Origin of the sequence: Nocardia blacklockiae (genome assembly GCF_015477355.1) — a bacterium.
In the GTDB taxonomy this organism is placed as follows: Bacteria; Actinomycetota; Actinomycetes; order Mycobacteriales; family Mycobacteriaceae; genus Nocardia; species Nocardia blacklockiae.
Genome location: NZ_JADLRJ010000008.1, coordinates 1 through 112,218 on the forward strand (window position 1 = coordinate 1; position 112,218 = coordinate 112,218).

113 protein-coding genes and 1 pseudogene (1 of these 114 only partly in view) are annotated in these 112,218 nt (G+C 69.2%); 54 read left to right on the forward strand and 60 right to left on the reverse strand.

The features are described from left to right. Positions 1-187 (forward strand): annotated as a pseudogene (locus IU476_RS23255) (hypothetical protein); the annotation flags it as partial. Positions 188-304: 117 nt separating this feature from the next. Here IU476_RS23255 and IU476_RS23260 read toward each other — a convergent pair. Beyond that, positions 305-850 (reverse strand): hypothetical protein, encoded by a 546-nt coding sequence (locus tag IU476_RS23260; RefSeq protein ID WP_195103418.1) that lies wholly within the window; start codon positions 848-850, stop codon positions 305-307. 387 nt (positions 851-1,237) lie between these two features. Between IU476_RS23260 and IU476_RS23265 the strand changes: the two genes are divergently transcribed. From IU476_RS23265 to IU476_RS23275, 3 genes are all read left to right on the forward strand, one after another. Next, positions 1,238-1,417, forward strand: a complete 180-nt coding sequence (locus IU476_RS23265) for a hypothetical protein (RefSeq protein WP_195103420.1) — start codon at positions 1,238-1,240, stop codon at positions 1,415-1,417. 779 nt (positions 1,418-2,196) lie between these two features. Beyond that, the gene (locus IU476_RS23270; protein ID WP_195103421.1) at positions 2,197-3,138 is read left to right on the forward strand and encodes an AbiTii domain-containing protein; all 942 of its coding nucleotides are present in this window, start codon (positions 2,197-2,199) and stop codon (positions 3,136-3,138) included. A gap of 153 nt (positions 3,139-3,291) precedes the next feature. Then, complete coding sequence (locus tag IU476_RS23275) at positions 3,292-3,921, forward strand: hypothetical protein (RefSeq protein WP_195103422.1); 630 nt, start codon at positions 3,292-3,294, stop codon at positions 3,919-3,921. A 266-nt stretch (positions 3,922-4,187) separates the two neighbouring features. Here the strand turns inward: IU476_RS23275 and IU476_RS23280 are convergent, their stop codons facing one another. Then, entirely contained in the window at positions 4,188-4,520 is a 333-nt protein-coding gene (locus IU476_RS23280) for a hypothetical protein (RefSeq protein ID WP_195103423.1), read from the reverse strand. An 8-nt stretch (positions 4,521-4,528) separates the two neighbouring features. Next, positions 4,529-5,281: a DnaE2-dependent mutagenesis accessory factor ImuA' gene (gene imuA' / locus IU476_RS23285; RefSeq protein WP_195103424.1), complete on the reverse strand. Its 753-nt coding sequence runs from the start codon at positions 5,279-5,281 to the stop codon at positions 4,529-4,531. Positions 5,282-5,310: 29 nt separating this feature from the next. Between imuA' and IU476_RS23290 the strand changes: the two genes are divergently transcribed. The 3 genes from IU476_RS23290 to IU476_RS23300 all read left to right on the forward strand — a co-directional run bounded on the left by IU476_RS23290 (position 5,311) and on the right by IU476_RS23300 (position 7,276). Continuing rightward, complete coding sequence (locus IU476_RS23290) at positions 5,311-5,481, forward strand: hypothetical protein (protein WP_195103425.1); 171 nt, start codon at positions 5,311-5,313, stop codon at positions 5,479-5,481. Positions 5,482-5,654: 173 nt separating this feature from the next. Further along, a complete protein-coding gene (locus IU476_RS23295; RefSeq protein WP_195103428.1) occupies positions 5,655-6,488 on the forward strand; it encodes a hypothetical protein in 834 nt (277 codons plus the stop codon). Between the two features lie 233 nt (positions 6,489-6,721). Next, positions 6,722-7,276, forward strand: coding sequence for a Pycsar system effector family protein (locus tag IU476_RS23300; RefSeq protein WP_195103430.1), 555 nt, complete (start codon positions 6,722-6,724; stop codon positions 7,274-7,276). A 2,727-nt stretch (positions 7,277-10,003) separates the two neighbouring features. Here the strand turns inward: IU476_RS23300 and IU476_RS23305 are convergent. The 4 genes from IU476_RS23305 to glpX form a co-directional block, all read right to left on the reverse strand. Further along, positions 10,004-11,392, reverse strand: coding sequence for a hypothetical protein (locus IU476_RS23305; RefSeq protein WP_195103432.1), 1,389 nt, complete (start codon positions 11,390-11,392; stop codon positions 10,004-10,006). A 511-nt stretch (positions 11,393-11,903) separates the two neighbouring features. After that, a complete protein-coding gene (locus IU476_RS23310; protein ID WP_195103434.1) occupies positions 11,904-12,149 on the reverse strand; it encodes a TFIIB-type zinc ribbon-containing protein in 246 nt (81 codons plus the stop codon). A gap of 50 nt (positions 12,150-12,199) precedes the next feature. Continuing rightward, positions 12,200-13,207 carry a phosphotransferase enzyme family protein gene (locus IU476_RS23315; RefSeq protein WP_324194222.1) on the reverse strand — a complete coding sequence of 336 codons (1,008 nt, stop codon included), beginning with the start codon at positions 13,205-13,207 and terminating at the stop codon, positions 12,200-12,202. A gap of 6 nt (positions 13,208-13,213) precedes the next feature. Further along, complete coding sequence (gene glpX, locus IU476_RS23320) at positions 13,214-14,257, reverse strand: class II fructose-bisphosphatase (RefSeq protein ID WP_195103436.1); 1,044 nt, start codon at positions 14,255-14,257, stop codon at positions 13,214-13,216. Positions 14,258-14,462: 205 nt separating this feature from the next. On the opposite strand from glpX, the gene IU476_RS23325 reads away from it, so the two are divergent. Together IU476_RS23325 and IU476_RS23330 are read left to right on the forward strand one after the other, a co-directional pair. Further along, positions 14,463-15,029: a DUF4245 domain-containing protein gene (locus IU476_RS23325; protein ID WP_195103438.1), complete on the forward strand. Its 567-nt coding sequence runs from the start codon at positions 14,463-14,465 to the stop codon at positions 15,027-15,029. Between the two features lie 189 nt (positions 15,030-15,218). Then, positions 15,219-16,106 carry a phosphotransferase family protein gene (locus IU476_RS23330; protein WP_195103440.1) on the forward strand — a complete coding sequence of 296 codons (888 nt, stop codon included), beginning with the start codon at positions 15,219-15,221 and terminating at the stop codon, positions 16,104-16,106. Positions 16,107-16,112: 6 nt separating this feature from the next. Here the strand turns inward: IU476_RS23330 and IU476_RS23335 are convergent, their stop codons facing one another. Genes IU476_RS23335 through IU476_RS23350 form a run of 4 tightly spaced genes read right to left on the reverse strand, consistent with a single transcriptional unit; the run spans position 16,113 to position 18,778 of the window. After that, a complete protein-coding gene (locus IU476_RS23335; RefSeq protein WP_195103442.1) occupies positions 16,113-16,457 on the reverse strand; it encodes a VOC family protein in 345 nt (114 codons plus the stop codon). Next, positions 16,454-16,684 carry an exodeoxyribonuclease VII small subunit gene (locus IU476_RS23340; protein WP_195103444.1) on the reverse strand — a complete coding sequence of 77 codons (231 nt, stop codon included), beginning with the start codon at positions 16,682-16,684 and terminating at the stop codon, positions 16,454-16,456. The genes IU476_RS23335 and IU476_RS23340 overlap by 4 nt, the downstream gene beginning before the upstream one ends. Further along, positions 16,671-17,975, reverse strand: a complete 1,305-nt coding sequence (gene xseA / locus IU476_RS23345; RefSeq protein ID WP_195103446.1) for an exodeoxyribonuclease VII large subunit — start codon at positions 17,973-17,975, stop codon at positions 16,671-16,673. The genes IU476_RS23340 and xseA overlap by 14 nt, the downstream gene beginning before the upstream one ends. Then, entirely contained in the window at positions 17,972-18,778 is an 807-nt protein-coding gene (locus IU476_RS23350; protein WP_195103448.1) for a lipid droplet-associated protein, read from the reverse strand. Before IU476_RS23350 ends, xseA begins: the two co-directional genes overlap by 4 nt. Positions 18,779-18,986: 208 nt before the next feature. Here IU476_RS23350 and IU476_RS23355 point away from each other — a divergent pair, with 208 nt between their 5' ends. Further along, positions 18,987-19,991: a 4-hydroxy-3-methylbut-2-enyl diphosphate reductase gene (locus IU476_RS23355; protein WP_195103450.1), complete on the forward strand. Its 1,005-nt coding sequence runs from the start codon at positions 18,987-18,989 to the stop codon at positions 19,989-19,991. A 190-nt stretch (positions 19,992-20,181) separates the two neighbouring features. On the opposite strand, the gene IU476_RS23360 is transcribed toward IU476_RS23355, so the two are convergent. Continuing rightward, complete coding sequence (locus IU476_RS23360; protein WP_195103452.1) at positions 20,182-21,006, reverse strand: DUF6542 domain-containing protein; 825 nt, start codon at positions 21,004-21,006, stop codon at positions 20,182-20,184. Positions 21,007-21,064: 58 nt separating this feature from the next. Continuing rightward, positions 21,065-22,201: a DNA recombination protein RmuC gene (locus IU476_RS23365; RefSeq protein ID WP_195103454.1), complete on the reverse strand. Its 1,137-nt coding sequence runs from the start codon at positions 22,199-22,201 to the stop codon at positions 21,065-21,067. A gap of 144 nt (positions 22,202-22,345) precedes the next feature. Between IU476_RS23365 and IU476_RS23370 the strand changes: the two genes are divergently transcribed. The 4 genes from IU476_RS23370 (at position 22,346) to IU476_RS36315 (ending at position 28,388) form a co-directional block, all read left to right on the forward strand. Next, positions 22,346-23,521, forward strand: coding sequence for an exonuclease SbcCD subunit D (locus IU476_RS23370; protein ID WP_195103455.1), 1,176 nt, complete (start codon positions 22,346-22,348; stop codon positions 23,519-23,521). Next, positions 23,518-27,249: an AAA family ATPase gene (locus IU476_RS23375; protein ID WP_195103456.1), complete on the forward strand. Its 3,732-nt coding sequence runs from the start codon at positions 23,518-23,520 to the stop codon at positions 27,247-27,249. Before IU476_RS23370 ends, IU476_RS23375 begins: the two co-directional genes overlap by 4 nt. Positions 27,250-27,621: 372 nt before the next feature. Further along, complete coding sequence (locus tag IU476_RS23380) at positions 27,622-28,047, forward strand: EF-hand domain-containing protein (RefSeq protein ID WP_195103457.1); 426 nt, start codon at positions 27,622-27,624, stop codon at positions 28,045-28,047. A gap of 164 nt (positions 28,048-28,211) precedes the next feature. Continuing rightward, positions 28,212-28,388: a helix-turn-helix domain-containing protein gene (locus tag IU476_RS36315; protein ID WP_324194268.1), complete on the forward strand. Its 177-nt coding sequence runs from the start codon at positions 28,212-28,214 to the stop codon at positions 28,386-28,388. 94 nt (positions 28,389-28,482) lie between these two features. Here IU476_RS36315 and IU476_RS23390 read toward each other — a convergent pair whose 3' ends face one another. From IU476_RS23390 to IU476_RS23430, 9 genes are all read right to left on the reverse strand, one after another. After that, positions 28,483-28,983 (reverse strand): methylated-DNA--[protein]-cysteine S-methyltransferase, encoded by a 501-nt coding sequence (locus IU476_RS23390; protein WP_195103939.1) that lies wholly within the window; start codon positions 28,981-28,983, stop codon positions 28,483-28,485. A gap of 2 nt (positions 28,984-28,985) precedes the next feature. Next, positions 28,986-30,491 (reverse strand): DNA-3-methyladenine glycosylase 2 family protein, encoded by a 1,506-nt coding sequence (locus IU476_RS23395; protein ID WP_195103458.1) that lies wholly within the window; start codon positions 30,489-30,491, stop codon positions 28,986-28,988. A gap of 127 nt (positions 30,492-30,618) precedes the next feature. Next, positions 30,619-30,843 carry a YbdD/YjiX family protein gene (locus tag IU476_RS23400; protein ID WP_195103459.1) on the reverse strand — a complete coding sequence of 75 codons (225 nt, stop codon included), beginning with the start codon at positions 30,841-30,843 and terminating at the stop codon, positions 30,619-30,621. After that, positions 30,840-33,116: a carbon starvation CstA family protein gene (locus tag IU476_RS23405; protein ID WP_195103462.1), complete on the reverse strand. Its 2,277-nt coding sequence runs from the start codon at positions 33,114-33,116 to the stop codon at positions 30,840-30,842. The genes IU476_RS23400 and IU476_RS23405 overlap by 4 nt, the downstream gene beginning before the upstream one ends. Positions 33,117-33,644: 528 nt before the next feature. Continuing rightward, positions 33,645-35,198, reverse strand: coding sequence for a tetratricopeptide repeat protein (locus tag IU476_RS23410; RefSeq protein ID WP_195103464.1), 1,554 nt, complete (start codon positions 35,196-35,198; stop codon positions 33,645-33,647). A gap of 228 nt (positions 35,199-35,426) precedes the next feature. After that, a complete protein-coding gene (locus IU476_RS23415; RefSeq protein WP_195103466.1) occupies positions 35,427-35,798 on the reverse strand; it encodes a hypothetical protein in 372 nt (123 codons plus the stop codon). A gap of 11 nt (positions 35,799-35,809) precedes the next feature. Further along, a complete protein-coding gene (locus IU476_RS23420; protein ID WP_324194224.1) occupies positions 35,810-36,298 on the reverse strand; it encodes a roadblock/LC7 domain-containing protein in 489 nt (162 codons plus the stop codon). Then, a complete protein-coding gene (locus tag IU476_RS23425) occupies positions 36,295-37,095 on the reverse strand; it encodes a DUF4388 domain-containing protein (protein ID WP_195103468.1) in 801 nt (266 codons plus the stop codon). The genes IU476_RS23420 and IU476_RS23425 overlap by 4 nt, the downstream gene beginning before the upstream one ends. Further along, entirely contained in the window at positions 37,085-37,405 is a 321-nt protein-coding gene (locus IU476_RS23430) for a hypothetical protein (RefSeq protein ID WP_324194225.1), read from the reverse strand. Before IU476_RS23430 ends, IU476_RS23425 begins: the two co-directional genes overlap by 11 nt. A gap of 904 nt (positions 37,406-38,309) precedes the next feature. On the opposite strand from IU476_RS23430, the gene IU476_RS23435 reads away from it, so the two are divergent. Beyond that, a complete protein-coding gene (locus IU476_RS23435; protein WP_195103473.1) occupies positions 38,310-39,110 on the forward strand; it encodes a hypothetical protein in 801 nt (266 codons plus the stop codon). Positions 39,111-39,153: 43 nt separating this feature from the next. Beyond that, on the forward strand, positions 39,154-39,588 hold the full coding sequence (locus IU476_RS23440; RefSeq protein ID WP_195103474.1) for a hypothetical protein: 435 nt from the start codon (positions 39,154-39,156) through the stop codon (positions 39,586-39,588). Positions 39,589-39,601: 13 nt separating this feature from the next. Here IU476_RS23440 and IU476_RS23445 read toward each other — a convergent pair whose 3' ends face one another. After that, entirely contained in the window at positions 39,602-40,048 is a 447-nt protein-coding gene (locus tag IU476_RS23445; protein ID WP_195103475.1) for a PaaI family thioesterase, read from the reverse strand. Between the two features lie 219 nt (positions 40,049-40,267). Between IU476_RS23445 and IU476_RS23450 the strand changes: the two genes are divergently transcribed. Beyond that, positions 40,268-41,497, forward strand: coding sequence for an SGNH/GDSL hydrolase family protein (locus IU476_RS23450; protein ID WP_324194226.1), 1,230 nt, complete (start codon positions 40,268-40,270; stop codon positions 41,495-41,497). A 59-nt stretch (positions 41,498-41,556) separates the two neighbouring features. Beyond that, positions 41,557-42,651 (forward strand): redox-regulated ATPase YchF, encoded by a 1,095-nt coding sequence (gene ychF, locus IU476_RS23455; RefSeq protein ID WP_195103476.1) that lies wholly within the window; start codon positions 41,557-41,559, stop codon positions 42,649-42,651. Positions 42,652-42,717: 66 nt separating this feature from the next. Here ychF and IU476_RS23460 read toward each other — a convergent pair whose 3' ends face one another. After that, positions 42,718-44,679 (reverse strand): hypothetical protein, encoded by a 1,962-nt coding sequence (locus tag IU476_RS23460; protein ID WP_195103477.1) that lies wholly within the window; start codon positions 44,677-44,679, stop codon positions 42,718-42,720. Between the two features lie 550 nt (positions 44,680-45,229). On the opposite strand from IU476_RS23460, the gene IU476_RS23465 reads away from it, so the two are divergent. Beyond that, the gene (locus IU476_RS23465; RefSeq protein WP_195103478.1) at positions 45,230-46,030 is read left to right on the forward strand and encodes a hypothetical protein; all 801 of its coding nucleotides are present in this window, start codon (positions 45,230-45,232) and stop codon (positions 46,028-46,030) included. A gap of 99 nt (positions 46,031-46,129) precedes the next feature. On the opposite strand, the gene IU476_RS23470 is transcribed toward IU476_RS23465, so the two are convergent. Continuing rightward, positions 46,130-47,323, reverse strand: a complete 1,194-nt coding sequence (locus IU476_RS23470) for a restriction endonuclease (RefSeq protein ID WP_195103479.1) — start codon at positions 47,321-47,323, stop codon at positions 46,130-46,132. Between the two features lie 537 nt (positions 47,324-47,860). Here IU476_RS23470 and IU476_RS23475 point away from each other — a divergent pair. From IU476_RS23475 to IU476_RS23485, 3 genes are all read left to right on the forward strand, one after another. Beyond that, positions 47,861-48,460, forward strand: coding sequence for a hypothetical protein (locus tag IU476_RS23475; protein WP_195103480.1), 600 nt, complete (start codon positions 47,861-47,863; stop codon positions 48,458-48,460). Between the two features lie 61 nt (positions 48,461-48,521). Next, on the forward strand, positions 48,522-49,160 hold the full coding sequence (locus tag IU476_RS23480; protein WP_195103482.1) for a dihydrofolate reductase family protein: 639 nt from the start codon (positions 48,522-48,524) through the stop codon (positions 49,158-49,160). Positions 49,161-49,253: 93 nt separating this feature from the next. Continuing rightward, positions 49,254-49,709, forward strand: coding sequence for a hypothetical protein (locus IU476_RS23485; RefSeq protein ID WP_228824196.1), 456 nt, complete (start codon positions 49,254-49,256; stop codon positions 49,707-49,709). Here the strand turns inward: IU476_RS23485 and IU476_RS23490 are convergent. From IU476_RS23490 to IU476_RS23510, 5 genes are all read right to left on the reverse strand, one after another. Further along, complete coding sequence (locus IU476_RS23490) at positions 49,683-50,522, reverse strand: alpha/beta fold hydrolase (protein WP_324194228.1); 840 nt, start codon at positions 50,520-50,522, stop codon at positions 49,683-49,685. The genes IU476_RS23485 and IU476_RS23490 overlap by 27 nt on opposite strands. Continuing rightward, positions 50,522-51,286 carry a PIG-L deacetylase family protein gene (locus IU476_RS23495; protein ID WP_195103484.1) on the reverse strand — a complete coding sequence of 255 codons (765 nt, stop codon included), beginning with the start codon at positions 51,284-51,286 and terminating at the stop codon, positions 50,522-50,524. The genes IU476_RS23490 and IU476_RS23495 overlap by 1 nt, the downstream gene beginning before the upstream one ends. 101 nt (positions 51,287-51,387) lie before the next feature. Continuing rightward, positions 51,388-52,224: a nucleotidyl transferase AbiEii/AbiGii toxin family protein gene (locus tag IU476_RS23500; protein WP_195103486.1), complete on the reverse strand. Its 837-nt coding sequence runs from the start codon at positions 52,222-52,224 to the stop codon at positions 51,388-51,390. Beyond that, positions 52,217-53,200 (reverse strand): type IV toxin-antitoxin system AbiEi family antitoxin, encoded by a 984-nt coding sequence (locus IU476_RS23505; protein WP_195103488.1) that lies wholly within the window; start codon positions 53,198-53,200, stop codon positions 52,217-52,219. Before IU476_RS23505 ends, IU476_RS23500 begins: the two co-directional genes overlap by 8 nt. Positions 53,201-53,256: 56 nt before the next feature. After that, positions 53,257-54,150, reverse strand: a complete 894-nt coding sequence (locus IU476_RS23510) for an NADP-dependent oxidoreductase (protein WP_195103490.1) — start codon at positions 54,148-54,150, stop codon at positions 53,257-53,259. Positions 54,151-54,219: 69 nt separating this feature from the next. Here IU476_RS23510 and IU476_RS23515 point away from each other — a divergent pair, with 69 nt between their 5' ends. Next, positions 54,220-54,807 (forward strand): TetR/AcrR family transcriptional regulator, encoded by a 588-nt coding sequence (locus tag IU476_RS23515; RefSeq protein ID WP_195103493.1) that lies wholly within the window; start codon positions 54,220-54,222, stop codon positions 54,805-54,807. Here IU476_RS23515 and IU476_RS23520 read toward each other — a convergent pair. The 3 genes from IU476_RS23520 to IU476_RS23530 all read right to left on the reverse strand — a co-directional run bounded on the left by IU476_RS23520 (position 54,779) and on the right by IU476_RS23530 (position 57,819). Continuing rightward, positions 54,779-55,372: a hypothetical protein gene (locus IU476_RS23520; protein WP_195103495.1), complete on the reverse strand. Its 594-nt coding sequence runs from the start codon at positions 55,370-55,372 to the stop codon at positions 54,779-54,781. The two genes, IU476_RS23515 and IU476_RS23520, sit on opposite strands and share 29 nt — an antisense overlap. A gap of 227 nt (positions 55,373-55,599) precedes the next feature. Further along, positions 55,600-56,937: a PucR family transcriptional regulator gene (locus tag IU476_RS23525; RefSeq protein ID WP_228824197.1), complete on the reverse strand. Its 1,338-nt coding sequence runs from the start codon at positions 56,935-56,937 to the stop codon at positions 55,600-55,602. Positions 56,938-57,189: 252 nt separating this feature from the next. Next, the gene (locus IU476_RS23530) at positions 57,190-57,819 is read right to left on the reverse strand and encodes a TetR/AcrR family transcriptional regulator (RefSeq protein ID WP_195103497.1); all 630 of its coding nucleotides are present in this window, start codon (positions 57,817-57,819) and stop codon (positions 57,190-57,192) included. A gap of 165 nt (positions 57,820-57,984) precedes the next feature. Between IU476_RS23530 and IU476_RS23535 the strand changes: the two genes are divergently transcribed. After that, complete coding sequence (locus IU476_RS23535) at positions 57,985-59,355, forward strand: ABC1 kinase family protein (RefSeq protein WP_195103499.1); 1,371 nt, start codon at positions 57,985-57,987, stop codon at positions 59,353-59,355. A gap of 3 nt (positions 59,356-59,358) precedes the next feature. On the opposite strand, the gene IU476_RS23540 is transcribed toward IU476_RS23535, so the two are convergent. The 5 genes from IU476_RS23540 to IU476_RS23560 form a co-directional block, all read right to left on the reverse strand. Beyond that, a complete protein-coding gene (locus IU476_RS23540; RefSeq protein WP_195103501.1) occupies positions 59,359-60,045 on the reverse strand; it encodes a respiratory nitrate reductase subunit gamma in 687 nt (228 codons plus the stop codon). Between the two features lie 144 nt (positions 60,046-60,189). After that, complete coding sequence (locus tag IU476_RS23545) at positions 60,190-61,185, reverse strand: glycine betaine ABC transporter substrate-binding protein (protein ID WP_195103502.1); 996 nt, start codon at positions 61,183-61,185, stop codon at positions 60,190-60,192. Continuing rightward, positions 61,182-61,940, reverse strand: coding sequence for an ABC transporter permease (locus tag IU476_RS23550; protein WP_195103504.1), 759 nt, complete (start codon positions 61,938-61,940; stop codon positions 61,182-61,184). The genes IU476_RS23545 and IU476_RS23550 overlap by 4 nt, the downstream gene beginning before the upstream one ends. After that, the gene (locus IU476_RS23555; RefSeq protein ID WP_195103506.1) at positions 61,937-63,118 is read right to left on the reverse strand and encodes an ABC transporter ATP-binding protein; all 1,182 of its coding nucleotides are present in this window, start codon (positions 63,116-63,118) and stop codon (positions 61,937-61,939) included. The genes IU476_RS23550 and IU476_RS23555 overlap by 4 nt, the downstream gene beginning before the upstream one ends. Then, positions 63,111-63,761, reverse strand: a complete 651-nt coding sequence (locus IU476_RS23560) for an ABC transporter permease (RefSeq protein ID WP_195103949.1) — start codon at positions 63,759-63,761, stop codon at positions 63,111-63,113. The genes IU476_RS23555 and IU476_RS23560 overlap by 8 nt, the downstream gene beginning before the upstream one ends. A gap of 152 nt (positions 63,762-63,913) precedes the next feature. On the opposite strand from IU476_RS23560, the gene IU476_RS23565 reads away from it, so the two are divergent. The 3 genes from IU476_RS23565 to IU476_RS23575 all read left to right on the forward strand — a co-directional run bounded on the left by IU476_RS23565 (position 63,914) and on the right by IU476_RS23575 (position 66,817). After that, the gene (locus IU476_RS23565) at positions 63,914-64,516 is read left to right on the forward strand and encodes a CHAP domain-containing protein (RefSeq protein WP_195103509.1); all 603 of its coding nucleotides are present in this window, start codon (positions 63,914-63,916) and stop codon (positions 64,514-64,516) included. A 245-nt stretch (positions 64,517-64,761) separates the two neighbouring features. Next, positions 64,762-65,889, forward strand: a complete 1,128-nt coding sequence (locus IU476_RS23570) for a hypothetical protein (RefSeq protein WP_195103511.1) — start codon at positions 64,762-64,764, stop codon at positions 65,887-65,889. A gap of 205 nt (positions 65,890-66,094) precedes the next feature. After that, positions 66,095-66,817: a DUF1906 domain-containing protein gene (locus tag IU476_RS23575; protein ID WP_195103513.1), complete on the forward strand. Its 723-nt coding sequence runs from the start codon at positions 66,095-66,097 to the stop codon at positions 66,815-66,817. A 12-nt stretch (positions 66,818-66,829) separates the two neighbouring features. On the opposite strand, the gene IU476_RS23580 is transcribed toward IU476_RS23575, so the two are convergent. Continuing rightward, positions 66,830-67,144, reverse strand: a complete 315-nt coding sequence (locus IU476_RS23580) for a hypothetical protein (protein ID WP_195103516.1) — start codon at positions 67,142-67,144, stop codon at positions 66,830-66,832. Positions 67,145-67,337: 193 nt separating this feature from the next. Then, positions 67,338-68,144, reverse strand: coding sequence for an Rv1157c family protein (locus IU476_RS23585; protein WP_228824199.1), 807 nt, complete (start codon positions 68,142-68,144; stop codon positions 67,338-67,340). Positions 68,145-68,356: 212 nt separating this feature from the next. Here IU476_RS23585 and IU476_RS23590 point away from each other — a divergent pair, with 212 nt between their 5' ends. Beyond that, positions 68,357-69,721, forward strand: a complete 1,365-nt coding sequence (locus IU476_RS23590; protein ID WP_195103521.1) for a mannosyltransferase — start codon at positions 68,357-68,359, stop codon at positions 69,719-69,721. On the opposite strand, the gene IU476_RS23595 is transcribed toward IU476_RS23590, so the two are convergent. After that, positions 69,663-69,956, reverse strand: a complete 294-nt coding sequence (locus tag IU476_RS23595) for a 4a-hydroxytetrahydrobiopterin dehydratase (RefSeq protein WP_195103523.1) — start codon at positions 69,954-69,956, stop codon at positions 69,663-69,665. The two genes, IU476_RS23590 and IU476_RS23595, sit on opposite strands and share 59 nt — an antisense overlap. Positions 69,957-69,977: 21 nt before the next feature. Further along, the gene (locus tag IU476_RS23600) at positions 69,978-70,154 is read right to left on the reverse strand and encodes a hypothetical protein (protein ID WP_195103525.1); all 177 of its coding nucleotides are present in this window, start codon (positions 70,152-70,154) and stop codon (positions 69,978-69,980) included. A 179-nt stretch (positions 70,155-70,333) separates the two neighbouring features. On the opposite strand from IU476_RS23600, the gene typA reads away from it, so the two are divergent. Genes typA through IU476_RS23625 form a run of 5 tightly spaced genes read left to right on the forward strand, consistent with a single transcriptional unit; the run spans position 70,334 to position 75,617 of the window. Continuing rightward, positions 70,334-72,250 carry a translational GTPase TypA gene (typA, locus tag IU476_RS23605; RefSeq protein WP_195103526.1) on the forward strand — a complete coding sequence of 639 codons (1,917 nt, stop codon included), beginning with the start codon at positions 70,334-70,336 and terminating at the stop codon, positions 72,248-72,250. 39 nt (positions 72,251-72,289) lie between these two features. After that, a complete protein-coding gene (locus IU476_RS23610; RefSeq protein WP_195103527.1) occupies positions 72,290-74,074 on the forward strand; it encodes an ABC transporter family substrate-binding protein in 1,785 nt (594 codons plus the stop codon). Further along, positions 74,071-74,994, forward strand: a complete 924-nt coding sequence (mshB, locus tag IU476_RS23615) for an N-acetyl-1-D-myo-inositol-2-amino-2-deoxy-alpha-D-glucopyranoside deacetylase (protein ID WP_195103528.1) — start codon at positions 74,071-74,073, stop codon at positions 74,992-74,994. Before IU476_RS23610 ends, mshB begins: the two co-directional genes overlap by 4 nt. Positions 74,995-75,042: 48 nt before the next feature. Further along, on the forward strand, positions 75,043-75,201 hold the full coding sequence (locus IU476_RS23620) for a hypothetical protein (protein ID WP_187686978.1): 159 nt from the start codon (positions 75,043-75,045) through the stop codon (positions 75,199-75,201). After that, positions 75,198-75,617 (forward strand): hypothetical protein, encoded by a 420-nt coding sequence (locus IU476_RS23625; protein WP_324194233.1) that lies wholly within the window; start codon positions 75,198-75,200, stop codon positions 75,615-75,617. Before IU476_RS23620 ends, IU476_RS23625 begins: the two co-directional genes overlap by 4 nt. Before the next feature lie 6 nt (positions 75,618-75,623). Here IU476_RS23625 and IU476_RS23630 read toward each other — a convergent pair whose 3' ends face one another. Beyond that, the gene (locus tag IU476_RS23630; protein WP_195103952.1) at positions 75,624-77,249 is read right to left on the reverse strand and encodes a PH domain-containing protein; all 1,626 of its coding nucleotides are present in this window, start codon (positions 77,247-77,249) and stop codon (positions 75,624-75,626) included. A gap of 65 nt (positions 77,250-77,314) precedes the next feature. After that, positions 77,315-77,833 (reverse strand): PH domain-containing protein, encoded by a 519-nt coding sequence (locus IU476_RS23635; protein WP_195103529.1) that lies wholly within the window; start codon positions 77,831-77,833, stop codon positions 77,315-77,317. Between the two features lie 166 nt (positions 77,834-77,999). Here IU476_RS23635 and IU476_RS23640 point away from each other — a divergent pair, with 166 nt between their 5' ends. Beyond that, the gene (locus IU476_RS23640) at positions 78,000-80,600 is read left to right on the forward strand and encodes a bifunctional FO biosynthesis protein CofGH (RefSeq protein WP_195103530.1); all 2,601 of its coding nucleotides are present in this window, start codon (positions 78,000-78,002) and stop codon (positions 80,598-80,600) included. Between the two features lie 74 nt (positions 80,601-80,674). Here the strand turns inward: IU476_RS23640 and IU476_RS23645 are convergent, their stop codons facing one another. Continuing rightward, on the reverse strand, positions 80,675-81,829 hold the full coding sequence (locus tag IU476_RS23645) for an MFS transporter (protein ID WP_195103531.1): 1,155 nt from the start codon (positions 81,827-81,829) through the stop codon (positions 80,675-80,677). Positions 81,830-81,908: 79 nt separating this feature from the next. Between IU476_RS23645 and IU476_RS23650 the strand changes: the two genes are divergently transcribed. The 3 genes from IU476_RS23650 (at position 81,909) to dapC (ending at position 83,978) form a co-directional block, all read left to right on the forward strand. Next, a complete protein-coding gene (locus tag IU476_RS23650) occupies positions 81,909-82,379 on the forward strand; it encodes a MarR family winged helix-turn-helix transcriptional regulator (RefSeq protein ID WP_195103533.1) in 471 nt (156 codons plus the stop codon). Between the two features lie 162 nt (positions 82,380-82,541). Next, positions 82,542-82,865 carry a ferredoxin gene (fdxA, locus tag IU476_RS23655; RefSeq protein ID WP_195103534.1) on the forward strand — a complete coding sequence of 108 codons (324 nt, stop codon included), beginning with the start codon at positions 82,542-82,544 and terminating at the stop codon, positions 82,863-82,865. Between the two features lie 6 nt (positions 82,866-82,871). Further along, complete coding sequence (gene dapC, locus IU476_RS23660; RefSeq protein ID WP_195103535.1) at positions 82,872-83,978, forward strand: succinyldiaminopimelate transaminase; 1,107 nt, start codon at positions 82,872-82,874, stop codon at positions 83,976-83,978. 13 nt (positions 83,979-83,991) lie between these two features. Here dapC and IU476_RS23665 read toward each other — a convergent pair whose 3' ends face one another. Then, positions 83,992-84,453: an acetyltransferase gene (locus tag IU476_RS23665; RefSeq protein ID WP_324194235.1), complete on the reverse strand. Its 462-nt coding sequence runs from the start codon at positions 84,451-84,453 to the stop codon at positions 83,992-83,994. 41 nt (positions 84,454-84,494) lie between these two features. Next, positions 84,495-85,361: an oxygenase MpaB family protein gene (locus IU476_RS23670; RefSeq protein WP_195103958.1), complete on the reverse strand. Its 867-nt coding sequence runs from the start codon at positions 85,359-85,361 to the stop codon at positions 84,495-84,497. Positions 85,362-85,507: 146 nt separating this feature from the next. On the opposite strand from IU476_RS23670, the gene IU476_RS23675 reads away from it, so the two are divergent. Beyond that, positions 85,508-86,137 carry a TetR/AcrR family transcriptional regulator gene (locus tag IU476_RS23675; RefSeq protein ID WP_195103536.1) on the forward strand — a complete coding sequence of 210 codons (630 nt, stop codon included), beginning with the start codon at positions 85,508-85,510 and terminating at the stop codon, positions 86,135-86,137. Here IU476_RS23675 and IU476_RS23680 read toward each other — a convergent pair whose 3' ends face one another. Then, a complete protein-coding gene (locus tag IU476_RS23680; RefSeq protein ID WP_195103537.1) occupies positions 86,138-86,995 on the reverse strand; it encodes an oxygenase MpaB family protein in 858 nt (285 codons plus the stop codon). Between the two features lie 153 nt (positions 86,996-87,148). Here IU476_RS23680 and IU476_RS23685 point away from each other — a divergent pair, with 153 nt between their 5' ends. Continuing rightward, positions 87,149-88,558 carry an acyl-CoA synthetase gene (locus tag IU476_RS23685; protein ID WP_228824200.1) on the forward strand — a complete coding sequence of 470 codons (1,410 nt, stop codon included), beginning with the start codon at positions 87,149-87,151 and terminating at the stop codon, positions 88,556-88,558. 57 nt (positions 88,559-88,615) lie between these two features. Further along, complete coding sequence (locus IU476_RS23690; RefSeq protein ID WP_195103539.1) at positions 88,616-88,987, forward strand: PPOX class F420-dependent oxidoreductase; 372 nt, start codon at positions 88,616-88,618, stop codon at positions 88,985-88,987. 55 nt (positions 88,988-89,042) lie between these two features. Here IU476_RS23690 and dapD read toward each other — a convergent pair whose 3' ends face one another. After that, positions 89,043-89,996, reverse strand: a complete 954-nt coding sequence (dapD, locus tag IU476_RS23695; RefSeq protein WP_195103540.1) for a 2,3,4,5-tetrahydropyridine-2,6-dicarboxylate N-succinyltransferase — start codon at positions 89,994-89,996, stop codon at positions 89,043-89,045. A gap of 81 nt (positions 89,997-90,077) precedes the next feature. Between dapD and dapE the strand changes: the two genes are divergently transcribed. The 6 genes from dapE to IU476_RS23725 all read left to right on the forward strand — a co-directional run bounded on the left by dapE (position 90,078) and on the right by IU476_RS23725 (position 96,377). Further along, complete coding sequence (dapE, locus tag IU476_RS23700) at positions 90,078-91,184, forward strand: succinyl-diaminopimelate desuccinylase (RefSeq protein WP_195103542.1); 1,107 nt, start codon at positions 90,078-90,080, stop codon at positions 91,182-91,184. A gap of 35 nt (positions 91,185-91,219) precedes the next feature. After that, on the forward strand, positions 91,220-92,023 hold the full coding sequence (locus tag IU476_RS23705; RefSeq protein ID WP_195103544.1) for an LOG family protein: 804 nt from the start codon (positions 91,220-91,222) through the stop codon (positions 92,021-92,023). Then, positions 92,017-92,583, forward strand: a complete 567-nt coding sequence (locus IU476_RS23710; RefSeq protein WP_438944055.1) for an LOG family protein — start codon at positions 92,017-92,019, stop codon at positions 92,581-92,583. The genes IU476_RS23705 and IU476_RS23710 overlap by 7 nt, the downstream gene beginning before the upstream one ends. Continuing rightward, on the forward strand, positions 92,580-94,346 hold the full coding sequence (locus IU476_RS23715; RefSeq protein ID WP_195103549.1) for a long-chain-acyl-CoA synthetase: 1,767 nt from the start codon (positions 92,580-92,582) through the stop codon (positions 94,344-94,346). The genes IU476_RS23710 and IU476_RS23715 overlap by 4 nt, the downstream gene beginning before the upstream one ends. Before the next feature lie 196 nt (positions 94,347-94,542). Further along, positions 94,543-95,421, forward strand: a complete 879-nt coding sequence (folP, locus tag IU476_RS23720; RefSeq protein WP_195103551.1) for a dihydropteroate synthase — start codon at positions 94,543-94,545, stop codon at positions 95,419-95,421. After that, positions 95,418-96,377, forward strand: a complete 960-nt coding sequence (locus tag IU476_RS23725) for a glucosyl-3-phosphoglycerate synthase (RefSeq protein WP_195103554.1) — start codon at positions 95,418-95,420, stop codon at positions 96,375-96,377. Before folP ends, IU476_RS23725 begins: the two co-directional genes overlap by 4 nt. A gap of 40 nt (positions 96,378-96,417) precedes the next feature. Here the strand turns inward: IU476_RS23725 and IU476_RS23730 are convergent, their stop codons facing one another. The 5 genes from IU476_RS23730 to sigE all read right to left on the reverse strand — a co-directional run bounded on the left by IU476_RS23730 (position 96,418) and on the right by sigE (position 100,566). After that, entirely contained in the window at positions 96,418-97,254 is an 837-nt protein-coding gene (locus tag IU476_RS23730) for a hypothetical protein (protein WP_195103555.1), read from the reverse strand. A gap of 151 nt (positions 97,255-97,405) precedes the next feature. After that, positions 97,406-97,837: a Sec-independent protein translocase protein TatB gene (gene tatB / locus IU476_RS23735; RefSeq protein WP_195103558.1), complete on the reverse strand. Its 432-nt coding sequence runs from the start codon at positions 97,835-97,837 to the stop codon at positions 97,406-97,408. A gap of 12 nt (positions 97,838-97,849) precedes the next feature. Continuing rightward, positions 97,850-99,439 carry a S1C family serine protease gene (locus tag IU476_RS23740; protein ID WP_195103561.1) on the reverse strand — a complete coding sequence of 530 codons (1,590 nt, stop codon included), beginning with the start codon at positions 99,437-99,439 and terminating at the stop codon, positions 97,850-97,852. A 10-nt stretch (positions 99,440-99,449) separates the two neighbouring features. Then, positions 99,450-99,902: a hypothetical protein gene (locus IU476_RS23745; RefSeq protein WP_228824201.1), complete on the reverse strand. Its 453-nt coding sequence runs from the start codon at positions 99,900-99,902 to the stop codon at positions 99,450-99,452. A 22-nt stretch (positions 99,903-99,924) separates the two neighbouring features. Further along, positions 99,925-100,566, reverse strand: a complete 642-nt coding sequence (gene sigE / locus IU476_RS23750) for an RNA polymerase sigma factor SigE (protein ID WP_228824239.1) — start codon at positions 100,564-100,566, stop codon at positions 99,925-99,927. 403 nt (positions 100,567-100,969) lie between these two features. Between sigE and IU476_RS23755 the strand changes: the two genes are divergently transcribed. The 6 genes from IU476_RS23755 to IU476_RS23780 all read left to right on the forward strand — a co-directional run bounded on the left by IU476_RS23755 (position 100,970) and on the right by IU476_RS23780 (position 105,708). Next, positions 100,970-101,608 (forward strand): O-methyltransferase, encoded by a 639-nt coding sequence (locus IU476_RS23755; protein WP_324194271.1) that lies wholly within the window; start codon positions 100,970-100,972, stop codon positions 101,606-101,608. Positions 101,609-101,739: 131 nt separating this feature from the next. Then, entirely contained in the window at positions 101,740-102,393 is a 654-nt protein-coding gene (locus tag IU476_RS23760) for a TetR/AcrR family transcriptional regulator (protein WP_195103572.1), read from the forward strand. Positions 102,394-102,418: 25 nt separating this feature from the next. After that, positions 102,419-103,360, forward strand: coding sequence for an ABC transporter ATP-binding protein (locus IU476_RS23765; RefSeq protein WP_195103573.1), 942 nt, complete (start codon positions 102,419-102,421; stop codon positions 103,358-103,360). Then, positions 103,357-105,018 (forward strand): ABC transporter permease, encoded by a 1,662-nt coding sequence (locus IU476_RS23770; protein ID WP_195103574.1) that lies wholly within the window; start codon positions 103,357-103,359, stop codon positions 105,016-105,018. The genes IU476_RS23765 and IU476_RS23770 overlap by 4 nt, the downstream gene beginning before the upstream one ends. A gap of 153 nt (positions 105,019-105,171) precedes the next feature. Continuing rightward, entirely contained in the window at positions 105,172-105,390 is a 219-nt protein-coding gene (locus IU476_RS23775; protein WP_195103575.1) for a hypothetical protein, read from the forward strand. A 102-nt stretch (positions 105,391-105,492) separates the two neighbouring features. Next, positions 105,493-105,708: a hypothetical protein gene (locus tag IU476_RS23780; RefSeq protein WP_195103576.1), complete on the forward strand. Its 216-nt coding sequence runs from the start codon at positions 105,493-105,495 to the stop codon at positions 105,706-105,708. A gap of 7 nt (positions 105,709-105,715) precedes the next feature. Here IU476_RS23780 and glgC read toward each other — a convergent pair whose 3' ends face one another. After that, positions 105,716-106,930, reverse strand: a complete 1,215-nt coding sequence (gene glgC / locus IU476_RS23785; protein ID WP_195103577.1) for a glucose-1-phosphate adenylyltransferase — start codon at positions 106,928-106,930, stop codon at positions 105,716-105,718. A 136-nt stretch (positions 106,931-107,066) separates the two neighbouring features. On the opposite strand from glgC, the gene glgA reads away from it, so the two are divergent. Then, positions 107,067-108,224 (forward strand): glycogen synthase, encoded by a 1,158-nt coding sequence (glgA, locus tag IU476_RS23790; RefSeq protein WP_195103962.1) that lies wholly within the window; start codon positions 107,067-107,069, stop codon positions 108,222-108,224. A gap of 10 nt (positions 108,225-108,234) precedes the next feature. On the opposite strand, the gene IU476_RS23795 is transcribed toward glgA, so the two are convergent. From IU476_RS23795 to IU476_RS23815, 5 genes are all read right to left on the reverse strand, one after another. Next, positions 108,235-109,098 (reverse strand): putative RNA methyltransferase, encoded by an 864-nt coding sequence (locus tag IU476_RS23795; RefSeq protein WP_195103579.1) that lies wholly within the window; start codon positions 109,096-109,098, stop codon positions 108,235-108,237. 15 nt (positions 109,099-109,113) lie between these two features. After that, on the reverse strand, positions 109,114-109,281 hold the full coding sequence (locus IU476_RS23800) for a DUF3117 domain-containing protein (RefSeq protein ID WP_019929283.1): 168 nt from the start codon (positions 109,279-109,281) through the stop codon (positions 109,114-109,116). Positions 109,282-109,461: 180 nt separating this feature from the next. Next, on the reverse strand, positions 109,462-110,037 hold the full coding sequence (locus tag IU476_RS23805; RefSeq protein WP_195103581.1) for a DNA-3-methyladenine glycosylase I: 576 nt from the start codon (positions 110,035-110,037) through the stop codon (positions 109,462-109,464). Continuing rightward, positions 110,034-110,852, reverse strand: coding sequence for a DivIVA domain-containing protein (locus tag IU476_RS37385; RefSeq protein ID WP_438944056.1), 819 nt, complete (start codon positions 110,850-110,852; stop codon positions 110,034-110,036). The genes IU476_RS23805 and IU476_RS37385 overlap by 4 nt, the downstream gene beginning before the upstream one ends. Positions 110,853-110,972: 120 nt before the next feature. After that, positions 110,973-111,161, reverse strand: coding sequence for a hypothetical protein (locus tag IU476_RS23815; protein WP_195104028.1), 189 nt, complete (start codon positions 111,159-111,161; stop codon positions 110,973-110,975). Positions 111,162-111,381: 220 nt separating this feature from the next. On the opposite strand from IU476_RS23815, the gene IU476_RS23820 reads away from it, so the two are divergent. Next, positions 111,382-112,218, forward strand: the 5' portion of a protein-coding gene (locus IU476_RS23820; protein ID WP_195103583.1) for an NsdA family TPR-like regulatory protein. The gene runs 459 nt beyond the window's last position; only the first 837 of its 1,296 coding nucleotides appear in the window; its start codon is at positions 111,382-111,384; its stop codon lies beyond the right edge, outside the window.

Genomic DNA, 112,218 nt, shown 5'->3' on the forward strand with positions numbered 1-112,218 from the left:
CGGGCGACGCACCGACCACGGCACCGGGGACGAGGCGGCGGTCAGCATGCCGCCGGAAATGGCGATCGTGCTCATCGGCGGCCTGCGGGAACTGATCGCCGTCCAGGTCGAAAGCGGACGCCCGCTCGCCGATCTCACCGACGCCGCGGTGGCGATCACCACCGCGCTTCTCACCACCACCGCCTGAAGCCCCGACCCGAGATGTTGATCGACGACGGACTCATTCCCATCTGAGAATTCCCTCGCCCGCGCCGACCGGCCTTCGCACCGCAGCGTCGGCCGCGGCGAGCTCTCTAGGCCGTCCTCACATCCCAGCGCGCTGTGGCCAGGTATCCGGATGCCCGTTGAGTTCCCAGTTGCCGCGTGTGGACTTGGTCGGCGGCATCGCCATATTGACGATGTGGTCCTCGTCGAGGACGAGGAGTCCCTGGGCGTGCATGAAGTGCAGGTGCACGGCGGCATCGTCATCGGCGTATTCGGCGGGGACCAACATCTCGACGACCTCAGCGATCGGGGTCTCGGTGTACAGGCCCGGTCGACCATCGCGTGCCATGCGGATCACGCCTTCGCCGATCTGGTCGTGAAGTTCGAGCGCGGCGGCGGGAACCATCCCGTCATAGAACGGGCCCAGGCCGGTCAGGAGCTCGAACGCTTCGACGTCCTCCGGGTCATCGAGCGCCACCGTTGACCGCTGGGCCCCAGCGACGAGAGCCTTGGTAGGGAACCACTCGTCATAGCCCTGGAACGGCGGACGTGACCGGAACAGCAGGCATGTCGAACCGGCGCGCCGACGCGCACCGCGCTGACGGTTCTCGCGGCTTTTGCGGACGCGCTTCTTGGATCTCGGCAACGCAGTCTCCTCGGGTCACGGTCAGCCGGGCCTGTGTCTTCGGTCTTCGCCGCGATGCGCGGGCCTGCGCAGAGGCAGGTCGGTGATGTCGAAGGTACGGCACCTTGCGCCGAAATCGGATACGGCGCGACGAGGATGCCGCATCCCAGAATGTCGCCGGAGACACGGGAAGATCCGCACCTCCGGAGCCGCAGGTTGTTCGGCGGCCGCGCGCTGTACGGCGAACAACCGCCGCAGGAACGCGCGAGCGCCCGGCACGGTTCCGTCAAAGCCCGCAAGGGGCCGCGCTCGTAGGTGCGACGGTACGAAGGTGCCAGGAGACACGTTTCAACAAACCCCCAGTTCACAGGGTGTTTGCAGGCGATTTCGCGCCGTAGGTTGTTTCTCATGAGCAAGCAGCGTCAAGACCGACAGGCGCATCATCCCGTCACCGATCTCATGGCGCTGGTCGCGGTCCTCGCCACGACCACAGTCCTGGCTTACCTGGTCGGTCCAACAATCGGCCTGTTCAGTGCCGCAGCCGGGTTCGTCGTGGTGACGCTGGGGCTGTGGTTCCGTCACACGTAATCGCGGGTACTGCCCGGGCACGAGATCCGACTACATCTGGCTCAGCAGCAGGGCCTGGTCAATCCTGTGGTCGTAGATGCTCCTTCGCAACCGTGATGAAGATGCCGCGGCCCGAGGCAAAGTCTTCGAACTTCGACACCGGAATCGCGACTTCGGGGCCTCGGTCGAGAGCATGATGCTCATTGCCGCCCCAGCACACGACAGAGGCATAGCAACCAAATATGCCCCCCACCTGCACGTGGCCGAAATGCGGACCAGGGCCCGGCCACGGCAGCAGAGGGACGTTCCTAAGCGTCCTGTCGTTTGACAGCTGATTTCGACGCGACAGTCGAACAAGGTATTCACCTGCGTCACACGGAAGTCTGAGGACTTCCGCGAGGTTGTCGTCGCCGGGCCGAGATCGTGAGAGCCGCACACCACCCATGATCTCAGCCCACGGCCTCGGCGTCAGCGACGTCGCCAGGGCCCGCCCGACGGGCTTGGGTGCGGGGCGTGCCAGTCGACCTGGACCCGATGCCCGGCCGCGGTGCGTACTCCACCGAGGCGGAACCGCAATCTCGTTTCGTCCTCCATCCGCACCTAGGGCGCTCTGATCGGCTCGGTCGACGCCGCCTGAAGGTGCGACAACACCGCCATTCTCCGCTGCGAGTCACACCTGGCCCGGGCAGCGGCCGGCACCCGTGTTCGGCAAACGTTCGTTTTCCGAACAACGGGGGCGCGGAAACGCCTGTACCACACAGCCTTACAAGATAACGAGCTGAGTGTGGTGCGATTGGGGCGTGAATCGTCAGGAAGAAGCATTGCGGCTGGCCGCGGACCTGCTCGAGGACATCGAGCTGCAGCGTTTGAAGGTTTCGGAGATCGTGCTCAAAGCCAGCAGGGTTGCCCGCCTGGTCGACCACGACCAGCTACTGCTCTTCCTGCGGTACGAGCGTAAGGGATACCCGCTGGATGGATCGGCGAACGACTGGATCTCCCGTGCCGACCGGTGGACCGACAAAAATGATTACAAGTTGAACCCGTCTCCGATAACTCGCCTCGAGGCGACGCTCGAAGGAGGACGACAGGCACTCGATGCGCTCAAGAGCGGCGGGAACTACTCGGGGGAATACGCGTCTATCGCCGCCCGAGAGCACGACGCCAAGATCATCGGGGTCACGCAGCAGGTCAACCAGGTGGCGGCGATCTGTGGCGCTGTCGTATCGACGGTGTACAGCCTGGTGACCGAGATCTACCACGAGCTGCTGTTCAGCGAGCTTCAGGCGACTCTCTTCGCGTCCGTGCAGGGCAACGTCGATGGGGCGCTGGCGGTCGCGAGTGGATCAGCTCTGGACAAGATCGCCAAAGTTTCCGATCGTCTGCGAGAAGGTGACCCCGAGTCGGTCAGCCAGGCCATGACGACGTGCCGGCGCCTGATCGATTCGTGTGCCGATCACCTCTTCACCGCGCGCGACGAGCCCTACAGCATCGGGGACGGCGTCGAACTGAAGGTTGGCCAGCAGAACGTGCTCAATCGGTTGCAGGCCTACTGCCATCAGCAGAAGCTCTCCAAGAGCCGCCGCGACCGCCTCCGGAAGACGCTCAGCGTGCTCTACGACCGATGCTCGACCGGTACACACGCCGAGGTCGACGTGGCGGAGGCGCGCTTCGTGTTCCTTCAGACCTATGTCGTCCTGGGTGAAATTCTCACCCTCGCCAATTCGGCGCACGTCACTTCGTAGGGCTTGCAAGGTGATTCGGCATTTGGGAGGCGTGTGGTGACCGCGTTCGGCAGAGGGTCGTTTTCCGAACGGGCCCGGACGCGCGCGGATCAGCGAGGAGACCTGTCGGTGGCCCGCGCGACAATCAGGAAAAACCGAAGGGGGCGAATGCCAGTGGCGCGCAGAAGGCAGCGCACCGACGACACTGCCGACGGAGCCGTGGACCCGTTCGCCGAGCACCTGTGGCCGCGGCCGCCTCATCCGCTCCTGCGGAGGCTGGATCCCCGCCGCTTCCGGCAGCGGCGGCACACACGCCGCGCGGTCCGGTACGCGCACTACGGGCCGCCGATCAGCGAGGGCCCGGCCGCCGACTTCCGCTCCATCACCTTCTGGCACCGCGACCAGCACAGCGGCCCGGTCGGCAAACTCAACTACCTGATCTGCCACCAGTGCCGAATCGGCTTCATCGGCGACATCCACGTTCAGAAAAACCTCTGGGGCCACGGCATCGCCACCCGCGCCCTGGCCTACCTCCGCGATCAGCTCCCCGGCTACGCCTGGCAGACCAGCCGCCACAAACCCACCGCGAAATCGTTCTGGCTGCTCACCGCCGAACGCACCGGCGCGGCCTACGCCGACACCACCCCCGACCGCACCTGCGAACACCTCGCGCGGTTCTGGCGCGGCGGCGCAACCCGGCACAGATCCGCCAGTGACGAAACCCCAGCGTGGGTCGCTGACATCGCGGTGACGAATCCGCAGGCCGCCTCACCCACGCACCCCGGCGCGCCCACTGACAACTGACGCGGCCTACCACTGACAGCGCTGCGGTTTCCGCAGCTCAAGTCACTGACACTCTCGTGCGGCCTCGCACGCAGCACACACGCAATTCCGCAGGACGGCCACATGTTCGCAATATGAAATATTGATGTTTCGCATTGGATGCCATCTCCGCCCGGAGTGCCTCGGGTTTACGTCCGTTAATGCGGAACAACGAAGGTGTCTCGCGCGGCGGTGGTCGTCCGGTCGCGAATGAAACTCTATGCCTGCAGGTTGCCAGAGTCGGTGGGTTACCATTGAAGGCGTCGAGCTTCATCAGGCGTCGGCTTACGCACGGAATCAGCTGGAATCCATTGCCGCACAGTGACATCCTGCAGATTGTTCCGAGCATGCAGTGTCACTGCGACCTCCCCGTACCAGACCGCGCCTGTCGTGTACAGCAATACCCAAGCGAACAATGTGCCCGGAAGCCATTCGCCGTTGGCGGGTTGCGTCGCGAACGCGCGTGCGCGCAGTCCGATCGACTGTCCCTTCGGCGCTTTTCGCGGCAACATCCACAGCCGCGCGGGATCGACTACGACGCGGACCGGCCGATCGATACGCCGAACCGACGGCTTGTCCATGCCGTGACTCATCCCGCTCGCGTCCATCGCCTCGCCGCAGCCGATTCTGCAGGCCGCGTCCTGGACCACCTGACGCCTTCGGAACCGTCACTCGCGAGCATGATCTCGCCGCGCCGGATAGGCGGATTACGGCCGGCGACCTCCACGGCGACGCGAACCTCCTGCACGCGTCCACAGCCGGCGCCTAAGCCTCGATAGCCGACCGGCCGCGCACGCAACGTCACGTCTGGGCGGAGGCCCGACACCCGGTCGGTGATCACGAGGACACCGCGCTGGCCGCGAATCTTCGCGGTCAGGGCTTGGGCGCGTTTGGGTGGCACGGTCACGGAGGTGTCGCAGACGATCATCGGGATACCGTCGCTCAGCACCGCCGCTATCTCGAGCGGGTCACCGCCGCTGGCGTCGATGACCGCCAGCCGGTCGAGCCGGCCGCCCATCTCGGTAACCGCGAGCAGCCCGATCCGCTGACGCGGGCCCGCGACGATCGCGGCCCACAACTCGGCACCGGTGGCCGCGGCGAGCAGTCCGGCCAGGATGCCGGTACTGCCCCGGCGGCCGACCACGCTCCCGCGGGCCAGGCCGCCGCCGGGCAGCAGGTCACCGATCCCGCCCGGCACCGCGATCACATCCAGTGCTGCCACGTCGGCGGCAGTGACCGAGCCGGTTCCGCTCTGGATCTGCCGCATGCGGGTGCGGAGTTCGTTGATCTGCTGGTCACGCGGTAGTGCCGTGACCGAGCCACGCACACCTTCATCGAACATAGGTTCGATAATGACATATACTTCGCCGCATGTTTGCGGTTGGCGACGAAGTACGCATCCGACCGGCGGGCGTGTCGGTGTTCCGGGTTGTCGAGATCGAGGACGACGAGCACGTGATCGTCGAGCCGGTCGATCCCGCGCCCGGCGCGTACCCACACTCGCGGCGCGTGGCCGATCTCATCCTCGCCAGCGCAGTGTGATCACGGTGAGCGGCAGGATTTGTTCGAGCGTGTCGACGGGTTACCCGGCGAGGCCGAAGGTGGTGGCGGCTGCCGCGTTCGGTTTCATCGGCTGGAGGCCTGCTCACTCGCGGTAGCGTGTCATTTGCCAGCATACGTTCGCTTGTCCGGCCTCTGTGGAAGTGAGTCCGGTGATGACCGAGAAGAGCAAAGTGGCTCGACTGCGGACCCGGCCCGATGTCGCCGCGCGCCGGGCCGTTGAGCGGATACGAGCGGCGGCTCGGGACTACCAGCGGGCCTGCCGGCGCCTGGAGGGCCAGCTGGCCCGGATCGACGCCGCGGTCGCAGACGGCACGGACGAGATCGACCGCGACACCGCCGCGACGCTCGGCCAGCTGGCGGCCATGGTCTACGGCGGATTCGTGCGGCTGGTGACCAGTGTTGAAATCGGCCGCGAACTTGCCGACGAGCAACTGCTCGCCGAGTCGATCGCCGAGGCCGCCGCGCCACCGCCAGCCCCGGCACCCGAATCTTCTCGGTCCGAGATCGCCGACAAGGACGCGGCGCCGCGCGTGTCTGGCGTGGCCGAGCTGGCGGCGTTGGGCGCGGATTCGATCGTCGTTCAGGGCCCGACGGAGGTGTCGGATCGGGCGCGGCCGTTCCAGCGCGGCGATGACGGGAACTGGTACAGCTACGGGATCGGCAGCGGCGGTGTGTCGTCGGAACGGTTGTGGAGCGACGGGGATGATCTGGTCGTCGTCTCGCGCAGCGACCGGCCCGTCACCGCCGGTGCGACGCAGGTCGAGCGCGTGCGCGCCGAAGCCGTGTATCGGGGCTGGCGCAGCCGCGACACCGGCGAGGGACGCCTGGTTGTAGAACGCCGGGGTGTGGTCATTGGACTGCGGTACTCGACCGCGCGAGGAACCATCACCAAAGCCGCCCGGACATCGGCGGACGGCGTCGTGAGCAACGCTGCGGCGGTCGGCAAGTTCGGCACGGTGCTGCGCTGGCTCGCCGAACCCGAATGACCACCGGCGATACCGACGGCAGCTGATGTTGGTTCACTGCCTGGTAGTTCAAGATTTGTCCGGTTTGGCGGCATAGAGGAGATGGAGCTAGCTTCCATTCGGGAGGCTGCGGACCAAAAATCGGGGTCTATGTCGGCGACTATCTGCTGAAGTTTCGCTGCGGCTTCGGGGGGCTTCGGAGGCGTACACGGGTGCGGCTTTACCGGTGTGTGAAAACCGTCGACAATCGAATGATGACTTCTGGGGGACTTGGTGGCGGGACGAAGGGGCTGGGCCTGGATGCTGTTCGCTGGCACCTCCTTCGGCAGGACGCCAAGTTCGCTGCCGTGACGACGCGGGCCGCCGCCGTGCTGAGTACGAACGCACTCGTCGTCGCGGGGACGGCTCTTGCCTTCACGCTCAACGGATCCAGGCAGGTCAATCCATGGGTTCTCGGTCCAGCCCTCGGGACGCTGGTGCTCGTTGCCGCGTCGGTTACATACGCGACTCAGGCTCTGGTCTTGTTGCGGCGGCGAAGACTGTCGGTGTACTTCGCTACACGTAGTGAGGCTTCAGCGCTGTACAGCTACACATATATCTCCCGGAGGTGGCGTTCGTTCGACGACTTCCGGGAATCCGTTATGGACCAATCCCCAGAACAGCAGCTCCGAGGCGCGCTGGACGAGATGTGGCGAACCTCCCACCTTCATCTGTATCGCTACCTGAAATTCCGGAAGGCCACCTGGTTGCTGCTGGCATCGATCGGGTTGTTGCTGACCACCGTGGCATCGGCTGCGTTGTCCTATTGACCGGCTGGGACCGACCTCGATGTTGTGACCGGCCTGGACACGGCGGTACGACGTGGCACCCTGCTGAGAGACCGATCTGCTCGCCGACCTGTACTAGTGACGAAGGGACAGCGCAGGATACCGCGGAAGATCACGCGCGACCAACGCGCGGTAGTGTCGCCCGCCGCCGACGGTCAGCTCCGCGCCCACAGCCGTTGTAGAACTTCACATTTCAGATCAGCCCCACAGCTCACACGCGCGCTCGCGGGCGAGCGGGCGAGAACTACGGGTTGCGTGCTGACTCCAACTCTCAGAGGCCACTTATAACCCGACCGCCGCCCAAGGGGCGGCCCGGCAGGGCGGCGGCTGACCAACACCTCGTCCGCGTGACTGGAAAGTGGTCCTGCCAATGTGCGCCCTCTGCTATTCGGTGAGCCAGGCGAGCCGGCGAGCAGTCACGCGGGGTTGGTGGCTGGAGTGCCTCCGGAAGCAGCGGGGCTGGCCCGCGTGCCAGCGTGGGAACGAGAGCTGGAGGGCTTGTTGGCGTGGGTACGGCGCTCGGTACGTACGGTGGGTGCATTTGGCTGCGCGCGCTGCGCACTGGCAGTCCGGGTGTGCACGATGTGTGCACACGATTGGTTGTCGACAGCAGGTTCTATATGGAGGCTGAACCGGTTGTGGAGCCATTCGTGCCAGGCCATACGTTGGCGCTGGTGGCGGTTGATGCGGTCGCGACGGGCCTGCGGAATGCCGTGTGCACTAGCGACGCTGTCGAGGTGCACTGGCCCACCGGTGATTCGGTTGTGCTGGTGGATCAGCAGTCCGGCGGTAGTGAGAGTCGCCAACGCCGAGTATCCCGCGGTGCGGCTCATTCTGGCGGCCGCAAACGCGTCCGCCGGGGTGGCGACGTGGTGGTGGACGACGAGTTCGTAGATTCTGCGACAATGCAGACCCAGTACGCTCCATGCCTCATGTACCGGTTCGACCCGCACACGCTGAATATTGGTCGAATCCGGCCGCACCCGCCGCCCTCTGATACGGGGAGCGACGAGTGCGTACGCGTCGGCCAATACGCCGGCGGCTCGGCGGCTCCGCAAGATTGGTGCCCCTGGCATTTCGCGTAGCTCGCGCAGCACCTCCCATACCGTGGTCTCGGCGAGGCATGCCATGAGCGAGAGCGATCTCCCGCCCACTTCCACGAGCGGTGTACCTCGTACGACGGCTCCGGCGATGACTGAGGCGTGGGCCAGACCCTGCAGGACAGCGAGGATGGTGTGGCGTCGTGGTGAGCGCGGCCATTGCGCGTCCACCCAGACAGTTGCCGCAGCAAGCCAGTCGACTTGTTTTCGCGCGCGCGATGGTTCCCCCCTCCACCCCCCTGTGTGCCCTACTTGCTTGTGCACGGGCGGTAGGAATTCGGGGGCAGTACATGCGGCCCAATCGCAAGCCTTGGCCCAGTCGCGGTTAAGCGCGGAGCGGGCCCCGCGCCCGTACCGTTCGTATGCTTGCCAGAACCCGGCCCAGTCGCCCCCAGCGGGGGGCAGTTGTGCGTGGATATCGGCGAGGCAGAAGCCGCGCAATGCGGCGGCTGCGAGCACCGATTGCCGTGCTGCGGAGTGATCGAGGCGTCCGTTGGGCGTACGCCAGCGTCCATCTGGTGCACCGATACCGTGCACGGCGTAGCTATGTACTGTGTGCGGAATCGGCGAGCGGAGGCGGACCTGTGCACTCAACCGCGCACGCTCGCCCTGCCCTTCCCAGAACGGGAGATGTCTACGAGGTGATGTGCACTCGGTGTCCGCTGTGCACGGAGGTGTGCACGTCGTGCACTGGCCGACTGTGCTCGGGGTGGTGATGGTGCGTGGGCCGGCGCCGCCGAGGAGTTCGATCATCCGAGCGAGGATTCCAGGCGCCGACCGTACGGTGAGCGCATCGACGGCATCGTCGAGGGTCCCGAGCAGGGCGCGGAATCCGCCTTCGCGGCAGCGGGAACCGGGAGGGGTGATGCATCCAGTCTCGGGATTGAGCATGGGCGTGAGATCCAGGGAGCCCAGACGGGCCGCGAGCAGTCGCACGATCGGCTCGATCTGGTTGCGGCTCAGCGCTGTGCCGATCGGGAGGGGCACCAAGATGTGGCACCCGCCGCTGGCGCTGTAATCGACGATTGCGCGACCGCCGCACTGGTAGATCCAGCCCAGGCACCGCCGTACATCCGCCAGGACATTCTCCACGGTGGTGTGGCGTGCATCGAAGTCCAGTGCCAGCAAGCGCGTTTTTCCTCGCGAATACAACGGCACCGCTGCGGGCAAGTCTGGCAGACGTTTCGAAGAGAGCCGTTGCGCCCGTTCGCGGTACGCTCCGCGGCTCTGCGCGGTTCCTAGAGCAGGATCCCATAAGCGCATCGATCGTCGCGCTGCGAGGAGACCTGCGAGTGGCCAGACCCGCCGAGCGCACGTCGCGTCGTACCGGTGATCTATTGCAACGGAGAGTAATTCATCGAAATGGGGGAGCCCTGGGAGCGGTGGGTACGAACCGGCACCACTGACGCCGTCCGTTATTGCGGCCGGTGCTAGGCGTGGGCTATCCTCGGAGGTGCTAACCAATTTGCAACCTTCGGGTTGTGACCTGCCCCCAGCGCCAACTGGGGGCTTTCTCTTATTGACTTGTGCTACTCGCTGATGAGTAAGCGCTCTCGCCGGGCCGCAATGGCTCATCGCTGCGCCTGTGCGGCCAGGCGGACGTTGGAGATTATGCGGTCTGGGAACTAGCCTCCTTCCCGGCATCGTGAGTGCGAAAACCGAGTTCATATGCGCTGCCGATCAGACGCTTGATCGTGTGCCGTGAGAAGGCTTCATCCATGGCGGCGGACATGTCGGCGGCAATGCTGGCGGCGTTTGCGCCGCCCTGAGCCAGTCGAAGCGCCATGACTACATGCTCTTCGCTGAGTCGTCTGGTCGCCCCGCTCGCCACCAGCTGAGAGGCAATACTCTCGCAGTGGTCTGGCGGAGCTGCCGACGTATCGCTTGTAGTCTCGGCGATTCGGAGCGGCACGGTCGGCGGATCGAATAGGTCTCGGTCCGGGTATGTTTCGGTCGATACCGTCGGCGCCAGGTCTGTGAAGGCGTCCCGAAACTTGAATGTGTCTTGTGAGGGTGGGCCGATTGCTTCGGGGTCGTTCCTGCTGTGCGGACCTGTCAGATCACCGGCACACGGGGAGATTTCGTGACCTCGGCCGGCTTCCAACCGAGCCATGACTATATCGATCAGTTCGGCGTACCGATTCGACGACCAAGCGTGCAGCCACAAACACACGACGACCATGATCGGCGGCACGCTTGACTGCGTCGCGCGACCGAGGTCGCCGACTGCGAGATGAGAGCCTGAATTGAGCGCGACCGTGACCAGCAGCAGGCAAGCTTCGATGAGCAGGATTCGGGAACGATCCACCCTCTGACCAAGGCGCGAGGCAGTGGTTGCGACCGACATGATCTCGAGGACGACGATGAAGACCGCGAACTCGATGCCGAAACTCAGCACCCACAACGCCCACCAAGTCAGTCCACTAGGCCCGTTGTGATCGGGGACGAAATTTCGTCCGACGTTGACCCCGGACCAGAGTAAGAGGCCCACGATTACCGCGCCGATGCGTAGCGACATCACCATGGACCGGCGATGGATTGAAGCGACCTGGGCATTCGGGTCGGTCGCACGACGGCGCGCCGCCAACGCGTCATCATGCCACCGCCTCTCCAGCGCTTGCCGGCGTTCGACGCGGTCGTTTACCTTGGCGCGACGGAATTGTGCGGCGACCTGCTTGGCGTGGACCCGTCTCCGAAGTCGGCGCTCGTCAGCGCGGATCTGCCGTTGGAGGCCGCGCTCCTCCTCGATCTCGGCATCGGTCATCGCCCTGTAGAGCGCAGGATGGTCCTGAAGTGCCACCCGGGCGTCGGCCATTGCGATCCGCTCGGAAAGTCCACTGTTGCTGCTTTCCCTCAGAACCTGCTCCGAGTCGCGACGCCGCTGAATCCGATGACGGGGTCGAGCATCAGCGGCAGGAGCGGCGGGTGCGTCAATCGGACGTGCAGCCTTGTCGGCTTCGACTGTGACCTGCTCGATGGATGAGTGGCCGAACGTCATCGGGTACCCCCCGCGAGTACCCATGTCGCGAAGGGCCGACTCTGACGGTATAGACCGTCGGGAGCGAGGTGCCGTTCGACGGCAGGCTGGGAACCCACGCAGGTGTGCCACCGCCGCGGATCCGGACGGTTGCCGCCAGAACGCTCAGGGACAAGACACGCCGATGCAATCTTGGCGCGACACGCCGCGCGAGCCGATCTGATGGCCTCTACTTGTGAGCAACTCGTAGGGGAACTGGCGGGAACCGTAGTGCAACTTTCAGTCCAACCTTGAAGCGTGGAATCCCCGGAACACCAGGGAACCCCCAGGGCATCGCGGGAACTCCCGGGACCATGAAATTCCCAGGCTCCCAATGGATCTCGGACGGTCCAGCAGGTCAGCTTGGACCGTGACGACCCATGGTGTCGTGTTCGATGCGGTACTGCGTCTGGTCGTCGGTCATACCTTCGACCCTAAGCCCGCGTGCGGGGCGGGTGGGCTGCCACGCCTGAGGGCTATCGCACACCGGCGGTCAGGAAGAAAACAGCATCTTGCCGAAACCGCGCTTGTGGTGATGGTGGCCGTGGCCGTAGTGCTGGGCGCCCCAGGCGGGACCGGGGCCCGGGGGAGGGGGCGCGCCGAAGCCGGCGCCGAGGCTGGTCAGATGCTCGAGTTCGCCGTAGTCCAGGAAGATGCCGCGGCAGTTGGTGCACTGTTCGATCTGCACGCCGTTGCGGTTGTAGGTCTGCATGAAACCGTGACATTTCGGGCACTGCATGCCATTCGCTCCCTAGCTTCGCGGCACGGCGCCACGCCGCGCCATATGCGTCACCCACCATACGTGAGCGTCGTCATGCGCACGCAGGCATCGATCAGCGCGGTGTCCAGATCATCCGGGCGGGCACCGGATTTCGCCACCGCCAGCGCCGCGGACTGGACCACGAGCGCCCGCGCGGGGACATCCAGCACGGCCCACTCGTCACCCTGCGACGGTACGGCCGGGCCGCCACAGCGCCGGTAGGCGTTCAGGAAGCGTTGCCAGGCAAGGGGTTCGAGGATTCCCGCGGCGAAGTAGGCGGCGGGTCGCGCCAGATCCCACACCGGATCGCCGACGCCTAGGTCGTCGATATCAATGAGCCGCCAACGAGTTTCGCCCGCCGCGCCCGGGGCCTGCCGACCGCCGGGCGCGAGTGCGCGGTCCGGCAGACGGACCACCTGGCCGAGGTGGAAATCGCCGTGTACCAGTGTCTTCGGGTCGGCGTCGAGAGCGGGCAGGTCGGCGTAGGCCCGCAATACCGCTGCGGCCGCCGGAGATTCGCTGTGGTCGGTCGCCCGCAGCCGAGCGATCGCCCGCCGTACCCGAGCCGGGCCGCCTGCCGGTGGTATTTGCGGGACACGTTGTGCCTCAGTGTTTTTCAGGTGGCGGCCCGTACCCGGGCGATGCTGGGCAGGGTTGGTTGCTTCTTCGAGCGGGGTTCGGTGCAGGCGGGCGAGCAGGGTTGCGCAGTGCTCCCACGGGGCGGCGTCGGGGTCGGCCGGATCGACGGGGACGCCGTAGGGCCATGCGGTGACGGTGCGGCCGTGGACGATTCGCAGCAGGTCGCCGTCGATCGGGAGTGGTGGGGCCAAGATGTCGTGTAGCCGCGGGGCGGTCGCGAGGCGCAACCGGCTACGCAGGGCCGTCGGGTCGGTGTCGGCGGCGTGCGCCTTGACGACCAGGTCGCCCACGCGCAGGACGGGGCCGTCGGCCCGGTCGGACAGCACCTCGGGGGTTCCCTCGGCGCCGGCCGCCCGGGCCGCTGCGGCGAGTTCGGCGAACAGGTCGCCCGGCGACACGGCGGATCAGGGCAGCGGCGGGGCGGCGTGCTCGTCGCCGGTGAAATCGACCGAGGAGTATTCGCGCAGCTTGGTGAGCCGGTGGTAGGCGTCGATCATGCGCACCGTGCCGGACTTCGAGCGCATCACGATGGACTGCGTGGACGCGCCGCCGCTGAAGTACCGGACGCCGCGTAGCAGGTCGCCGTCGGTGACGCCGGTGGCGCAGAAGAAGACGTTCTCGCCCGACACCAGGTCGTCGGTGGACAGGATGCGGTCCAGGTCGTGGCCGGCGTCGAGGGCCTTCTGCCGCTCCTCGTCGTCCTTCGGGGCCAGCTTGGCCTGCAGCGCGCCGCCCATGCAGCGCATCGCGGCCGCGGCGATGATGCCCTCGGGGGTGCCGCCGACGCCGATCAGGACGTCGGTGCCGGAGTCGGGGCGCGCGGTCGCGATGGCGCCGGCCACGTCGCCGTCGGAGATCAGGCGGATGCGGGCGCCTGCGTCGCGCACCTCCTGGATGTGGCGCTGGTGGCGGGGGCGGTCCAGCACGCACACGGTCAGGTCCGAGACCGAGGAGTTCTTGGCCTTGGCCACCCGGCGCAGGTTCTCCGCGATCGAGGCCGAGAGGTCGATCACGTCGGCGGCGTCCGGGCCGACCGCGATCTTCTCCATGTAGAACACCGCCGACGGGTCGAACATCGCGCCCCGCTCGGCGACCGCCAGCACGGAGATCGCCCCGGGCGAGCCCTTGGACATCAGCGTGGTGCCGTCGATCGGGTCGACCGCGAAGTCGACCTCCGGGCCGGTGCCGTCGCCGACCGCCTCGCCGTTGTACAGCATGGGCGCCTCGTCCTTCTCGCCCTCGCCGATCACGACGGTGCCGCGCATCGACACCGAGGCCACGAGCTGCCGCATCGCGTCCACCGCGGCACCGTCGCCGCCCTCCTTGTCGCCGCGGCCGACCCAGCGTCCCGCGGCCATCGCGCCGGCCTCGGTCACCCGGACCAATTCCAGCGCGAGGTTGCGGTCCGGGGCCTCGCGGCGGCTGCGTCCGGGCGTAGGTGCCGTCATGTGGATTGCCTCCTCGAGTTGTCTACTGCGCGTAAATTGTCGCAGATCCCTCCCCGCCCCAATCATGTACTGGCGTTCCACTTCCGTAAGGACCCCCAGCCCAATCCCCAATCCCGCCCACCCAACGACCGAAACCCCGGCCTCCCCACCCTCACCGCCCCCGCCGGAGCGAAGCGGAGGCCAAAGATTCTGCATACTTGACCCCGTGTCGTACCAAAAGCCGCGGACCATGCACGACTACCGGGACCTGTTCTGGTCCCTGATCCCCCTCGTGCTGATCTGCGTCGTGATCGCCGCGATCGCCAGCCAGTGCAGTTTCTCCGCGGACGGCCCGACACCTGGCAAGATCCCGAATTTCGACGTGCACGCGGCGTTGCGCGATGACGCGCGCACCCTCTCGTTCCCGGTGCGCGAGCCGGCGCTGCCGGAGAACTGGCAGCCGAATTCCGGCAGTCGCGACACCGTGTCCGGCAGCGGCGGCGGCACGGTGAGCACCGTGGGATACATCACTCCGCAGGGCACCTACATGCAGCTGTCGCAGTCCGACGCGACCGCCGACGCGCTGGCCAATCGCGTGCTGGGCACCCGGAGCCGCAGTGGGAGCCAGCAGATCGGCGACCGGGCGTGGACGGTCTATCACGTCGAGGGCAGCGAGCCGGCCTGGATCACCGACTTCGGCGCGGTCCGCGTGCTGGTCAAGGGCGCGGGAAATCAGGAGGCCTACCGGACGCTGGCGGCCGCGGTCGGCCAGGCGCCGGCGGTTTCCCGGTAACGGATTTCGCGCCGGATGCGGGTAGCCGGTGGGGCGCGCAGGGAAGCCCGCCGAGCAACTGTTCCGTTGTCGACCAACCACTTTCGCGACTCGCCGACCGTGTCGGTCCGGGTGCGCCCGGGTCCGGTGCTTTGTCGCACGCCACTGATTCGTAGCGTCGAGAGGGGTACGCCCGCTAACGTCAGGCAAGTGGAACGTGCGGACGTCGGCTGGCTCGAGCGGACAGTGGGTCAGCCTGTCAGCGAAGCGATGCCGGCCCAGTGGGGGCAGCAGGACCGCACCGACATGGTGACGCTGGCCGACGACACCCGCGTCGTCCTGCAGCGTTACCGGCGCCGGGCGGACGCCGAGCGGCGGGTGCGCATCATGGACGCGCTGCGAGAACCGGCGGCGGACAAGGGAATCCCGATCCCGGCGGTCCGCCAGTCCGATCTCGACGCCGACCCGCCGTGGGCGGTGTTCGAGGCGCTACCCGGCGTGCCGGTGCCCGACAGTCCCGAGACCGGTCCGAACAGTCCGCGCTTCCCGCTGGTGGCCTGGTCGATGGGCGCCCTGCTCGCCGATTTCTCCGAATTGCCCGGCGACGACCTGGATCTCGACGATTCCTGGGCGCGCCCGCGCTACCTCTCCGCGCGCGCCGACGCCTGGGCCGAATGCCTGGCCTCGGCGCTGTCGGCGGAACAGAGCGACACCCTGGAAGGGGTGCTGGCCGACCTGCCCGCGCTGTTCGACGGCCGGCCGACCGTACTGGCGCACGGCGATTTCGCGCCGGTGAACGTGCTCGTGGAGGGCACCTCGATCACCGGCCTGCTCGACTTCGAATCGGTGCGGCTGGCCGACCCGCTGTACGACGTGGCGTGGTGGGCATGGTCCGTGAGCTTCTCCGGCCCCGCGGTGTTCACCGCCGCCTGGCCCGCGTTCCTGGACGGCCTGGGCATCAACCCGCGCGAACCCGGCCTGGTGCCGCGCGTGCGGGCGCTGCAGATGGTGCGCATGCTGGAAATGCTCGCCGAGCACGACCTGCCGCCGGAGCTGTGGCGCACCGTGCACGCGCGCCTGGTGCGGATGCTGAGCTGAGCGCGCTCAGCGATGGCCGACGACGTTGACCACGGTGCCGTCGGGATCGCGGACGAAAAACCTGCGCACGCCCCAGGGTTCGTCGCGCAGCGCGTAGACGACGTCGGCCCCGGCGGCCACCATCTCGTCGTGCGCGGCGTCGACGTCGGCGACCTCGACGCTGATATCCGGTTGCGGGTCCTCGGCGTTCGCGTCGAAAAGGATGATCTGCGCCGTCGGGTTCGACGGTGAGGCGAGGGTGACGACCCAGCCGAGGTCCATCACCTCCTCGAAGCCGAGCCGCTCGTAGAAGGCCCTGGTGCGCGCCATGTCGGTGACGCGCAGATCCGGGACGGCCCGGCGGATGCTCACGACCGGCCTTCGGCGTCGCGGCGGGACAGGGCGTCCTCGACCCGCTTGCGCGCGCCCGCGAGATGCTCCTCGCAGCGGCTCGCCAGCGCCTCGCCGCGCTCCCACAGCGTCAGCGAGTCGTCCAGGTCCATGCCGCCCTGCTCCAGCATCTTCACGACGTTGACCAGCTCGTCGCGGGCGCGTTCGTAGCCGAACGTCGCGATCTCGTCGAGGTCACTGTCGGTCATCGTTGCCCTCCTTCGTAGCGGTCCCACCCAATGCCTGACTGCCGAGCGTGGCCGCGCTGATCGCGCCGTCGGCGACCCGCACGCGCAGCTGGGTGCCGGGCGGCGCGTCGGCGATGGCCCGGATCACGTGCCGCTCCCGGCCCGTAACCCGTTGCACCACAGCGTATCCGCGCGCCATGGTGGCGGCCGGGCCGACCGCGGTGAGCTTGTCGCGCAGGTGCCGGACGGTGGTGGACTGGCCGTCGAGGCAGTGTTCGACGGCACGGCGGGCCGCGGCGCGCAACCGCTCGACCTCGTCGTGCCGCTGTTCCAGCAGCCGCAGCGGTTCGGCCAGCACCGGCCGCGACCGCACCTGGTCCAGTGCCCGCGCCTCGCGTTCGACCCAGCCGCGCAGCGCCGCCGCGGACCGCTCCCGCAGCTCGCGGACCAGCGCCAGCTCGGCGGCCGCGTCGGGCACCACGCGCTTGGCGGCGTCGGTGGGGGTGGCCGCGCGCAGGTCGGCGACGTGGTCGGAGATCGGGTTGTCGGGCTCGTGCCCGATGGCGCTCACGATCGGCGTGGTCGCGGCCACGATGGCGCGGCACAGCGTCTCGTCGGAGAACGGCAGCAGATCCTCCACGCTGCCGCCGCCGCGAGCCAGCACGATGACCTCCACGTCGGGGTCGCGGTCGAGTTCGGCCAGCGCGTCGAGGATCTGGGGCACCGCGGTCGGGCCCTGCACGGCGGTGTTGCGGACCTCGAACCGCACCGCGGGCCAGCGTTGCCGCGCCACCGTCAGCACGTCGTGCTCGGCGGCGCCGCCGCGACCGGTGATGAGCCCGATCGCCTTGGGCAGGAACGGGATCGGGCGCTTCAGGCGCGGATCGAACAGGCCCTCGGCGGCCAGGAGCGCCTTCAGCCGCTCGATCCGGGCGAGCAGCTCGCCGATGCCGACCGGGCGAATCTCGGTGATACGCAACGAGATCGTGCCGCGGCCGGTGAAATACGACAGCTTCCCGTACACCACGACCCGGCTGCCCTCCTGCAGCGGCACGGGGGAACCGCGCAGCAGCTGCGGATCGCAGCTGACCGACAGCGACATGTCGGCGGCCGGGTCGCGTAGCACCAGGAACGCGGTGCGGGTGCCGGGACGCAGCGAGATCTGGGTGATCTGTCCCTCGACCCAGACGCTGCCGAGCCGATCGATCCACTGCGCGACCTTGACCGCGATGCTGCGGACCGGCCACGGGTGCTCGGCCGAGGCTCCGGGGCGCTCCGGCGCGGAGCCCGCGCCCGCCGGGGCATCGGTCACTTCGCCCGCACGGTGGCGATCCGGTTCGTCAGCATGGTCACGAACGGCGCCCGGTCGCGGGTCCGCTGCTCGAAGTCGAGCAGGGCGGTGAGATCTTCGACACTCAGCATGCGCAGCCGGGCGCGCAGTTGGGCGAGGGTCATGTTGGTGTAGTCGTAGCGGGCGGCGACCTCGGGCTCCACCACCTCGACCGCGCCGTTGCCGGAAACCCTTGCGGCGAGCTCGGATTCGGGCTCGGCGGCCGGCTCGGGCGTCGCGATGACGGTCGGTTCGGCGGGGTCGGCGGGCTTGGGCGTCGGCTCCGAGGTGTCCACCGGGCCGGAGGTCGACAGGTCCGCGGTGGACTCAGGCGTGGTGGCGGGCTCCGGGGCGTCGGTCGGCTCGGGCGTCGCGGTCGGCTCCGCGTCGGACTCGGACGTCGCGGTCGCGTCGGCGTCGCCTGCGGGCTCGGGTGTCGCGGCGGGCTCGGGCGCGGCGGGCGGTTCGGGCTCGAAGTACCGGTCGAACGCGCTCTCCCGGGCGGCCTCGGCGAGGTTGCGGAAGGTCTGCTCGAAGTCGTGGTCCTCGTCGAAGGTGGCCCACTCGGGCTGCTCCACCGGGCGATTGGCCAGGCGTTCGAAGACGGCGTCGCCCTTGAGGGCGAGGCTGGTCACGAACTGCTGGGCGTGCATGGTGGTCTGCAGCAGCTGACTGATGGCGGTGATGGGGAAATTCACTGCCGCCGTGGGCAGCCGGCGAGTTTCCTCGATCGCATACACTGCGGCCCCGGCGGCGACACGGGCGATGAACGGCGGACGGAACATGGTCATAGCCTGCCCGAAACGCGGTGTGATGCAAAGGGAGGGGCCGCGTGAGTTACCCATTCCCCCACTTAATCAGTCGCGGCGCCCGACAGCGCTGCCGGGGTGCGGGTGACCGGCGTGCCGATGCCCTAGTCGGCGGGCGTGTCGCACACGCGCGGCAGCACCGCCGCCTGGGCGCGTCGTCGGGCTCGCACGTAAGCTGTGGGGCATGTCCTCGGCTATCCCGTTGAATGTCGGAATCGCCCGCTCGGCCGGCTCCGGCGCGTCCGGTGCGGCCAAGCGCGTGCTGCTCGCCGAGCCGCGCGGATACTGCGCCGGTGTGGACCGCGCGGTGGAGACCGTGGAGCGCACGCTGGACAAGCACGGCGCGCCGGTCTACGTCCGCAAGGAGATCGTGCACAACCGGCACGTGGTGGAGACCCTGCGCGAGCGCGGCGTGATCTTCGTCGACGAGACCGACGAGGTGCCCGAGGGCGCCGTCGTGGTGTTCTCCGCCCACGGTGTGTCGCCGGCCGTGCACGAGGCCGCCGCGGCCCGCGGCCTGCACACCATCGATGCCACCTGCCCGCTGGTCACCAAGGTGCACCAGGAGGCGAAGCGCTTCGCCCGCGACGATTTCGACATCCTGCTCATCGGCCACGAGGGCCACGAGGAGGTGGAGGGCACCGCCGGCGAGGCGCCCGACCACGTGCAACTGGTGGACGGCCCCGAGTCCGTGGACGCGGTCACCGTGCGCGACGAGAACAAGGTCATCTGGCTGTCGCAGACCACCCTGTCGGTGGACGAGACGATGGAGACGGTGCAGCGGCTGCGGGAGCGTTTCCCGAACCTGCAGGACCCGCCGAGCGACGACATCTGCTATGCCACCTCCAACCGCCAGACCGCGGTGAAGGCCATGGCGCCGGAGTGCGATCTGGTGATCGTGGTCGGCTCCCGCAATTCCTCGAACTCCAAGCGCCTGGTCGAGGTCGCGCTGAACGCCGGCGCCCGCGCTTCCTATCTGGTCGATTTCGCCAACGAGGTGGACCCGGCCTGGTTCGAGGGCGTGCGCACGGTCGGCGTCACCTCCGGCGCCTCGGTCCCGGAGATCCTCGTCCGCGGCGTCCTAGACCTGCTCGCCGAGCACGGTTACGGCGAGGTCCAGCCGGTCACCACCGCCAACGAGACACTGGTCTTCGCGCTGCCCCGCGAACTTCGCCCGGCGCGGCGCTGATTCGCGTTCCGGGCCCGCGTCCGTCGTGCTGAACCGTCCGACGAGCTGACCCGCGTTCCGGGCTTCGCTTGCGCCAATCCGGTCGCTTGCGCCAATTCGTTTGGCGCGTAACGGTATTCGGCTGCCGCGCGATAGGCGGGCGTGGGGATGCGGCGGGTGGCTGTGGTGGCGGGGCGTGGTGTGCCCGTTGTCAGCGCTCGATGCGGCCGGAGTCGCGGTCGCGGTAGCGGACATTCGGCCGCGGGTGCGGCGGGACGTCGCCGTTGCGCTGGGTGCGGCTGCGGCGCGGGGCCGGGTCGGCGGTCGCGGCACGCTCCGAGGTCCGGGGGTAGGAATTCTTCGCGGGGGAGACGCGCGGCGGGCGTTCGGCGACTCGCCCGGAGGAACGTCGGCTGGAGCGCGTGGGAGCGGGTTCCGGGTCGGCTTCGGCCGCCGCGGCCGACGAGCGGGCCCGGCGGCGGAGCGTATCCGAGGAACCCGTGGCGCGGCCGCGGCGAGCCCGATCACCCGAGCGCCCGGAGCGCGCGGTGCGGGCGGTGCTCTTGCGCGGGCGGTCGCCGCCACCGGTGCGCGCCGCCTCCTGGCGGTGCATCAGCACCCGCCCGCCGCCGATCAACAGCACCAGCACGGTGGCCACGGCCATCGTCGGAAAGCGATTCACCAGCGGGATCGCCAGATTCAGCAGCACATCCTTCAACGAGGTGGAACTGCGGCCGAGCAGTTGCTGATACGCCAGCGGCACCGACACGAACAACAGCAGCGGCGGCGTCACCATGGTGGTGAACAGACCGCGGTAGCGCACCACCAGCGCCGCCAGCACACAGCCCAGGACGTAGCAGGTCGCGAAGGTCAGCGTCAGCTCCTTGCCGCTGCTGCCCGCATCGATGAAGAACCCGATGAATGTGCACGCCACCGCGATCAGAACCGCCGCGCCGGCGGGGACGCCGGGCACCGACGGGATGATCGAGCGGTGCGATGCCGGGACCTCGGATCGCTCGCGTTGGGTAGCTGCCACGTAAAGCACACTATCTGCCCCGGCCGAAACGTGTCTCGAGGCCGGGCGGATGCGCCGCCTACTCGGTGCCCTCCGCCAGCCCCACGGCGCGCGGCCAGGACTCCACCCGGCCGATCGCCGGGACCTCCCGTTCGCCGATGTCCAACTCGTGCAGACGGCGGGCCGTGACCATCACCCGCGACTCGATCGTCGCGACGGTGTGGTTGTACGCGTCGACGGCCTTTCCCAGTTGAGCGCCCAGACGGTCCAGGTGGCGGCCGGTGGTGCCCAGCCGCGTGTACAACTCGCGGCCCAATTGCTGCACCGTAGCCATTTCCTGGGACAGTGTCTCCTGCCGCCAGCCGAAAGCCACCGTGCGCAACAGGGCGATCAGCGTCGTCGGTGTAGCGAGAATCACATTCCGGCCGAAGGCGTACTCGAGCAGGCTCGCGTCCGCGTTCAGCGCCGCGTCCAGGAACGGGTCGCCCGGAACGAACAGCACCACGAATTCCGGGGACGGATCGAACGCGGCCCAGTACGCCTTGTCGGAGAGCTGGTCGATATGGCCGCGTAGATGTTTGGCGTGCCGGGCCAGGTGTTCGCCGCGCGATCGCGGGTCGGTGTCGGCCGTGGCGTCCAGATAGGCCGTCAGCGGCACCTTGGCGTCGACGACGAGCTGCCGGCCGCCCGCCATCCGCACCACCAGGTCCGGCCGCACGCCGCCGTCCCGACCGGACGCGCTGACCTGGGTGTCGAAATCGCAGTGCCGCGACATTCCGGCCAGCTCCACCACCCGCTCCAGCTGGATCTCGCCCCAGCGCCCGCGCACCTGCGGCGCCCGCAGCGCCGAGACCAGTTGGCCGGTCTGCGTGGACAACTGGTGCGAGACCCGCTGCATGCCCGCCACCTGTTCGCGCAGGCCGGAGTAGGCGTCGATGCGGTGGTGCTCGACCTGCCGGAGCTGCTGGTTCAGCGCGCCCACCGCCTCCCGCAGCGGATCCACCAGGGCGCCCAGGGCGTGCGAATTGCGCCGCGCCGCATCCTCGTTCGCCGCGCTCAGCGACTGGCGCAGCAGTCTCTCGTTGTCGCGCAGCGCGGCCAGCTGCGCCTCGGCCGTGGCCGCGCGCCGCCCCGCCCGCGCGGCATACCCCAGCCACCCGAGCCCGAACCCGGCGGCGAACACCAACAGCAACGCGCACAGCATCGATGCGGTCATGAGTGCAGATGGTGCCCCATCGCACCGACAAGAACGCGCAGCGCGGCAATCCGCTGGCGCGCCCGAATTTCCGGCGGCGCTTTTGCGACACGTTCGGCCTGGCGGTTTCGTGTCTGTCGGTGGGAGCGTCTACGGTTGCGCGGCATGCGGATGCTGCATACGTCGGACTGGCACATAGGGCGCACGTTCCACGGTGTGGATCTGCTTGCCGACCAGGCACGTTCGCTGGAGTCGATCGCGGAGATCGTGGCCGCCGAGCAGGTCGAGGCGGTCCTGCTGCCCGGCGACGTGTACGACCGGTCCATTCCCAGCGCCGACGCGATCGCGGTGTGCAACCGCGGATTCGAGGCGATCCGGGCGGCGGGCGCCGTCATCGTGGCAACCTCGGGCAATCACGACTCGCCGACCCGCCTGGGCGCGCTCGGCAGTTTCGCGGCGGCCGGCGGCCTGCACCTGCGCACCACCGTGGCCGACGTGCGGCGGCCGGTGCTGTTGTCCGACGAGTTCGGCGAGATCGCCTGCTACGGCATCCCGTACCTGGAGCCGGAGATCACCCGCGCCGAACTGGAAGTGCCGCAGGCTCGCTCGCACGCCGACATCCTGGCCGCGGCGATGGGCCTGATCCGGGCCGATCTGGACCGCCGCGGCAATCCCCGCTCGGTGGTGCTGGCGCACGCCTTCGTGGTCGGCGGCGAGGCGACGGGGTCCGAGCGCACCATCTCCGTCGGCGGGGTGGAAACGGTGCCGCTGGGTGCCTTCGACGGCATCGACTATGTGGCGCTGGGGCACCTGCATTCGCCGCAGACGCTGTCGGAGTCGGTGCGCTACTGCGGTTCGCCGCTGCCGTATTCGTTCGCCGAGCGCTCGCATCGCAAGGCGGTCTGGATCGTCGACCTGGACGACGCGGGTCTGCGCACGGTCACCCGCCGCGACCTGCCCGAGGTGCGCGGGCTCAGCCAGCTCACCGGAACCCTCGAGGACCTGCTCGCCGACCCGGCGCACGCCGCGGCCGAGGACGACTACGTCTCCGCGACCCTGACCGACCACGCCCGCCCGGTGGACGCGCTGCGCCGGTTGCGCACCCGTTTCCGACACGCCGTGCACGTGGAATGGGTTCGGCCGGAAGGCAATCCGGAATTGCGCTACCGTGAGCGGGTGCAGGGCCGACGCGACACCGACGTAGCGCGCAGCTTCCTCGCCGACGTCCGCGGCGAGCCGTCGCCCGGCGAGCTGAACTGGATGGAGCGCGCCCTCGTCGCGGCCGTCGCCGAGCGGGAGGCCGAGCCGGCGCCACCGGTGGCCGACGAGCTCTCGGCATGAGGCTGCACCGGCTGGAGATGACGGCCTTCGGGCCCTTCGCCGAGACGGCGAGCGTCGATTTCGACGAGCTGGGTGCCGACGGTCTGTTCCTGCTGCACGGTCAGACCGGAGCCGGGAAGACCACCGTGCTGGACGCGATCGCCTTCGCGCTCTACGGCCGGGTGCCCGGGGCGCGCGGGGAGAGCAAGCGGCTGCACTCCGATCACGCCGATCCGCAGGTGCCGCCGCGGGTGCTGCTGGAGGCCACGCTCGGCGGCCGCCGGTTGCGGCTCGTCCGGTCGCCGGAGTTCCAGCGGCCGAAGAAGCGCGGGACGGGCTGGGCCACCGAACAAGCCTCGGCGACACTGGAATGGCTCGACGGGCGCGGCCACGCCAACCTCTCGCGCATACCGGACATCGGCGACGAGGTGCTGCGCCTGCTGGGCATGAGCGCCGACCAGTTCTTCCAGGTGGTGCTGCTGCCGCAGGGCGATTTCGCGCGATTCCTGCGGGCCGACAACGAGGATCGCGAGAAGCTGCTCGAAAAGCTCTTCGACACCGAACGTTTCGGCACCGCCGAGCAGTGGCTCGCGCAGCGCCGCCGCGAGAGCGCCGCCGAGCTGGAGGCGCAGCGGCAGAGCATCGACCGGCTGATCGCGCAGGTGGGAGTGGCGTCCGGAGCCGGTGCCACCGAGACCGTGGGCCCGCTGGAGGCGGTCGACTGGTCGCAGCGCCTGCTGGCCACTGCGCGCAAGGATCTGACCACAGCCGCCGCGAACCTGCAACGCTGCCAGCGGGATTCGGCCGCCGCCCAGGCGAGCGCCGAGGAGCAGCGCCGCCTGCGCGAACTCCGCAGGCGCTGGTCGGCGGCCCGCGCACAACTCGACGAGTACGCCGCGGGCGCGGACCGCCGCGCCCGGCAGACCACCGAACTCGACCGCGCCCGCCGCGCCGAACCGGTAGCCGCGGCACTCGCCGAAGCCCGCTCCGCAGCCGTGGCCCTACGCCGCCGCACCGAAGAGGCCCGCACCACCGCAGAGCGCCTGGCAACCCGCCTCCTCGACCCACCCAGCACCGAACTCCCCGGAACCCCCTGGGCCGCAGCAGACCTCGCCGCAACCGAACTCACAGACACCAACCTCGCGCCCGACCTCACCGCCCTCGCAACGACTACCCTCACCGAGGAGCCCGCGGCATCGAAGTCGTCCGCAGCCGCGTCCGGCGGATCTGCGGCTTTTGCGTCGTCCGGGGTCGCGTCGGCTGGCTCTGCGGCATCGGAGTCGTCCGCAGCCGAGTCCGCCGAATCCGTGTCCGCTGCGCCTGAACTCGGCGAGTCCGTGTCGTCGGAGAACGAGTCGGCTCAGCTCGACCGTGCCAAGGCGAAGCCTGCGGGGCTCGTGTCGGCCGAGCCGGTCGACTCAGGGGAGCTTGAGTCCGACGAGTTGGAGTTGTTCTCGATCGACAGCTTTCTGCCCCGGCAGGCGGAGAGGCGAGACGAAAAGCGTTCGAGCCGTTCTCCTTCGAAGCGGTCCGCAGCCACGGGGCCGGAGCGTTCTCCGTTGTCGGCGGCCGATCCTTCCGTGGTTGCGGTTGGTCTGCGGCCCGAGTCGTCGGACGGCGATTCGTCGGGGCGCGCGCGTGCCCAATTGTCGGTCGGGGACGATGCGGCCTGCGCGGTCGAGGGCCGTTCCGAGCTGTCGGTCGCGGAGCGGGCGGGTTCTCGGGTAGGGGAGGGGAGGGATGATTCGAGTGCCGAATCGGCCGGGTCCTCGGGGGAGGGGAGGCCGGGCGAGGTTGGGCTGGAGGCGGCTGTTCGGCGGTGGTCGGCGCAGATCGGCGGGCTGGACGAGGTGCGGGCGGATGCGGAGTCGGCGAAGGCGCTGACTGCCGAATTGGCTGGATTGCGTACGGAATACGCGAATTTGAGTGCGGGGGTCGAGAAGCTCTCGGTGCGGCGGGCCGAGTTGCCCGAGTCGATCCGGACGGCCGAGGTGCGGCTGCGGGCGGCCGCCGATGCGATGGCCGGGCTGGCGGGGCTGGCCGCCGAGTGCGATCGGTTGCGGGCGGCCGCCACCGCCGCGGTGGAACTGGTGCGGCGGCGCGCCGAGTCGGCCCAGGCCCGCGAGGAGTACGAGGCGGCGCGCAGCGCTCATGCGGACGCCCGCGAGCACACCCTCAAGGTCCGCGAGCGCAGGCTGGCGGGCATGGCCGCGGAACTGGCGGGCGCGCTGGCCGACGGCCGGCCGTGCGCGGTGTGCGGTGCCACCGAGCATCCCGCACCGGCCCGCCCCGCCGAGGCGGCCGCCACCCGTCGCGACGAGGAGCGCGCGGTGGCGGCCGAACGTGCCGCCGAGACCGCCCGAGACCGCGCCCTGGCCCGCTGCACCGAACTGGACCGCCAGATCGAAGTACTGATCGAGCGCGGCGGCGACGGCGACAAGGCGGAACTGGCCACCGCCCTGAACGCCGCCACCGAACGCTACGAGGCCGCGGGCAGCGCGGCCGCCCGGCACGACGACCTCACCGTGGAGCTCGCCCGCCTGCGCACCGCCGAGACGCGGCTGCAGGACGAACTGCGCGACCTCGAATCCCGATGCAGCGCAGCGCAAGAACGCATCCTGGCGGCCGACCGCCGGCTGGCCGAACTCACCGAGCGACTGCGCGAGGCCGCGGGCGCCGACGGCACGGTGGAGCGCCGCCGCGCCCGGCTGGAGGCCCTGGTCCGCGACGCCACCGAGCTGCGCGACGCCCGCACCGAGGCGGCCGCCGCGCGCGACCGGGTCGCCGCCCTGTCCGCCCGCGTGGAGCAGTTGGCGCGAACGGCGGATCTCGTGCCGGAAACCGTTGTGCCCCAAGACGCTTCCGCTCCCGAATTCGCCGTGCTGGCGGCCTACGCCAAGGTGGTCGACGCCGCCACCCGCACCGCCGCGCAGCAGACGGAGCTGGAGGCCGCGCTGGTCACCGCCGACCGCGCCCGCGCCCACGCGGAGGCGGTCCTGGCCGAGCCGGAGGTGCGGGCGGCGGCCGATGCCGAACCCGCCGACGCCGAAGCGCTGGAAACCCGTGTCGCACAAGCCCGGAACTGTCTGGACGCGGCGGTCGGCACGCACGCCGAGGCCACCCGCCGGGTAGCGCAGCTGGAAGAACTCGGCGGCCAGCTGTGGGCGGCGGTGGACCGGATCGCCCCCATGCAGCGCGCCCACGACGAACTGGCCGGGCTGGCCGAGGTGGTGGCCGGACGCGGCGAGAACAACCGCCGCATGTCACTGCGCTCCTACGTCCTGGCGGCCCGTCTCGAGGAGGTGGCCCTGGCCGGCTCGGTGCGCCTGCGCCGAATGTCCGGCGGCCGTTACGAATTCGTCCACACCGACGCCGCCGGTCCGCGCGGCCGCCGCGGCGGCCTGGGCCTGGACGTCCGCGACGACTACACCGGCGCGGTCCGCCCGGCCAAAACCCTGTCGGGCGGCGAGACCTTCATGGCCTCCCTGGCCCTCGCGCTCGGCCTGGCCGATGTGGTGGCCGCGGAATCCGGCGGCCTGGTCCTCGACACCCTCTTCATCGACGAGGGCTTCGGCAGCCTCGACGCCGACACCCTCGACTCGGTCATGGGCGTCCTCGACGAGCTCCGCTCCGGCGGCCGCGTCGTGGGCGTCGTCAGCCACGTCGACGAGATGCGCCAACGCATCCCCAGCCGCCTGCACGTGATCCGCGAACCCACCGGCTCCCACCTCCGAACCACCGTCGCCTGACCACCCGGCCCACGTCGCCCACGCCGCAATGAAGCCGCCGAGGTCGCGACGGACCCGCCCAGGCTGCAATGACTCCGCCGGGGCCGCAACGTACCCGCCCGGCCGCAATGAAACCGCCAGTGTTCCCATCGGGTATGTCGCCGGCCGATTGTCGTGCTGCTCACCAGCTTGTTTGCTGCTGAGGGGTGCTCTGGTGTCCCAGGGAAGTGGCGATTTCTTGGGCTGGGCCGCAGGGTGCCGGACCGGGTGGCGGGGCGCGTGTTGCGAACGGGCAACGGATGTCGGCTGGACCCCGCCGGCGGGTTGCCGGAAGTTAGCATGGTTGCTGGTCGGCCCTTTCAGCGAGCGGATAGCGACAACGAAGGGAATCAAATGACCAGTACTGCCAGCGCTTTCGACGCCTTCTCGATATTCGATACCGACGGTGACGGGCTGGTGTCCGCCGGTGACATCGCACGAACGGTCCGGGCGGCCGGGTTGTCGATTAGCGATGCCGACGCGGCCGCGTTCGTGGGTGCCGCCGACACCGATAACGACGCCCTGATCTCCGAGGCCGAGTTCGACGCGGTCCGGGCGCGCGGCGTGTCCGTGGCGTCCACCCCGGTCGAGGAGACCTTCCGCGCGTTCGACCGTGACGGCAGCGGCTTCGTGTCCCGCGACGAGATGCGGAACTTGGCGATCCATTTCGGGTATCCCGCCGACGACGCCGCCGAGCTGATGGCGGCAGCCGACGCCGACGGCGACGGGAAGCTCTCACCCGCGGAGTTCGCCGAGCTGATGAAGGCCTTGGGCCGCTGACCCTCTTCTCGTTTCCCTGTACGCGCTTCAGCGAATACGACAGGAGCGAAACCGTGCAAACTGTGTCCGATACCGCCGTGCGCAACGTCAACGCGGTCGTCACCACCGCCACCGCACTCACCGCACCCACCACCGAGCGCCCCGCGAGACCGCCGAACGAAGTCGTGTTCCTCACCGTCGCCGAGGCCGCGACCGTCATGCGGGTCACCAACATGACGGTCTACCGCCTGGTGCACTCCGGCCACCTCCCGGCGATCAGGGTCGGCCGCTCCTTCCGCATCCCGGAACAAGCCGTCCACGACTACCTGCGGGAGTCATTTATCGGCGTCGAGTCGACCTGACATCGTCGCCCCGGGCCCGGCACCGGCCGGGCCCGGGTGCGCAGGTCCTCCTCGCGGCGAGTTCGAGATCGGCTGGCGCGCAGCGGATCACGGGTTAGCTGTGGGCCGCTTCGTGGTCGAGTAGCCAGCGCTTGGCGGGGAGGCCCCAGCGGAAGCCGCCGAGGGATCCGTCGGTGCGCAGGATGCGGTGGCAGGGGACGAAGAGGGCGGCGGCGTTGCGGGCGCAGGCGTTGGCGGCCGCGCGGATCGCTTCGGGGCGGCCGGAGCGGTCGGCGAAGGCGGTGTAGGTCACCGGGTTTCCGGCGGGGATCTTGCGCAGCACCTCCCAGGCGTGGACGAGGAACGGGCCGGAGAGTTGCCGGACGGTGATGTCGTCGATCGCGAGAACCGCGCCCGCGTGGTACTTCTCGACGGCATCGGTGACCGAGCCGAGGGAGTGCCGCGCCCGCAGCTCGCCGGGGCGTAGTCGCGGATGGATCAGCGCGCGTAGCTCCTCGGCGTCGGCGGTCCAGCCGGAGGCGAGTACGGCCCCGTCGGTATCGACCAGCGCCGTGAACGGCCCGATCGGCGTCGAGGACGTCGCGTAGTCGGCGATTCTCACTGCCGCACACTCACTTTCGCGGAGCCGTTGGCGGCGAGCGCCGGCATGGTGCGCTCGGCCAGCGCGCGCTTCCACAGATGCATGGACAGGTACGACCGCCACGGCGCCCACCGCGCCGTCTCGGCCAGATCGATGCCGAACAGCGCCGCCCCCTGCCGCACCACCAGGTCGGTATGCAGCAGGATGTCGGGATCGGCGAGCAGCCGCATGGTGACGTAGTCGGCGGTCCACGGGCCGACGCCGTCCAGCGCCAGCAGATCCCGGCGCACGTCCCCGGCGGTGCGACCGGCGTGCAGCGACAACTCGCCCGACGCCAGCGCCCGCGCCGCCGACAGAATCGACGCCGTGCGCCGCGCCGGCCCGGTGAGCACCTCGGCGCCGCGCTCGGCGATGGTCTCCGCGGTCGGGAACAGCCGCGGCACCGGCCCGTTGGCGTTGTCGCCCAACGCTTCCACCAGCCGCGCGGTGTGGGTGGCCGCCGCCGACACCGAGATCTGCTGCCCGATCATGGTGCGCAGCAACAGTTCCGGGCCGTCCAGACACCCCGGCACCCGGATGCCGGGCGTGACCGTCGTGGTGCCGCCGCGGAAACCGGCCGTCAGCGACTCGTCGATGCCGATCGGGTCGGCGTCGAGATCGAGCAGGTGCCGCAGCCGCGCCACCGTCGGCGCCAGATCCCGCATGTCGTGCAGCGCCAGCCCCGCGCGCACGTGCCCGGGCTGCACGCTCAGCCGCACCGTCGCGTGACCGTGCGGGGTGCGCAGGCTCCGGGTGTAGGTGCCGTCCTCCCACAGTTCGAGGCCCGGCACCGCGTGCGAGGACAGGAACCACTCCAGCCAGGACCGGTCCAGCGGTTCGCGGTACGGCAACCGCAGCGTGAGCATGCCGTTGGTGGCGGGCAGGGTGTCGCCGCGCAGCCGCCGCGCCTCCTCGCGCAGCGTCGTCGGGCTCACCGCGAACACCTCGCGCACGGTGTCGTTGAACTGCCGGATGCTGGCGAACCCGGCCGCGAAGGCGATGTCGGACATCGGCATTCGGGTGGTCTGGATCAGCAGCCGGGCGGTGTGCGCGCGGTGGGCGCGGGCCAGCGCGAGCGGCCCGGCCCCGAGTTCGGCGGTGAGCACCCGGGTCAGCTGCCGCTGCGAATACCCGAGCGCCCCCGCGAGCGCCGGGACCCCGCCGCGCTCGATCGTCCCGTCGGCGATCAGCCGCATCGCCCGCGCGGCCAGGTCGGCGCGGGTGTTCCAGAGCGGCGACCCGGGGGCGGCGTCGGGCAGGCAGCGGCGGCAGGCCCGGAACCCCGACTGCTGCGCGGCCGCGGCCGTGGGTAGGAACGTGACATTGGTGCGCTTCGGAGTGATAGCGGGACACGATGGCCGGCAATAGATTCCGGTCGTCCGCACCGCGGTGACGAACTGGCCGTCGAACCGGGCGTCACGGGTCGCCACGGCACGATAACAGCGCTCGAAATCCAGACCGTTCGCACTCACGCAGTCCACCATGTCAGTCCGAGCCGATCCGCGCTAGCGGAAATCTGCCACCTTCCCCCACGGCTCGAATGTTGCATCGTGATGCCTTGCTGCTATGACCGCGTTTGTGGTCCGTGCGCTGGGCGAATCGCTCGGACCCTCAGCAGCATCGGGTGCCCGGATTGCGGGCCGCCGCGTCGTGCCGTTCGCGCCAGTACTCCCGCTCGCTCGGCACCGGCCGGTCGGGATGCTTGCGCCGCAGGTGCTCCACGTACCGCGCGTAGTCCTCGCCGCCGAGCACCGAGTTCATATATCGCGCGACGGCGCGCACGCCCCGCAGGACGGCCCGCACCGGGCCGTCCTGCGAGGCGTCGGCCGCGGTCATTGCGTCGCCGGCACGGGAACCTTGCCGTTCTTCGCGTGCTCCGCCCATTCCCGCTGGATCTCCTTCTCGGCCTTGCTGGTGAGAAAGCCGCTGGGCCCGAAAATGTTCGACGGCGTCTCCGGCGACTCGGTGGTCGGCCCGCCGCCCTTGCGCAGCGCCCGGACGCACACGAGCAGGCCGACGACCGCCACGATCAGCACCAGCACCGCGAAGATGATCGACAGCGTGCCCTGGATGAAGGTGTTGCGCACCACCTTGTCCATGTCCGCCATGCTCTTGGCCGGCGCCACGATCTTGCCCGCCTCCCGGGCGTCGCTGTAGATGCTGTGCTGCTTCCAGTAGCCGATGTTCTTGTCGGCGGAGAAGATCTTCTGCCAGGACGCGGTCATGGTGACGATGAGGTCCCAGATCAGCGGCAGCGCCGGAATCCAGGCCCACTTGACCAGGCCCTTCTTCATCACGATGACGAGCACGACGGTCAGCGCGACCGCGGCCAGCAGCTGGTTGGCGATGCCGAACAGCGGATACAGCGTGTAGATGCCCCCGAGCGGGTCGGTCACGCCCATCAGCAGCACCGAACCCCACGCGGCGACCACCACGAACGAGCACAGGAACACACCGGGCCACCAGGACGGATTCTTGAACTTCGCGGCGGGACCGCCGAAGTTGCCGAGGGTGTCCGACAGCATGAACCGCGCGACACGGGTGCCGGCGTCGATCGTGGTGAGGATGAACAGCGCCTCGAACATGATCGCGAAGTGGTACCAGAACGACTTGAGCCCGGTGCCGCCGATGAACTTGTGCATCACCTCGGCCATCCCGACGGCCAGCGTCGGCGCGCCGCCGGTGCGGGACACGATGCTCTCCTCGCCCACGTCCTTCGCCGCCTGGCTCAGCTCGCCCGCGGTGATCGGATCGCCGCCGAGGCCGAGGCCGTTGGTGTAGGTCGCCGCCTTCTCGGCGGTGCCGCCGGTGACGCCCGCGCCCGCGTTCATGGCGAAGTACAGGTGCTGGTCGAGAATGCTGGCGGCGATGATCGCCATCACCGCGACGAACGACTCCATCAGCATGCCGCCGTAGCCGATCATCCGCGCCTGCGACTGCTTCTCCAGCAGCTTCGGCGTGGTGCCCGAGGACACCAGCGAGTGGAATCCGGACAGCGCGCCGCACGCGATGGTGATGAACAGGAACGGGAACAGGCTGCCCGCGAACGACGGTCCGCTGCTGTTGCCCGCGAACTGCGACACCGCCGGGGCCTTCAGCACCGGCATGGTGATCACGACGCCGACCGCGAGCAGCACGATGGTGCCGACCTTCATGAACGTCGACAGGTAGTCGCGCGGGGCGAGCAGCAGCCACACCGGCAGCACCGAGGCGATGAAGCCGTAGACGATCAGCAGCCACGCGATGGTCGTACCGGACAACGTGAACAGGTCACGCCCCCAGCCGGATTCGGAGACCCAGCGCCCCGAGATGATGGCGAGCAGCAGCAACGCGAAGCCGACGATCGAGATCTCGCCGACCTTGCCGGGCCGCACGTAGCGCAGGTACAGACCCATCAGCACGGCGATCGGAATGGTCATCGAAATGGAGAACACACCCCACGGGCTGCCGCCGTGCAGCTGCCCGTCCGCGCCCTTGGTCGCGGCCAGTGCGTTCACCACGACGATGCCCAGCACCGCGAGCAGGATCACCATGATGACCAGCACCGCGATCAGCGCCGCCGCGCCGCCGACCACGCCGAGTTCGTCGCGCGCCATCTGCCCGAGGCTGCGCCCGCGCCGCTTGGTCGAGGCCCACAGCACCAGGTAGTCCTGCACCGCGCCGGCCAGCACCACGCCGACCACGATCCACAGCGTGCCCGGCAGATAACCCATCTGCGCGGCGAGCACCGGGCCGACCAGCGGTCCGGCGCCGGCGATGGCGGCGAAGTGGTGGCCGAACAGGACCCGCCGGTCCATCGGCATGTAGTCCTTGCCGTTCTCCATCTCCTCGGCGGGAGTGGCGACCCGGTCGTCGGGCTTGGTGATCTTCCATTCGATCAGCCGTGCGTAGAACTGGTAGGCGATGATGTAGGTACACACCGCCGCGATCACGATCCAGACGGCGTTGACGTTCTCGCCGCGCGCGATGCCGAGGACAGCCCAGGCGGCGGCACCCAGGACGGCGATCGCGAGGAAAATACCCTTCTTCGCGGGCGTGATCGGGGAACGGTCCACGACTCCCACGGGAGGTAGGTCGGGGTCTGTTCGGAGGGCTTCGATGGTCGCCATGCGAGCTACTCTCCCGTGCTTTTTCACTGGTCTTGCGGAAACGGACACAACGTAGCCGAACCGAGGCGCGTCCGAGCTCGACTTAAGAAACTCCGAACATTGGACTCGGTACGTTCGTGTATCCGACAGTATGCTCCCACGCCGATCTCACATACTGCACGGTCGATTCTCGCCTACTGAGATGCGGCGAATGCGTGGCGATCGGGCCGCGGACCGGTCGGCGGCGTCCCGCGAGAGTGGCCGTGAGCAGTGGCGAATCGACCGCGAACCCCTGCGGGCGCGCGTGTGTCCGCAGTCCGGGCGCGGCGTGGATTCGTGTGCCGGCAGGGCTGGTCGGCGGTTTATCGCCACAGTGTCGGCCCCCGCTGACGCGCCGCCGACCTCACCCCGCCGGTGACATCAGGCAGGGCGCCCGGTGACCACCACCCTGGGAACATCGTGACCGCCATGCCGGGCAACCTGGTGACCACTCTGCCGGGCACCCGGTCACCACCACGCCGGGCTCTTGGTGACCACCATGCCGGGCGTTCAGCCCCGGCTCGGCGGCGTCCCGGCGGCCTCGGCCTGCAACGTCGCCCGGTGGGCGAGGGCGAGATGTTCGCGGGTCTTCACCGTGTCGGGGTGGTCGGGGCCCAGGACGCGCTCGCGGTCGGCGAGGGTGCGGGTGAACTCGTCCACCGCGTCGGCGTACCGGTCCGCCTCGAAGTAGGAGCACGCCAGGTTGCTGCGCGCGAGGATGGTCAGCGGATGGGCGTCGCCGAGCAGGCGCTGCCGGTCCTCGAGGACGCGGCGGTAGAGCTCGATCGCCTCCGACCGCCGACCGAGCCGCTCGTAGGCCAGCGCCAGGTTGCCCCGCGCCCGCAGCGTCGCCGGATGTTCTTCGCCCAGTGCGTTTTCCGCCGTGGCGACCGCTTGCTCGGCGAGTTCGGCGGCCTCGGTGAACCGGCCCGCCTCCAGATGGTCGTCGGCCACCGCCGCCAGCGAATCGATCGTCTCCGGATGCTCGGCGCCCAGCGTGCGCTCGCGCACGCTGAGGCTGTGCCGATTCAGCTCGGCGGCCTCCTCGATGCGACCGGCTTCCCGCAGCGCGAGCGCCAGGCTGTCGTAGGTGGCCAGGGTGTCCGGATCCTCCGCGCCGAGAACGCGTTCGGAGTCCGCGAGGGTGCGCTTGTACAGCGCGATCGCCTCGGGCAACCGGTCCGCGCGGCGATAGGCCATGGCCAGATTGTGCCGCGCGGCAAGGGTATTGCGGTGATCGAACCCGAACACCCGCTCGCTGTCGGTGAGGGTGCGCTCGTACAGGTCGATCGCCTCGTGCAGGCGGCCCACCCGGCGGTAGCCGCGCGCCAGCTTGGTGCGGAAGTTGAGGGTGTCGACATCGTCGGGGCCCAGCATGCTCTCGCCGTCGGCGAGCACCCGCTCGTAGAGATCGTTGGAGTCGGCCACCCGCCCGGCGTCGTAGTACGCGCGGGCGAGATCGCCTGCGGCGACCAGGGTGTCGCGATGCGACGGCCCGTGCGCGCGCTCCCGGTCGGCGACGATGCGCTCGTGCAGGGCGATGATCTCGGCGTGCCGGCCGCTGAGGGCGTCCGCATGCGTCGTGTCGACCGCTCCCTGATGCTCGATGGTTGCCGTCGATTCGCCCGAAGTCTCTTGGGCGCCAGCGGTTTCGGTGGACGCGGCAGGTTCGGCCTGCGGCATGGGCCGGGTGGGCGCGTCGTCGACCAGCGCCGCCACCTCGGCGTCCGGTCCGCCGGCCGCTTCGCGGTGCCGCACCGGTGCCGCCGCACCCGCGGGAGCGAGGGTGAGTTTCACTGTGTGCGTGGTGATCCCGCCCGGCAGCGGGGTGTGCGCGCCGACCACCCAGAAACGGGGTTCGCGGTCCTCGCTGTCGGTGTCGATCAGCAGTTGACACGTCAGGTCGATTGCCGTGGGCTCGAATTCGACGGTCTCGCGCCGGCCGGACTCCGCGGGCCGCGGCGTCCGGTCGAGCAGTCGCACCGAACCCAACTGCGCCGACAGGGCGGCCACGACATCGGTGAGCGGCAGAACGCCGTGCAGTCCTTTCCCGCTGTCCAGCATGGTGATTCCCCTCGAGAGCGCGAACCTACCACCGCCGCGAGGTGGCTTCCTCCGTCGATCGTACGGGTTCGTGCCGGATGTCCCCCGGGGCGGTGGCGGGCCTGGCATCGGAGGGGCAGCGTTCGGGCAGCAAGCCGTGAAACGCGCTGCCCCGCAACGGGCGTGCGGGTGCCCGGCCTCGAAACACACTGTCGGGAACCGGAAGCCGGGCAGCGGCCGACGGGCGGCTCAGACCTCCAGGTGCTCTTCGATGGTCTTGAGGCGGTGCCGCGCCATCGCGAGATTCGCTCTGCCCCGGTCCAGCGCCAGATAGAGGAACAGGCCCTTGGACTTGCGCCCGGTCATCGGCCGGATGATGTGGTACTGGCTGGACAGCGAGATGAGGATGTCCTCGATCTCCTCGTTGAGTTCGAGTTGCTCGATGGTGCGCATCTTGGCGCGCACCACCTCGGTGTTGCCGGCCGCGGCGATCTGCAGGTCCAGGTTCTTGGAGCTGCCGAGCATGCCGAGCGGCATGCCGCTGTTGTAGTCGACGACCGCGGCGCCGACTGCGCCGTCGATCGCCATCATGTCCTTCAGCGCGAGATCCAGATTGGACATGTTCGTTCCTTTCAATCGGTGTTGAGCGCCTCGTGTTTTCCGAGGTCTTTCGTTGCCGCCGCCAGATGGTCGGCGATCGCACGGGCCACCGGCCGCGACTCCAGATGGAGCCGGCCGACGTTCACCTCGGGGCCGGCCAGCACCGTCAGCGCGGTCCAGCTCGCCGCGTAGATCACCACGTAGCCGCTGGTGCCGTGCACCACCACCTCGCGGAACCCGCCGCCGTGCGCGGTGGTGACCATCCGGTAGGACAGGGCCAGCTGCGAGGCCGCCAGCGCGGCCATCCCGCTGGGCTCGATATCCGCGGGCAGCGCGTGCGCGATGAGCATCCCGTCGCCCGAGGCCACCAGCGCGCCCGTGAGTCGAGGCACGCGCTCGCACAGCCCTTTCAACTCGGCCAGCACCAGCGTGTTCGGTTCGGGGCCGGACATCCCCTTGGTCATCCCCACCTTGGTAAACCTTCCCATCACATTGCCGAGCAGCTTTTTCCGCACGGTCACGCAAGCTCCTCCAAAGCCGCCCGCAGCCGGATCAGGACGTCCCGGTCGACCGGCTCCCAGCGGTCCCGGGCGGGCACCGTCGTGCGCGACGGCACCCGGCGTCGCAGGGGCGGCGCGGGTCTGGGCGGCGCGGGTACTTCCCGCGGCGGCGGTTCGGGCACCGGCTCGCGCACCATCACGGGTGGTTCCACCAGCCCGGCCGCGGTCAGGTCGCGCACCGCCGCCAGGCAGCCGTAGGCGGTGCGGCCCAGGTCGCGCGCGATACCGGTGACGTTGCGCCGGGCGTCCGCGGCGGAGAGCACCTCCACCTGCCCGGCGGTCAGCACCACCCGCCGCCGGCGCACGTGGCGCACGGGCACGACGGGGTAGCGGTCGACCCAGCCCGCGGGCCACGGCCCGGCCGCGGGATCGCCGCGCCGCTCCACCTCGTCCACCAGCGCACCCGGGGTGATGTGGCAGACCGGCGCGAGCCAGTGCGGCGGCGCCGGCCGGAACTTGGCCCCGGCGGGCGCGGCGAGCAGGAAGTAGGCGGCGTCGAACACCGACAGCAGGGCCAGCACCTCCAGCCGCGGCAGTGCCAGCAGCCGTGCGGGATTGCCCGCTTCGGCAGCCTGCCAGTCGGCCGGGCTCGCCACCCCCGCTTCCACCAGTAACCGGTCCAGCCCGGTGGTGCGGTGGCAGGCGGCGTACGCCACCGTCCCCTCCACGAGATGGAAGGTGCCGTCGCCGACCCGCAGGATGCCGGTCCGCTTCTCCTTCTCCAATTGCCGCAGTACGACCGGGAGTTCAACGCTCATGACCGTTTCCCGTGAGTTCGGCGAGGATGCCGCGGAGCCGGAAGCGTGCCATCGCCAGGTTCCCGGTGTCGTCGTCGAACAGGACGTGGACGAACAGCCGGCCCTCGAAGTCGCCGCCCACCAGGTTCAGCAGGTGGTATCCGCGTGGCCCGCAGACGACGATCTCGGTGATGTCGTCGTCGCCGTTCGCCAGGGCCGGACACTCCAGGACCGCGCGGACCACCTCGGTGGTGGCCGCGGCGTTCTCGTGCTCGTCCAGCCGGTCGTGCCGGCCCGCCGCGGCGATCGCCAGACCGCTCGCGCCGTCCACCAGCGTCACCCCCTTCGCGCCAGGAATATCGATAATCTTTTCCAGGCACCCCTCAATACCGATCACCGTGCCACCGCTTGTCAGATTTGGATTCGAGATTCCCGACGCTACACACCGCCGTCGAGTGTTGTACAGATGAATTCCAGATAATTGTCAGCAATCCAGGAATAACGGACAATGCCGTGGTCCTCGGATTTATACTCAGCGGTATCAATTTCCGTCTGGTCTCCGCGTGTGGAGCATCGCGGCAGGTATGCGGTCGAGTCGAATCGGGCATCGGTGTTTCAAACGTTCGTAGTGGTCGGAATTTTCATTCGGAGGGCAGTTTGCTGGGGAGTTGTCCGGCGAGTTCGACCGATGTGTGCCGTGGTGGTTGCGCGGACAGGGGTGCGGAGCGATCCGGATGGCTGGTTCACAATGGCGCAAGCGAGCCAGGTAAACCCTCCTTGACCCGCGCAGGCGCTGGTATGAGCGCTGTATCGGCTCCGGCAGGCCCGCTATCAGGGCGAATTTGCTGGGCGGCCGAACGGCTCGGCGGGAATGCTGCGGGAATTTTGCGGATGTGGTTGCTCCAAAAGTTGCGCCCTGCCAGGATGGCGTATGCGAAGGCCGGACTCGCCGGCTCTCGCGGATGAGGGCGGGCGTGCTCGCCGATCGACTATTCCAGGGAACATCTCTTGCGATCATTGTGTGCACTCGAACGACTATTACTCTGCTCTGGTTGCCTCCCGGCAAATTGCTGAAACGGTAACCGGAGTAAGTTCTTCCAGCGGCGGTCGGCCGGGCTGTGGCCCGGCAGGCCGGTATTCCGTTGACATTGAATTCCCGCTATCCGGGACCATTCTGTACACCGTCAGTGAGTATCGGATGTTCCGACTGTCTCTCCATCCGTGGAGTTCGAATCATGACGACCGGTTCTTCCGCCGGGCCGGCACGGGTGCCGGCGCTCGGCCGACAGGCCGCGCAGGAGGTCGCGCGGGAGCTGACGGCGGCGACCGCGGCCGCGCGCACCGGGGACCTGCACGTCTCCGGCGACCCGGGCGGCCGACTGCGCATCGTCGGCGGCCGGGTGGTCGCGGTCTGCACCACGGGCGCCCCGAGTGTGACCGAGCTGCTGGCGCGGCCGGGGCGCAAGCTGCCCGGCGAGGCGGAGCGGCGGGCACTGGAGGTGATCGCGGTGCTCGACGCCGCGTTCGCCATCGCGTCGGGCTGGATCGACGGCTGCTACTGGACCTCCGACATCGACCCTCCGCTCGACGCCGACACGGCGGGGCGCCTCGCGGGCGTCGAAGCCGACCGGCTGACCACCGAAACCGAGCGGAGGCTGCGCGCGCTGGCCAACAGCCGGGTGTCTCCGCACCGAAACCGGCTGGCGCGCACCGAAAGTGGGGACACGCTGCTGCGCGACTGCCCGGCCGGACAGCGCCGGGAGATCCTGCTGCAGGTCGACGGGAAGCACCGCTGCCGCGACATCGCGTTCGCGCTGGGGCGCGGGCTGTATCCCGTCACCGTCGAGGTCTCGCGGCTGCTCGCCGAGCACGCGCTGGTGGTGCCGTCCGGCGCGAACGGCCGCCCGCTCGTGTCGCCCGTCCCGGGTGCGCTGCCCCGCGTGCCGCTGCCGCGCCGGCGCCGCAACGCCAGCGGCATCAACGAACTGTATCCGCCTCGCGCCCAGGAACTTCCGGCTCCGACCGGCAGTGAATAACAACCAGAAGACCGCCGGATCGGCGGACGGCAGAAAGGCTGCGATGAACGCACCGAGCAAGAACCCGGGCAACATGACCGACCGAATCAGCTTGCTGGTCAAGATGTTGCGGGCCGAAGTACCCGAATGCATCGCCGCCGGGGCCATCGATATGTCCACCGGCATGCTGCTGGCGGTGCAGACCGTGGACAACCATCCCGCCGAGGTGCTCGACCTGCTGGCGGCCGCGACGCTGGAGTTGTTCCAGGGCCGCAACGTCGTGATGATCGAGGAGATCTGGAAGGAGCGCCGGGGCGTCCGCAGCGACGCGCACTACTTCCAGGAGATCCTGGTCAACAGCGACAATCTCGCCCACCTGTTCGTGCGCGTCGAGGGCCGCGACGATGTCGTGGTGGTCGTCGTCTGCCGCAAGTCGGTGAACGTCGGAATGCTGATGGCCCAGGCCAGACGAGTGGTGCGGGACATCGGGCGGCTCTGAGGCGGCCCGTGACTCAACTGCCGCCGGGCGCGGCGACGACCGACTTGGTGATCTGACCGGTGGCGATCACCGTCGCCGGCGAATCCTCCAGCGTGGCGGTCACCGTCACGAAGGCCAGGGTGCGGCCGCGCTTGGTCAGCTCGCCGTACACGCGCACCCAGACGTCGCGGGGCGCGGCCCGGACGAACTGGGCGGCGATCGCGTGGGTCACGGCATGCTCGCCCGCCGCGAGCGTCGGCGCGACCGCGAGGTAGCCGGCGAGTTCGAGGATCGTGTTGAGCGCGCCGGCGTGCAGGGTCCCCGCCGGCGTCACCGCGAGGTCGCGCACCGGAAACCGCACGCCCCCGGACGGATCGGCGGCGTCGATCAGTTCCGCGCCCAGGGCTCGCTGCAGGGGGACCTGCAGCGCGGCATCGGCACGGGCACGAATCGCGTTGTCGGCGACGGCTTCTGAGGACACGCGCGCAGCCTAGCGCGGGCGTGCGGTCGGCGCTGTGAACAGTGGGCGACCGGTGCGCGAGTGGCTGGGGAACAGGTCGCGGGGTTCGCTGGGCGGATACGTCCGAAGGCCTGCGTGGAACCGTGGTGGGGAGGGCGGGAATGTCGCGGGGCGGCACGGGGTTGGTGTGGTGCGTATCCGGCCGGTTCGGACGGTCCGGTCGAGGAAGGGAACGCGCCCGTGCGTGCAGTGACTGTGGTCGCCGTGATCATCGCGGCCGTGCTGGGATTGTCCGGAGGCGCGGCGGCAGCGCCCGCGCCGGGGTGGGAAGCGGTGTGGGCGACGGCCCCGATGCGCGCGGCAGAAGGTTTCGTGCCCAACTGGTCCGAGGCCGGGTTCGCGAATCAGACCGTGCGCCAGGTGATTCGGGTGAGCAGCGGCGGGCCCGCGGTGCGGGTGCGGCTGACCAATGCCTACGGTACACAGCCGCTCGAGGTGGCCGGAGCGACCGTCGCGCGGACCGCGGCGGGCGCGGCCGTGCGCCCGGAAACGGTGCGGCCCTTGACCGTCGGCCTCGCTCGTACGTTCACCGTCGCGCCGGGTGCGGAGATCGCCACGGACCCGGTGCCTTTCGTGGCCGCGCCGCTGGAATCCCTGTCCGTCACACTGTATTTCGCGCGGCCGACGGGTCCGGCCACCTATCACGCACAGGCGCTGACGACCACGTACCGGGCGAACGGCGATCATCTCGGCGACGGCGCGGCTGACGCGTTCGGCGAGACTTCGTCGTCCTACTACTTCCTGTCCGGACTGGACACCGCCGCCCTGCCGCGCCGTGCGGGTGTGGCGCTGTTCGGCGACTCGATCACCGACGGCTACGGCGCGACCCCCGACGCGAGGAACACCTACCCGGACGAACTCGCCGAACGCCTTGCCGCCCAGGGCAATCCGCGCCCACTGCTGAATCTCGGCATCGGGGGCAACCGCGTCACCGTCGACTCGCCCCGGCTCGGCGACAGCGCGATCTCCCGGTTCCGGCGGGACGCGCTGGAGCAGTCCGGCGTCGGCACCGTCGTGATCCTGGAGGGCATCAACGACATCGGCCTCAGCGGCGGCGGCGATCCGGTCGGCGCGCCGTTCACGGTGGTGTCCGCCGAGCAGCTCATCGAGGGTCACCGGGAGCTGATCCGGCAGGCGCGGGCCGCGGGGGTGCGGGTGGTCGGCAACACGCTGCTGCCGTTCGCGGGCTCGGACTACTACACCGGCGAGCATGAGGCCGTCCGGCAGGCCGTCAACGCGTGGATTCGGACGTCGGGGGAGTACGACGTGGTGGTCGACCTCGACGCCGCGCTCGCCGATCCCGCGGATCCGAGTCGGCTCGCGGCGCGGTTCGATGTCGGTGACCACCTGCACCCGAACGATGCGGGGTATGCGGCGATGGCCGACGCGATCGGTCCCCGGCTCGGTTAAGGTCGGCTCCCGGTGCGCCCTCCGGCGACCGAGGGACCTCCGCGTAGACTCTGTCTCTCGTGAGTCTCACCCTCGGTATCGTCGGCCTGCCCAACGTCGGAAAGTCGACGCTCTTCAACGCGCTGACCAAGAACGACGTGCTGGCGGCGAACTATCCGTTCGCCACCATCGAGCCGAACGTCGGGGTGGTGCCGCTGCCCGATCCGCGGCTGGACAAGCTCGCCGAGATCTTCGGCTCCGCGCGGATCCTGCCCGCCACCGTGTCGTTCGTCGACATCGCCGGCATCGTGAAGGGCGCCTCGGAAGGTGCGGGCCTGGGCAACAAGTTCCTCGCCAACATCCGCGAGGCCGACGCCATCTGCCAGGTGGTCCGCGTCTTCGCCGACGACGACGTGGTGCACGTCGACGGCCGCGTCGACCCGCTCGCCGACATCGAGGTCATCGAGACCGAGTTGATCCTCGCCGACCTGCAGACGCTGGAGAAGTCCGTCCCGCGCCTGGAGAAGGAAGCCAAGATCAAGAAGGACCGCAAGCCCGCCTACGAGGCGGCCAAGGCGGCCCAGGACGTCCTCAACGAGGGCAAAACCCTCTTCTCCGTCCGCGACAAGCTCGACACCGACCTCCTGCGCGAACTCTCCCTCCTCACCATCAAGCCGTTCCTCTACGTCTTCAACGCCGACGAATCCGTCCTCACCGACGAAGCCCGCGTAGCCGAACTCAAAGCCGCCGTAGCCCCCGCCGACGCCGTCTTCCTCGACGCCAAGGTAGAAGCCGAACTCCTCGAACTCGACGACGAATCCGCCGCCGAACTCCTCGAATCCATCGGCCAATCCGAACCCGGCCTCCACGCCCTCGCCCGAGCCGGCTTCCACACCCTCGGCCTCCAGACCTACCTCACCGCCGGCCCCAAGGAAGCCCGAGCCTGGACCATCCACCAAGGCGACACCGCCCCCAAGGCCGCAGGCGTCATCCACACCGACTTCGAACGCGGCTTCATCAAGGCGGAGATCGTGGCCTACGACGACCTTGTCGCCGCAGGCTCGATGGCTGCGGCCAAGGCGGCGGGGAAGGTGCGGATGGAGGGGAAGGATTACGTCATGGCAGATGGGGACGTGGTCGAGTTCCGTAGCGGATTAGCGTCTGGGAAGAAGTAGACCAGGTCTTGGCAAAAGCATGGCCCGCTCCGGTCGGCAGCCAAGAGCGGGCCATGCCTGCGCGCGTCAGGGCCTCGAAGCACCCTGCTGCATGCCGATGGCCCACCATGCATCGACCTGGTCGCGATGCTTGCCCAGAGAATCGCGCCACTCCAGTGCCCGCTCCGGCAGGACCCCCATCAGATCGACGGTCGGCCGGTCCTCACCGTCGTCTTTCACACCGGTCAGTTCTGCGTGAGCGTCGTCCAACGCCCGCACAGCGGCACCGAAACGAAGCTGCGCGGCTTCGAAAGGATCCGTCTTCTCGAGGTTGTCGGCTGCAGCTGCGGGATCATGCTTGGGGAACAACTGATAGCGGAGTGCGTAGTTGGTCAGCGGCACCGGCTGTCCCTCCACCGACAACTCGACGTTCCCGGCAACGGACCGCAGGAGAGGCTTGCCGACAGCTTTCCCGTCCTCGGGACTGCGGCCGTCTTCGATGATCCACTTCAGTCGCTCGACGCCCTGCGGTAGATGTAACATAGCCGTGAGAACCTCACCCACGGTCCGCCGATCAGACTCATCTCCTTGCTTATCATTACGAGGCATGCCGATGCAGTCCCCGAGTGCAAGGTAGTAGAGCGCGCGCATCGCCAGCTCTCGCCCAGCAGGACCGAGCGTGCCGGCTTCGGCTTCCCCGACGGCGTCCTCGGCAAGATCGTCGAGCGAGTCGTGGATGCTCAGCGCGAGTCCGTCGCCCGAGGTCATGATCTGGGCGCCACTGACCAGCACCTTCACGATACGTTCGATGACAGGATCCCCGTACGCAGTCTGCCCCCGCAGCTCACGCACTAGAAGCTCGACAGCCAGCGGGATCTTCGTGGTGCGCCGCACGACCAGATTCTTGCTCGACTCCTTCTCCTTGCGCAGAGCGAAGGCGATCGGACGCCGAATCGCGTCCCGCACCTTCGGCTCGGTGGTCGAGAACAAGTAGACCAGCCTGGCGAACCGGTCGTCGGGGTGACGCTGCACACCGTGCTCGATCGCTTCCTTCCGGATGAGCCGACCGGCCAGCCACTGGAATTCGTAGTTGTCTTTCAGCACACCGGCGTCATCGACCGCACGCAGGCAGTCGTCGGCCATTGCGGAGTCCTTGGCTGCCGGGGTCCAATCCCGCTTCGCGTTGAGGTGTTCCTGTGCGACCTTGACTTTGATCGCCTCGCCCAGATCGACCTCGCCCTCGGTGTCAGCACGGAAGCCAACGATCAGCATGAAAGGTGAGACCGCGCACCGGATTTTGGCCATGTGTTCGTCCGTCAGCGACTTTGCCGGACCGGCCACAAGCGCGTTGAGATCGGAGATCATCCGCTTGATCGCCGTCGAACTGGCCACGAACTTCTGCAGCGTGTCCTTCGGCTCGACGCCAAGACACACATGGGCGTGGCTCACTCGCGACGAGCCTTCCCGGACACAGGGAACGGCGATAGACGAGCCGTCCTCGAACTTGATTACTTCCATGACTCCGAACGGCGCGTCCATGATCCCTTGCTCATTGATCGGAGGATGCAGCTCGTTGGCCTTGGCCGTCTTTCTCATGGCGTTCTCCATGACCCTGGCCAGCCCCTTGAAGGACTTGGTCTTCCGGATCATTTCGGCCGTGCCGCTGCGGACGTCGTCGGCGACCTGGAGGTCCTCGATGTAGGCCGTCGTCCCCGCGGCCGGGTAGATATAGGTGGCGCCGTTACGGGGGTTGGTCGGATCCGGCATGAGGCGCACGGTCCACACGTCGCTCTCGATGCACAACAGCACCCCTCCAGGGATCCGCATCTTGCGGGGGTACTGGATCTGACGCAGAACGTCCTCCGGATCCACCCAGATCGAGGCCATAGCGCCGGCGGCTTCCGAGGACATCTTGAGATGCTTCTCAGCGGCTGCCCGCACAGCGCGGATTTTTGCGGGATCAGGGTGAGGTGGAAGCTGGCGAATCGGGCGCGGTAGCAGTACTGGATCGTCATCGACGTCCGATCCAGAAAGCTTTGTGCTGGTCATCAGGGGCTCCTTGCTCCCATCTCATGGGAGCATTTCTCCCGTGAGCACTACACGGGAGCCGGACGCCGACCAGCTCTCGCCGGGCTTCCAGCAGATCTAGTCCACCTTGTACCCGAGCGTCACGGCATGCATCCTCACAGCGTTCGGCTGGCCTCAGGACTCCAGGAGTCCGTACCGGGCTCTGCGTGTTCTCGAACGGATCGGCGTCTGTTGTTTGAACTCGCTGCGTCGTGCACGTCGTGTCGACATGAGCCACCTTACGCGCGGATTGGCCGTTGTGCCGCTGAATTTCCGGGGAGCAGACGCAACCGAAGCCCCGACTGACTTGGCCGGGATTTGCGCTGCAACATCGATGGCATTGCCGGAAGATGTTGTATGGCAGTAGATTTCGCTTCGTGGTGCTACGCCGCTTCGTGGAATCGCCGACCGAGTTCCTGTGATTGCGAACGGCGTTTCCTCCCAGGGCGATCATGAACTTGTCGGTCGCTTGATCTATGGTTGCCGCGAAGTCAGCAGAAGACAGGGCACACGCCCTGGGGTGGTGTATCACATGAGCACAAGCATCGACGGCTACGAAGTAGCGCGACACTTCGGATCGCGCGGGCAAGCCCAGCGTGAACTGCAGCTGTGGAAGACAAGAAAGGGCCGCGAGTACATCGCCGAAAGGGTCCTCGCCCACGTCAGCACCACCGTCCACGACCTCCGGCCTCACGAGATCCGCACCCTCCAGTCCTCGCATCCCCTCGGTAACCTGCATCCGCCCGAGGGGTACAAAGTCAAGGCCATCAAGAACTGGCACCCTGGCTTCGCTTTCGCTCACCTGTTCCACTTCTGCCTCGAAGACCACGGCACCATCTACAGTTTCGACCAGTTCTTCGAATGGGCCCAGCTCGACGAGCACAGCCCGTGGCTGTGGACACCCATGCGGAAAATCATCGACACTCGCCGGACCGACCAACAGCGCGCCGACGCCGACGCCTCGCTCCGCTGGCGAATCGGCTTGGCCTACTACGGGTTTATCCGGGAGATCTACACCGTCGCTTGCCTGCGGGATCGGGGGCTGCCGATGCTCAGTCACCCGCTCGCGGACGCCCTGTTCCGTGCGGATACCTGGTGTCTGAACGTTGTCGTCGAAATCTTCGTCCGCAATAGCCAGTTCAAGAGCGGCACAGAGGGACGCAAACATCCCGCCGAGTACTATCTCGCCGACCAGCCGCAGTTCAGATTCGAGCGACTTGAGATGGAACACGGACACGAGTTCGGCCGCGTCCACCTACCCACCGACGCCGAAGTAGACGCCTGCGCCGACAGAATCCGCCGACTGATCCAGCTCCAGCATACGAAGGCCTGAATATCCCGTGTGCCATCGAATCTGGAGAAACAAATTCCGTAACGGACCGGATGTACGCGGGCGCGCCCGCGGTCCGGACCCGTGCTGAGACGGTGAGAGTCAAAGAGCTGGTGGGAAATTAGTGTGTAGCCAACTCTTCACGGCGGCCAGTTGCCCGTGTCCGTTGGTCTTGAGCGTGTTGACGATGTCGCGGCCGCAGATCAGGGCGATCGGGTGGCCATCGCTGCGAACCTCGTCGTAGACCTGGGAATTGTAGTAGGACAGGGTGACAAAGACGCCGAAATGCCGGTGGCGCAGCCGCGAGATCAGTCTGCTCATCTCGCGTACTCCCACCGAGTTCGACGGGGCGTAGCACTTCGCTTCCAGAGCGAAGTCAATCTTGATCGGGTCGGCGGCCGGGCCGAGTTGGTATTGGCCGATGGCATCGCGGCCTCCGTCACGACTGGGGCGGGTGACGTCGCAGATCCCGGTGGCCGGCGCAATCATCCGCCAGATGTCGACCGCACACTTCTCGAAGTCGTGCGGGCGCGCGTCGAAGTGAGCGTGGATGGCCCCGAGGATCGCTTGGTCGGCCTTGCTGGCTGGGAGTTGATCGGCTTTGCTCCGGATGATCGTGGTCGGGGCAGCTGTGAGGCTGTCGTAGCTGCGGCTTTTCACCCATGCGCGCCAGCTTTCCGGGCAATGGGCGCTTTTCACCGGAGAGATGCCGGCGGCGAGGTCATCTATCCACGCACGTTCGATTTTCCCTGTGTTGAGCACGGTGAATTTCGCCCGGTAGTTCTGAAACCGCTGCCCGCTCTTGCTCCGCCAGATCGCGACGAGGTCGTCATCGGCGGTCAATACTTCGGCGCCGGGGGCGAGCAGGCCCCGGAAGCGTGCGGAGCGTCCCGGTGCTGCCTTCTCGAACAGCAGGAACGGCGGTACCTGTGCGCGCTCGGCCTCGGTGCCGTGGGCGGCAGCGAAGGTATCGCGCAGCAGGAGATTCCCCTTGCGCTGGGTGCGATGGAGGTCCGGGCGTCCGGGCTCACGGTTGTCGCCGTAGTAGGTGAAGATCCCGGTCTGGAGATCGAGTTCGTCAGGCCAGTCGCTCTCGGTGCCGCTGGTGAACAGTGCCACGATACGGACCGTCCCCTGGGACGGTGAGCCTTTGTACCGGAACCCACCCTGGTTGCCAAGGGGCGCCAGTTTCGCTAGTGCATCAGCTCCCGTATTACCTTGCGGGCCACTCAGATACACTGTTTCGAGAGTGAGGTCGGACGTTGCCAGGTCCTCGAAGGCCACCGTGTGGGACATGGTGTTAACCGTAGCGACCCCGTCCGACAAGGCACGGCTCGTGAGTGGCGCAGGCGCGCGATGACCTCGGGCGCGGCGGCTGCGGAAAGCCTCTTGCCGCAGCTTCGCTCGAAGGTCAAACTGCCTGGTGTGGCACGACGATGCGTGTTCTGCGGTGGCAGCGGTTTGACCCGGGAGTATGAGATCCCCCGGTGGTTGAGCGCCGTGTTGCCCGAGCAGGCGCGATATCGTGGCCAAGACCAAGCGGCAGTCCACCTTCACCCCGAACGAACGTGAGATGACCTGGCCTCCCCGCCGCCTGCATGCCGTCGAAGCATGGGGTGTATGCGAGTACATGCCGTTACTGTTGAGCTGACCAAGCGGCCCATCCAGGGCTCGAAGTCGTCAGGGGTAGGTCGGTGACACGCATAGAGGTTATTCGGCTTCGGAACGCGACTTCAGTAGCGTGCAGGGTGTTTGACGTGCAGATATTAGATATCAAGAGGGTGGAGTTCAGGTTCAACGTGTAGCGGACCGGCATCTGCCGAAGTTGTGCTGGTGTCGAAGTCGCGGATCGAAGACATTGTCGACGGCAAGCTCGCCTGGACCGAGGTGGATTTGCTCGATATCGGCGACAGCTCGGCACGAGTGTTGCGAAGTGCGCTGGAAGAATTAGGGATTCGTGTCAACTACCTGCCCATCGGCCAGCCGCGTCATGTGATCGCTGCGTTGGGTGGTGATCATCCGATCGCCCCGTATGTGATCGTGAGCTGCCACGGCGACAGCGGTTCGATCATTCTGCCCGAGCTCGGAGGCACGGTCGCCGACGCTCAGCCCTTTGTCGATCGCATGGGTCCCGAGCAGGTCGAAAGATATCTGCGGATACCCGGGAGCGTCGTGATCTCGACGGGGTGTGAAACCGGTGAACCCGCACTGGCGCAGGCGTTTCTGCGGGCAGGGGCCGGTAGCTACTTCGCGCCGACCGACGCACCAGACGGTTATGCGGCATTCGTAGCCGTGCTGCTGATGTTCTACGAGCTGACGGAGGGCCGCGAACTCCTCGACGCCGCCGAACGAGTCCGGACCTACAACGACAACCTCTCCATGTGGAGGCTCTGGCATCGGTCGCCGGACGTTCGCCAAAGTGGTTGCAATTAAAGATCACTCCGCGCTACGATGCGAGTGGTCTTACTTTGCAACCACCTGTGTTGGAGTCACTATGTCGCGTACGCGAGTTCACAACCTCTTCGTCTCCTCGGACGGGTATGCCGCCGGTGAGTACGTGACGTTCGATGAGCCGATCGGGGGAGCGCGGGCGCTCTTCGGCAAGTTCGATGGGCGCGTCATCCACGGTATTCACGGAATCGACGAACCGGTGACCGTGGATCGCGCCATGTTCAGCATGTGGGGTCAGGGTGTCGGGGCGGAGATCATGGGGCGTCGGAAGTTCGGGCCGCAGGCGGGGGAATGGCCCGATGACGGCTGGCAGGGATGGTGGGGAGATGCGCCGCCCTTCCGCACTCCGGTCTTCATCCTGACCCACTACCCGCGCGCAGCGATCGAGTTCGACAACGGCACCAGTTTCCATTTCGTGGATGCCTCGCCACAGGAGGCACTGCGTCTGGCGCAGGAGGCAGCGGGCGGATTGGACGTCCGGATCGGCGGCGGGCCGTCGACCGTGAGCCAGTTCCTTCAGGCCGATCTCATTGATTTCCTGCACTTGTCGATCATTCCGATCGTGCTCGGTGCCGGGGTCCGGATCTGGGATCACCTCGCCGGCCTGGAGGAGCGATTCAGTGTCGAGTCCATCAGCACGTCCAGCGGTTTGACGCATCAGCTGTGGAACAGGAGCCGCTAGCGAAGGTGTTCGAGTTGCAGTGCGAATGCATCGCGCCTTTACCGTGAGATCGGTTGATGCGAGGTCCTGCCGCGCTCGCTTACGCTGGCGGCCATGTTCGATCCTGCGGCCGTGTCGCCCAATCTGACCGAGAGAGGCCGCGTTCCGTCGTTCCTGCGGTTCAGTGTCGAACTCATAGCATGGATCGCGACCCCTTGGGCGCTCGCCGACTTTTCTGTAGTGCTCGCCATCCTCAGCGTGGTTGTGCTCGTGGGCTTGCCGACGTTGTTCTCCACGCCGGGCGACAAGAAACAGACCCTCATCGCGGTCCCGGGCACAGTCACCATCGCGCTGGTCGTGCTCCATTTCGCGGCGGCCGTGATCAGCGCGTGGCTCGCCTGGCACGCTTGGCTCGCCATTCTGGTCACCGCGCTGGTGCTCGTCACCGCGCTAGCCGAACTGCCGCGCTGGCGGTGGTTGCTTCATGCACGCGGAGGTGACGACCGCGGCCGACTTCGCCGGGAATCGCAACCTGTCGCCGGCTCAGAAGAGACTCGTCGGCGGCGGTAGGGCATCGTCGAGGAATGCGGTCACCATCGGTACCAGTACCGCTGATTCGCCGAAGATGCTGATGTGGGTTGTCGCCGGGAGGATTACCAAGCGGGTGGGTGGAGCTGTTTGCAGGGCTGTGGAGGCGGCTGCTTCCTCGTCGCCGCCGCCGCGCAATGCGAACATCGCCAGTGCGTGTTCGGGTTTCACGGCGTCGGCATCACCGGCGATGACCATCGTTTTCGCGGAGATCGAGCGCAGCTGTTCGTCGGTGATGTTCTGGTCGTTGATTGCCAGGACTTTCATCTTCTCGATGTAGGTGTCGAATGCGGCGGGGTCGGGTGTGTGTGCCTTGAAGTCCGTCTCGACGGATGTACCGGCGAAGTCTGCGGCGGTGAGGTTTTCGATGCCCGCCATGACCGAGGGGTACCAGCCGTCGGCGCGGTAGGTTGCCGACAACGAGATCAGTTTGTCGACGAGGCTCGGGTGACGGAGCGCGAGTTGCAGTGCGACTCCGCCGCCTTGCGAATAGCCCAACACGGCCGTGCGGTCGACATGCAATGCGTGCAGTAGGGCTGCGGCATCGTCGGCGAACTGCTCGTAGGACATTTCGCGCGCGGTGTCCGGGGTGCGGCCGTGCCCTTGTTGATCGAAGACGATTACGGGGCGGGTGCGGGCGAAGGCGGACACCCACGTCCGCATCGAGTCGGTGGCCATGAAGCCGCCGGGAATCAGCAGTAGCGGAAGCGTTTTCGACTTGCCGAGTTCGCCGTAGACCTCGTAGTAGAGGTTCAGGCCGTTGAGCGGAAGGTGACCGTTGGTGTCCGGCTTCACTATTCGGCCGAATCCGCGGTGTCGTCGGGGGCGAATGATGGTGGGGCTTGGAGGTCGTGGGCGCGGAAGAGGACGGCGTGTTCGACGCCCATGGCCTTGCCGCTCATTGCTGCGAATTGCGGGATGAAGTCGGCGGGGGCGGGGTGGTCCGGGAGTGCGGCCAGGTATGCGGCGTGGGCTTCGAGTGAGGCGATGCCGCGGCGCAGCGGTTCGCCGGTGACGTCGACGCCGTGGGTCGCGGTGCCGAGTCCGGGGACGATGTACCAACGCGCGGAATGTGGTTCGAGGTGCTCGTCCTCGATCTGTTCCGGGAAGACCCACCGATTGCCCGCGTCGCGTATCGCGTCGAGCGTCGCGAGACCGGCCGCGCGGTGGTCGGCTTGGTCGAAACCCCACGGAGTCTCGATATCGAAGCCGCTGCCGAGTACGACATCGGGCTTGAAACGGCGGATCTCCCGGCAGATATCGCGGCGAAGGTCGAGTCCGTAGACGAGCACACCGTCGGGATGTTCGAGCACGGTCAGATGTTCTACGCCGACCGCCGCACACGCGGCCCGCTGTTCGGCAACGCGCAGCCGAGCCGTCTCCTCGGGCGGATTCGGCATCCCGGCCTCACCACGAGTGAGCAGCAGATAACCGACCTCGATCCCGCGCGCAGTCCAGCGCGCGACAGCCGCGGATGCGCCGTACTCCATGTCGTCGGGGTGCGCGACGACGCAGAGCACGCGCTGGAAGGTTTCGTCGGGAAGAGCAGGCAAGGTCATGCGGGCCATCCTTACTTGTTCCCCAGCTCGCCGTCCGTGATTTCGTTCCTGTCGGCACATCGCGGTCTGCTGTGGCTCTGCCTCCGGACATGTCCGGAGGCCTACCGGTCTGATCCCAGGAAACTGGTCAGGGCTGATATCGCGTCGAGCGCCGCCCTGTGGTCGGGATTTGCTCTCGATCGTTCTCGGGCGAAATACGTGGCCAGTATTTCACGATTCGTGCGATTCCATGCCGCAGCCAGCTCCCGAACACGCAAATGGCCGAGAGTGTCGGATATATGCTCGCCGAAAAGGTGGAGGGCGCCCAGCTCGACATTCATTTCGGCGCGAAGCAGTAAGTCGACATGTCCTCCGTCCAGCTCGTAGAGACTGGATCGGATATCCTCGTCCTGCTGGTACCAGCCACATGCTGTGGAAATGTCGACCGCGTCCTTGTATTCGCCGTTCGCTGAACGATCGCACCATGCTTTCAGCTTGAGTGCGGCGTAGCCGGCTGGAGATGCCAACCGAACTTGATGACCGCTCGGCAATGGCAGTTCGATCGATGCATCGAAAGCTTCACGGAAGCCGAATACATCGACCGGTTCCGTCCGGCCCGACAAGTACGTGGTACCCGCAGGATCCTCGATATCTCCGAACGGCACGACATCGACGGCTATTCCTGCGATCGAGTAACGAAGATGGTTTGTGCCGGCTCGGCGGAGCGTCGAAGTGATTTGTTTGTACTCCTCGTGGCCGTGAACCGCGAGGGCGATATCCACATCGACCGTCGCGCGCAATAGTTCGGTCCGACCGAATGCCGTGTGCAGTAGGTCACGGCAATGCGCCCCGATGACCATGAGCGACGTAGCGTTCGCCTCGCCTTTCGAGACGAGCTCGGCTACCACCCTGTCGATCAGGTCCAACGGTTGCGAACCGATACGCGCGGGGTCAAACAAGTTGTTCTCTCCTCAAATCTTTCGCTACCTCCGACTGTCGCGGTTCTTTCGACGCGACGAGGTCCGCGTAAACCAGAATCGATGGTGCCGCCGACTTCACGAAAATCGGGCGCCGACCGAATATGGACAACCCACGAGGCTCGTTCCAGAATTTTTTGCGAATATCAATGTTCGGATCATCGGACTTGCGCCATCCATTTTTCACCGCCTCCATCGGGTCGAAGTTTTTCACGTACACCGTCAGCGTTTGTGGGTTTCGGATGTTTTCGACAGCAGATTCGCCGCTGACGAAGTACCCTGGCGGGGGTGACCAGTGTGTCAGCTTGCCTTCGAATGAGACATCTCTGAGTTTCGGGAGCAAGGAGCCCCGGAACGCGGCAACCCACAGATCGAGGAGTTCCTCGCGCCGATGTAGCGATCGACCCGAGAGGAAGTCCGCGTCCTTCAATATTTCGAGTGTCGACTGCGTGATGCCTACCGAGGTTCCGGCCGCATCGGCAATCGCGCGTACCGGCATGCCGGCGATATCCGGCCATGTGAGCAAGGTGAATATGACCTGCATCCGCTTGGCACTGAAGAGGTTGGCATCAGCGGGTCGGCGGCTCGACCGGATCTCATGATGGCGGCGGCCCCGGATGTCGATCAGTACGGGACCGAATTCCAGGTGTGCATTGCCCGCCTGATCGACGTAGTCGATACGAGCGTCACGCAGGGCATCGGCCGTGCGACTACTGATGCGAGGGCCGCTGACCAACAGTCGGTGGGTTCGGTCGCGGCTGTCGAGACGGGACAATTCCGACAAGGTCGGCTCGGGTAGCCACGCCATCCGATAGGTCGTGCCGGAGCCTCGGCGACTGCATGTGACCAGTGCCGTCTCGTCCGGCATCCAGCGTTCTACGTGGAAGTCGACAGCGAACTCCGATAACGCCCGGGTCATCGAGCGTTCGATCTCGAGGTGCTGTGTTCGATCGCTCATGCTGTTCATTATAATTGAACAGGCCAAGATATTGAACGCGAGACCGAGCCGCAGGTTCAGATGACGATCACCCGACGCCCCCGCGTATGCCCCGCCTGGCTGTCGGCGTGGGCCTGCGCGGCCTCCGACAGTGTGTAGGTCTTTTCGATGGGGATGTGGAGTTTGCCCTGGGTGATGAGGGTGGTGGCTTCGGTGAGGGCGGTGGGCATGCTGCCTGCTCCGCCGGAGAAGTGGACGCCGTGGGTGGGGGCGGTGAGGTCGGCGATGGTGAGGACCTTCGAGGGGGTGCCGGTGAGGGCGATGAGGTCGGGGATTACGCCGGAGCCGGCTAGGTCGAGGGCGGCGTGGATGGGGCCGAGGGCTCGGACTCGGGCGGGCCAGCCGGGGGCGTATGTGGTTGGGAGAGCGCCTAGTTCGCGGAGGTAGTCCTGGTTGGCGGGGCTCGAGGTGCCGATCACTCTGATGCCGCGGGCTCGGGCGATTTGGAGTACTGCCGAGCCGACGCCGCCGGAAGCGCCGCTGACCAGCAAGGTTTGGCCGGGCTGGATGCCGACCTCGGCGAGGATGCGCAGGGCGGTTTCGACCACCGAGGGGTAGCCCGCGGCTTCTTCGTAGGTGAGGCCGTCAGGCATGAGGGCCCAGGCCGACAGGACGGCGAATTCGGCGTAGGTGTTCGTTCCTTCGCCGAACACGTTGTCGCCCAGAGCGATTCCCTCGACGCCCGAACCGACCTCGTCCACCACCCCGGCGGCGTCCTGGCCCACTCCGGCGGGCAGGTCCATCGGGTGGGCGGCGGCGAACTGGCCCTCGCGGATCCGCCAGTCGACCGGGTTCACGCCCGCTGCCCGCACGGCGATGCGTACCTGGCCGGGGCCCGCGTGGGGCTCCTCGACCTCGGTCAGTCGCAGCACGTCCGGGCCGCCGAACTCGGCGAAGCTCACTCTCTTCATGCGCCGACCATAACACTAACGGTTAGTATTTTGAAACAGTTACGCTTTTGTATCTGATAGTGTCCCCCTATGACCGTGCCCGGACGTCGCGAGCGGAAGAAGGCCGCGACCCGACAGAAGATCGCCGACACCGCCCTGCGGCTCTTTCTCGAGCGCGGGTACGACGCGGTGGGCATTCGCGACGTGGCCGCGGCCGCCGATGTCGCTGTGACGACGCTGTTCTCGCACTTCGCGGCCAAAGAGGCGCTGGTGTTCGAGCAGGACGAGAACTTCGAACAGCGTCTCGCGCAAGCGGTTTCGAGCCGGGAGCCGGGGGAGCCGCTGATGCCCGCGCTGCGGCGCGAGATCCACGCCATGGTGCGGCACTGCACGGCCGGCGGCGCGACCATCTGGCGCATGGTCGACGAATCGCCCGCGCTGCGGCAGTACGAGGAGTCGATGCGGCTGCGGCACGCCGAGACACTGGCCGCGGCCATCGCCGCCGACCTGGAGCTGCGCGAGACGACCACGCCCTGCCGCACGATCGCGCGATTCGTGATCGACGCCCACTCGCTGGCCCGCACCGCCCCCGACCCCGAAGCCGCGGTGGACGAGATCTTCGAAATGATCGAGGCCGCTTGGGAAGTCGCTAAGCCGAGATCAGCTTCAGGTCGCTGACCAGCCAGCGGCCGTCGGGCTGCTCCTCGGCGGTGGTCACCGAGGCCGTCAGCGAGACATCCGGGTTGGGGGTGAGGTCGCTGGTGACAGATTGTTTGACGTACCCGATGCCGAGCGCGACCGTCCCGGTGATCGCGCGCAGCCCGCAATTGAATTCGAGCAACTGGCTGCGCCGATTCGTGGCGAGATAGAAATTGCGCGTCGCGTCGTGGGTGTCGAGCAGGTGCTGACGATACGCGCCCGTCGCGAAATTTATCGCCCCGGCGAAATAGCCGTCCAGGTTCTCCGGCCCATAGTTCGCCATATGGTCCAGGAAAAGGTGAATGGAGTGCAGCGCGGCAATGTGCCGACTTCCGATCCGGGAGATCTCGGGAGCGAGGCCCGGCGCGGGTGCGGCCTGGGTCGGGATGGTGCCGTAGCCGCCCGTGGAGCCCTCCGGATGCGCAGCGCCCTGAACTGCGGCGGACTGCACCTCACCGTTCTCCCGCAGGTAGTACGCGGCGCCGACGGCGACGGTACCCAGCGGCACCGCCCCCGCCAGCACCGCGAGCTTCCGCCGCGACATGCCCGACTTCGCCGGCTGGGTATCGGGAAAAGAAGGAGGCTCGACCGGCGGGAAGGACATTTCGGGCTGAGTCAAGGGCTTCCTCTCTCGTAGCGGCGATGCGAGACGATATCCGCTCACCCGAGATTCGGCACCGGAACGACGCAACCCGCTCCCGAAACCCCGCCCGGTGTCGGAATTGCGCCGATATTCGGCGCAATTCCGAGACGGGCGTGCAATGTCGCGCCCTACCGCGTGTCGGCGCGGTCGCGCACCGGAATCCTGGCGACCGTCAATTCGGCGGTGAAGGGCTGGCTGGTCTGGCGGTAGCTGCGGGCCACCAGCGCCGAGCGCAGATACCACAGGCCGCTGGCCTGGGTGGGGTCGCAGCCGGTGAGGGTGGCGATGCGCTTGAGGCGGTAATCGACGGTGTTGGTGTGGATGTGTAGCGCGTGCGCGGTGCGCTGGCGGTTGAGGTTGTTGCTGATGTGCCGCTGCAGCGTGTCGAGCAGTTCCGGGTGCGGGTCGAGCGGGTCGAGCAGCGTGCCCAGGTGCTCGCGGCCGGGACCGGGCCGGGTGAGCTGGTATTCGAGCGCCAGATCGTCGAAGCGGTACAGGCCGCGCACCAACCGGAGCCGGTGCACCATGTCGAGCAGTTGGTGCGCGCGGTCGGCGGCCGAGGGGATGTCGTGGGTGTCGGCGGTGACCACCGTCGCGGTGATCGGCACCTGCGCCGCCTGCGACAGCGTGTCGACCAGCCGGTCGAGCTCCGCGCCGTCGTCGGTGGCGGGGATGAGCAGGGTGCCGCCGTCGACACTGAGCAGCGACAGCGCGGTGTCCCCGGGCAGGCCCGTCGCGAGGGCGGCCTGCACCCGCCGCAGCTTGCGACGCGCGACGACCGCGCCGTCCAGCATCGGGTTGCTCTCCTCCGGGTGCGGCGGCACGGCCAAGGCGAGCACGTGGTACCGCTCGGCGATCTCGATGCCGGATTCGCGCGCCATGGTGGAGGTGGGCCGCCCGCCGAGCAGCGCGGAGGTCAGCGTGTGCACGGCGGTGTGGTGCTCGCTCACCACCGAACGCAGCTCGCGCACATAGGCTTTCGAGACCGCGGTGGTCATGGTGTCGAGCATGTCGACCACCATCTTGGCCGCGCCGACGAGATTGTCGTAGTCCTCCCGGCGCAGCGCCAGCATCTGTTCGTCGCCGTCGACGGTGCGCCGGTAGCTGTTGGTGGCGCTGGTGACGACGAGATCCAGGCCCAGCCGGAAACCCTCGTGGATGGCGTGGTGAATGGTGTCGATCGGCACGCCCTCCCGCGCCCACTGCGCGGCGGTGTCCTCGAGCTTGCGGGTCTTCTCCGGCACATCCGCGCCGTCGAGCATGCTGACCGCCAGTTCCAGGCACAGCCGGGTGATGGAGGTGACGTCGCCGTGGATGGCGTCGCCGGGCAGCGTGCGGCACGGCGCGACGGTCTCCACGAAGTGCCCCACCATCTGACGAGACAGCGCCCGCACGTCCTTCAACGGCGTGGAGAACGGGGTACCGGAGTAGGTCAGGCCCAAGTTGTTGGACATGTCGGCTTTCATCGGCGACCTTCCTTCCACCTGCAGCGAGACGAGGTGGTCAGTACTCGCTGTTTGCTCTGCCACAAACGTTAAGCCGAGTTTCCGCTCACCTTCTACTCTTCTTTGAACTTTCTCGGCCGCACCCGAAAACCATCGTTCATCAGGTAAAACGCGCCGAAGAAGCCAGGCGGAAGGAGTGCTCGTCGTGCGGATAGTTGGCTACGGGCTCACTTTTCGGTGGCTCGATTCGTGCGGCACGGTAGGCGTCGGTGCTCAGGCCGCCCGGCTCTTGATCTCCGCCTCGGCCATCGCGGTGATCATCCGCGCGGTCATGGCGATGGCCTCCTTGCGCTGCTGGGCGTCGACATCGAGGGCCGAGACCCGCAGCACCGCGGCGAAACCGGTGTTGATCAGCACGAACGTCATGACGTCGTACTCGTGGTCGTCGCCCGGGCCGAGCATCTGGATCACCAGCACCTTGACCAGCAGGCGCAGCCGCGGCTCGAATTCGGGGATGCCGCTGCTGTAGAACTGCACGCCCGCGACCAAGGCGCGAACCAGCTGCGCGTTGGCCACCAGCTCGTCGCTGATCACCTCGAGAATGCCGGTCACCATGTCCAGGATCGGCTTGTCCGACATGCCGAAGATGCGCTGGGTGAAGCGGCGCTCCACGTTCTCGAGCAGGCGGCCGAGCAGTTCCTCGACGATGACCGAACGGTCCGAGAAGTAGCGGTAGACCGTGCCGATGCTGACCCCGGCCTCGGCCGCGATGCGGTTGGTCGAGGTGTTGGCGATGCCGCGTTCCCCGAAGAGGTCGGCGGCGGTGTCCAGGATGTGTTCCCGGGTGGCCTTGGCGCGGTCCTGGGTCGGGCGGCGACGCTGACCCACGGCTTTCGGCGGCATCGTGCTCCCCTGCCTGCGGTCGTTGGAAGATGAGCGTCGCTCAGTTTAAGCGCACCGCCGCGCCGGGGACAGCGAATTGGGGCAGCGAATTCGGGCTCCGGCGTCGCCGCGATGGGGTGGAATGTGGTGGATGGAACAGGCAGCGTCGCCAATGGAGGTGCGGTAGTGGTCGGTCGAGTGCCGAAGGGGCGGATCACGCGCGGAAGCCGGTTGGGCCGCCTGGCGGCGGGACAGGCGATTCGCGGCGTCGGCACCCGGATATCGATGATCGGCCGGCCCGAACACGCCCGCGCGGTCCTGGCCGAGCGCTCCACACTGCAGGCGGCGCAGCAATTCGTCACCGTGCTCGGCGGCATGAAGGGCGCGGCGATGAAGCTGGGCCAGATGCTGTCGGTGCTCGATGTCGACCTGCTGCCGGAATCGCATCGGGAGATGTTCCGGCTCAAGCTCGCCGAGTTGCGCGATCAGGCGCCGACGGTGCCGTTCGAGCAGATGCGCGAGGTGATCGAGGACGATCTCGGCCCGCTCGCCCGCGTTTTCGCGGATTTCGACGAGACACCCATTGCCGCCGCCTCGATCGGCCAGGTCTATCGGGCCACGCTGCACGACGGGCGGACCGTCGCGGTGAAAGCCAAGTATCCGGGTGTGGACCAGGCCGTCGAGGCGGACATGCGCAATCTGGCGATGATCAGCAGACTGTGGAAATCAATTCTGCCCAGCGCGGCCGACGACGACGTGCTGGACGAGATCGCGCGCAATATCGGCAGCGAACTCGATTACGTGCGCGAGGCCCGCACCCAGCATCGCGTGGCCACCCGCTACCGGAATCATCCGTTCATCACCGTGCCGGACAGCATCGAGGAATTCTGCGGGCACCACGTCCTGGTGACGGAATTCCTGGAGGGCAAGAGTTTTCAGCAGCTGCGGGAGCTACCGGACGCCGACCGTGACCGCATCGGCGAGCTGATCTACCGCTTCTACGTCAGCCCGATCTTCTCGGACTACGAATTCTGCGGCGATCCGCATCCCGGCAATGTGCTGCTGGCCGCCGACGGCCGGCTCGGATTCGTCGACTTCGGGCTCTACAACAGCATGGATCCGGCGCACGTCGAACTCGAGCGGACCGGCATGCGGGCGGCCTGCGAGCACCGGGCGCAGGATTTGTACGACATGTGGGTCGGGCGCGGGATCATCGATCCGGACGCGGGCGTCACGCCGCAGGAATGCCTGGAATACGTCTGGGCCGCCGCGGGCTGGCACCTGCTCGACGAAGAATTGACCATCACCCCCGAATTGGCCACCGGCGCGGTCGTTCTCGCCATCGATCCGCGCGCGGCGCAATTCCGTGGCATGCGGCAGCAGCGACTGCCCGCGGAACACGTGTTCTCCCGTCGCGCCGACCTGTTCACCTTCGCCGCGCTCGGCCAGCTGGTCTCCACCAACAATTGGCATCGGCTGGCTCGGGAATGGCTCTACGACGAGCCGCCCGCCACGGACATCGGCCGCGAAGCGGCGCTGTGGAAAGCGAGCCGCTAGAGGTCAGAAGCCGATACCGGAATTGCCGGGCAGCGGCACGAAACGGGCGAGTTCACTGCGGCGTCGGGCGACGAAACACACCACCGGGCCCGCGAAGATGCCCGCGAGGCGGGTGTAGGGCCAGATGGCCACGAGCAGCATCACGATCAGGGCGCGGGATTGATACAGGGCCGAGGCGTGCGCGATGACCTCGGTGTTCGGGCTCAGGGTGAAAAGTGAACGGGTCCAGACGAAAATGGTTTCCGCGGCCCGGTAGTTTCCGTCGGTCGAACTCGGGTCGAAACGGACCAGAATGCCGGACAGCACGACCGCCGTCAGGACCGGAAACGTCATTCGATCCAGGGGTGTGACGGGCGGCCGGTTGGTGGCCGAGATCATCGACGGCAGGAACAGCAGCACCGCACCCGCCGCGGCGGTCGGCCCGGCGGTCATCTCGACCGCGACGAGCACGGCGAAGACCGCGTCGGGCGGGTGGTCGTGCGGCCCGGAGGCGATCACGTCGGTGATCCGGGCCGCCAGCACGAGTAGCACGCCCACGCGAAAAGCGGTGGCGCCGTAGCGTTCCAGCCGGTCGGTGTCGGGTCCGGTCAGCGCGGGACGGAAGCGGTCGTGGCGGAATCGCCACACATTGCCCAGGACGAAGGACAGAAATGCGCAGTAGGGCAGAGCGATCCACACCAGCACCGTCACGGTCCGTCATCGCCTTCCGTAGGGGATTGTGTTGGTGCGACCACGCTCGCAGAGGCGCAAATTCCGAGCTAGGGGCCAAAGACACCTACCAGTGCGTATTCCCGGGGTACCGCGGCCCCCATTGCCGCGGGAACGCGCGCCGGCTCAGCGCGCGGTGACGAAGCCCTGCTCGACCAGCCAGTCCCGGGCGACGTCGGCGGGCTCGCGGCCCTCCACATCGACCTTGCGATTGAGTTCGGTGATGCTCTCGTTGGTGAGTAGCCGCGTGATCGGCGCCATGACCTCCGCGACCTGCGGGTGGGCGTCGGCGAACGCCTCGCGCATCACCAAGGCGGCGTTGTACTTCGGGAAGAATCCGAGGTCGTCGTCGAGGATCTGCAGACGCAGCGCCGGGATGCGGCCGTCGGTGGTGGCCACCGAACCGAACTGGCAGGTGCCGTTCGCCGTCGCCGGATACACCAGCGCGTCCTGCATCACCTGCTTCTTCACCTTGCCGGTGTCGACGTTGTACTTGCGCACCAGGCCCGGGAACCCGTCCTGGCGGACGCTGAATTCGGTACCGACACAGGTGGATCCGGTCGCGGGATCGGTGTTCACCAGGCGGGCGTAGTCCGACAGCGTGGCCGCGCCGGTCCGCTGCCGGCTGTCCACCCCGGTGACCAGCGCGTAGGTGTTGTTCATCGGCGCCAGGTCGGACCAGACGATGCCGTTCTTCGCGAGATCCTGGTCGCGCACCGCCTCGAACTGCGCGACCGAGTCGGGAATCGGCGTCTCGTTGCCGAGGTAGTTGATCCAGCCGGTGCCGGTGTAGTCGAAGGCGATGTCGACCTGGCCGTGCAGCTGGGCGTCGCGCAGGCTGTTGGAGCCGGTGATCGCGGTCAGGTCCCGGACCTCCGCACCGGCCGCGCTGAGGGCGAATTCGAGCAGGTAGCCGAGGATGATCTGCTCGGTGAAGTCCTTGGAGCCCACGATGATCCGCACGCCGTCCAGCTCGGGGACCGGGCGGATGCTGCCGGGACCGACGCGCAGCGGCACCGCGCCGCCGGCCTCCAGTCCGCAGCCCGTCAGCAGCAGCCCGAGCGCCGCCAGTGCCGCGCCGAGCCTCGTCCACGCCGTCCGGCGTCGCGTCGTGCCGCTCATCGCAGCCCCCTCGGGCCGAGGAACCGTTCCGCGAGCGCGCCCAGCCAGTCCACCAGCAGCGCCAGCGCGACCGCGAGCAGCGCGCCCACCCACAGCGTGACGTTGTCGCGCAGCTTGTAGCCGGTGTCGATGAGGATGCCGAGGCCGCCCGCGCTGACCAGGAACGACAGCGTCGCGGTGCCGACCGCCAGCACCAGCGACGTGCGCAGCCCGGCCAGGATGTAGGGCACCGCGAGCGGAAACTCGATGCGGCGCAACACCGTCAGCGCCGACATGCCCTGGCCGCGACCGGCGTCGACGAGCATCGGATCCACCTGCTGGTAGCCGAGGATGGTGTTGCGCAGCACCGGAAGCAGCGAGTACAGCGCGATGGGCCCGACACCGACCCAGAACCCCGTCTTCTCCGTCCACAGGTAGGTCAGCACGATCAGGCCGATCGTCGGCGCGGCTGAGCCGATGTTGGCGACCCCCACGAACAGCGGGGCCAGCCGCCGGTATCGCCCCCGGGTCAGCAGCGTGCCCAGCGGCACGGCCAGCACCACGACGATGGCGATGACGGTCGCCGTGATCACCACGTGCTGGCGGGTGGCCGTGGCGATGTTGTCGGCGTTCATGCTGGCCTGCTGGGTGGCGGTGAGCGTGCGGTGGAAACCCCACCACAGCACACCGCCGGCCAGCGCGAGCGCCAGCACCGGCTGGGCGTACAGGCGGATGAGTTCGGCCCGCCGCTCGGTGTGGCGCGTGCCGCCGCTCATGTCGGGTCGCCCGGATCCGTGGTGGCGGAAGCGTGTTCGGCGCGCATGTCGGACAGGTGCGCGACCAGGGTGTCGATGGTGATCAGCCCGGCGTATTCGCCGCGGCGGCCGGTGACCACGGCGTGCGCCGTGCTCTCGGCCAGCAGCGCCTCCAGCGCCTCCTGCAGCGACGAGCGCAGCGCCACCGTGCCGGTGACGGGCAGCCCCACCGCCCGCAGCGAATCCGCCTGCGCCAGCAGCGCATCCGACACCCAGCGCAGCGGCCGGCGCTGGTCGTCGAGGACCAGGCCCCACTTCCACTCCCGCGCGGCGAGCGCGTCGCGCAGCGGGTCCACCGGGTCGGACTCGACGGCCGTGGGGCACTGCCCGAGGTCGACGTCCTGCACCCGGACCAGGGTGAGCTGCTTGAGCGCGGCGTCGGCGCCGACGAAACCGGCCACCGTCTCGTCGGCCGGCTCCGCCAGGATCGCGGCGGGCGTGTCGTACTGCAGGATGCGGGACTGGTTGCCCAGCACCGCGATTCGGTCGCCGAGCTTGACCGCCTCGTTGAAGTCGTGGGTGACGAACACGATCGTCTTGTGCAACTCGGCCTGCAACCGCAGCAGCTCGTCCTGCAGCAGGCCGCGGGTGATCGGGTCGACCGCGCCGAACGGCTCGTCCATCAGCAGCACGGGCGGGTCGGCGGCCAGCGCGCGGGCCACGCCGACGCGCTGCTGCTGCCCGCCCGACAGCTGCCGCGGATACCGGTCGCGGAAGGTGCCGGGGTCCAGGCCGACCAGCTCGAGCATCTCGTCGACGCGCGCGGCGATCCGGGCGCGGTCCCAGCCGAGCAGTCCGGGCGCGGTCGCGACATTGCGCGCCACCGTCAGATGCGGGAACAGGCCCGCCTGCTGGATCGAATAGCCGACCTGACGGCGCAGCTGATCGGCGTTCACGGTGGTCACGTCGCGTCCGCCGATCGTGATGGTGCCCGACGTCGGCTCGATGAGGCGGTTGATCATCCGCATCGTGGTGGTCTTGCCGCAGCCCGACGGACCCACGAACACCACGATCTCGCCGGCGGGAACCGTGAGCGAGATGTTGTCGACGGCCGGTTCCCGTTGTCCCGGATAGCGTTTGGTGACCGAGTCGAGCACGATCTCGGCGCGGGGATGCTCCGCGGCGGTGGATTCAGTCACGAATTCCCCTCGGGGTGGTGAGACGGCCGACGAGGACGAGTACGGCGTCGAGCGCCAGCGCCAGCAGGATGATCAGCACCGTGCCGGTCAGCGCCATCGGCACCGCGGTCGGACTGCCCAGCCGCGCCAGGCCGGAGAAGATCAGGTTGCCCAGGCCCGGGCCCTTGGCGTAGGCCGCCATGGCGAGGATGCCCATGCTGAGCTGGGTGCTGACCCGGATGCCCGCCAGGATCGACGGCCAGGCCAGCGGCAGCTCGATCCGGGCGAGCACGCGCAGCCGGTTCATGCCCACGCCGCGGGCGGCATCGGCGACGGCCGGGTCCACGCCCGCGAGCCCGATGATGGTGTTGCGCAGGATCGGCAGCAGCGCGTACAGCACCAGGGCCGTAATGGTCGGCGCCACACCGAGACCCAGCGCGGGAATGAGCAGGCCCAGCAGCGCGAACGACGGCACCGTCAGGATGATGCTGGCGGCGGCGGTGGACAGCGCCGAACCCCACGGGCTGCGGTGGACCGCGATGCCGACCAGCACGGCCACCACGGTGGCGAGCAACACCGCCTGCACGACCGCCGAGACGTGCAGGTACGAGTCGGTCAGCAGTTGGATTCGATGATCGACGACGAAAGTCCACAGCGTGTCCAGGATTCGCCCTCCCGCCTCTCCGACGTCCGGGGCCGAGTGTATCGACACAGAAGGCACGCGAGGGCATTTCGGGTGTTTGTCGCGGGAACCGCGGGGCCCGCCCGATCGTCCTAGTCTGTGGAGGCCGAGGACGGTCGGGGAGGGGCAGGCGGATGATCGAAACCACGCGGGCGCGCAACCGATTCCGATGGCTCGTGGTAGGCGCGGTGGTCGTCCTGGCGATCGCGCTGTTCGCCGGGGTGCGGTGGTGGCAGCACGAGGCGGGCCGGGAGGCGCTCGCCGGTGCGCGGCTGACGGCCTTTCCCGAGATCGATCCGGGCGGGTTGGATCCCGAGCAGGCCCGGGTCGTGGCGGTGCTGCGGGCCGAGTTCGCCCGGCCCGGCGCGGGCCCGAAATACGCGGAGGGCGTCGAGGAACCGTGGTGCGCCGACTTCGTCAGCTGGGTGCTGCGCGCGGCGGGGCAGCCGCTGGACAACCCGAATTCGGGCTCGTGGCGCATTCCCGGGGTCGCCACGCTGCGGGAATACTTCGAGGCGCGGGGGTCGTTCGAGGCCGCCGACAGCGGGTATCTGCCGCGCGTCGGAGACGTGGTGCTCTACGACGCGAGCAGTCCGTTCGGTCAGCACACGAACATCGTGCTCGCCGCCGACGCCGCCACCCTCACCACGATCGGCGGAAACGAGCAGGGAGATATCAGAATTCACCATTACGTCCGGGCCTCGGTACCGGGTATGGTCGGGTTCGGTCGCCGGTGAAACGTATCCGCCTCCGGGGGATATCTACGACTGGTAGGTGAGGTGCCCGGCGCGCATCTCGGCCTACGATGAACCCGGCGGTGCCCGGCAGCGCCGCCGTCGCGGTCCCTGTCCTGCTGCCCCCTCATCGGCAGGACGGGGATCTGCATCGCACGACGTGGGTGAGCTCACGTCCGGCGCCGCGCTCGGGGGTGTCAGAGTGAATGGGCGCGCAAACCATCCGCACGGCGAGGTTTCGGGAGCTCATGCGACAGTCCACTCCGCACGATTCGTTCACCTGGATCGAGTACGCCGATTTCGGCGAGCGTTTCGTCAAGCACGCGGTGACGCGGGCCCGGATCGAGGCCGCGGTCTCCGGCATGGCCGGGCGGGGCATGGCGATCGGCCCGTTCTCGGTCGGGCCCGCCGGGCTGGCCGGATTCGTCGCCGAGGGCGCGGTGGGCAAGCCGGTGATCGCGCGCAGCGGGCCGCACGTCACCTTCGAGGTGCTGGTGCCGGTCTCGCTGCACGTCACCATCACGCTAGGCGGTCAGAAGCTGCGGCTGGAGGCGATCGTCGAGATCGATCTGACGCTGCACGCGCGCACCACCGATCCGCTGCTGATCGTGATCGATATTCCGCCGGTCTCGGCGCGCGACGTCAGCTTCGTGGTGCGTGCCCAGGCCATCGGCGCGGCCTTCGAGTTGCTGCTCGATCCCATCGCGGTGCTGGTGCAGCGGGAGGTCGCCAACCGGCTCAACGGCATGCTCGCCGATCCCGCCGCGCGGCGCGGGCGGGTGTTCGACGTCGAGGCCATCCTGAACGGCACCCGCTCGAAGCACCTGACCCGGGAGAACTTCGAGTGGATCGGCTACGACGAATTCGGTCGGCGCTTCTTCCCGCTCATCGTCACCCCCGAGCGGGTGCGTGCCGTGGTGGACGGCCTCGCCGGGCGGTCCATCGAGATCGGCCCGCTGCGCACCGGGCCGCGCGAGGCGGCGACGGTGGAGGTGACGGGGAGCGTGCGGGTGCCGCGGCTGGCGGAGCGGCCGGGCGCGGACCCGGTGTCGTTCGACCTGACCATCCCGGTGGCGCTGGACATCACGGTCGACGTGCTCAAGTCCAACCGCTATCGCGCCGAGGTGGAGATCCCGCTGGTGCTGATCGTCCGCGCCGCCGACCCGCTGCTGATCGTCATCGACGCCGCCGCACCGGACCCGCACACCATCTCGGTCGACCTGCACGCCGAGGGCTGGCGCGCCAAGGCGCTGGGCCGCGTCGGCAACATTCGCCAGCAGATCGCCACCCAGGTCGCTTCGGCCATCCGCGCAGAACTGGCCGACCCCTCCTTCCGCACCATCGACGTACGCGCCCGCATAGACGGGGCCGCCTGAGCGGAAGCGAAGGTCGCATGGGGCACATGTGATTGATGTGTTCTATGAGCCTGGCGGTTCCTGTGTGCATGTGGTGAAATGAGTCGACGTTCGAGGCTCCCGGCGCGCGAACGGCTTGGGGAAGGTGCGCCGGGCACGCTGGTGTTTGCTCCGGCCGTGTACGCCGGCCGGTTTCGGGTCAGCTACCGCGCGAAGGAGCACGTCGATGCGTTCCATTCCGATTTCCCGGCGCAGCCTGTTCGGCATGGCCGCCGGTGCGGCCGCGGCCGCCGGACTGTCCGCCCTGGCACCGGCCGCCACCGCCACGGGCGCTCAGCTGGGCACCCTGCTGGACTACGCCGGAGCGGTGCCCGCCGCCGACGCGATCCGCCAAGCCGGGCATGTCGGCGTGATCCGCTACGTGTCCGATCGGCGTCCGGGCGCGGAGTGGATGGCCGGAAAACCGTTGCTGGCCCGCGAGGTCGACGCGCTGCGCGCCGCCGGTCTCTCGATCGTGTCCTGCTACCAGTACGGCAAGGGCGAGACGGCCGACTGGCGCGGCGGCCTGGAAGCGGGCAAGAAGCACGCCGAGCGCGGCCTGCAGTTACACCGCGAGGCGGGCGGTCCCGACGGAGCGCCCATCTACGCCTCCATCGACGACAACCCCTCCGCGGCCGATTTCGCCACCATGATCGCGCCCTACCTGACGGGCTGGCAGTCGGTCCTCGGCACCGAGAACGTCGGTGTCTACGCCAACGCGCCCACCATCGAACTCGCCCGGGCCGCGGGCCTGGGTTCCTGGTTCTGGCAACACGATTGGGGCACCCCCGAAGGCTTCGTGCACCCCGCCGCCAACCTGCACCAGTTCGAGATCGACGAACGCTCGGTCGGCGGCGTCGGCGTCGACGTGAACGCCATCCTCACCCCCGAGTACGGCCAGTGGTGGTGACCGCCCGCCGGGCTAGGTCTGGCAGTGGCAGGTCGGGTCGGCGCAGAGGTCGGGCTCGTCGGCGACGACCGACAGGGTCGGGCGTTCCTCCGGTGCCTCACGCACGCCCATCCAGGCGAACAGCGACCACCGGGACAAGCCCGAGAACGCCGAGCCGAGGCTGAAGAACGAGCCGATCGAGCCGATCGAGAGCACCGAGCCCACGCTGCCGACGGACAGGATCGAATAGGCCGAGCCGATGGACAGGATCGAGCCCTCGGAGCGGATCGACAGGATCGATCGGTTCGACCGCGTCGACAACACCGATTTGTGGGATCGCCGGGACATGACCGATCTGCCGGCACGGCCCCGGAGCGGGCGCACCGGCTGTGTGGAATCTGCGGATCGTTGGAGCTGATCGACAGTCGCCATGACTAGCGGTCTACCACAGCCGAAGGCGCGCGGGACGGCTATTGCGCGCGAAAAACCCGGAGTGTCGCGTTGGCGACGGCTCCGGGCCCGGTTCGCGTAGGGGGTCGGCTCAGTGCTGGCTCTGGGCCTGTGCGGGCGCCTGCGCCTGCGCCGCCGGGGCGGTCTGCGGGACCACGAAGAAGCCCACCGTCGGCAGGAACGAGCACGAGATCGGCGCCTCGTCGGCGGCCGGCTGCGTGGTCAGCGAACCCGCGACCACCGCGATCACGCGGCCGGGGCCGGTGTCGGCGATGGCGGTCAGGGTGGCCGGACCGTCCGGGTTGATGTGTGCCTCGTCGGTCAGCGGCTGGATGGCCGTGCGGCGGGTGTCCAGGTTGAGCCACTGCACCGTCATCGGCGGATTCTGCTGCGGCGTCAGGCCTTTGGTGCCCAGCGCGGTGAAGACGAAGCCGGTCTGCCCGGCCGCGGGACCCGGCGGCGGTAGCTCGGCGGGACCGGGGACGGCCAGTGCGGTGCCGACCGAGTCGGCGCCCGGGCCGATGCAGCCGCGGCCGATGGTCGGGTACAGGAACTGCGCGATGGCCGGGCCGTTCTCCGGGATCTCGGGGCCGCCGCCGCCACTGCCGTCGAGGAACTTGATGATGGCCTGCAGCGCCGCCTTGACCTGCGGCGGGAGATTGGCCGAGTTCAGGATCTGCTGCGCCTGATCCAGGATGCCCTGCTGGGCGGGCGAGGCGATATTCGACGCCTGCGCCGCCGCGCCGACGATGGCCGGCGCCAGGTTGGCGATCGCGTCGATCGGCACGCCCTCGGGGATCAGCGGGACGGCCGCGGGTGCCTGCGGCTTCGGCGCCGGAGCAGCGACCGCGGTCGACGCGGCGACAGTGGCGCCGGCAGCGAGAGCCAGCGCGGACATTGCGAACCGCGATCCTCTGGTGCGAAGCACTGGTGTAGCCGTCCTTACCTCGGGTACTTCCGGCGATGCGGCCGCATCGCTTGCGTCACTTTAGGGATAGAGCTGCCGTGTTGTACAGCCGTGGTGCGATCTCACAAGCCGAGCGTGTTCGGTCCTTGCTGTGCTGAGACGATAACTCCAGTTCGTTGTTACTGGAGTGAACGGTGATGCGAATGTTACAAGATAGGCGCTGCGGGGGGCCGACACGCGCGCCGGTAATCTGTTCCACGCCTGCCACCCGAACCGAAAGTCTGCGCGCCGTGAACCGACACCCCCGCCGGATCGCCCTCGCCGCGCTGAGCCTATCGGTGCTGGCCCGGATGTTGTGGATGCTGTTGGCGCCCAACGGCATGAACCTCGTCGACCTGCACGTCTACGTGGACGGCGCGGCGAGTCTGGGCAGCGGCCACCTCTTCGACTACACCTACGCGGAGAAGACGCCCGACTTCCCGCTGCCCTTCACCTATCCGCCGTTCGCGGCCGTGGTGTTCTATCCGCTGCATTTCCTGCCGTTCACGCTGGTCGCGGTGGCGTGGCTGCTGCTGATCGCGGCGGCGCTGTACGCGGTGGTGCGGATCAGCTTCGCGCTGCTGCTCGGGGCGGCGGCGCGGGAAAGCCGTTGGCGCACGGCCGCGATCGCGTGGACCGCGGTCGGGCTGTGGCTCGAACCGACCCGGACCACCATGGACTACGGACAGGTCAACGTGTTCCTGGTGCTGGCGGGCATGGCCGCGGCCTATTACACGGCGTGGTGGCTGTCGGGCCTGCTGGTCGGGGTCGCGGGGGGAGTGAAACTGACGCCCGCGGTCACCGGGCTGTACTTCCTGACGCAGCGCCGGTGGGCGAGCGCGGTGTGGGCGGCGGTGGTCTTCGCGGCGACCATCGGCGTGAGCTACGCGATCTCGCCGGGGGAGACGCGCACCTATTTCGGGCCGCTGATCGGTGACGCGAATCGGATCGGGCCGGTCGGCTCGGTGTGGAACCAGTCGCTGCGGGGCGCGCTGACCCGGATCCTGGGCTACGACGTCGGCGCGCCCTGGCACGTCGCCGGGCACCGACTGCCGTTCGGTCCGTGGTGGCTGGCCGGCGCCGTCGTCGTGGCGGTGCTGGCCTACTTCGCCTGGCGCGCACTCGATTCCGGGGACCGGCTGGGCGCGCTGCTGGTGGTGCAGCTGCTCGGGCTGATGTTGTCGCCGATCTCCTGGTCGCATCACTGGGTGTGGCTGCTGCCGTTGGTGCTGTGGCTGCTGTACGGCCCTTTGCGCGCGGTCGCCGGTGCGCGGATCCTCGCCGGGTACTGGCTGGTGACCACGCTGATCGGGCTGCCGTGGGTGCTCTCGTTCTTCCAGCCGACCATCTGGACGATCTCCCGGCCCGGCATCCTGTCCTGGCTCGGCGCGGTCGACGCGATCGGGGTGGTGGCGTTCTATCTGTGGGTGATCCGGGCGCGCCGGGCCGCGCCGCCGGAGGACGCCGGTGTCAGCTCTCCTGAGCCAGCCGGTCGATCGTCCGGGCCAGCTGGACGTCCAACCCCGTGAGCCCGCCCTCGGAGTGGGTCGACAGGGTGAATGTGACGCGCCGCCACCGGATATCGATGTCGGGATGATGGTTGGCGGCCTCGGCCTCGCCTGCCACCCGGCGCACCAGCTCGATACCCGCCAGGAAGGACGGGGCCTCGACGGTGCGGGCGATGCTGTTGCCGGTCTGGGTCCACTCCGGCAGATCCTGCAGTGCGGCCGCGAGTTCGTCGTCGGACAGTAGTGGGGTGCTCATACCCCGGTTCTACCCCTCGGCTCAGGCCGCACGCGCCTGCTTCAGATACTTCTTCAGGCCTTTTCCGCAGACGCCGGCCGACTCGGCCTTCTTCATCCGCATGATGACCACAGGGCATTTCACGCAGCGCGTCTTCTTGCGACAGCACTTCTTCTTAGGCTTCAGGCGGGACACCTGCTTGGCCTTGACCTTGCCCATGCAGGTTAGCTTAACCTAACAAGTGGGCCGGGTGCCTCCCCGGGCCGACCGAGCGCGTCGGCCGTTTCGGTACTGTGTAGCTGGCCGCATGCCCGGTGAGTCACTCGTCCACCTGTCTTGCACGGACCCTCTACGGCGAGGGTTGGCCGGCAACCATCTCATCAGCAGGAGGATTTCACGTGTCGTCTGTCGAGTTCCGCAACGTGGCGATCGTTGCTCACGTCGACCACGGCAAGACGACGCTGGTCGACGCGATGCTCCGGCAGTCCGGCGCGTTCGCCGAGCGCGCCGAGCCGGTCGACCGGGTGATGGACTCGGGTGACCTGGAACGCGAGAAGGGCATCACCATTCTCGCCAAGAACACCGCGGTGCACCGGCACAACGCCGACGGCAGCGTCACCGTGATCAACGTCATCGACACCCCGGGTCACGCCGACTTCGGCGGCGAGGTGGAACGCGGGCTGTCCATGGTCGACGGCGTGGTGCTGCTGGTCGACGCCTCGGAAGGCCCGCTGCCGCAGACCCGTTTCGTGCTGCGCAAGGCGCTCGCCGCGTCGCTGCCGGTGATCCTGGTCGTCAACAAGACCGACCGTCCCGACGCGCGCATCGAGGAGGTCGTGGAGGAGTCCCACGACCTGCTGCTCGACCTCGCCTCCGACCTGGACGACGAGGCCTCCGAGGCGGCCGAGCTGGCCCTGGACCTGCCGGTGCTCTACGCCTCCGGCCGCGAGGGCAAGGCCTCCACCCGGCGTCCCGAGAACGGCAACGCCCCCGACGCCGAGAACCTCGACGAGCTGTTCGAGGTGCTGCTGAAGTGCGTGCCCGCGCCCAAGGGCGACCCCGCCGCGCCGCTGCAGGCGCACGTCACCAACCTCGACGCCTCGCCGTTCCTGGGCCGCCTCGCGCTGCTGCGCATCCACAACGGCACCCTGCGCAAGGGCCAGAACGTGGCGTGGATGAGCGCCGACGGCGTCAAGAACGTGAAGATCACCGAACTGCTGAAAACCGTGGGCGTGGAACGCAATCCGGCCGAGGAGGCGGTGGCCGGCGACATCGTCGCGGTGGCCGGCATCCCCGACATCATGATCGGTGACACCCTGGCCGACCAGGAGAAGGTGGCCGCGGGCGAGGATCTCGCGCTGCCGCGGATCACCGTCGACGAGCCCGCCATCTCGGTGACCGTCGGTATCAACACCTCGCCGCTGGCCGGCCGCAACGGCGGCACCAAACTCACCGCCCGCCTGGTGAAGGCCCGGCTGGACCAGGAACTGGTCGGCAACGTGTCGCTGCGGGTGCTACCCACCGACCGCCCCGACACCTGGGAGGTGCAGGGCCGCGGCGAGCTGGCGCTGGCCATCCTGGTGGAGACCATGCGCCGGGAGGGCTTCGAACTCACCATCGGCAAGCCGCAGGTGGTCACCCGCACCGTCGACGGCAAGGTGCACGAGCCCTACGAGGAGCTGACCGTCGACGTGCCCGAGGAGCACCTGGGCGCGGTCACGCAGCTGCTGGCCGCGCGCAAGGGCAAGATGGTGCAGATGACCAACCACGGATCCGGTTGGGTCCGGATGGAATTCATCGTGCCCTCGCGCGGGCTCATCGGCTTCCGCACCGACTTCCTCACCGAGACCCGCGGCACCGGCATCGCCAACGCCGTCTCGCACGGGTACGCGCCGTGGGCCGGGGAGATCCGCGCGCGGCACACCGGTTCGCTGGTGTCCGACCGCGCCGGGGCCGTCACCCCCTACGCCATGCTGCAGCTGGCCGACCGCGGCACCTTCTTCGTGGAGCCGGGCGCCGACACCTACGAGGGCATGGTGGTCGGCATCAACCCGCGCGCGGAGGACCTCGACATCAACGTCACCCGCGAGAAGAAGCTGACCAACATGCGCAGCTCCACCGGCGACGTGCTGGAGACGCTGGCCCGCCCGATGGTGCTGGATCTCGAAGGGGCGCTGGAGTTCTGCGCCGGCGACGAGTGCGTCGAGGTCGGCCCGGACGTCGTCCGCGTCCGCAAGGTCATCCTGAACGCCACCGAACGCGCGCGCGAGCTGTCCCGCCGCAAGGCGCGCGATCGCGCCGCTCAGAACGCCTAGCGGGGTGCGGGCGCGGCGGCCTGTAGAGTGCCGGACGTGATGCCGGGTTCAGCAATTCGGGCCGGGTGGCGCGCGGTGGCGGCGGTGGCCGCGATATCGGTGACGGTGCTCGCCGGGTGCACCGCGAACCCGCCGCCGCCGATCGAGAGCACCGACAGCCCCAAGACACAGCCCGCCGAGCCCACCAAGAGCACGGTGGTGGTGGCCGTCGACGACATCGGGATCGGGTTCAATCCGCACTTGCGGTCCAACCAGTCGCCGGCCACCAACGCGGTGAGCTCGATGGTCTTCCCGAGCCCGTTCCGGCCGGTGCCCTCGCCGGCGGTGCCGGGCGCGACCGACTGGGCGCCCGACAGCGCGCTCATGGTGTCGGCGGACGTGAGCGCGCAGGAGCCGTTCACCGTCACCTACAAGATTCAGAACCAGGCGTCCTGGTCGGACGGCGCGCCGATCGCGGCCGAGGACTTCCGGTACCTGTGGCAGCAGATGATCACCCAGCCGGGTGTCGTCGATCCGGCCGGGTACCGGCTGATCTCGGATGTGAGTTCGTCGGCGGGCGGCAAGACGGTGACGGTCGCGTTCCGGGAGCCGTATCCGGCGTGGCGGCAGTTGTTCACCGACCTGCTGCCCGCGCATCTGCTGAAGGACTCGCCGGGCGGGTTTCAGCGCGCGCTGGCCGTCGAGCGCGGCCTGATCGATCAGAATCCCATCTCGGGCGGGCAGTTCCGGGTCAAGCAGGCCGATTCCGGCCGCGAGGAGATCCTGCTCGAACGCAACGACCGCTACTGGAGCACGCCCGCGGTGCCGGATCAGATCCTGCTGCGCCGCGGCGGCACCACCGCGCAACTGGCCGAGTCGCTGCGCTCCGGCGACGCGCAGATGGCGCTGGTGCGCGGCGGCACCGCGACACAGGCTCAGCTGCAAGCGATTCCGGCCGTGCGCACGTCGATCATGCCGCAGGCGCGCGAGTTGCAACTGGCGCTGAACGGCCGTTCGGGCGACCTGTCCGATCCGCGGGTGCGGCACGCCGTGCTCGGACTGCTGGACCCGACGCTGCTCGCCACCGTCGGCGCGCAGACCGGTTCGTGGTCGGAACCGGCTCGCGCGCAGGTGCTTTCGCCCTCCGATCCCGGGTACGCGCCGACCGCGCCGCCGCGGCCGTCGGCGGAGGAGGCGTTCGCGCTGCTGGCCGAGGCCGGCTTCGCCCGCGCGCCCGAGACACCGGTGGGCAACTCGCCGACCTCGCCCGCGCCGCAGCCGCGGCAGCTCGCCAAGAACGGCAAGACCCTCGCCGTGCGGCTCGCCGCGGTCGACAAGGACACCACCGCGCTGGCCGTCGCCAACACCGCCGCCGACACGCTGCGCAGCGCGGGCATCGACGCGAGCGTGCGCAGCCTGCCCGCCGAGGAGCTGTACGGCAAGGAACTGCTGGCCGGCAATATCGACGCGATCGTCGGCTGGGACCGCGCGGGCAACGACCCGGCCACCGTGCTGGCCTCCCGCTACGGCTGCCCGCCCGCGCCCGCCGCCGAGACCGACCAGACGTCGTCGCAGGTGGAGGACATTCGCAAGGCGCCGAGCAATATCTCCGGGGTCTGCGATCCGGCGCTGCAACCGGCGATCGACACCGCGCTGCGCGGGACCGACGTGCCCAAGGTGCTCGGCGACGTCGAGCCCCGGCTGTGGGAGCTGGGCGTCGTGCTGCCGATCATGCAGGACAACGGCGTGGCCGCGGCCAGCTCGCGGATGGACGGGGTGTCGCTGAGCGGCGCCATCGAGGCGGGGATCTTCGGCGGGGCCGCGACCTGGCGACGGCTGTCGTGAGCGACGCCGACGGCGGCCTGCTGCTGGTGCACGCGCACCCCGACGACGAGTCGATCGCCACCGGCGGCACCATCGCGCTCTATCGCCGCCGCGGCGTTCCGGTGACCGTGGTGACCTGCACGCTCGGCGAGGAGGGCGAGGTCATCGGGGAGCAGTGGGCGCGGCTGGTCAGCGCGCAGGCCGATCAGCTCGGCGGCTACCGGATCGGCGAATTGTCCAGGGCGCTGGCCGCTCTGGACGCCGGACCGCCGCTGTTCCTCGGCGGTGCCGGGCGGTGGCGCGATTCGGGCATGGCGGGGGAGACCTCCGATCCGCGGCCGCTGGAGACGCTGCATCCGCGCGCGTTCGTCGACTCCGGTGACGAGGCGGTGCGGGAGTTGGTGCGGGTACTGCTGGCGGTGCGGCCGCAGGTGGTCGTCGGCTACGACCCGCGCGGCGGCTACGGGCATCCGGATCACGTTCGCGCACACCGGGTCACGATGGCCGCGATCGACGCGGCGGCCGAACAGGGCTGGTCGGTCCCGAAGGCCTACTGGACGGTGACCGATGCCGAGGTGCTGCGCCTGCACACCGAGGCGCTGGCGCGGCGCACGGTCGACCGGCTGCCCGGGGCGTTGCCGCCGGGGTGGCGGCTGCCCGCGGCGGGCGAGCTGCCGAGTGTGCCGAGCGAGTCGGTGACCACCGCCATCGATGTGTCCGAGGTGCTGGCCGCCAAGCGCGCCGCGCTGCGCGCGCACGCGACCCAGGTGAGCGTGGCGCCGTCCGGGCGGGAGTTCGCGCTGTCGAACGACATCGCCCAGCCGGTGCTGCCCGAGGAGCATTTCGTGCTGGTGCGCGGGCGGCTCGGCCCGGTCGGCGCGGACGGGCGCGAACACGACCTGTTCGCCGGTCTGCCGGTGGCCGCGGGCGAATCGCGCTGAGTGCTGGGGGCGCACCGGGCCGGACCCGCGCCGCCTAGACTGGCGCGCATGTACAACTGGAGCCTGCAGGACGCGATCGTGGCGTTCGTCGAGAGCCAGAAGCCCCATTGGCAGGCGCAGCACGATCTGTATCTGTCGGTGCTCTACGGATTCGTGGACATGCAGAGTCACCTGCTGACGCTGCTCGGCTTCCCGCCGGTGCCGTGACGGCCACCTCGATGGGCCGAGTGCGTCCGGCGCCCGGCGCGCAGGCGCCCGGCTGGGCACCGCTCGGCGGCGTGCTGGCCGGGGTGCTCGTGTTCGACGGTGTGCTGTCGCTGGCGCTCGAGGTGCTGTACCTGCCCAGCTATCTCGGCGGCACGCCGTTCCCGATCTCGGTGCTTGCCGCGGCGGTGGTGAACGTGCTGCTGGTGATGGGCATGGGCGTGGTGGTGGCCCGGCCGGCGGCCATGGCGCTGCCGCTGCTGGCGTGGTTGCTCGGGTTCCTGATCTGCTCGGCCAGCGGACCGGGCGGCGACGTGCTGCTCACCGACAGCTGGACCTCGCCGCTGCTGCTCGGGTGCGGGCTGATCCCGGCGGGCTTCTACCTGTTCCGCCGGGCCTTCCTGCGCCCGCGCGACTGAACCGCGCTACCGCGCCGCGCGGTAGCCGAGGTGGCCCGGGGTCACTTCTTCGATGAGTTCCCACGCGCGCGCCACCGGTACGTCGACCACGTGGTAGCGCTTCTTCCCGGCCGCCGTGGCCGCGACCAGGGTGGCGAGTCCGGCGCGGCGCTGGAGGAAGGTCTGGCGCACGGTCCAGCCGATGATGCCGGGTGCTTCGAGACAGTCCCGGTCCCGGTCCAACGAGCCGCTGCGGGTGATCAGCCAGGTCGGCCGCTCGGCGGTGGCGGGCAGCACCGCATGGCCCAGCCCCCGGTACCGGTCGTGCGCCAAAGCCGTTGCCCCGAGGGCGATCACACCCAGCACCGCCCACGCCCACACCGGAACGCTCACTCCCGCAACGGCAATCGCGATCAACGCGACCGCGACCACCGCCACCGGTGCCAGCGCGCGGGTATAACGACGTCGCCGCGCCTGCGGCCCGTGCGGGGTCAGCGCGATCCTCGCGGGGGCGGCGGCATCCTCAGCCTCGGCTCGTGTGGGCGGCGAAAGCGCCTGTGCCGCACCGGTGGCGGATTCGAATGGGGGGCCGGTTGCGGCATCCGCAGGGGAGAGGGGTGTGGCCCGGGTGCGGAGTGGGCGGGAGGCGAGGAGGTGGCCGAGGGTGCGGTCGACGGCGGCCCGGGGAGCCTGGGGGAGGATCTTCTGTCGGGGGTTGGTGCCGACCATGACGGCCTCGAGTTCGGCGCCGCCGGCCAGACGCAGCAGGAGTGGCTCGTTCACGGTCGCGCCGCGCAGGCGGGTCAGGTCGAGAGTGGTCTGGCGGGTGGTGAACAGGCCGTGGCGGATGTGCAGGGTGCGGCCGTCGTCGAGCACGCGCAATCCGTGGAACGTGGTGAGATAGCGCGCGCACCCGGCCAGGCTGACGATCGCGATCACCGCGACGACCAGCGCCGCGATCACGAGTGTCAGGAACCACGCACTGCGTTCGCCCACGTTGTGCACGGCGTCCGAGCGGAACACGGCCTCGGCGAGGCCGTACTGGAACGCCAGGCCGACCACCGGTGCGACGAGCGCGAACCCGGTCAGCGACAACGGTGCGTAGCGCACCCAGTTCGGTTGCCAGTGGCCGATTTCCACGCTCTCGCGGCGCGTGGGCGGCTGCGCCGTGCTGGGATCGCTACTGCCGGAGGAGGATTCGGTGAGTGCCGTGGCATCCGAAACTCCTTGTGCGTCAGCGGTTTCGGTGTCGCGCAGGTGCTTCAGCAACTCGGCGCGCATCCCCGGCACCAGCCGGGCGTCCAGGGCGTCGAGCTTGAACTGCTCGTCCTTGCCCGCCTGCTGCCCGGTCCCGATGGTCAGCACCGCCAGCCCGAGCAGCCGGTGCAGCGGCGAGGCCTCGATGTCGACCGAGCGAATCCGGGTGCGCGGCACCGCGAGTCGCTTGCGTTGCAGCACCCCCGTGCGCAACTCCAGATTGTCCGGGCCGATCCGATAGGTGGTGGTGAACCAGCGGGCGATCGCGAACCCGACGATGACGGCGAGCGCCACCAGCCCCCACCCCGGATTGTCGTTGCGGGTGCCGACGATCACCGACAGGACCAGCACCGGAATGTAGCGGCCCACCTCGCGCACGGGATGCACCAGCAGCATGCGCTTGTCCAGCCGCCGCCAGACGTCGTGCGTCGCCTGCGCGGCGACCGGTCCGGAGGGCTGGGTCACGTCGCGTCTCCCCGGTGCAGCGCGGCGATCTCGGTCAGCCGGGCCACGGTGCGTTCGGCGACGGGCCGGTCGAGTGCGCTGATCCGGACCGCGCCCGCCGACGACGCGGTGGTGACGGTGACGGTGGCCAGCCCGAGCAGCCGTTCCAGCGGACCGCGCTGGGTGTCGACCGTCTGCACCCGCGTGATCGGCGCGACCCGGCTCTCCTGCGTGAGCCATCCGGTGCGGGTGTAGACCGCGTCGTCGGTGACCTCCCACCGGTGCACCGCGTAGCGCCACAGCGGCACGGCGATCACGCTGACCGCGGCCACCACCAGCGTGGCGAGCACGGCCGCGAGTTGTGCCGCCCGGTGCTCGGCGTCGACCAGCACCCAGACCAGCTCGCCGAACAGCACGACCGCCCACCCGGCCGCCGGCCCCAGCGCCCACAGCAGGCGCGCGCGGGGACTGGGCCGCCACGCGGGATCGGCCATGATCGTGCGACCGGCCGCGGTCCGGTCGGAGGGTTCTGCCATGCAGTCATCGTTGCACGGAATTTCGCCTTGCCGCCGGTGCGAAGCCCGGATCGCATTGTGCCCCGGCCGGACCGGAACGAATCCGCCGCGCATGGAATAGGCCGCTCGCGGGCCGGGTTGTGTCACGGCACAGGCACCGGAGGAGGAACACTCGAATGGTTGGCGCATGATCGAGGGCGTGACGGATCTACCGAACCCTGGCATCCCGCCCGCACCCCCGACCGCCTCGGCGATGCGCCGGGCGCTGCGGCGGGCCCGCGACGGAGTGACCCTCAACGTCGACGAGGCCACCGTCCTGCTGCACGCCCGCGGCGACGACCTGGTGGAGCTGAGCCGGCACGCCGCCCGGGTCCGCGACGCCGCCGTGGAGTCGGCGGGCCGGTCCAAGACCATCACCTACTCCAAGAACGTCTTCATCCCGCTGACCCGATTGTGTCGGGACCGCTGTCACTACTGCACCTTCGTCACCGTGCCGGGCAAGCTGCGCGCCGAGGGCAAGGGCATGTACCTGGAGCCGGACGAGGTGCTCGATATCGCCCGCCAGGGTGCCGCGCTCGGCTGCAAGGAAGCGCTGTTCACCCTCGGCGACCGCCCGGAGGACCGCTGGCCCGAGGCCGCGCAGTGGCTCGACGAGCACGGCTACGACTCCACCCTGGACTACCTGCGCGCCGTGTCGATCATGGTGCTCGAGGAGACCGGGCTGCTGCCGCACCTCAACCCCGGCGTCATGTCGTGGGAGGAGATGTCCCGGCTCAAGCCGGTCAGCCAGTCCATGGGGCTGATGCTCGAGACCACCGCGACGCGGCTGTTCAGCGAGAAGGGCAACTGCCACCACGGCAGCCCGGACAAGGACCCGGCGGTGCGGCTGCGCGCGCTGACCGACGCCGGGCGGCTGTCGGTGCCGTTCACCACCGGCATCCTGGTGGGCATCGGCGAGACGCTGCGCGAGCGCGCCGAATCCATCATGGCGATTCGTAAGCAGCACAAGGCGTTCGGGCACATCCAGGAAGTGATCGTGCAGAACTTCCGGGCCAAGGACGACACCGCGATGCGCGAGGTCCCCGACGCCGACATCGAGGAGTTCCGGGCCGCGGTCGCGGTGTCGCGGCTGGTGCTCCCGCCGGACGTGGCGGTGCAGGCGCCGCCGAACCTCGTGTCGCGCGAGGAGTGCCAGGCGCTGATCGATGCCGGCATCGACGACTGGGGCGGCGTGTCGCCGGTGACGCCGGACCACGTGAATCCCGAACGGCCCTGGCCGAATCTGGACACCCTGGCCGAGATCACCGCGGCCGCGGGCTACCGGCTCGCCGAACGCACCTCGGCGCACCCGCGCTACGTGCGCGCCGGGAACCCGTGGATGGACCCGCGCATCGGCGCGCACGTCGCGGCGCTGTCGGACCTGAACACGGGGCTGGCGCGGCCGGACGCGATCCCGCAGGGCCTGCCGTGGCAGGAGCCGGACGAGTCGTGGGAGTCGACCGGCCGGGTGGACCTGAACACCGCCATCGACACCGACGGCCGAAACACGGACGCGCGCAGCGACTCCGGGCTCGGCGACGACCTGGTCGGCGCGTTCGGCGACTGGGAGACGATCCGCGAGCAGGTCCGGGAGCTGGCCGCGGCCGCGCCGGAGCGCTTCGACGCCGACGTACTGGCCGCGCTGCGGGCCGCCGAGCGCGACCCGGCCGGGCTCACCGACGACCAGTATCTGGCGCTGGCCACCGCCGACGGGGCCGAGCTGGACGCGATCGCCGCGCTGGCCGACCAGTTGCGCCGCGACACCGTCGGCGACGACGTCACCTACATCGTCAACCGCAACATCAACTTCACCAACATCTGCTACACCGGCTGCCGGTTCTGCGCGTTCGCGCAGCGCAAGGGCGACGCCGACGCGTTCTCGCTGTCCGCGGAGGAGGTCGCCGACCGCGCCTGGGAGGCGCACGTCGAGGGCGCCACCGAGGTCTGCATGCAGGGCGGCATCGACCCCGACCTGCCGGTCACCGGGTACGCCGACCTGGTGCGGGCGGTGAAGAAGCGGGTGCCGTCGATGCATGTGCACGCGTTCAGCCCGATGGAGATCGTCAACGGCGTGTCGCGCAGCGGGCAGAGCATCCACGACTGGCTGTCGGCGCTGAAAGACGCTGGGCTGGACACGATTCCGGGCACCGCCGCGGAGATCCTGGACGACGAGGTGCGCTGGGTGCTCACCAAGGGCAAGCTGCCCACCTCGGCGTGGATCGAGGTCGTCACCACCGCGCACAAGCTCGGCATCCGGTCCAGCTCGACCATGATGTACGGGCACGTCGACAGCCCGAAGCACTGGGTGGGGCACCTGCGGGTGCTGCGCGGAATCCAGGACGAGACAGGCGGTTTCACCGAATTCGTGCTGCTGCCCTTCGTGCACCAGAGCGCGCCTTTGTACCTGGCCGGAGCCTCCCGCCCGGGCCCGACCATCCGCGACAACCGCGCCGCCCACGCCCTGGCCCGCATCATGCTGCACGGCCGCATCGACAACATCCAGACCAGCTGGGTCAAACTGGGCACCAAGGGCACCCAGGTGATGCTCAACGGCGGCGCCAACGACCTCGGCGGCACCTTGATGGAGGAAACCATCTCCCGCATGGCCGGCTCCCAGCACGGCTCCGCCAAAACCGTAGCCGAACTGACCGACATCGCCACCGGCATCGGCCGCCCCGCCCGAGAACGCACCACCCTCTACGGCAAACCCCCACACCGCACCCCCGCACTGACCCTGACCACGACCTGAGCGAACTCCGCGGAATGCTCTGCGCTGCAAGTGCCTTCGGGCCGACCTCGAGGTCGGCCCGAAGCTGTAGGGGTTTACGCGGGGGTCGGGTGGCGGTCGCGGTGGAGCATGTAGAGGGTGAGGGGTGGGGCGGTGAGGGTCAGGGCGGCGGCCAGTAGGGGGAGGGTGTGGAGGCCGGGGCCGTCGGTGAGGGTCCAGCCGCCGAGGCGGCCGGCCGCGGCGGCCGCGAGTTGGTAGCCGGAGGCGTTGAGGGCGATGCCGAGGGTGGGGGCGGCCGCGGCGGCGGCGAGTACGCGCGATTGCATGCCGGGGATGACGGCGAAGGTCAGTGCGCCGAGTGCGAAGACGAGAATCGCTGCGGCGACGGGGTTTTCACCGGCGGCCCAGAACAGGGCCAGGGTGGCGGCCAGTGCGGTGAGCAGGCCCAGCAGGGTGGGTAGCAGGGCGCGGTCGGCGAGCCGGCCGCCGAGGTGGTTGCCGACCACCGCGCCCGCGCCGTAGACCAGCAGCAGCGCGGGCACCGCGGCCGCGCCGAAGCCCGCGACCTCGGTGAGCAGCGGCGCGATGTAGGTGAAGACCGCCACCGCGCCGAGGCTGCCCAGCGCGGTCAGGGCGATGGCGAGCAGCAGCTCCCGATCGGCCAGCACCCGCAGCTCGCCGAGGGCGGAACCGGTTGCGGCGGGCGGATATTCGGTGACGAAGCGCTGCACCATCAGCAAACCCAGCGCGGCGCAGACCGAGACCGCGGCGAAGGTGACGCGCCAGCCCAGGTGCTGGCCGACGACGGCGCCCAGCGGCGTGCCGAGCACGATGCCCAGGTTCATGCCGAGCGCCACCTGCGCGATCGCCGAGGCGGCCCGGCCTTCCGGCGCGTTCAGCACCGCCGTCGCGATCGCCACCGCGAAGAAGGTGGCCACGATCAGCCCGGCCGCGAACCGCGTGAGCAGCAGCACCGGATAGGACGGCGCGACCGCCGAGGCCAGGTTCGCCAGCACCGCGAACCCGACCAGGCCGGGCACCAGGCGCCGCCGCGACATCCGGGCGGTCAGCACGGTGAGCACCGGGCCGCCGACGATCATGCCCAGCGCGTAGGCCGTGACCAGCAGGCCCGCCGAGGACACCGGCACCGTGAGGTCGCGCGCGACCTCCGGCAGGATCCCGGCGATCGCGAATTCACCGGTCGTGAGGCCGAACACGACCAGCATCAGAGACAGCAGAGGGAGTCGCATCACCACTCCAAGTAGTTACAGCTCGAATAATTCGAACTATAACTATCACAGCTCGAATGATCCTGGCTAGACTCGTGTCATGGCCCGGCCGGAGACCACGTCGCATACACCCGTGGACACCGAGATCGATCGCGACGTGTGCCGACTCGTGCACTCGTTCACCCATCGCCTCGACGTGCACGTCCGGCGCGTCGCCGAACAGCTCGGCCTGACCCCGTCGCAGGTCATCGCGCTGCGCGAGCTGTCGGAACCGATCACCGCGCGGGAGCTGGCCGTGCGGATGACGTGCGAGCCCTCGAATGCGACCTTCGTGCTCGATAGGCTGGAGGCTCAGGGACTGGTCGAGCGCAAACCACACCCCCGCGACCGGCGGGCCAAGCAGATCGAACTCACACCGGCCGGACGCGACAGCCGAGCGGCCGTGCTCGCCAGGCTCGGCACGGGATCACCGTTGACCTCGTTGACCGGAGATCAGCAGCGGGAATTGCGCGAGCTGTTGCGGTTGTTGGTCTCGACGGTGGAAAGCGATCCGGCCGAACAGGTTTCGTGATCGGGGCAGGAGCGCCGCGACCGGGGGCGGAAGGGCTGCCCGAGCAGTGCGGGGTGCGCCGAAGTTAGGCAAGGCTGACCAGTAGTAATGTAAGTGCGCCGGGATACTGTTTGCGCGGGCGGAGGTATCCCGCAGGCAAGGACCCAGACTAGGAGAGCGGCAGTGCCGTACATCATCGCTGAACCGTGCGTTGACGTGAAGGACAAGGCGTGCATCGAGGAATGCCCCGTGGACTGCATCTACGAGGGCAACCGCATGCTGTACATCCATCCCGACGAGTGCGTGGACTGTGGTGCGTGTGAGCCGGTGTGCCCGGTGGAGGCCATCTTCTACGAGGACGACACGCCGGACCAGTGGAGCGGCTACGTCAACGCCAACGTCGACTTCTTCGACGACCTGGGTTCGCCCGGCGGCGCCACCAAGGTCGGCAAGGTCGACTACGACCCGCCGTTCATCAAGGAACTGCCGCCGATGGCGAGCGAGTAGCCGGCGTTGTTCGAGCGTGGCCGGGTCAGCGCGCTGCTGCCCGATTTTCCTTGGGACACCATCGCTTCCGCGAAGGCGCGGGCGGCGGCCCATCCCGACGGTCTGGTGGACCTGTCGGTCGGCACGCCCGTCGACCCCGTCGATCCGCTGATTCGCACGGCCCTCGCGGCGGTGGCGGAGGTGCCCGGCTATCCGACCACGCACGGCACGCCCCAACTGCGCGCGGCCGCGGCCGACGCGCTGAAGCGGCGCTTCGGCATCACCGGTGTCGAGCCGGACGCGGTACTGCCCGTGATCGGCACCAAGGAGCTGATCGCCGGACTGCCGCGGCTGGTCGGCCTGGGCGCGGGCGACCTGGTGATGATTCCCGAGGTCGCCTACCCGACCTATGAAGTGGGTGCGCTGCTGGCGGGCACCCGCATCGCGCGCGCCGACGGCCTCACCCGGCTCGGGCCGGAAACCCCCGCCCTGATCTTCCTGAACTCGCCGTCCAACCCGACCGGCCGCGTGCTCGGCGTCGAGCACCTGCGCAAGGTGGTCGACTACGCCCGCGAGCGCGGCGCGGTGGTCGCGTCCGACGAGTGCTACCTCGGCCTGGCGTGGGACGAGCGGCCGCTGTCGATCCTCGATCCCGAGGTGTGCGGCGGCGACCACACCGGGCTGCTGGCGATCCACTCGCTGTCCAAGACCTCCAATCTGGCGAGCTATCGCGCCGGGTTCGTGACCGGTGACGCCACCCTGATCCGCGAACTCCTGGAGGTGCGCAAGCACGCCGGGATGATGGTGCCGTTCCCGGTGCAGGCCGCCATGACCGCGGCACTCGGCGACGACGCGCACGAGGACCGGCAGCGCGAGCGCTACCGGGCGCGCCGCGAGGTGCTGCGAAAAGCCTTGCGGGACGCCGGTTTCCGCATCGACCACTCACAGGCGGGCCTATATCTGTGGTCGACCCGCGGCGAGAACTGCCGCACCACGCTGGACTGGCTGGCCGACCGCGGCATCCTCGCCGCCCCCGGCGACTTCTACGGTCCCACCGGCACCGAACACGTCCGCATCGCCCTCACGGCCACCGACGAGCGCATCGCCGCCGCCGCGAAACGCCTGGCCGAGTAGGAGCGGAAGCGCCTCAGTCGCCCGGCGCCGCGTAGACCAGGTGGACCAGGGGGTACGGGCGGCCCTCGGAGTCGGTGTCCGAGCGGCCGGTGACGACGAAACCGTGGTGGCGGTAGAAGCCGAGCGCCTGGGGGTTCTGCTCGTTGACGTCGACGGTGAGTGCGGGGTAGCGGTCCAGCGCGGCGCGCAGCAGGGCCGATCCGACGCCGCTGCCGCGGTGGGCGTCGTCGATGAACAGCATCTCGAGCTGGCCTGCGGCCAGGCCGGAGAAGCCGACGACGCCGCCGTCGATAGTGGCGACCGTGAGGTCGACGACGGGAAAGTAGTCGTCGGCCAGGTGACTCTGGATATCCGCGAAATCCTCCGGCGTCAGGAAGTGGTGCGTCGCCAGGACCGCGCTGCGCCACACTTCCACCAGCCGCGGGAATTCGGCGGGTCCCGCGCACGGCCGCAGCCGGATCTTCTCGTCGGTCACGTTAGGGATGGTAAGGGGTTGCGCGCGAAGTCCCCTCGGGATCAGACCAGCGGCCGGCCCAGCCGTCGGCGCAGGCGCATATCCGCCAGGTAGGTGTTGAGCGGGGCCGCGCGGAGCACGGCGGGCAGGCGCGTCCACACGGCCGAGATCGCCTTCAGTACCAGGCGGAATCGGCGTTCGTCGCGGGCGGTCCAGGTCATGCCCATCTCGTCGCGCAGGTGCTGGGGCAGCAGCGCGGTCACGGTGAAGCGGTGGAAGCGGCCGAACACCACCTGCACCGGGCGCGGGGTCATCCGCAGGTCGATCAGGTCGTTGAAGTAGCGGCGCACCGGCTCATCGATGGTCCGCCGGGCCAGGTTCTCGTCCCAGTACCGGAAGAAGGCGGCGCGGTCGGCCGGCCACAGCTCCGGCCGCATCTGCAGCGTGGTGCCGAGCCGGGCGCTGTAGCGGTAGAACTCCTCGGCCAGTTCGGGTTCCATCGGTCCGCGCATTCGGGTGTAGAGGTCGTCGACGCCCCAGTACAGGCAGGCCGCCACCCACAGCTGCAACTGGGGGTCGAAGGCGTTGTACTTCACCGGCGCGCCCGGCTTCGAATGCACCGGCCGATGCGAGCCGTTCACGGCTTCCCGGTACGCCCGGCGGTCCTCGTCGCTGCCCATCCAGGCCACGGCCAGATAGGTGAGGGTGGTGCGCAGCCGCTTGAGCGGGTGCAGTGTCACCTTGCCGCTGTCGACCGTGCTCTCCAGCACGCCGTAGCCGACCGGCGGATGACTGAGCTGCATGATGACGTTCGCGGCGCCACCGAGGAAGGCGGCGATCCCGTCGATGTGGTCGCGGACGGTTTCCGGGGTCAGGGTGGACTCGGAGGGCTCCGGCTGGGGGCCGGTGTCGCGCAGGGCGGCGGTCATCGTCGACACGTCTCCTCGATATGTGAGAAACTTAGAGCCTCACCTTCTCATCGAGTGGCGCGACCTGTCAATGATCATGGTGGGTGCGGAATGACGATGTGCGATGATTCGACTGTCATCGTATCGAGCGGAGAGGGGATCGGGTCATGGCCAAGCTGGCCAAACTGCTGCCGCTGGTGCGCGGGGCGGGCGCCGACGACAGTCAGTCCCAGGTGCTCGACGCGGCGCTGCTGGCCTTCCTCGACTTCGGCATCAAGCGGACGAGCATGGTCGAGGTGGCCCGCCGGGGCGGTCTCTCGCTCGCCACGCTGTATCGCCGCTTCGCGGGCAAGTCCGACCTGATCCAGGCCGTGGGCATGCGCCAGGCGCGCCAGTTCATCGATCAGGTGGACGCGGCCGTGCAGCGGCAGATCGACCGCGACGCCAGCGCCGAGGACCAGATCGTGGAGCTGTTCGTGGCCTTCCTCGACGGGCTGCGCGGCAACCGGCTGCTGGATCGGCTGCTCAAGACGGAGCCGGAGACCGTGCTGCCGTATCTGACCGTGCACGGCGGTCCCGTGATCGAGCTGGGCCGAGACTACCTGGCCGAGTTCGTCACCCGCTTGCAGTCGGAAGGCAAACTGCCGCAGTACGATCCGCAGCCGCTGGCGGAGATGATCGCGCGCACCTCGCTGTCGATGGCGCTGACCCCGCAGACCGTCATCCCGCTCGACGACGACGCGGCGCTGCGCCGTTTCGCGCGCGAGCACGTGGTGCCGGGCTTCCGGATCCCCTGACTAGACCAGCGGCAGCCCGAGCCGGCGGCGCAGGCGCAGGTCGAGCAGAAAAGCGTTGACGGGGAACACTTTCACCGGCGCGGGCATCCGCGCCTCGACCGCGCCGACGCTGCGCAGCAACCGGGCCAGCCGGCGGTCGTCGCGTTCACTCCAGCGCAGGTCCAGTTGCTCGCGCAGGTGCGGCGGCAGCAGACCCGCCACGACGAAGCGGTGAAAACGCCCGAACGCCAGCTGGATCGGCCGCGGGAACATCTTCAGATCGATCAGGTCTTCGAAATACTCGCGCACCGGCGGATCGATGGTGGTCCGTGCCAGGTTCGCGGTCCAGTACCGGTCGAATGCCGCGCGGTCGGGCGGCCACAGCTCCGGCGGCATCTGCAAGGTGGTGCCGAGGCGGGCCGCGTGGCGGTAGAAGGCGTCGCCGTCGGCCGCGGCCATCGGTCCGTGCATCCGTTCGTGCAGGTCGCGCGCGCCCCAGTACAGGCAGGCCGCCACCCACAGTTGCAGCCGGGGGTCGAAGGCGTTGTACTTCACCGGGCTCGTCGCGGTCGAGCGGACGCTGCGATGGGACCGGTTCACCGCCTCCCGGTAGGCGGCGCGCTCGTCGTCGCTGCCCAGCAGGGCCACCGCGAGGTAGGTGAGCGTGGTGCGGGTGCGCTTGATCGGGTGCACGAAGATCTTGCCGCTGTCCACGGTGCTCTCGACCACGCCGTAGCCGACCGGCGGCGCGCTGAGCTGCATGATGACGTTGGCCGCCGCGCCGAAGAAGGCCGCCGACCCGTCCACGTGGCGGGTGATGTCGAAATCGCGGCGCGGCGAGCTGAATTCGTGCCTCGATGCGCGAAGCGGGCTGGTCATCGTCGACCCCGTTGTCCGTGAGAAAGCTGTTCATCAACGCTCTCACCCACTCACCGTTGTGTCAACCGTCACATGTCACAACTCGGTGGCCGATCCGGCGTGCGCCGAGCCCGGGTGCGCGTTGGTAGGTTCGGTCGTGTGTCGTATGGGTCGTTGCCGCTGTTGAGATCGCTGGATCCGGCCGCCGTCGCCGCCGGGGCGGATATTCCGGATGCCGTCACCATCGACGGGACCACGTTGTCGCGCAGCGACCTGGTCGGCGCGGCCACCTCGGTCGCGGAGCGGGTGGCCCGCGCCCAGCGGGTGGCGATCCTGGCGCGCCCGACCGTGACGACCGTGCTCGCGGTGGTCGGCTGCCTCATCGCGGGGGTGACCGCGGTGCCGGTGCCGCCGGACGCCGGTGCGGCCGAACTCGAGCACATCCTGACCGATTCGGGTGCGCAGGCCTGGCTGGGTGAGGCACCGGAAGGCGCCGCGCTGCCGGTGATCCCGGTGCGGCGGCACGCGCGATCCTGGCACGTGTATCCCGAACCCGCGCCCGACACAACGGCTTTCGTGCTCTACACCTCCGGAACCACCGGTGCGCCCAAGGGCGTGATGCTCGGCCGGGCCGCCATCGCCGCCGGACTGGACGCGCTGGCCGAGGCGTGGGCGTGGACGCCGAAAGACACTCTGGTGCACGGGCTTCCGCTGTTCCACGTGCACGGCCTGATCCTCGGTGTGCTGGGTCCGCTGCGGGTGGGCAGCCCGCTGGTGCACACCGGCAAACCGACCCCGGCGGCCTACGCGGCGGCCCGGGGCACGCTGTATTTCGGCGTGCCCACGGTCTGGTCCCGCATCGCCGAAGACCCCGCCGCCGCAAAGGAACTGGCGAACGCCCGGCTGCTGGTGTCGGGGAGCGCGCCGCTGCCGGTGCCGGTGTTCGAGCGGCTGCGCGAACTCACCGGGCACGCGCCGGTCGAGCGGTACGGCATGAGCGAGACCATGATCACGCTGTCGACCCGCGCCGACGGCGAGCGCCGCCCCGGCTGGGTGGGCACGCCCGTCGCCGGCGTCCAGACCCGGCTGCGGGACGAGGCGGGCGCGGCGGTGCCGCACGACGGCGAGAGCATCGGCGGCCTGCAGGTGCGCGGCCCGATGCTGTTCGACGGCTACCTGAACCGGCCCGACGCCACCGCCGCCTGCTGGACCGAGGACGGGTGGTTCGTCACCGGGGACGTGGCCGCCGTCGACGCCGCGGGCTTCCACCGCATCGTCGGGCGCGAATCGGTGGATCTGATCAAGTCCGGCGGCTACCGCGTCGGCGCGGGGGAGATCGAGACATGCCTGCTCGGGCATCCCGACGTCGCCGAGGTCGCGGTGATCGGAGCGCCCGACGCGGATCTCGGGCAGCGCATCGTCGCCTACGTGGTGGCGCGGGACGGAGCCGCGCCGGTGGAGCGGGAGCTGATCGACCATGTGGCCCGGCAACTCTCGGCGCACAAGCGGCCCCGGGAGGTGCGGGTGGTGGCGTCGCTGCGGCGCAACGCGATGGGGAAGGTCCAGAAGAAGCTGCTGGGCTGACCGGGGGCGGCGCTACGCGGTTGACCTCGACCGCGCTCGAGGTTGTACGGTCGGCGCATGATCGCAACGCTGTCGCCCGCCCAGATCGAGTACCTGCGCAGTCAGCGGCTGGGGCGGCTCGCCACGATTCGCCCGGACGGGTCGCCGCAGAACAATCCGGTGGGCTTCCGCTACAACGAGGCGCTCGGCACGGTCGACATCGCCGGGCACAACATGGGCGCCTCGCAGAAGTTCCGCAACCTCGCCAAGGAGGCGCGGGTGGCGTTCGTCGTCGACGACATCGCCTCGGTGCAGCCGTGGGAGGTGCGGTGCCTCGAGATCCGCGGCACCGCACAGGCTTTGCGCGATGTCGACACCTATCTCGCCGGCGGCTCGCGGGAACTGATCCGCATCACGCCCGAGCGCGTGCTGGCCTTCGGCATCGAATGACGTTCGCGCACAGCGCACCCCGTGGCCGCGGCGGGCGCACGGGGTGCGGTGGGCGTCAGTTCGCGTGCAGGGCGGCGTTGAGTTCGATGCCGGTGCCCTTGCGCGCCACCACCTCGACCGTGCCGGTCAGGGAGTTGCGGCGGAAGAGCAGGTTGGGCTGTCCGGACAGCTCCAGCGCCTTGATGGTCCGGCCGTCGGGCAGCGCGACCTTGGTGCCCGCGGTGACGTAGAGCCCCGCCTCGACGACGCTGTCGTCGCCCAGCGAGATGCCCAGGCCGGCGTTGGCGCCGAGCAGGCAGCGCTCGCCGATCGAGATGACCTGCTTGCCGCCGCCGGACAGGGTGCCCATGATCGACGCGCCGCCGCCGATGTCGGAGCCGTTGCCGACCACCACGCCCGCGGAGATGCGGCCCTCCACCATCGACGCGCCCAGCGTCCCGGCGTTGAAATTCACGAAACCCTCGTGCATGACCGTGGTGCCCTCGGCGAGGTGCGCGCCCAGGCGCACGCGGTCGGCCTCGGCGATGCGGACGCCGGTGGGCAGCACGTAGTCGACCATGCGCGGGAACTTGTCCACCCCGTACACGGTGACCGGGCCGCGGGCGCGCAGCCTGGCGCGCACCAGCTCGAACTCCTCGACCGCGCAGGGGCCGTGGTTGGTCCACACGACGTTGGCGAGCAGCCCGAACTGGCCCTCGAGGCTCAGGCCGTGCGGCGGCACCAGCCGGTGCGAGAGCAGGTGCAGGCGCAGGTAGACGTCGTGGGTGTCGACCGGGGCCGCGGACAGGTCGGCGATGGTGGTGCGCACCGCGATCACGTCCACGCGGCGGGCCTCGTCGAAACCGACCAGCTCGGCGAACCGGGTGTATTCGGGGTCGGCCGCGCTCAGCTTCGTGGTGCCGGTCTCGGCGAACTCGCCGAGTTCCGGATACGGAAACCAGGTGTCGAGGATCGTCCCGTTCACGGTCACCGTCGCGAGGCCGACTGCGGATGCTCCCTGAGTACTCACGCGATGCAGTGTATGCAATCGGAGACGGAGCCCTGTATCGCAGGCGACACCGCACTCCGCGCGGTCGCTAGGGTGGCTGGAATGACCATCGATCTGCGCGCCGACCCCATCACTCTCGCCGCAGCCCTCGTCGACATCCCGAGCGTGTCGCGGGACGAGGCCGCGATCGCCGACACCGTGACCTGGGCGCTGCGCGAGCAGACCACCGGCTTCGAGGTGCTGCGGCACGGCAACACGGTGCTCGCCCGCACCGACCGGGGGCTGCCGAACCGGGTGATCCTGGCCGGGCACCTGGACACCGTGCCGATCGCGGGAAATGTGCCGGGGCACTTCGACACCGAGAACGGCGCGGAGATCCTGCACGGGTGCGGCAGCGTCGACATGAAGTCCGGCGACGCGGTCTTCCTGCACCTGGCCGCCACCGTCGCCGACCCGGTGTGCGACCTGACGCTGATCTTCTACGACTGCGAGGAGATCGCCGCCGAGTTCAACGGCCTGGGCCGCATCGAGCGCGAGCTGCCGCAGTGGCTGGACGGCGACCTGGCCATCCTGGGTGAGCCCTCGGCCGGCTGGATCGAGGCGGGCTGCCAGGGCACGCTGCGGGCCCGGCTCACCGTGTCCGGGACGCGGGCGCATTCCGCGCGAGCGTGGCTGGGCGACAACGCGATCCACAAGCTGGCGCCGATCCTGGAACGGCTGCGCGACTACCGGGCCCGGCAGGTCGACATCGACGGCTGCGTGTACCGCGAGGGTCTGTCGGCGGTGCGGATCGGCGGCGGCGTGGCCGGCAACGTGGTGCCCGACGAGGCCGAGGTGGTGGTGAACTTCCGCTTCGCCCCCGACCGTTCCCTGGACGAGGCCACCGAGCATGTGCGCCAACTCTTCTCGGGTCTGGACGTGGGCTTCGAACGCACCGACGGCGCTCCCGGCGCCCTGCCCGGCCTCTCCGCCCCGGCCGCGAAGGACCTGATCGAGAAGGTCCACGCCCACGGCGGCGGCGGAGTGCGCGCCAAGTACGGCTGGACCGACGTCTCCCGCTTCGCCGCCCGCGGCATCCCCGCCGTCAATTTCGGCCCCGGCGACCCCAACCTCGCCCACAAGGTCGACGAGCGAGTCCCCACTGCCCAGATCACCGCCGTCACCCAAATCCTCCGCAGCTACCTGACAGGCAACAGCCGGCCGGTGTAAAGGAGGCGGTGCCGGCAATTCAGTACCCTGTGCGCATGTCGACCGACTCCGAGCCTGTGGCCTCCCGATCGCCGAAGTCGGCGCCGAAGTTTCGCGGGCCGATAATGTTGCGGCGCGATCGCAAGGAGGGGAGCGGCACCACCGACCAGCATCTGCTGGACGGGCGGGGGCCCACCGACTGGGTGCACACCGATCCGTGGCGGGTGCTGCGGATCCAGAGCGAATTCGTGGAGGGTTTCGGGGCGCTGGCCGAGATCCCCAGGGCGGTGGCCGTATTCGGTTCCGCGCGCACCCAGGTGGACACGCCGGAGTACCAGGCCGCGCGGGCCATCGGCAGCGCGCTGGCGCACGCGGGCTTCGCGGTGATCACCGGCGGCGGCCCGGGCGTGATGGAGGCGGCCAACCGCGGCGCCTCGGAGGCGGGCGGCTTCTCGGTGGGGCTGGGCATCGAACTGCCGATGGAGCAGGGCCTCAACGAGTGGGTGGATCTGGGCATCAACTTCCGCTACTTCTTCGCCCGCAAGACCATGTTCGTGAAGTACTCGCAGGCCTTCCTGTGCCTGCCGGGCGGCTTCGGCACCCTGGACGAGCTGTTCGAGGCGCTGACGCTGGTGCAGACCCGCAAGATCACCCGCTTCCCGATCGTGCTGTTCGGCACGCGCTACTGGGGCGGGCTGATGGAGTGGCTGCGCGATTCGCTGGCGGGCTCGGGCAAGGTCTCGCCCGGTGACCTGAATCTGCTGCACGTCACCGACAGCGTCGAGGAGGTCGTCGAGATCGTGCTGGCCGCCGCCGAGAGCCGCGCCGAGTACGCGCCGGGCACGGAGGACCAGTGGTGAGCGAGCGGCCCTACGCGGTGTGCGTGTACTGCTCGGCCAGTGCCGCGGATCCGGCGCAGCTGCGGCTGGCCGCCCAGGTCGGCACCGAGATCGCCCGGCGCGGTTGGCAATTGGTGTCCGGCGGCGGCCACGTGTCGATGATGGGCGCGGTGGCGACGGCGGCGCGGGCCGGCGGCGCGCACACGGTCGGCGTCATCCCCAAGCAGCTGGTGCACCTGGAGGTCGCCGACGTCGACGCCGACGAGCTGGTGGTCACCGACACCATGCGGGAACGCAAGAAGATCATGGAGGCCCGCGCCGACGCCTTTCTCACCCTGCCCGGCGGCATCGGCACACTGGAGGAGTTCTTCGAGGCCTGGACCGGCGGCTATCTCGGCATGCACGACAAGCCGCTGGTGGTGCTCGACCCGCACGGGCACTACCGCGGGCTGTTCGACTGGCTCGACGGCATTCGCGACGGCGGCTTCGTCGGGCAGGGCGCCCTGGACCGGATCACCGTGACCGCGGACCTGACGGCCGCGTTCGCCGCACTCACGACACCGCTCCCGGAGGAACCGTGAACGATACGCAGACCAGCGTCACCCTGCTCGACATCGCCCGCCGTCTGCCGGGCATGGCCCTGGACGCCCCCGGCATGCTGCGCGGCGCGCTCGGCATGCTGGTGCGACCGGACGACAAGTCCTCGGTCGGCCTGTATTTCCAGCGCGCCGCGCGCCGCAACCCGCTGCGGACGTTCGTGCGCTTCGAGGGCCGCGAGTACTCCTATGCCGACGCCAACGCCGAGGTGAACCGGTACGCGCACGTGCTGGCCGACCGCGGGGTGGGCCGCGGCGACGTGGTCGGCGTGCTGATGACCAACCGGCCCGAGACGCTGTTCGTGGTGCTGGCGACGGTGAAGCTGGGCGCGACGGTCGGACTGCTGAATCACCATCAGCGCGAACAGGTTCTGGCGCACAGCTTCGGGCTGCTGCACAGCGTGGTGAACGTGATCGGGGAGGAGTGCCGGGAGGCGCTGGAGTCGCTGCCCGCACCGCCGGACAACCTGCTCTACACCGAGCAGCTGACGGAGCTGGCCCGCTCCGCCGACGCGGCCGACCCGCCGGTGTGCGCGGACATCCGGGCCCGGGAGCAGGCGTTCCTCATCTTCACCTCCGGCACCACCGGGCTGCCGAAGGCCAGCGTCATGACCCATCTGCGCTGGACCAAGAGCATGGCGGGCCTCGGCGGGCTGGGTATCCGGCTGCGCGGCGACGACACCATGTACTGCTGCCTGCCGCTCTACCACAACAACGCGCTGACGGTGGCGCTCGGCGCGGTGCTCGGCGCCCGGGCGACCTTCGCCATCGGCCGCAAGTTCTCCGCGTCGGCGTTCTGGAGCGAGGTGGTCGCCAACCGGGCCACCGCGTTCATCTACATCGGCGAGCTGTGCCGCTACCTGCTCAACCAGCCGGAGAAGCCGGCCGAGCGCGAGCACGCCCTGCGGCTGGCGGTCGGCAACGGGTTGCGCCCGGAGCTGTGGGACGAGTTCCGCACGCGGTTCCGGATCAAGCGCATCGTCGAGTTCTACGCCTCGAGCGAGGGAAACACCGCGTTCATCAACGCTTTCGGCGTCGACCGCACCGCCGGCTTCGGCCCGCTGCCGTACGCGGTGGTCGAATTCGACGACGACACCGGCAAGGCGAAGCGGTTCCCGGACGGCCGGCTGCGCCGGGTGCGGCCGGGCGGCACGGGCCTGCTGCTGTCCAAGGTGACCAGCCGTTCGCCGTTCGACGGGTACACCGACGAGTCGGCGACCGAATCGAAGCTGGTGCGCAACGCCTTTCGGGACGGTGACGTCTGGTTCGACACCGGCGACCTGGTCCGCGATCAGCACTGGCGGCACATCGCCTTCGCCGACCGGCTCGGCGACACCTTCCGCTGGAAGGGCGAGAACGTCGCGACCACCGAGGTGGAGGGCGCGTTCGACGGCGTCGAGCAGATCACCCAGGCCGTCGTCTACGGCGTCGACATCCCGGGCGCCGACGGCAAGGCCGGCATGGCCGCGGTGACGATGCGGCCGGACTCCGAGTTCGACGGCGTGGCGCTGGCCCGGCAGCTCTACGAGCGGCTGCCCGCCTACGCGGTCCCGCTGTTCGTGCGGGTGGTCGCCGAACTGGAGACCACCTCGACGTTCAAGAGCCGCAAGGTGGAACTGCGCAAGCAGGGCTATACCCCCGACGACGCCAGCACGCTGTACGTCCTGGCGGGCCGGGCCGACGGATACGTGCCGTACTACGACGGCTACGCCGACGAGGTCGCCGCGGGTCGCGCCCCCAAGCCCTGAGCGCGCGGGCCGCGGTCACTCGCGCCCCCAAGCCCTGAGCGCGCGGGCCGCGGTCACTCGCACCCCCAAGCCCTGAGCGCGCGAGCCGTGGTCACCCGCACCCGCAAGCGTGGACGGCGCACTGTCCTTCCGCTTCCGACCCCCGTGCGCGGGACGTTTGCCGGGCGCTGCGACAGGGGTCGGTACAGTCGTGGGCATGAGTTCGACGCCGCCGTTGTCCACCTTGTGCGGGAAACCGGTGGCAACGGACCGGGCGCTGGTGATGGCGATCGTCAATCGCACCCCCGACTCGTTCTACGACCGCGGCGCCACCTTCTCCGACGAGGCCGCGATGGCGGCGGTGGCCCGGGCCGTCGACGAGGGTGCGGATCTGGTCGACATCGGCGGGGTGAAGGCGGGCCCCGGCGACGAGGTGGACGCCGCGGCCGAGGCGCGGCGGGTGGTGCCGTTCGTGGCCGCCATCCGCGAGCGCTACCCGGACCTGCTGATCAGCATCGACACCTGGCGCGCCGAGGTGGCGCGGGCGGCGGTGGGCGCGGGCGCCGACCTCATCAACGACACCTGGGCGGGCGCCGACCCGGATCTGGTCGGCGTGGCCGCGGAACTGGACGCCGGAATCGTGTGCAGCCACACCGGCGGGGCGCGACCGCGCACCCGCCCGCACCGGGTGCGCTACGCCGACGTGGTGGCGGAGGTGACCGACACGCTCGTGCGGTCCGCCGAGAACGCCGCGGCGGCGGGGGTCGACCCGCGCTCGATTCTGATCGATCCGACCCATGATTTCGGCAAGAACACTTACCACGGGCTCGCACTGTTGCGGGCATCGGACGTTCTTGTAAACACCGGGTGGCCGGTCTTGATGGCGCTGAGCAACAAGGATTTCATCGGGGAGACTCTTGGTGTCGGCCTTTCCGAGCGATTGGAGGGCACATTGGCAGCAACCGCATGGGCGGCGGCGGCCGGCGCCCGGGTCTTTCGAGTCCACGAGGTCGCCGCAACCCGGCGGGTGGTGGACATGATCGCGGCAATCCAGGGCATCCGGCCCCCGGCACGAACTCTGCGAGGTCTGGTATGACAACCAACCCCGAACTGGTCATCCAATCCGACAACACAACGGACTGGGCGCTCACCAACACGTGGGACAGCCCGGAGTGGACGGTCGACGAACTGGTCGCCGCCAAACAGGGCCGCACCGTCTCGGTGGTACTGCCCGCACTGAACGAGGAGCGGACCGTCGCCGAGGTGGTCGCCAGCATCCGGCCGCTGCTCGGCACGCTGGTCGACGAGCTGGTGGTGCTCGACTCCGGGTCCACCGACGCCACCGCCGAGCGGGCCCGCGCCGCGGGCGCGCAGGTGGTCTCGCGGGAACAGGCCGTCCCGGAACTGGATCCGGTGCCGGGCAAGGGCGAGGTGCTGTGGCGCTCGCTGGCCGCCACCACCGGCGACCTGATCGCCTTCGTCGACTCCGATCTCATCGATCCCGATCCCGCCTTCGTGCCCCGCCTGCTGGGCCCGCTGCTGATGGTCGACGGCATGCACCTGGTGAAGGCCTACTACCGCCGTCCGCTGCGGCAGGGCGATTCGGTCGACCACAACGGCGGCGGCCGGGTGACCGAGCTGGTGGCCCGTCCGCTGCTGTCGGCGCTGCGGCCCGATCTCGCGCAGGTGTTGCAGCCCTTGGGCGGCGAGTACGCGGGCACCCGCGAACTGCTCACCGCCGTCCCGTTCGCCCCCGGCTACGGCGTCGAAATCGGTTTGCTGCTCGACACTTACGACCTGCTGGGCCTGTCCGCCATTGGCCAGGTGAACCTGGGCGTGCGCACCCACCGCAACCGCCCGCTGTCGGACCTGGGCGTGATGAGCCGCCAGATCCTGGGAACGGTGCTGGGCCGCAGCGGAATTCGCGACTCCGGCGCCGCGCTCACCCAATTCCCGCTCGTCGGCGGCGAATTCACGGCGCTGTCCACGGAAGTGTCGCTGGACGACCGTCCCCCGATGAACACCCTGCGCCCGGCGGAGGTGGCGGCCTGAGGGTCGCGGCGCACTACCTGACGGAAGGTAGTGCGCCGCTTCACCTTTCGTGCCGGTAGATCGGCGTGAGCAGGTCGGCCTCCAGCGGCTCGCCGGTGTTGCGGTCGTAGCGGACGCCGACCACGGCCGAGAACGGGTGCAGGCCGGCGCGCTCGTGCAGGGTGGCCAGGCGGGTGGCGAGCAGGCGGATGGCGCCCAGCGAGCCGGGCGGATGCAGCCCGTCGACCACCAGCACCGTGCCGCGGCCGTCGGGGCGGGGCAGGCGGGCCAGATACGCGATGTCGTAGGGTTCGGTGCCGCCCGGCCGGTAGACCCGGCGGGCGGCGCGGTCCTCGATCCCGCGGCGCACCCGCCCGGCCCGCGCCACCGTGCGCCGCAGCCGCGGATCGGCGGCGGCGAGATAGCGCAGGCTCGGCGACAGCTCCGGACCGCCCAGCACGATCAGCCCGTCGCGGTCCAGATCCAGCGGACGGCCCGGCAGGAACCGCTCGACGTTCGCGGCGAATCCCAACTCGCGCAACAGTTCCACCAGCCGGTGCGGCGCCGCGGCGTCGGGCGCGCCCACCAGCGGCGCGGTCCGCGTCGTGCTGCGCACGTCCGGGGTGAGGATGGTCAGCGGCCCGTGCCCGAAGAACAGCCCCTCCGGAACCGGACCCTGCGTACTGACCTGATGGATGCGCGCGCGTGAAAGCCCCGCCGCGGCACCGATTCTGGCGAAGGTCCACCCTTCGGCATGCAATTCGCGGATCACGGCTCGCCGGATCCGGGTGAGCTCGTTGATGGTCTGTTGGGCCTGGGCGACCCCATCGGTGGCAGCCTTGAGGCGCTCGACCTTGTCCTCGATCGCGAACACCCGTGCCACCTCATCGGCCGACATGTGCGCAGTCTAGATAGCTCGACAGCGGTATGCGTCTAGGCCGGTTGACGAAAACGCTCCGGCCTGCGGTGGAATTACGGACAAAAGTTCCGATCGGCAGTACCTGACGATCGGAATAGTCCGTGGTCACCGACGAATTCCGGGATTTTCGTCAGGTGGCATCGAAATCGATCGGCGGCTTCTCGTTGCGCGCCAGCGGTTTCGGCGGGGCCGGCGGCGAATACGGTTCGGGCGGCGAATAGTCCGAGCCATTGGCAATACTGGTCGGTTTGTCGAAGTTTCCGGTGAACAGTGAATCATCGCCGTTCAACAGGTGTTTCGTCACCGCCGCCCGGGGCGTCATGCCGCGGAACTGCTCCAGCGGCCGGCGCAGTTCGTTGAGTTCCTGCAGCGGCTTGCGGAGCTCGTCGAACTCCGGTCCCAGCTCGCTGCGCAGCTGCCCGGTTGCGCCACTGGCGTAATCGCGCACCTGCCGCAGGCTCTGCGCGGTCCAGCGGATCGCACCCGGCAGCCGCTCCGGCCCGAGGATCACCAAAGCGGCGACCACCAGGATCACCATCTCGGGCCAGCCGATATTGAACATAGGACCAGGCTACTAAGGTTGCTTGGGAGCGTTCTCGTCGGATTCCAGCGTCACCGGAACATCGACCTGGCGGCCGTCGCGGATGACCTGGAAGGTGACCGTCTCGCCGATCTGCCGGGACTGCACGGCCACGGTGAGTTCGGCCGGCTCGGTCACCTCGCGGCCCGCGACCCGCACGATCACGTCGCCCTCGACGATGCCGGCCTTGGCCGCGGGGCTGCCGCCCGTCACGTCGGCGACCGCGGCGCCGCTCATCGCGTCGTTCTCCACCGTCTTGGTCTTGGCGCTGACGCCCAGCCACGGGTGGGCCACCTTGCCGTCGCGGATCAGCGTCTGCGCGACGCGCTGCACGAGATCCACCGGAATCGCGAAGCCCAGGCCGACCGACCCGCCGCTCTCGCTGCGGATGGCGGTGTTGATGCCGATCAGCCGGCCCTCGCTGTCGACCAGCGCGCCGCCGGAGTTGCCGTGGTTGATCGCGGCGTCGGTCTGCACGGCGTCGAACGCGCCCGCGGTGTCGTCGCCGGGCTCGGTGGGCTCGGCCATCGGCCGGTTCAGGGCACTGACGATGCCGGAGGTGACGGTCTTGGTCAGGCCCAGCGGCGAGCCGATCGCGAGCACGTCGTCACCCACCTGGACATCGCCGGACTTGCCCAGCCGGGCCACGGTCAGGTTCTTGACGTCGACCTTGAGCACCGCGAGATCGGTCTTCGGGTCGCGGCCGACGATCCGGGCCGGGGCCTTGGTGCCGTCGGAGAAGGTGACCTGGATCTTGCCGCGCCCGGACTTGTCCAGACCGACCATCGAGACCACGTGATTGTTGGTGACGATGTAGCCGGAGCCGTCGATGACCACGCCCGAGCCGAGCGCGCCGTTGTCGCCCACGGTCTCCCGGATCTGGACCACCGCCGGCAGCACCGCGTCGGCCACCTTGGCGACCTGGCCGTGCGGCTTGTCCGAGGCGCTCTCCTGCTGCAAGGTGACCTTGCGCGAGGTGAGCGCCGCGGTGGAGTCGCCGGCGAACCGGCCCACCAGCCCGCCGACCAGCCCGATCGCCAGCGCGACGACCGCCAGGATCGCCAGCGCCGCAGGCGCGACCTTCTTCCCGAACAGCACCTCGCGAGCGCTGAGCTGGGTGGCCGGCGGCAGCGGCGCGGCGCGCGGAGTGTCGATGGCGGGCGCGCCCAGTCGGGCGGCGGCTTCCGGATCGCGCCACGGATCGGCCGGTCCGGCCACCGGGCCGCGATCCTCGACCGCGTCGGGATCGCGCTGGAGCAGTTCGGCGGAGCCCGCGGGGCGGCCGAACGCCTCGGCCAGCACCGCGTCGGGCGGGCGGTTCACCAGTTCCGGGCCGTCGTGCCGGGGCGCGCCGGGCGCGGTGGGCGGTTGCGCGGAGAACGATCCGGATTGACCCGCGGGACGCCGGAACGCGCGCGCGGTGTGCTTATCGATGTCGGGCCGGAAGACCGGCCGCGGTCCCAGCACGGGCGCGTCCGGCGGCCTCAGGTTCCCCCGTTCGGCCGCCGAATCCGACACAGCGTCTCTCGCCGACGCGCCGGGCTGTTCGGGCTGTGATCCGGTGTTCGTCGATTCGGTGGTCACTCGTCGAACTCTACTTGCGCCACCATCCGGTCCACCGCCTGCTCTCCGAAGAGAACTCACGATCGGTGGAGACGAAACGGAACGAATCCGCCCGCAGCCCTAGAAAACTCGCACCGCGGGTCATGTCGTCCATGCGGTCGGCGAGATTCGCCAAGGGAATTCGGCTCAGGGTGTCGTGCAGATTTCCCGGCGCGGCGATCTGCCGCTGCGCCGCCTGACGCAGCGCGATGCGCGCCTGTTGCTGGGCATCCACCTCGGCCGCGCACTCGCCGCACTTGGCGAGATGTTCGGCGGCGCGCAGGTAGGCGTTCATGCGTAGCTCGCCGTCGACATAGGCGGCGATGGCCTCGCTCGCCAGGTGCTCGGTGGGAGCGAAGCGGTGCGGACGTCCGGATCGGGCGGGTTCACCCCGGCCCGTCGCCGCGCCGGAGTCGCGGCCTGTCGCGGCGTCCTCGCCACTCATACGTGCTCACCCTTCCGACGAACTACCCGACTTTCTCGTCAGCGGCGAACCGCTGTCGAGATCCATTATGCGCAAGGTACTCCCGCAGTGCCTGGCGTCCACGGTGGATCCGGCTGCGCACGGTGCCCAGTTTCACGCCGAGCGTCGCGCCGATCTCCTCGTAGGACAGGCCCTCGATATCGCACAGCACCACGGCCGCGCGGAACTCCGGAGCCAGCGAGTCCAGCGCGGACTGCAAATCCGGGTCGAGGTTGGCGTCGTGGTACACCTGCTCGGGATCGGGGCCCTCGGAGGGCACCCGGTCGTAGTCGTCGGGCAGCGCCTCCATCCGGATCCGGTTGCGGCGGCGCACCATGTCCAGGAAGAGGTTGGTCGTGATGCGGTGCAGCCAGCCCTCGAAGGTGCCGGGCTGGTAGTTCGACAGCGAGCGGAAGACCCGGATGAAGGTCTCCTGGGTCAGGTCCTCGGCGTCCTGCGGGTCGCCGGTCAGGCGGTAGGCCAGCCGGTACACCCGGTCGGCGTGCTCGCGGACCAGTTCGTCCCAGGACGGCATCATCGTCCGGTCACCGGTGGCGTCGAAGGCCGCGGTGCCGGTCAGCGGGTCGTCGGCCTCGGCGTCCGGCTCGGACAGCGCGGCGGTTTCGGCGACGAGGGCGTCGGACATCGCGGGGTTGCCGCTGTCCGCCGCGGGCAGTGGGTATTCAGCCGAGCCGCCGGTGTTCGGCAGGCTCGACTCGGGCAGAGTGGCGTACTCACGCGCCGCATCGACCATGTGGATAGGGTTACCTCCTACTCGGGACCGGGCCGGCGCCTCGGCGGGCGGTGGCCCACCCGTCACGTACCGGGTACAACCGAAGGCATGCGCCCGGTTGTTCCCGGGGCCGTCCGGCGGTCGGTCGGCCTTTGCGTTGTCCTTACTCTGTCGGTTCCCGATGTGCCGCTGGTGTGGGGATGCTGAGGGACACCTGAGAAAAATTGTCGCGCGGTGGCGCGGGAACGTCACCCGCGCGCCTCGTCGATCGCGACGTCGGGCGGGTTTCGCCGTTAGCCTCATACGCGTGAGCCTCATACCTGCGGCAGCGACCGCGCAGCGCAACCTCGCCTACGTGGAGGAATCCGTCGCCGAGGACGAGATCCTGCTGGCCGCGCGCGAGCGGGCCACCGAGCTGGGCGCCCTGCCGGTGCCGCCCTCGGTCGGCGCGCTGCTGAGTATGTACGCCCAGATGCTGGCCGCGCGCGCGGTGGTCGAGGTCGGCACCGGCGCCGGGATCAGCGGGCTGTGGCTGCTCGACGGCATGCGCGAGGACGGCACGCTCACCACCATCGACTCCGAGCCCGAGCACCAGCGGGCCGCGCGCGACGCCTTCCGCACCGCCGACATCCCGCCGGCCCGCACCCGGCTGATCAACGGCCGCGCCCTGGACGTGCTGCCGCGCCTCGCCGACGGCGCCTACGACCTGGTGTTCATCGACGCCGCGCCGCTCGAGCACCCGCAGTACGTCGAGCAGGGCGTGCGGTTACTGCGCGAGGGCGGGGCGATCCTGCTGCACAACGCGCTGCTCGGCGGTCGCGTGCCCGACACCACCCAGCGCGACCCCGCGACGCAGGCGGTGCGCGCGGCCACCCGTGCCGTCGCCGAGGATCCCGAGCTGACCAGCGTCCTGATCCCGGTCGGCGACGGCCTGCTCTGCGCCTCGCGCGGCTAGCCTCCGCTCGGCTCGATCCGCCCGGTCGTCGACCGTTTCCGGCGCCCCGACCTGCGCCGACGACACACCGAAAAACATTGTCCGGCAGCCCCTTGCGTGCGGATTGAACGAGTGTTTAGTATATTGAACATGTGTTTAAGGGAGCAGCCGTACCGGAAGGATCCGCCGCGGATCTGAGCACTCGCGCCCGCATCCGGGATGCCGCCATCGCCGTCTTCGGCGAGGAGGGATTCGGGGTCGGAGTTCGAGCGATCGCCAAGGCCGCGGGAGTGTCACCCGGGCTCGTCAATCACCATTTCGGTTCCAAGGACGGGCTGCGGGAAGCGTGCGACGAACATGTCCGCTCGATCATCCGGGCGGCGAAGACGGAGTACGTGCAGCACCCCACGCCGAACGCGACGCTGCAGGCGCTCGCCGAGATCGAGGAGTACGCACCGCACATCGCCTATCTGATGCGGAGCTTCCAGGCCGGCGGGCCGCTCATGGTCACCATGTTCGAGCAGATGATCTCCGACGTCGAGGCGTATCTCGTCGTCGGGATCGAAGCCGGAACATTGCGCAAGCCACTGGATTTGAAGGCGACCGCCCGCTTCCTGGCCACCCAGAACGGCGGCGGGTTCTTCTTCTTCCTCCAGCTGTACGCCGCGCGCCACAGTGGCACGCTCGACTACCGAAAAGCACTGCGCGAGTACGCCGACCAGATGATGCTGCCGGCGGTCGAAGTCAATACACACGGTCTTTTCACCGATTCGACGCTGCTGGACACCCTGCTCGCCGATCGGTAACCCACTCGTCTCTCGAGGAGATTCGATGTCATCGGCAATCGTCGTCCGGGATCTGCACAAGCATTTCGGACAGGTACACGCACTGGACGGACTCGACCTGGAGGTCGCCGAGGGCGAGGTGCACGGCTTCCTCGGCCCCAACGGCGCCGGGAAGTCCACCACCATTCGCATCCTGCTGGGCATTCTGACCCGCACCTCCGGCGAGGTCCGCGTCCTGGACCGCGACCCGTGGGTCGACGCGGTCGGCCTGCATCACGAAATCGCCTATGTGCCAGGCGATGTCACGCTCTGGCCGTCGTTGTCCGGCGGCGAGACCATCGACCTGCTGGCGCGGATGCGCGGCGGCCTGGACCCGGACCGGCGCGCGGAGCTGATCGAGCGGTTCGAACTGGATCCGCGCAAGAAGGCCCGCACCTACTCGAAGGGCAACCGGCAGAAGGTCGCGCTGGTGTCCGCGTTCTCCTCGAACGCGAACCTGCTCATGCTCGACGAGCCCACCTCGGGCCTGGATCCGTTGATGGAGCAGGTGTTCCGGGAATGTGTGCGCGAGGCGACCGAGCGCGGGGTGACCGTGCTGCTGTCCAGCCACATCCTGTCCGAGGTGGAGACGCTCTGCGAGCGGGTCACCATCATCCGCTCCGGGCGGACCGTGGAGAGCGGCACGCTCAGCGACCTGCGGCACCTCAGCCGCACCTCGATCACCGCCGAAATGCTCGGCGACCCGGGCGATCTCGGCCGCATCCCGGGCGTCGAGGACATCAGCGTCGAGGAGCACACGCTGCGCTGCCAGGTCGACAGCGAACACCTGGGCGAGCTGATCCGGGTGCTCGGCGACGCCGGCGTGCGCAGCCTGGTCAGCCAGCCGCCGACGCTGGAAGAGCTGTTCCTGCGCCACTATTCGCTCGCCGGCGACGACCCGGCCGCCGCCGGCTCGTCCGCCCGCGGCTACGCGGAGGCGACGAAATGACCACCGCCACCGCCACCCGACCGCACTACGGATTCGCCGAATCCGACCGCGGCGCTTCGGATTTCACCGGGACACTGCAACTGCTGCGGCTGTATCTGCGGCGCGACCGGATCGTGCTGCCGCTGTGGGTGCTGCTGCTGTCGCTGCCGCTGGGCAGTACCTACATCAAGAGCACCGAATCGGTGTACTCCACGCCCGAGCAGCTGGCGAGTTTCGCGCGCACGATTCTGTCCAGCCCGGCGCAGCTGGCCATGTACGGCCCGGTCTACGACACCACCTCCGCGGCGGCCGTCGGGTTGTGGAAGGCCGGAATGTTCTTCACGCTCATCGGGATCGCGACGATCCTGACGGTCATCCGGCACACCCGCGCCGAGGAGGAGACCGGCCGCGGTGAGCTGCTGGCCTCGACCCAGGTCGGGCGCTACGCCGGGCTGACCGCCGCGCTGCTGCTCACCTCCGGCGGGTCGGTCGTCGCGGGACTGCTGGCGACGGCGAGCATCATGGGCGCCGGTGTCGCCGGCGCCGACGCGCTGGCCTTCGGGCTCGCGCTGGCCGGGTCGGGGCTCGTGTTCGCCGCCGTCGCCGCGGTCACCGCGCAGCTGAGCGCCAACGCCCGCACCACCCGCGGTCTCGCCTTCGTGGTGCTGGCGGTGACCTACACGCTGCGCGCCATCGGTGACGCCCGCGCCGGAGACGGGCCCACCAACCCGCTGGTCTGGCTGTCGCCGCAGGGCTGGTCGATCCAGGTGCGGGCATTGGCGGGCAACCACTTCCCGATCCTGCTGCTGCACGTGGCGGCCGCGGCCGTGCTGATCGGGGCGGCCTACGCGCTGCTGCGGCGGCGCGACCTGGGAGCCGGGCTGATCGCCGAACGGCTCGGCGCGCCCGCCGCCGGGCCCGCGCTGGCCGGACCGTTCGGGCTGGCGTGGCGGTTGCAGCGCGGCACGCTGGTGGCGTGGACCGTCGGGCTGGCGCTCTACGGTCTGGTGATCGGCAGCGTGGTGCACGGCATCGGCGACGAACTGGGCACCAGCGACGCGGTGAACGACATCATCGGGCGGCTGGGCGGCAGCGGCGCGCTGGAGGACGCGTTCCTGACGACCGCCTACACCATGCTCGGCATGGCGGCCTCCGCCTACGCGATCTCGGCGGCGCTGCGCCTGCACACCGAGGAGGCCGCCCAGCACACGGAGACGGTGCTCACCGGCGCCGTCGCCCGAACCCGCTGGGCCGCATCGCATCTGGTGTACGCGCTGCTCGGACCGGTGGTGGTGCTGCTGGTCTCGGGCGTGGTCGGCGGCCTCACCTACGGCGCCGCCGCCGGTGACGTCGGCGCGAAGCTGCCGCGCGTGCTCGGCGTCGCGCTGGTGCAGCTGCCGGCGGTGTGGGTGTTCGTGGGCGCCGCGGTGGTGCTGTTCGGGCTGCTGCCGCGCTGGGCGCCGGTGGCGTGGGGCGTGTTCACCGCCGGAGTGGCGCTGTTCTTCCTCGGCTCCATCTCCGGTATGCCGCAATGGGTTCTGGACCTGACGCCCTACAGTCACCTGCCCAAGCTGCCGGGCGGTTCCTTCGAGGCGGCTCCCGTGCTGATCCTGCTGGTCCTCGCGGCCGTCCTGCTGGCGGTGGGACTGCTCGGCTTCCGCTCGCGCGACCTGCGCTGAGACGCTGTCCCCGAACGCCTCTCGGTGCGCCGAGGGGCGTTCGGTGATTGACGGGCGGCCGGCCGGGCATATCGGGGAAGAAGGCGTTCCGGAGGCCGCGCTCGGTTACCCTGGCGCGCAGCCGGTTACGCGCACGGCGGGAGGTGACGCGCGATGGTCGAGGAATTCGCGCATCTGGTGGAGCACTATCTGCCGCACGGCTGGGTGTTCCCGGCCGCCCTGATCTTCGGGCTGGTGGTGGTCGTCGCGGTCGTGGTGCTGCTGATCGTCAGCGACAGCGACTTCGACGATCAGCACTCGCCGCCCACGACGACGCACGGCACGTGCGCCCCCTTCTGCACTGCGACCGGGGTTCCCGCCCAACCACATTGACCCGTCGCCCGCCGACCCTCGCCCGCACGACTCGGGGTGCACGCCGGCGGCGATCGCCGATATGATTGAGGGAGCAAGTGTTTCGCAACCGGGGAGGCGTGGGTGGTTTTCCAACGCGCAGTGCTCATCGAGGTCGCGCCGCGCAGCTGGCTGGTGCTGGCCGTGGTGATGCTCGGCTTCCTGGTTTTCGTGGCCCTGCTCGTGCTGTTGCTGGTCACCGGCAGCGACTACAACGATCCGGCCAAACAGCCGCCGATCACGCACGGCCCCTGCGATCCCTTCTGCACGGCCACGCCCGCGGCGGTGCCGGCCCGCTGAGTTCGGGCTAGACCCACACGCCCTTGCCGACGGTCACCACGCCGCCGTTGCTGACCGCGAACCGTTCGCGATCGCGGTCCATGTCGACGCCGATGATCTCGCCTTCGCCGACCATCACGTTCTTGTCCAGAATCGCGCGGCGCACCACCGCGCCCCGCCCGACCCGCACGCCGGGCATCAGCACGCTGCCCTCCACGGTGGCGCCGTCCTCGACGAACACGTTGGACGACAACACCGAATTGCGCACCGTCGCCGCCGACAGGATGCTCCCGGCACCGACGATCGACTCCTGCGCCAGCCCGCCCTGCGCGAACTTGGCCGGCGGCAGGTTCTCCGCCGCGCCCCGAATCGGCCAGTGCCGGTTGTAGAGATTGAAGATCGGGTGCACCGACACCAGGTCCATGTGCGCGTCGTAGAACGCGTCGATGGTGCCGACGTCGCGCCAGTAGCCGCGGTCGCGGTCGGTGGAGCCGGGCACGTCGTTGCGCGCGAAGTCGTACACGCCCGCCTCGCCCGCGGCGACCAACGACGGGATGATGTCGCCGCCCATGTCGTGGTCGGAGTCGGCGTTGTCGGAGTCGGCGCGGATCGCGTCGACGAGCACCTTGGTGCTGAACACGTAGTTGCCCATCGACGCGAAGGTCACGTTCGGGTCGTCGGGGGTGCCCGGCGGATGCACCGGCTTCTCCAGGAACTGGGTGATCCGGCCGGACTCGTCGGAGTCGATACAGCCGAACGCCCCGGCCTCGCTGCGCGGCACCCGGATGCCGGCCACCGTCACGCCCGCGCCGGTGTCGATGTGGTGGGCCACCATCTGCTCGGGATCCATCCGGTACACGTGGTCGGCGCCGAACACCACGATGTAGTCCGGGTCCTCGTCGTAGATCAGGTTCAGCGACTGCATGATCGCGTCCGCGCTGCCGGTGTACCAGCGCGGGCCCAGGCGCTGCTGGGCCGGCACCGGGGTGATGTACTCACCGCCGAAACCCGATAATCGCCAGGTCTGCGAGATGTGCCGGTCCAGCGAGTGCGACTTGTACTGGGTGAGTACGCACAGCCGCAGGAATCCGGCGTTGACCAGGTTGGACAGGACGAAGTCGATGAGCCGGTAGGCGCCCCCGAACGGGACCGCGGGCTTGGCGCGGTCCTTGGTGAGGGGGAAGAGTCGCTTGCCCTCACCACCGGCTAGCACGATCCCGAGTACGTGCGGCTGGCTCCTCACAAGGCCAACTTACCGCCGCCGCGTCGGAGGAGTGGTGAGCACGAAGGTGAACGATTAGGTTGGACCGGTGAGTTTCGGCGCGGAGGACGGGTGCGAGCCGACCGAATCGCGGGAGCGAGGCCGGCTTCAGGTCGCGATGCTGACTCGGGAGTATCCGCCGGAGGTGTACGGCGGAGCGGGGGTGCATGTCACCCATCTGGTGCCGCGACTACGCCGGCTGGCCGAGGTGACCGTGCACTGCATGGGTGTGTCGCGCGCGGATGCCGTGGTGCATCAGCCCGACCCCATGCTGTACGCGGCCAACTCGGCGTTGCAGATGATGTCGGCGCAGCTGCGGATGGCCGACGCCGTCGGCGGCGTGGACGTGGTGCACTCGCACACCTGGTACACCGGCCTGGCCGGGCACCTGGCCGCCACGCTGTACGGGATCCCGCACGTGCTCACCGCGCACTCGCTCGAGCCGCGCCGGCCGTGGAAGGCCGAGCAGCTGGGCGGTGGTTACCGGCTGTCGTCGTGGTCGGAGCGCAACGCGATGGAGTACGCCGACGCGGTCATCGCGGTCAGCGAGGGCATGCGCCGCGACGTCCTCGACGCCTACCCGACCATCGACCCCGACCGGGTGCACGTGGTGCACAACGGCATCGACGCGCAGGCCTGGTGCCCCGGTGGGCCCATCGACGGCGCCCGCGACGTGCTGGCCGAACTCGGGGTGCGCACCGACGCGCCGATCGCCGCGTTCGTCGGCCGCATCACCCGGCAGAAGGGCGTGGCGCATCTGCTGGCCGCCGCTCGCGACTTCGATCCCGACATCCAGCTGGTGCTGTGCGCGGGCGCGCCCGACACCCCGCAGCTGGAGGCCGAGGTGTCGGCGGCGGTCGCCGAGCTGGCGCGCCGCCGCGGCGGCGTGTTCTGGGTGCGGGAGATGCTGCCCACCGAGCAGGTGCGCCAGATCCTCGCCGCCGCAACGGTTTTCGTCTGCCCGTCGGTGTACGAGCCGCTGGGCATCGTGAACCTCGAGGCGATGGCCTGCGGCACGGCGGTGGTGGCCTCGGACGTCGGCGGGATCCCGGAGGTCGTCGCCGACGGCAGCACCGGCCGCCTGGTCCACTTCGACGGCGAGAACCCGGGCGAGTTCGAATCCGCGCTGGCGCGATCGGTCAACGCGATCGCCGGCGACCGGCACTACGCCGACTCCCTGGGCGCCGCCGGCCGGGCCCGCGCCATCGCCGAATTCGACTGGGCCCAGGTCGCCGAGCGGACCGTCCGGCTCTACGACCGCATCCGCAAGGGCTGACGGCCGGGCCTCAGCGCGGGCGGTAGCGGGCCACCGTGACCGAGGCGGTGACCTCGACGGTTTCCGGCAGGGCCGCGATGCGGGCCGCTCGTCGGCCGGCGGCGTGGTGGGCGGAGGGGCCCATGGCCACGACGTTCGTGATGTCGGGGCGGGCGAGTGTCATGGGGTACTCGACGAGGTCACTGCCGAGGCGGTCGAAGCGGCCGGACAGGGACTCGGCGAGGCGCGCGTCCTTGGCAGTGTCCACGGCCACCATGTCCAGCGGGGTGATCAACTCCGACAGGTGCCGGGGCGTCGGGGTGACGACGACGAACAAGCCGTCGGGGGCGAGGACCCGGGCCACCTCGTCCGGGTTGCGCGGCGCGAACACCGACAGGACGTGGCTCAGCGTGTCGTCCCGGACGGGCAGGCCGCGCCAGGCGTCGGCCAGCACCGACGCCGCCCGCGGGTGGGCGCGAGCGGCTCGCCGGGCGGCGGGCTTGGACACATCCAGCGCGATGCCGTGCGCGTGCGGCGCGGCGTCCAGGGCCGCGGCGAGGTAGTAGCCGGTCCCCGCGCCGATCTCCAGAATCGAACGCACCGGGGCGGAGGTCAGTGCCGCCGTCGCCGCGTCGGCGATCGGCGCGAAATGCCGGGCGCTCTGGAAGGCGGCCCGGGCGTCCAGCATGTCGGCGGTGTCGCCGGTCATCTTGGTCGACGCACCGGTCAGCAGGCTGACATAGCCCTGGCGGGCCAGGTCGAAGGCATGCCCCCGGGCACACCACAGCGAGCGGTCGCGCACGGCCGTGGCCGCTCCGCACTCGGGGCAGGCCAGTAACCGCGCGATCGCGGCGAGCGGCGAGGCGATGTCCGCTCGCGCCGGGTTCACCGGCATGGATCGAACGGGCGGTCAGCTGGTGACTTCGGTGAGCTCTTTGCCGAGGGCCGCGGCCTCTTCCGGCGTGAGCTCGACGACCAGACGCCCGCCACCCTCGAGTGGAACCCGCATGACGATTCCACGCCCTTCCTTGGTTGCCTCGAGGGGACCGTCCCCGGTGCGGGGCTTCATGGCCGCCATCCTCTGCTCCCTCCAGATCCGCGCGGTCTGCTGCGCACTTTCTTGGAACTCGTGTTGTCACCAACCGGTAGCCCACGCGCACGGCCGCGCCGCGCTCGAGGGGCTACACCACGCCTATTCTTCCTCATCACGGAACTGGGCGGGTACCTGAGTTCCAAAACCGACCGCCGTGGCGCGTGTTCAACCGCGCACATCGACCCAGCAATCGGCCAGATGATCATTCACCATTCCGGTCGCCTGCATCAATGCGTAAGCCGTCGTGGGTCCCACGAAACGGAATCCGCGCCGTTTGAGTTCCTTTGCGAGAGCAACCGATTCGGGTGTGACGGCGGGCACGTCGGCGAGCCGGTGCGGGCGCGGGCGGGCGGCCGGGGCGAACGACCACAGCAGCTCGTCCAGGCCGGGGGAGAGGTCCCGAGCAACCTTGGCGTTGGCGATGCAGGCCTCGATTTTGGCGCGATTGCGCACAATGCCGGGATCGGACAGCAGGCGGGCGGCGTCGGCCTCGGTGTAGCGGGCCACCCGGTCGATGGCGAACCCGTCGAACGCCGCGCGGAAGGCCGGCCGCTTGCGCAGGATGGTGATCCACGACAGCCCCGACTGGAACGCCTCCAGGCACATCCGTTCGAACAGGGCATCGTCGCCGTGCAGCTCCCGCCCCCACTCCTGATCGTGGTAATCCCGGTACAGCTGCGACGACTCCGCCCACCCGCACCGCACCCTGCCGTCGGAGACCTCGACCGGCGCGGCGCTCACTGCGCTCCCCGCTCGGACTGCGGCCCGGCAGGGGGAGGGGGCGGCTGCACCTGCGGTGTCACCGGCGCCTGCGAACCGTCCTCCGGTGCCGACCCGGTCGACGCGTCCCAGGCGGCCGGATGAGCGGTCGGCGGGCTGGTGAACGGGTTCGACTGCGCGTATCCGCTCGGCGGTGTGGGTTCCGGACTCGTGGGCTGCCCATATCCGCTCGCGTGTGCGCTACTGCCCGGGTGACCGTAGCCGGGTGACTGGGCGCTGTTGCCGCCCGGCTGGTTGTAGCCGGGTGGCTGGGTGCTGTTGCCGCTCGACTGGTCGTATCCGGGTGACTGGGTGCTGTTGCCACTCGACTGGTCGTATCCGGGTGGCTGGGTGTTATTGCCGCCCGACTGGTCGTATCGGGTCGGCGTGGATCCGGCGGAGCCTGGCTGCTCGTAGTGCGGCGATGCCGGGGCCGCGGTGCCGTTGGAAGGGAGACCGGGGTGGGGCTGCGGCGCGGTGAACGAGCCGGTGGGCGGGTGGGGCGCGGGGGCGTCTCCGCGCGCCTCGGCCAGCTGGTGTTCGAGTTCGTCGATGCGGGCGGCCAGCCGGGTGAGGGCCCAGTCGACCTCACCGGCCTTGTAGCCGCGGAACACCTGCTGGAAGCGCAGCGAGCGCACGTCGCTGCCGTGGATCGCGGTGGCGGGGAGCACGGTGGCCGTGGTGCCCTCGGGCAGCGGGCCAAGTTCCTCGCCCCGTCCGAACACGGCGGCGGCGACCAGGAACAGCAGCGCGGCCACCAGACCGACGATCAGCACGTACAACAGCAGCGTGAGCATAGGGACGAGGATATGTGCCACCCGTGACAGGTTCGACGCCCCCGACGCCGCGTGCCGTCCCCGTGTGCCGGCCCGCTTCCCCGAGACCGGTCCGGCACACGCGAAACATCAACCGCCCGTTCACCTTTCCCCGGTGCGCCGGAAGCAGTAGGCGGCCGCGGCCAGATACTGCCGGCAGCTGCCGCCGTGCCCGGCGTGCACGGTGAGGATGAACCGGGCCCGGTCGTAGGTCAGGTCGACGGGCTCGTGGGAGCAGTGGCGACTGGCCATCAACCACATGTCGCGAGTATCCGAGGGTGGTGCGTGCATCGGTGGTACCTCCGGGGTGGTGCGGGTGCACCCGGCGCCGCGTCACCGAAGGTCTCAGGATCGCCGCCCTCGGTTTCTGCGTCGAATTGCGAAGGATTTATCGCTGCGGCACCGGGTGCGCCTTCAACTTTCGCCGTATTCGGTCCGTTGCGAAATCGCGCAGCGTTGGTGTTGGTGTTGGCTTACTGTTGGCACACGGGTGCGAAACAGGGAGTTAACAATGGTGTTGGGTCGGCCCTGGACCGGATTCGAGGCCGTCGCATTGCAAGAGGCGACCCGGAAATCCGTGCGGGAGTTCGCCGCTCACCTCGGGGTGGAGATGACGACGGTGGCCAACTGGCGCTCCGGGCTGAGCGCGGTCACCCCGCGTCCGCTCACCCAGGAGTTGCTGGACACGCTGCTGGTGCAGGTCGGCGCCGAGGTGCGCGAGCGGTTCGAGCAGATACTGGCCGAGGGCGAGCAGGCGCTCGGCTCGCGCCGCCTGCCCGCGCGCCGCGCCGCGGCCGTGGCGGTGGGCGGCGTGCCCGCGCCCAATTCCGATGTCGCCCTGCTCTCGCGGCTCGACGACGCCCGGCTGGTGATCGATCGAACCCTCGCCGCGGGCACCGTCGGCACCGCCATGGTGGAACTGATGGAGGAGCGCGCCGCGGGCCGGATGCTCGCCTACACCCGCACGGCGCCGTCGGCGGTGTTGTCCACAGTGTTGCCGGATCTGCTGGAGGTGCAGTCGATTTCGACGCAGCGCCAGCCGGCGGCCATCCAGGCCCGGCTGTCGGAGATCACCGCGGTGCTCGGTCTGCTGATCGCCGACGCGCTGATGAAACTCGGCCAGATCGAGCGCGCCGACTACTGGTACGGCACCGCCCGGCTCGCCGCCGACGACACCGGGAACCGGCGGCTGCGCGCCCGGGTGCGCGCCCAGCACGCGATGCTGCCCTACTACTACGGCCGCCCCGAACAGGCGGTGCTGCTGGCCCGCGCCGCACAGGCGCAGCTACCCGAGATCGCCGACGACGCGACCGCGCTGGCCGCGGCCGCGGAGGCGCGCGCACTGGCC

Bases quoted from the DNA above. Each gene is read 5' to 3' on its own strand.
- IU476_RS23265 (WP_195103420.1), top strand. From the start codon at position 1,238: ATGAGCAAGCAGCGTCAAGACCGACAGGCGCATCATCCCGTCACCGAT.
- IU476_RS23280 (WP_195103423.1), bottom strand. From the start codon at position 4,520: ATGGACAAGCCGTCGGTTCGGCGTATCGATCGGCCGGTCCGCGTCGTA.
- imuA' (WP_195103424.1), bottom strand. From the start codon at position 5,281: ATGTTCGATGAAGGTGTGCGTGGCTCGGTCACGGCACTACCGCGTGAC.
- IU476_RS23290 (WP_195103425.1), top strand. From the start codon at position 5,311: ATGTTTGCGGTTGGCGACGAAGTACGCATCCGACCGGCGGGCGTGTCG.
- IU476_RS23295 (WP_195103428.1), top strand. From the start codon at position 5,655: ATGACCGAGAAGAGCAAAGTGGCTCGACTGCGGACCCGGCCCGATGTC.
- IU476_RS23300 (WP_195103430.1), top strand. From the start codon at position 6,722: ATGACTTCTGGGGGACTTGGTGGCGGGACGAAGGGGCTGGGCCTGGAT.
- IU476_RS23305 (WP_195103432.1), bottom strand. From the start codon at position 11,392: ATGACGTTCGGCCACTCATCCATCGAGCAGGTCACAGTCGAAGCCGAC.
- IU476_RS23310 (WP_195103434.1), bottom strand. From the start codon at position 12,149: ATGCAGTGCCCGAAATGTCACGGTTTCATGCAGACCTACAACCGCAAC.
- glpX (WP_195103436.1), bottom strand. From the start codon at position 14,257: ATGACGGCACCTACGCCCGGACGCAGCCGCCGCGAGGCCCCGGACCGC.
- IU476_RS23340 (WP_195103444.1), bottom strand. From the start codon at position 16,684: ATGACCGACAGTGACCTCGACGAGATCGCGACGTTCGGCTACGAACGC.
- IU476_RS23350 (WP_195103448.1), bottom strand. From the start codon at position 18,778: ATGTTCCGTCCGCCGTTCATCGCCCGTGTCGCCGCCGGGGCCGCAGTG.
- IU476_RS23355 (WP_195103450.1), top strand. From the start codon at position 18,987: ATGTCCTCGGCTATCCCGTTGAATGTCGGAATCGCCCGCTCGGCCGGC.
- IU476_RS23365 (WP_195103454.1), bottom strand. From the start codon at position 22,201: ATGACCGCATCGATGCTGTGCGCGTTGCTGTTGGTGTTCGCCGCCGGG.
- IU476_RS23370 (WP_195103455.1), top strand. From the start codon at position 22,346: ATGCGGATGCTGCATACGTCGGACTGGCACATAGGGCGCACGTTCCAC.
- IU476_RS23375 (WP_195103456.1), top strand. From the start codon at position 23,518: ATGAGGCTGCACCGGCTGGAGATGACGGCCTTCGGGCCCTTCGCCGAG.
- IU476_RS23380 (WP_195103457.1), top strand. From the start codon at position 27,622: ATGACCAGTACTGCCAGCGCTTTCGACGCCTTCTCGATATTCGATACC.
- IU476_RS23395 (WP_195103458.1), bottom strand. From the start codon at position 30,491: ATGGTGGACTGCGTGAGTGCGAACGGTCTGGATTTCGAGCGCTGTTAT.
- IU476_RS23400 (WP_195103459.1), bottom strand. From the start codon at position 30,843: ATGACCGCGGCCGACGCCTCGCAGGACGGCCCGGTGCGGGCCGTCCTG.
- IU476_RS23405 (WP_195103462.1), bottom strand. From the start codon at position 33,116: ATGGCGACCATCGAAGCCCTCCGAACAGACCCCGACCTACCTCCCGTG.
- IU476_RS23410 (WP_195103464.1), bottom strand. From the start codon at position 35,198: ATGCTGGACAGCGGGAAAGGACTGCACGGCGTTCTGCCGCTCACCGAT.
- IU476_RS23415 (WP_195103466.1), bottom strand. From the start codon at position 35,798: ATGTCCAATCTGGATCTCGCGCTGAAGGACATGATGGCGATCGACGGC.
- IU476_RS23425 (WP_195103468.1), bottom strand. From the start codon at position 37,095: ATGAGCGTTGAACTCCCGGTCGTACTGCGGCAATTGGAGAAGGAGAAG.
- IU476_RS23435 (WP_195103473.1), top strand. From the start codon at position 38,310: ATGACGACCGGTTCTTCCGCCGGGCCGGCACGGGTGCCGGCGCTCGGC.
- IU476_RS23440 (WP_195103474.1), top strand. From the start codon at position 39,154: ATGAACGCACCGAGCAAGAACCCGGGCAACATGACCGACCGAATCAGC.
- IU476_RS23460 (WP_195103477.1), bottom strand. From the start codon at position 44,679: ATGACCAGCACAAAGCTTTCTGGATCGGACGTCGATGACGATCCAGTA.
- IU476_RS23465 (WP_195103478.1), top strand. From the start codon at position 45,230: ATGAGCACAAGCATCGACGGCTACGAAGTAGCGCGACACTTCGGATCG.
- IU476_RS23470 (WP_195103479.1), bottom strand. From the start codon at position 47,323: ATGTCCCACACGGTGGCCTTCGAGGACCTGGCAACGTCCGACCTCACT.
- IU476_RS23480 (WP_195103482.1), top strand. From the start codon at position 48,522: ATGTCGCGTACGCGAGTTCACAACCTCTTCGTCTCCTCGGACGGGTAT.
- IU476_RS23485 (WP_228824196.1), top strand. From the start codon at position 49,254: ATGTTCGATCCTGCGGCCGTGTCGCCCAATCTGACCGAGAGAGGCCGC.
- IU476_RS23495 (WP_195103484.1), bottom strand. From the start codon at position 51,286: ATGACCTTGCCTGCTCTTCCCGACGAAACCTTCCAGCGCGTGCTCTGC.
- IU476_RS23505 (WP_195103488.1), bottom strand. From the start codon at position 53,200: ATGAGCGATCGAACACAGCACCTCGAGATCGAACGCTCGATGACCCGG.
- IU476_RS23510 (WP_195103490.1), bottom strand. From the start codon at position 54,150: ATGAAGAGAGTGAGCTTCGCCGAGTTCGGCGGCCCGGACGTGCTGCGA.
- IU476_RS23515 (WP_195103493.1), top strand. From the start codon at position 54,220: ATGACCGTGCCCGGACGTCGCGAGCGGAAGAAGGCCGCGACCCGACAG.
- IU476_RS23520 (WP_195103495.1), bottom strand. From the start codon at position 55,372: ATGTCGCGGCGGAAGCTCGCGGTGCTGGCGGGGGCGGTGCCGCTGGGT.
- IU476_RS23525 (WP_228824197.1), bottom strand. From the start codon at position 56,937: ATGAAAGCCGACATGTCCAACAACTTGGGCCTGACCTACTCCGGTACC.
- IU476_RS23530 (WP_195103497.1), bottom strand. From the start codon at position 57,819: ATGCCGCCGAAAGCCGTGGGTCAGCGTCGCCGCCCGACCCAGGACCGC.
- IU476_RS23545 (WP_195103502.1), bottom strand. From the start codon at position 61,185: ATGAGCGGCACGACGCGACGCCGGACGGCGTGGACGAGGCTCGGCGCG.
- IU476_RS23550 (WP_195103504.1), bottom strand. From the start codon at position 61,940: ATGAGCGGCGGCACGCGCCACACCGAGCGGCGGGCCGAACTCATCCGC.
- IU476_RS23565 (WP_195103509.1), top strand. From the start codon at position 63,914: ATGATCGAAACCACGCGGGCGCGCAACCGATTCCGATGGCTCGTGGTA.
- IU476_RS23570 (WP_195103511.1), top strand. From the start codon at position 64,762: ATGCGACAGTCCACTCCGCACGATTCGTTCACCTGGATCGAGTACGCC.
- IU476_RS23575 (WP_195103513.1), top strand. From the start codon at position 66,095: ATGCGTTCCATTCCGATTTCCCGGCGCAGCCTGTTCGGCATGGCCGCC.
- IU476_RS23580 (WP_195103516.1), bottom strand. From the start codon at position 67,144: ATGTCCCGGCGATCCCACAAATCGGTGTTGTCGACGCGGTCGAACCGA.
- IU476_RS23585 (WP_228824199.1), bottom strand. From the start codon at position 68,144: ATGTCCGCGCTGGCTCTCGCTGCCGGCGCCACTGTCGCCGCGTCGACC.
- IU476_RS23590 (WP_195103521.1), top strand. From the start codon at position 68,357: ATGTTACAAGATAGGCGCTGCGGGGGGCCGACACGCGCGCCGGTAATC.
- IU476_RS23595 (WP_195103523.1), bottom strand. From the start codon at position 69,956: ATGAGCACCCCACTACTGTCCGACGACGAACTCGCGGCCGCACTGCAG.
- IU476_RS23600 (WP_195103525.1), bottom strand. From the start codon at position 70,154: ATGGGCAAGGTCAAGGCCAAGCAGGTGTCCCGCCTGAAGCCTAAGAAG.
- IU476_RS23610 (WP_195103527.1), top strand. From the start codon at position 72,290: ATGCCGGGTTCAGCAATTCGGGCCGGGTGGCGCGCGGTGGCGGCGGTG.
- IU476_RS23620 (WP_187686978.1), top strand. From the start codon at position 75,043: ATGTACAACTGGAGCCTGCAGGACGCGATCGTGGCGTTCGTCGAGAGC.
- IU476_RS23630 (WP_195103952.1), bottom strand. From the start codon at position 77,249: ATGCTGCTGGTGCATCCCGTGCGCGAGGTGGGCCGCTACATTCCGGTG.
- IU476_RS23635 (WP_195103529.1), bottom strand. From the start codon at position 77,833: ATGGCAGAACCCTCCGACCGGACCGCGGCCGGTCGCACGATCATGGCC.
- IU476_RS23640 (WP_195103530.1), top strand. From the start codon at position 78,000: ATGATCGAGGGCGTGACGGATCTACCGAACCCTGGCATCCCGCCCGCA.
- IU476_RS23645 (WP_195103531.1), bottom strand. From the start codon at position 81,829: ATGCGACTCCCTCTGCTGTCTCTGATGCTGGTCGTGTTCGGCCTCACG.
- IU476_RS23650 (WP_195103533.1), top strand. From the start codon at position 81,909: ATGGCCCGGCCGGAGACCACGTCGCATACACCCGTGGACACCGAGATC.
- IU476_RS23670 (WP_195103958.1), bottom strand. From the start codon at position 85,361: ATGACCGCCGCCCTGCGCGACACCGGCCCCCAGCCGGAGCCCTCCGAG.
- IU476_RS23675 (WP_195103536.1), top strand. From the start codon at position 85,508: ATGGCCAAGCTGGCCAAACTGCTGCCGCTGGTGCGCGGGGCGGGCGCC.
- IU476_RS23680 (WP_195103537.1), bottom strand. From the start codon at position 86,995: ATGACCAGCCCGCTTCGCGCATCGAGGCACGAATTCAGCTCGCCGCGC.
- IU476_RS23690 (WP_195103539.1), top strand. From the start codon at position 88,616: ATGATCGCAACGCTGTCGCCCGCCCAGATCGAGTACCTGCGCAGTCAG.
- dapE (WP_195103542.1), top strand. From the start codon at position 90,078: ATGACCATCGATCTGCGCGCCGACCCCATCACTCTCGCCGCAGCCCTC.
- IU476_RS23705 (WP_195103544.1), top strand. From the start codon at position 91,220: ATGTCGACCGACTCCGAGCCTGTGGCCTCCCGATCGCCGAAGTCGGCG.
- folP (WP_195103551.1), top strand. From the start codon at position 94,543: ATGAGTTCGACGCCGCCGTTGTCCACCTTGTGCGGGAAACCGGTGGCA.
- IU476_RS23725 (WP_195103554.1), top strand. From the start codon at position 95,418: ATGACAACCAACCCCGAACTGGTCATCCAATCCGACAACACAACGGAC.
- IU476_RS23730 (WP_195103555.1), bottom strand. From the start codon at position 97,254: ATGTCGGCCGATGAGGTGGCACGGGTGTTCGCGATCGAGGACAAGGTC.
- tatB (WP_195103558.1), bottom strand. From the start codon at position 97,837: ATGTTCAATATCGGCTGGCCCGAGATGGTGATCCTGGTGGTCGCCGCT.
- IU476_RS23745 (WP_228824201.1), bottom strand. From the start codon at position 99,902: ATGAGTGGCGAGGACGCCGCGACAGGCCGCGACTCCGGCGCGGCGACG.
- sigE (WP_228824239.1), bottom strand. From the start codon at position 100,566: ATGTCCGACGCCCTCGTCGCCGAAACCGCCGCGCTGTCCGAGCCGGAC.
- IU476_RS23765 (WP_195103573.1), top strand. From the start codon at position 102,419: ATGTCATCGGCAATCGTCGTCCGGGATCTGCACAAGCATTTCGGACAG.
- IU476_RS23770 (WP_195103574.1), top strand. From the start codon at position 103,357: ATGACCACCGCCACCGCCACCCGACCGCACTACGGATTCGCCGAATCC.
- IU476_RS23775 (WP_195103575.1), top strand. From the start codon at position 105,172: ATGGTCGAGGAATTCGCGCATCTGGTGGAGCACTATCTGCCGCACGGC.
- glgA (WP_195103962.1), top strand. From the start codon at position 107,067: ATGCTGACTCGGGAGTATCCGCCGGAGGTGTACGGCGGAGCGGGGGTG.
- IU476_RS23795 (WP_195103579.1), bottom strand. From the start codon at position 109,098: ATGCCGGTGAACCCGGCGCGAGCGGACATCGCCTCGCCGCTCGCCGCG.
- IU476_RS23800 (WP_019929283.1), bottom strand. From the start codon at position 109,281: ATGGCGGCCATGAAGCCCCGCACCGGGGACGGTCCCCTCGAGGCAACC.
- IU476_RS37385 (WP_438944056.1), bottom strand. From the start codon at position 110,852: ATGCTCACGCTGCTGTTGTACGTGCTGATCGTCGGTCTGGTGGCCGCG.
- IU476_RS23815 (WP_195104028.1), bottom strand. From the start codon at position 111,161: ATGCACGCACCACCCTCGGATACTCGCGACATGTGGTTGATGGCCAGT.